Source organism: Comamonas thiooxydans (genome assembly GCF_000964545.1).
Taxonomy (GTDB): Bacteria; Pseudomonadota; Gammaproteobacteria; order Burkholderiales; family Burkholderiaceae_C; genus Comamonas; species Comamonas thiooxydans.
Genome location: NZ_BBVD01000009.1, coordinates 111,661 through 227,003 on the forward strand (window position 1 = coordinate 111,661; position 115,343 = coordinate 227,003).

The 115,343-nt window shown below is 60.3% G+C and carries 91 protein-coding genes and 3 tRNA genes (2 of these 94 only partly in view); 35 read left to right on the forward strand and 59 right to left on the reverse strand.

What is annotated here, in order from left to right; genetic code table 11:
- The 7 genes from Cth01_RS15765 to Cth01_RS15795 all read right to left on the reverse strand — a co-directional run.
- Positions 1 to 739, reverse strand: partial view of a site-2 protease family protein gene (locus Cth01_RS15765; protein ID WP_174447097.1) — the 5' portion only. The gene continues 1,373 nt to the left of window position 1, outside the view; only the first 739 of its 2,112 coding nucleotides appear in the window; it begins with the start codon at positions 737 to 739; its stop codon lies off the left edge, out of view.
- Positions 740 to 745: 6 nt separating this feature from the next.
- Positions 746 to 2,110 carry an efflux RND transporter periplasmic adaptor subunit gene (locus Cth01_RS15770; protein ID WP_045839704.1) on the reverse strand — a complete coding sequence of 455 codons (1,365 nt, stop codon included), beginning with the start codon at positions 2,108 to 2,110 and terminating at the stop codon, positions 746 to 748.
- Positions 2,111 to 2,146: 36 nt separating this feature from the next.
- Positions 2,147 to 15,757, reverse strand: a complete 13,611-nt coding sequence (locus Cth01_RS15775) for an Ig-like domain-containing protein (protein ID WP_052703348.1) — start codon at positions 15,755 to 15,757, stop codon at positions 2,147 to 2,149.
- A 209-nt stretch (positions 15,758 to 15,966) separates the two neighbouring features.
- Positions 15,967 to 16,749: an efflux RND transporter periplasmic adaptor subunit gene (locus Cth01_RS15780; RefSeq protein ID WP_045839815.1), complete on the reverse strand. Its 783-nt coding sequence runs from the start codon at positions 16,747 to 16,749 to the stop codon at positions 15,967 to 15,969.
- 17 nt (positions 16,750 to 16,766) lie between these two features.
- Positions 16,767 to 18,308: a TolC family protein gene (locus tag Cth01_RS15785; RefSeq protein WP_233425186.1), complete on the reverse strand. Its 1,542-nt coding sequence runs from the start codon at positions 18,306 to 18,308 to the stop codon at positions 16,767 to 16,769.
- A gap of 1,014 nt (positions 18,309 to 19,322) precedes the next feature.
- Positions 19,323 to 20,558 (reverse strand): sensor domain-containing phosphodiesterase, encoded by a 1,236-nt coding sequence (locus Cth01_RS15790; RefSeq protein ID WP_034395745.1) that lies wholly within the window; start codon positions 20,556 to 20,558, stop codon positions 19,323 to 19,325.
- Between the two features lie 413 nt (positions 20,559 to 20,971).
- On the reverse strand, positions 20,972 to 21,667 hold the full coding sequence (locus Cth01_RS15795; RefSeq protein WP_034356731.1) for an RNA polymerase sigma factor: 696 nt from the start codon (positions 21,665 to 21,667) through the stop codon (positions 20,972 to 20,974).
- Positions 21,668 to 21,857: 190 nt separating this feature from the next.
- Between Cth01_RS15795 and Cth01_RS15800 the strand changes: the two genes are divergently transcribed.
- The 5 genes from Cth01_RS15800 (at position 21,858) to Cth01_RS15815 (ending at position 25,212) form a co-directional block, all read left to right on the forward strand.
- Positions 21,858 to 22,427, forward strand: coding sequence for a ferritin-like domain-containing protein (locus Cth01_RS15800; RefSeq protein ID WP_045839706.1), 570 nt, complete (start codon positions 21,858 to 21,860; stop codon positions 22,425 to 22,427).
- A complete protein-coding gene (locus tag Cth01_RS15805) occupies positions 22,424 to 22,822 on the forward strand; it encodes a c-type cytochrome (protein WP_045839707.1) in 399 nt (132 codons plus the stop codon). Before Cth01_RS15800 ends, Cth01_RS15805 begins: the two co-directional genes overlap by 4 nt.
- A gap of 560 nt (positions 22,823 to 23,382) precedes the next feature.
- Positions 23,383 to 23,568, forward strand: coding sequence for a hypothetical protein (locus tag Cth01_RS15810; protein ID WP_003070780.1), 186 nt, complete (start codon positions 23,383 to 23,385; stop codon positions 23,566 to 23,568).
- Positions 23,569 to 24,127: 559 nt separating this feature from the next.
- A complete protein-coding gene (locus tag Cth01_RS24180; RefSeq protein WP_169790247.1) occupies positions 24,128 to 24,316 on the forward strand; it encodes a hypothetical protein in 189 nt (62 codons plus the stop codon).
- A gap of 158 nt (positions 24,317 to 24,474) precedes the next feature.
- A complete protein-coding gene (locus Cth01_RS15815) occupies positions 24,475 to 25,212 on the forward strand; it encodes a metallophosphoesterase (protein ID WP_045839708.1) in 738 nt (245 codons plus the stop codon).
- Positions 25,213 to 25,333: 121 nt separating this feature from the next.
- Here Cth01_RS15815 and Cth01_RS15820 read toward each other — a convergent pair whose 3' ends face one another.
- From Cth01_RS15820 to Cth01_RS15885, 14 genes are all read right to left on the reverse strand, one after another.
- Entirely contained in the window at positions 25,334 to 26,986 is a 1,653-nt protein-coding gene (locus Cth01_RS15820; protein WP_072248270.1) for an ADP-ribosylglycohydrolase family protein, read from the reverse strand.
- The gene (locus Cth01_RS15825) at positions 26,983 to 27,624 is read right to left on the reverse strand and encodes a DarT ssDNA thymidine ADP-ribosyltransferase family protein (RefSeq protein ID WP_072248271.1); all 642 of its coding nucleotides are present in this window, start codon (positions 27,622 to 27,624) and stop codon (positions 26,983 to 26,985) included. The genes Cth01_RS15820 and Cth01_RS15825 overlap by 4 nt, the downstream gene beginning before the upstream one ends.
- Complete coding sequence (locus Cth01_RS15830) at positions 27,621 to 29,033, reverse strand: 3'-5' exonuclease (RefSeq protein ID WP_072248272.1); 1,413 nt, start codon at positions 29,031 to 29,033, stop codon at positions 27,621 to 27,623. Before Cth01_RS15830 ends, Cth01_RS15825 begins: the two co-directional genes overlap by 4 nt.
- Positions 29,034 to 29,303: 270 nt before the next feature.
- Entirely contained in the window at positions 29,304 to 30,569 is a 1,266-nt protein-coding gene (locus Cth01_RS15835) for a type II secretion system protein GspD (protein WP_052703350.1), read from the reverse strand.
- Complete coding sequence (locus tag Cth01_RS15840; protein ID WP_045839709.1) at positions 30,566 to 31,624, reverse strand: zonular occludens toxin domain-containing protein; 1,059 nt, start codon at positions 31,622 to 31,624, stop codon at positions 30,566 to 30,568. The genes Cth01_RS15835 and Cth01_RS15840 overlap by 4 nt, the downstream gene beginning before the upstream one ends.
- A 3-nt stretch (positions 31,625 to 31,627) precedes the next feature.
- Complete coding sequence (locus tag Cth01_RS15845) at positions 31,628 to 31,915, reverse strand: DUF2523 family protein (RefSeq protein WP_045839710.1); 288 nt, start codon at positions 31,913 to 31,915, stop codon at positions 31,628 to 31,630.
- 11 nt (positions 31,916 to 31,926) lie between these two features.
- Positions 31,927 to 33,276: a hypothetical protein gene (locus Cth01_RS15850; protein ID WP_055477404.1), complete on the reverse strand. Its 1,350-nt coding sequence runs from the start codon at positions 33,274 to 33,276 to the stop codon at positions 31,927 to 31,929.
- A 146-nt stretch (positions 33,277 to 33,422) separates the two neighbouring features.
- On the reverse strand, positions 33,423 to 33,662 hold the full coding sequence (locus Cth01_RS15855; protein ID WP_233425187.1) for a hypothetical protein: 240 nt from the start codon (positions 33,660 to 33,662) through the stop codon (positions 33,423 to 33,425).
- A 54-nt stretch (positions 33,663 to 33,716) separates the two neighbouring features.
- A complete protein-coding gene (locus Cth01_RS15860) occupies positions 33,717 to 33,974 on the reverse strand; it encodes a hypothetical protein (RefSeq protein WP_045839712.1) in 258 nt (85 codons plus the stop codon).
- Positions 33,971 to 34,189 (reverse strand): hypothetical protein, encoded by a 219-nt coding sequence (locus tag Cth01_RS15865; protein ID WP_045839713.1) that lies wholly within the window; start codon positions 34,187 to 34,189, stop codon positions 33,971 to 33,973. Before Cth01_RS15865 ends, Cth01_RS15860 begins: the two co-directional genes overlap by 4 nt.
- Position 34,190: 1 nt before the next feature.
- Entirely contained in the window at positions 34,191 to 34,502 is a 312-nt protein-coding gene (locus Cth01_RS15870; protein WP_045839714.1) for a hypothetical protein, read from the reverse strand.
- Positions 34,503 to 34,523: 21 nt separating this feature from the next.
- Positions 34,524 to 35,612 carry a replication initiation factor domain-containing protein gene (locus tag Cth01_RS15875; RefSeq protein ID WP_045839715.1) on the reverse strand — a complete coding sequence of 363 codons (1,089 nt, stop codon included), beginning with the start codon at positions 35,610 to 35,612 and terminating at the stop codon, positions 34,524 to 34,526.
- 135 nt (positions 35,613 to 35,747) lie between these two features.
- A complete protein-coding gene (locus tag Cth01_RS15880; protein ID WP_156160280.1) occupies positions 35,748 to 35,897 on the reverse strand; it encodes a hypothetical protein in 150 nt (49 codons plus the stop codon).
- Positions 35,894 to 36,157, reverse strand: coding sequence for a hypothetical protein (locus Cth01_RS15885; RefSeq protein ID WP_139032099.1), 264 nt, complete (start codon positions 36,155 to 36,157; stop codon positions 35,894 to 35,896). The genes Cth01_RS15880 and Cth01_RS15885 overlap by 4 nt, the downstream gene beginning before the upstream one ends.
- Before the next feature lie 103 nt (positions 36,158 to 36,260).
- On the opposite strand from Cth01_RS15885, the gene Cth01_RS15890 reads away from it, so the two are divergent.
- Both Cth01_RS15890 and Cth01_RS15895 read left to right on the forward strand, forming a co-directional pair.
- Positions 36,261 to 36,680, forward strand: coding sequence for a hypothetical protein (locus tag Cth01_RS15890; RefSeq protein WP_055477405.1), 420 nt, complete (start codon positions 36,261 to 36,263; stop codon positions 36,678 to 36,680).
- A complete protein-coding gene (locus Cth01_RS15895) occupies positions 36,661 to 37,668 on the forward strand; it encodes a phage integrase (RefSeq protein ID WP_045839717.1) in 1,008 nt (335 codons plus the stop codon). Before Cth01_RS15890 ends, Cth01_RS15895 begins: the two co-directional genes overlap by 20 nt.
- A 51-nt stretch (positions 37,669 to 37,719) precedes the next feature.
- Here the strand turns inward: Cth01_RS15895 and Cth01_RS15900 are convergent.
- The 5 genes from Cth01_RS15900 to tolB form a co-directional block, all read right to left on the reverse strand.
- Positions 37,720 to 37,795, reverse strand: a tRNA-Lys gene (locus tag Cth01_RS15900).
- A 96-nt stretch (positions 37,796 to 37,891) separates the two neighbouring features.
- A complete protein-coding gene (locus Cth01_RS15905) occupies positions 37,892 to 38,716 on the reverse strand; it encodes a tRNA threonylcarbamoyladenosine dehydratase (RefSeq protein ID WP_034356714.1) in 825 nt (274 codons plus the stop codon).
- Positions 38,716 to 39,477: a tol-pal system protein YbgF gene (gene ybgF / locus Cth01_RS15910; RefSeq protein WP_012837777.1), complete on the reverse strand. Its 762-nt coding sequence runs from the start codon at positions 39,475 to 39,477 to the stop codon at positions 38,716 to 38,718. The genes Cth01_RS15905 and ybgF overlap by 1 nt, the downstream gene beginning before the upstream one ends.
- A complete protein-coding gene (gene pal / locus Cth01_RS15915; RefSeq protein ID WP_034356711.1) occupies positions 39,477 to 40,004 on the reverse strand; it encodes a peptidoglycan-associated lipoprotein Pal in 528 nt (175 codons plus the stop codon). Before pal ends, ybgF begins: the two co-directional genes overlap by 1 nt.
- A gap of 67 nt (positions 40,005 to 40,071) precedes the next feature.
- Complete coding sequence (gene tolB / locus Cth01_RS15920) at positions 40,072 to 41,391, reverse strand: Tol-Pal system beta propeller repeat protein TolB (RefSeq protein WP_034361226.1); 1,320 nt, start codon at positions 41,389 to 41,391, stop codon at positions 40,072 to 40,074.
- Positions 41,392 to 41,691: 300 nt separating this feature from the next.
- Between tolB and msbA the strand changes: the two genes are divergently transcribed.
- Positions 41,692 to 43,560: a lipid A export permease/ATP-binding protein MsbA gene (msbA, locus tag Cth01_RS15925; protein ID WP_045839718.1), complete on the forward strand. Its 1,869-nt coding sequence runs from the start codon at positions 41,692 to 41,694 to the stop codon at positions 43,558 to 43,560.
- 113 nt (positions 43,561 to 43,673) lie between these two features.
- On the opposite strand, the gene Cth01_RS15930 is transcribed toward msbA, so the two are convergent.
- The 6 genes from Cth01_RS15930 to mltG form a co-directional block, all read right to left on the reverse strand.
- Entirely contained in the window at positions 43,674 to 44,402 is a 729-nt protein-coding gene (locus Cth01_RS15930) for an ankyrin repeat domain-containing protein (protein WP_034356706.1), read from the reverse strand.
- Positions 44,399 to 45,229 carry a TatD family hydrolase gene (locus tag Cth01_RS15935; protein ID WP_034356703.1) on the reverse strand — a complete coding sequence of 277 codons (831 nt, stop codon included), beginning with the start codon at positions 45,227 to 45,229 and terminating at the stop codon, positions 44,399 to 44,401. Before Cth01_RS15935 ends, Cth01_RS15930 begins: the two co-directional genes overlap by 4 nt.
- A gap of 112 nt (positions 45,230 to 45,341) precedes the next feature.
- A complete protein-coding gene (locus Cth01_RS15940; RefSeq protein ID WP_012837773.1) occupies positions 45,342 to 45,665 on the reverse strand; it encodes a PilZ domain-containing protein in 324 nt (107 codons plus the stop codon).
- Positions 45,666 to 45,788: 123 nt separating this feature from the next.
- Positions 45,789 to 46,814, reverse strand: a complete 1,026-nt coding sequence (locus Cth01_RS15945; RefSeq protein WP_045839719.1) for a DNA polymerase III delta subunit-related protein — start codon at positions 46,812 to 46,814, stop codon at positions 45,789 to 45,791.
- On the reverse strand, positions 46,811 to 47,500 hold the full coding sequence (gene tmk / locus Cth01_RS15950; RefSeq protein ID WP_045839720.1) for a dTMP kinase: 690 nt from the start codon (positions 47,498 to 47,500) through the stop codon (positions 46,811 to 46,813). Before tmk ends, Cth01_RS15945 begins: the two co-directional genes overlap by 4 nt.
- A gap of 89 nt (positions 47,501 to 47,589) precedes the next feature.
- Positions 47,590 to 48,582, reverse strand: a complete 993-nt coding sequence (gene mltG / locus Cth01_RS15955) for an endolytic transglycosylase MltG (protein WP_034356694.1) — start codon at positions 48,580 to 48,582, stop codon at positions 47,590 to 47,592.
- A gap of 44 nt (positions 48,583 to 48,626) precedes the next feature.
- Between mltG and ygfZ the strand changes: the two genes are divergently transcribed.
- Positions 48,627 to 49,583: a CAF17-like 4Fe-4S cluster assembly/insertion protein YgfZ gene (ygfZ, locus tag Cth01_RS15960; RefSeq protein WP_034356692.1), complete on the forward strand. Its 957-nt coding sequence runs from the start codon at positions 48,627 to 48,629 to the stop codon at positions 49,581 to 49,583.
- A gap of 268 nt (positions 49,584 to 49,851) precedes the next feature.
- Positions 49,852 to 50,247 carry a GlcG/HbpS family heme-binding protein gene (locus Cth01_RS15970; protein WP_233425188.1) on the forward strand — a complete coding sequence of 132 codons (396 nt, stop codon included), beginning with the start codon at positions 49,852 to 49,854 and terminating at the stop codon, positions 50,245 to 50,247.
- 305 nt (positions 50,248 to 50,552) lie between these two features.
- Here the strand turns inward: Cth01_RS15970 and Cth01_RS15975 are convergent, their stop codons facing one another.
- A complete protein-coding gene (locus Cth01_RS15975) occupies positions 50,553 to 51,410 on the reverse strand; it encodes a GNAT family N-acetyltransferase (RefSeq protein ID WP_034356690.1) in 858 nt (285 codons plus the stop codon).
- 16 nt (positions 51,411 to 51,426) lie between these two features.
- On the reverse strand, positions 51,427 to 52,407 hold the full coding sequence (locus Cth01_RS15980; protein ID WP_034381259.1) for an alpha/beta hydrolase: 981 nt from the start codon (positions 52,405 to 52,407) through the stop codon (positions 51,427 to 51,429).
- A gap of 905 nt (positions 52,408 to 53,312) precedes the next feature.
- Between Cth01_RS15980 and Cth01_RS15985 the strand changes: the two genes are divergently transcribed.
- From Cth01_RS15985 to Cth01_RS16005, 5 genes are all read left to right on the forward strand, one after another.
- Entirely contained in the window at positions 53,313 to 53,621 is a 309-nt protein-coding gene (locus tag Cth01_RS15985) for a DUF3649 domain-containing protein (protein ID WP_045839721.1), read from the forward strand.
- Positions 53,618 to 55,312 (forward strand): PepSY-associated TM helix domain-containing protein, encoded by a 1,695-nt coding sequence (locus Cth01_RS15990; protein ID WP_045839722.1) that lies wholly within the window; start codon positions 53,618 to 53,620, stop codon positions 55,310 to 55,312. Before Cth01_RS15985 ends, Cth01_RS15990 begins: the two co-directional genes overlap by 4 nt.
- A gap of 2 nt (positions 55,313 to 55,314) precedes the next feature.
- A complete protein-coding gene (locus Cth01_RS15995) occupies positions 55,315 to 55,674 on the forward strand; it encodes a DUF3325 domain-containing protein (RefSeq protein ID WP_034381224.1) in 360 nt (119 codons plus the stop codon).
- Between the two features lie 340 nt (positions 55,675 to 56,014).
- A complete protein-coding gene (locus tag Cth01_RS16000) occupies positions 56,015 to 56,731 on the forward strand; it encodes a DUF4198 domain-containing protein (protein WP_045839820.1) in 717 nt (238 codons plus the stop codon).
- Positions 56,732 to 56,776: 45 nt separating this feature from the next.
- Entirely contained in the window at positions 56,777 to 59,002 is a 2,226-nt protein-coding gene (locus Cth01_RS16005; protein WP_045839723.1) for a TonB-dependent siderophore receptor, read from the forward strand.
- Between the two features lie 146 nt (positions 59,003 to 59,148).
- Here the strand turns inward: Cth01_RS16005 and Cth01_RS16010 are convergent, their stop codons facing one another.
- On the reverse strand, positions 59,149 to 60,120 hold the full coding sequence (locus Cth01_RS16010) for an AraC family transcriptional regulator (RefSeq protein ID WP_034356674.1): 972 nt from the start codon (positions 60,118 to 60,120) through the stop codon (positions 59,149 to 59,151).
- 143 nt (positions 60,121 to 60,263) lie between these two features.
- Here Cth01_RS16010 and Cth01_RS16015 point away from each other — a divergent pair, with 143 nt between their 5' ends.
- Positions 60,264 to 61,436: an FAD-dependent monooxygenase gene (locus Cth01_RS16015; protein ID WP_003061482.1), complete on the forward strand. Its 1,173-nt coding sequence runs from the start codon at positions 60,264 to 60,266 to the stop codon at positions 61,434 to 61,436.
- Positions 61,437 to 61,917: 481 nt separating this feature from the next.
- Here Cth01_RS16015 and Cth01_RS16020 read toward each other — a convergent pair whose 3' ends face one another.
- On the reverse strand, positions 61,918 to 62,442 hold the full coding sequence (locus Cth01_RS16020; protein WP_003061480.1) for a MarR family winged helix-turn-helix transcriptional regulator: 525 nt from the start codon (positions 62,440 to 62,442) through the stop codon (positions 61,918 to 61,920).
- Positions 62,443 to 62,620: 178 nt separating this feature from the next.
- On the opposite strand from Cth01_RS16020, the gene Cth01_RS16025 reads away from it, so the two are divergent.
- From Cth01_RS16025 to Cth01_RS16055, 7 genes are all read left to right on the forward strand, one after another.
- A complete protein-coding gene (locus Cth01_RS16025; RefSeq protein WP_034356671.1) occupies positions 62,621 to 63,604 on the forward strand; it encodes a Bug family tripartite tricarboxylate transporter substrate binding protein in 984 nt (327 codons plus the stop codon).
- Positions 63,605 to 63,720: 116 nt separating this feature from the next.
- On the forward strand, positions 63,721 to 66,027 hold the full coding sequence (locus Cth01_RS16030) for a xanthine dehydrogenase family protein molybdopterin-binding subunit (RefSeq protein ID WP_045839724.1): 2,307 nt from the start codon (positions 63,721 to 63,723) through the stop codon (positions 66,025 to 66,027).
- On the forward strand, positions 66,020 to 66,901 hold the full coding sequence (locus Cth01_RS16035) for an FAD binding domain-containing protein (protein ID WP_045839725.1): 882 nt from the start codon (positions 66,020 to 66,022) through the stop codon (positions 66,899 to 66,901). Before Cth01_RS16030 ends, Cth01_RS16035 begins: the two co-directional genes overlap by 8 nt.
- Entirely contained in the window at positions 66,898 to 67,377 is a 480-nt protein-coding gene (locus Cth01_RS16040; RefSeq protein WP_045839726.1) for a (2Fe-2S)-binding protein, read from the forward strand. The genes Cth01_RS16035 and Cth01_RS16040 overlap by 4 nt, the downstream gene beginning before the upstream one ends.
- Positions 67,367 to 68,170 carry an SRPBCC family protein gene (locus Cth01_RS16045; RefSeq protein ID WP_045839727.1) on the forward strand — a complete coding sequence of 268 codons (804 nt, stop codon included), beginning with the start codon at positions 67,367 to 67,369 and terminating at the stop codon, positions 68,168 to 68,170. Before Cth01_RS16040 ends, Cth01_RS16045 begins: the two co-directional genes overlap by 11 nt.
- Positions 68,171 to 68,277: 107 nt before the next feature.
- Complete coding sequence (locus tag Cth01_RS16050) at positions 68,278 to 69,372, forward strand: porin (RefSeq protein WP_045839728.1); 1,095 nt, start codon at positions 68,278 to 68,280, stop codon at positions 69,370 to 69,372.
- Between the two features lie 277 nt (positions 69,373 to 69,649).
- Positions 69,650 to 69,994, forward strand: coding sequence for a DUF4148 domain-containing protein (locus Cth01_RS16055; RefSeq protein WP_045839729.1), 345 nt, complete (start codon positions 69,650 to 69,652; stop codon positions 69,992 to 69,994).
- A 505-nt stretch (positions 69,995 to 70,499) separates the two neighbouring features.
- Here the strand turns inward: Cth01_RS16055 and bamE are convergent.
- The 5 genes from bamE to Cth01_RS16080 all read right to left on the reverse strand — a co-directional run bounded on the left by bamE (position 70,500) and on the right by Cth01_RS16080 (position 79,980).
- Positions 70,500 to 70,940 carry an outer membrane protein assembly factor BamE domain-containing protein gene (gene bamE / locus Cth01_RS16060; RefSeq protein ID WP_233425189.1) on the reverse strand — a complete coding sequence of 147 codons (441 nt, stop codon included), beginning with the start codon at positions 70,938 to 70,940 and terminating at the stop codon, positions 70,500 to 70,502.
- A gap of 44 nt (positions 70,941 to 70,984) precedes the next feature.
- Positions 70,985 to 72,193: a beta-barrel domain-containing protein gene (locus Cth01_RS16065; RefSeq protein ID WP_045839730.1), complete on the reverse strand. Its 1,209-nt coding sequence runs from the start codon at positions 72,191 to 72,193 to the stop codon at positions 70,985 to 70,987.
- A gap of 77 nt (positions 72,194 to 72,270) precedes the next feature.
- Complete coding sequence (locus Cth01_RS16070) at positions 72,271 to 74,526, reverse strand: type I secretion system permease/ATPase (RefSeq protein WP_045839731.1); 2,256 nt, start codon at positions 74,524 to 74,526, stop codon at positions 72,271 to 72,273.
- Entirely contained in the window at positions 74,523 to 75,923 is a 1,401-nt protein-coding gene (locus tag Cth01_RS16075; protein WP_045839732.1) for a TolC family outer membrane protein, read from the reverse strand. Before Cth01_RS16075 ends, Cth01_RS16070 begins: the two co-directional genes overlap by 4 nt.
- A 220-nt stretch (positions 75,924 to 76,143) precedes the next feature.
- Positions 76,144 to 79,980 carry an Ig-like domain-containing protein gene (locus Cth01_RS16080; protein WP_045839733.1) on the reverse strand — a complete coding sequence of 1,279 codons (3,837 nt, stop codon included), beginning with the start codon at positions 79,978 to 79,980 and terminating at the stop codon, positions 76,144 to 76,146.
- A 363-nt stretch (positions 79,981 to 80,343) separates the two neighbouring features.
- Here Cth01_RS16080 and Cth01_RS16085 point away from each other — a divergent pair, with 363 nt between their 5' ends.
- Entirely contained in the window at positions 80,344 to 81,174 is an 831-nt protein-coding gene (locus tag Cth01_RS16085) for a response regulator transcription factor (protein WP_072248293.1), read from the forward strand.
- A gap of 164 nt (positions 81,175 to 81,338) precedes the next feature.
- Positions 81,339 to 83,474 (forward strand): sensor histidine kinase, encoded by a 2,136-nt coding sequence (locus Cth01_RS16090; RefSeq protein WP_233425193.1) that lies wholly within the window; start codon positions 81,339 to 81,341, stop codon positions 83,472 to 83,474.
- A 149-nt stretch (positions 83,475 to 83,623) separates the two neighbouring features.
- On the opposite strand, the gene Cth01_RS16095 is transcribed toward Cth01_RS16090, so the two are convergent.
- Complete coding sequence (locus Cth01_RS16095) at positions 83,624 to 84,448, reverse strand: MBL fold metallo-hydrolase (RefSeq protein ID WP_072248292.1); 825 nt, start codon at positions 84,446 to 84,448, stop codon at positions 83,624 to 83,626.
- Positions 84,449 to 84,662: 214 nt separating this feature from the next.
- On the opposite strand from Cth01_RS16095, the gene Cth01_RS24455 reads away from it, so the two are divergent.
- Together Cth01_RS24455 and gbd are read left to right on the forward strand one after the other, a co-directional pair.
- The gene (locus Cth01_RS24455) at positions 84,663 to 85,517 is read left to right on the forward strand and encodes a helix-turn-helix domain-containing protein (protein WP_267884615.1); all 855 of its coding nucleotides are present in this window, start codon (positions 84,663 to 84,665) and stop codon (positions 85,515 to 85,517) included.
- A 936-nt stretch (positions 85,518 to 86,453) separates the two neighbouring features.
- Positions 86,454 to 87,590: a 4-hydroxybutyrate dehydrogenase gene (gene gbd / locus Cth01_RS16105; protein WP_012837752.1), complete on the forward strand. Its 1,137-nt coding sequence runs from the start codon at positions 86,454 to 86,456 to the stop codon at positions 87,588 to 87,590.
- Between the two features lie 17 nt (positions 87,591 to 87,607).
- On the opposite strand, the gene Cth01_RS16110 is transcribed toward gbd, so the two are convergent.
- The 6 genes from Cth01_RS16110 to Cth01_RS16135 all read right to left on the reverse strand — a co-directional run bounded on the left by Cth01_RS16110 (position 87,608) and on the right by Cth01_RS16135 (position 95,022).
- On the reverse strand, positions 87,608 to 90,034 hold the full coding sequence (locus tag Cth01_RS16110; protein ID WP_045839734.1) for an AI-2E family transporter: 2,427 nt from the start codon (positions 90,032 to 90,034) through the stop codon (positions 87,608 to 87,610).
- A gap of 300 nt (positions 90,035 to 90,334) precedes the next feature.
- Entirely contained in the window at positions 90,335 to 91,354 is a 1,020-nt protein-coding gene (locus tag Cth01_RS16115; protein ID WP_045839735.1) for a patatin-like phospholipase family protein, read from the reverse strand.
- Positions 91,355 to 91,487: 133 nt separating this feature from the next.
- A complete protein-coding gene (locus tag Cth01_RS16120) occupies positions 91,488 to 92,084 on the reverse strand; it encodes a sensor histidine kinase (RefSeq protein WP_233425195.1) in 597 nt (198 codons plus the stop codon).
- 273 nt (positions 92,085 to 92,357) lie between these two features.
- A complete protein-coding gene (locus tag Cth01_RS16125) occupies positions 92,358 to 93,119 on the reverse strand; it encodes a response regulator (protein ID WP_034381204.1) in 762 nt (253 codons plus the stop codon).
- A gap of 208 nt (positions 93,120 to 93,327) precedes the next feature.
- Positions 93,328 to 94,170: an HDOD domain-containing protein gene (locus tag Cth01_RS16130; RefSeq protein ID WP_034395627.1), complete on the reverse strand. Its 843-nt coding sequence runs from the start codon at positions 94,168 to 94,170 to the stop codon at positions 93,328 to 93,330.
- 66 nt (positions 94,171 to 94,236) lie between these two features.
- On the reverse strand, positions 94,237 to 95,022 hold the full coding sequence (locus tag Cth01_RS16135; RefSeq protein ID WP_233425200.1) for an alpha/beta hydrolase family protein: 786 nt from the start codon (positions 95,020 to 95,022) through the stop codon (positions 94,237 to 94,239).
- Here Cth01_RS16135 and Cth01_RS24325 point away from each other — a divergent pair.
- On the forward strand, positions 95,005 to 95,457 hold the full coding sequence (locus Cth01_RS24325; RefSeq protein ID WP_233425201.1) for a hypothetical protein: 453 nt from the start codon (positions 95,005 to 95,007) through the stop codon (positions 95,455 to 95,457). The genes Cth01_RS16135 and Cth01_RS24325 overlap by 18 nt on opposite strands.
- Before the next feature lie 87 nt (positions 95,458 to 95,544).
- On the opposite strand, the gene Cth01_RS16140 is transcribed toward Cth01_RS24325, so the two are convergent.
- A complete protein-coding gene (locus tag Cth01_RS16140) occupies positions 95,545 to 97,926 on the reverse strand; it encodes a Tex family protein (RefSeq protein WP_045839738.1) in 2,382 nt (793 codons plus the stop codon).
- A 178-nt stretch (positions 97,927 to 98,104) separates the two neighbouring features.
- On the opposite strand from Cth01_RS16140, the gene Cth01_RS16145 reads away from it, so the two are divergent.
- On the forward strand, positions 98,105 to 99,223 hold the full coding sequence (locus Cth01_RS16145) for a DUF72 domain-containing protein (RefSeq protein WP_045839739.1): 1,119 nt from the start codon (positions 98,105 to 98,107) through the stop codon (positions 99,221 to 99,223).
- 109 nt (positions 99,224 to 99,332) lie between these two features.
- On the opposite strand, the gene Cth01_RS16150 is transcribed toward Cth01_RS16145, so the two are convergent.
- On the reverse strand, positions 99,333 to 100,436 hold the full coding sequence (locus Cth01_RS16150) for an enoyl-CoA hydratase/isomerase family protein (RefSeq protein WP_045839740.1): 1,104 nt from the start codon (positions 100,434 to 100,436) through the stop codon (positions 99,333 to 99,335).
- Between the two features lie 216 nt (positions 100,437 to 100,652).
- On the opposite strand from Cth01_RS16150, the gene Cth01_RS16155 reads away from it, so the two are divergent.
- Entirely contained in the window at positions 100,653 to 101,087 is a 435-nt protein-coding gene (locus Cth01_RS16155; RefSeq protein ID WP_012837742.1) for a YbaN family protein, read from the forward strand.
- 666 nt (positions 101,088 to 101,753) lie between these two features.
- On the opposite strand, the gene Cth01_RS16160 is transcribed toward Cth01_RS16155, so the two are convergent.
- A complete protein-coding gene (locus Cth01_RS16160; protein ID WP_045839741.1) occupies positions 101,754 to 103,106 on the reverse strand; it encodes an NtaA/DmoA family FMN-dependent monooxygenase in 1,353 nt (450 codons plus the stop codon).
- Between the two features lie 18 nt (positions 103,107 to 103,124).
- Positions 103,125 to 105,215: a TonB-dependent receptor gene (locus tag Cth01_RS16165; RefSeq protein WP_045839742.1), complete on the reverse strand. Its 2,091-nt coding sequence runs from the start codon at positions 105,213 to 105,215 to the stop codon at positions 103,125 to 103,127.
- A 227-nt stretch (positions 105,216 to 105,442) separates the two neighbouring features.
- On the opposite strand from Cth01_RS16165, the gene Cth01_RS16170 reads away from it, so the two are divergent.
- Complete coding sequence (locus tag Cth01_RS16170) at positions 105,443 to 106,234, forward strand: IclR family transcriptional regulator (protein ID WP_034406229.1); 792 nt, start codon at positions 105,443 to 105,445, stop codon at positions 106,232 to 106,234.
- A gap of 30 nt (positions 106,235 to 106,264) precedes the next feature.
- Here Cth01_RS16170 and Cth01_RS16175 read toward each other — a convergent pair whose 3' ends face one another.
- Entirely contained in the window at positions 106,265 to 107,068 is an 804-nt protein-coding gene (locus Cth01_RS16175) for an ABC transporter ATP-binding protein (protein ID WP_034395612.1), read from the reverse strand.
- A gap of 118 nt (positions 107,069 to 107,186) precedes the next feature.
- Here Cth01_RS16175 and fepB point away from each other — a divergent pair, with 118 nt between their 5' ends.
- From fepB to Cth01_RS16190, 3 genes are all read left to right on the forward strand, one after another.
- Entirely contained in the window at positions 107,187 to 108,125 is a 939-nt protein-coding gene (fepB, locus tag Cth01_RS16180) for a Fe2+-enterobactin ABC transporter substrate-binding protein (RefSeq protein ID WP_045839744.1), read from the forward strand.
- A 90-nt stretch (positions 108,126 to 108,215) separates the two neighbouring features.
- Positions 108,216 to 109,181, forward strand: coding sequence for a FecCD family ABC transporter permease (locus Cth01_RS16185; RefSeq protein ID WP_233425202.1), 966 nt, complete (start codon positions 108,216 to 108,218; stop codon positions 109,179 to 109,181).
- Entirely contained in the window at positions 109,178 to 110,218 is a 1,041-nt protein-coding gene (locus tag Cth01_RS16190) for a FecCD family ABC transporter permease (RefSeq protein WP_034381190.1), read from the forward strand. Before Cth01_RS16185 ends, Cth01_RS16190 begins: the two co-directional genes overlap by 4 nt.
- A 130-nt stretch (positions 110,219 to 110,348) precedes the next feature.
- On the opposite strand, the gene Cth01_RS16195 is transcribed toward Cth01_RS16190, so the two are convergent.
- A tRNA-Pro gene (locus tag Cth01_RS16195) sits at positions 110,349 to 110,425 on the reverse strand.
- A 169-nt stretch (positions 110,426 to 110,594) separates the two neighbouring features.
- Positions 110,595 to 110,671: transfer RNA gene (locus Cth01_RS16200), tRNA-Pro, on the reverse strand.
- A gap of 577 nt (positions 110,672 to 111,248) precedes the next feature.
- On the opposite strand from Cth01_RS16200, the gene Cth01_RS16205 reads away from it, so the two are divergent.
- Positions 111,249 to 112,286 (forward strand): porin, encoded by a 1,038-nt coding sequence (locus tag Cth01_RS16205; RefSeq protein WP_003063368.1) that lies wholly within the window; start codon positions 111,249 to 111,251, stop codon positions 112,284 to 112,286.
- A gap of 92 nt (positions 112,287 to 112,378) precedes the next feature.
- Here the strand turns inward: Cth01_RS16205 and Cth01_RS16210 are convergent, their stop codons facing one another.
- The 4 genes in view from Cth01_RS16210 to Cth01_RS16225 are tightly spaced (at most 57 nt apart) and all read right to left on the reverse strand, a layout consistent with a single transcriptional unit that may run on beyond the window.
- Positions 112,379 to 113,083, reverse strand: coding sequence for a hypothetical protein (locus Cth01_RS16210; RefSeq protein ID WP_045839745.1), 705 nt, complete (start codon positions 113,081 to 113,083; stop codon positions 112,379 to 112,381).
- Complete coding sequence (locus Cth01_RS16215) at positions 113,080 to 114,069, reverse strand: MlaD family protein (RefSeq protein WP_034359242.1); 990 nt, start codon at positions 114,067 to 114,069, stop codon at positions 113,080 to 113,082. Before Cth01_RS16215 ends, Cth01_RS16210 begins: the two co-directional genes overlap by 4 nt.
- Before the next feature lie 13 nt (positions 114,070 to 114,082).
- Positions 114,083 to 114,886: an MlaE family ABC transporter permease gene (locus tag Cth01_RS16220; RefSeq protein ID WP_003077169.1), complete on the reverse strand. Its 804-nt coding sequence runs from the start codon at positions 114,884 to 114,886 to the stop codon at positions 114,083 to 114,085.
- A gap of 57 nt (positions 114,887 to 114,943) precedes the next feature.
- Positions 114,944 to 115,343, reverse strand: the 3' portion of a protein-coding gene (locus Cth01_RS16225) for a Cd(II)/Pb(II)-responsive transcriptional regulator (protein WP_034381187.1). The gene runs 74 nt beyond the window's last position; 400 of the gene's 474 nt are visible here — the last part of the coding sequence; its start codon lies beyond the right edge, outside the window — the gene reads right to left on this strand; it ends in the stop codon at positions 114,944 to 114,946.

The window sequence follows — 115,343 nt, forward strand, 5'->3', positions numbered from 1 at the left end:
CACCCGCGACCTTGAGGCGCTGATCACGCCGGGTCAATTTCCAGACCTCGTTGGTATCGGTGTACGCCACCGGCCAAAGCACCAGAAAGGCAACACCCATGGTCGGAACGCGGCATCCAAATCGCTTGGCCATCAAGCCATGCCCCAGTTCATGAAGCACCTTGACAAACCCTAGCGTCAATCCATAGGCCAGCAGTCCTTGCCAGGTCAGCGAATCAACCAGGGTGGCCGTGAACGTTCCCCAGGAGCGTGAAACGCCCCAGACCCCAGCAAACAGAGCCAACAAGCTGACCCAGCCAAAGGTTCGGCTGAATAGAAACTCCAGCGAGGGCGCCCATCGTGTCAGCCAGCGATCAGGCCTGATCAGCGGGACCCGAAAAAAGAGGTAGTTATGAAGAAGCCATTGCATCCAGCTTGAGCGTCTTCCCTGCCACCGCTCAGCCATCGCATCGGCGCTATTGGGAGGAGGCTCCAACAGATCATTTCTCTGCGCAAACTGCAAAAGCGCATTCACGTCTTCCTCGTGGAGCGTCAATGTCGTTTGAGCACAGACATCTTGCACAATCGCGTCAGCGACGCCCAGATGCCAACGCTTGAACACCTCAAAGCTGGCCCAGTCCAGCTGAAAGAAAAGGTTGCGTACGGGATCATGCAGGGTCCAGCTGGGCTGACCATCGGGCAGCACAGGACCGGGAAGCAAATCCAGTTCTTCACGCAAAGCAGGCCATGCGGTACTCATGTCGACTTACCAGGCAATAAACTGGCGCAGGACGGCCCAGGGCTTGCGCAGAACCCAGTAGACCAAAGGCACCCAATCGCCTTGCAGCTTGGCGGTACCTTTGAGGCCTATACGAGCCTCCTCCTTGGCGAGCGACATGGACGCACGCACTCGATAGGCGTAGCTGCCATCTGGCCTGGCATTGGCGTCATACGCCATGTACCGTAGCTTGCCCTCCAGCCCGGCCATGGGATTCGCTGCCAGATACAGCTTCACTGTGGCGCCCTGGGCCAATGGAATGGCATCGCCGATGGGAACCCAGGCCTCGATTTCCACTTCATCAGGCCGGGCAATACGCATCACCCGCTCGCCCGTCTGTACAGGTTTGCCAAGCCATTCGGTGGGCGAGTCAAACAAAACCATGCCATCTTCAGGTGCCAGTACCCGGCTGCGATCACGTTGGTCACTCAGATATTGCACCTCGGCACGCTTCTCTCCTATGCGCCCGACTAGCGCTGCAAGCTGTGCCTTTGAGCGAGCGTCGCCCAAGGCCAGTTGGGCAGATTGTCGATATTCGGCTTCAGCGGTCAGCAGAGCTTGCCGGGCAACTTCCAATCGGCTGCTGATCTGCGCCTCATCCAGTCCAAACAAGCGCTCGCCTTTACGTACCATTTGATTGGGCTGGACATGGATCTGATCGATGACGCCATCCAAGGGTGCTCTCAACACCACAGGCTGGGCCGCTACCAGTTCACCTGGAGCAAGAACGCTCATATGCACAGGGACAGCACCAATCGCAACAAGCCCGCCAATGATCCAGACAGGCTTTCTCTGCCACCAGCTCCTGGCCGCAGTTATTGATACCGCAGGCTTTCGCCAGAACCTGGATTGGCCTACCTGCAATGCAGAGTACGCATGGAACCAGATATGACACCATTCGGCGAGCAGCGGAAAACGCTGCTCTTCAATAGGCTGCGCCCCTGAAAGCAACAGCCCGCCGCAACAAACAGGTGTCTGGGCATCCTGCACAAGAGGCACCCATATCGCATAGGCGCCCAGCCATTCGTGCCAGGAACTGGCCAGCTCGGGAGGAAGCTGGGCCGGTTCAATGCGCCGCACCTGAACGGATGGCTGCGCCTGGAGAAACTGGCCAACCCCGTGCAGCCACTGCGCATAAGGAGTGTTCCTGTCGGTCTCGACCACGCCGGACAGCGCCGTCACACCCTCCTTGTCCAGCCACAAACATGCTTGACGGTAAGGTACGAGCAAACGGCTGTCGTTGACCAGCAAAAAGCGCAGTTCGGCGCTGCTGCGTGCGGCCCTGGCTCGATGCCCAAGCTCGAGCAGCAGCATTGCCGGGTTTGCGTTCTGAGGAGAAACGGCTGCATTCATCGCACAACCGCCTCATGGGCATCACCCATCAATCCTTTAGCCATGGACATACATGGACATCCTTTTCCCCACCTGCTGATTCGCTGCATTTGCCATCTTCTCACTCAGCCCAGCCCGCCCTGCGGGTGCGCTGGACGTCGCCCTTGCATCGCCGATGACCACTTTGACAGTCCGCACCGACTCGTGGCCTTTTCCATCGCTGACCTTGATCTGAAGGACAAGCGTTGCGCTGAGGTCCTTGGGTGCGTTGATGGTTAGCTGACCGCTTTGACGGTCCAGGCGAACCCATCCGGGAAGCTCCTGCTTACCGGAGAGGCTGAACTGGAGTGACTCGATATCCCACGGGCTCTCCGACGCCAGGAGGACGGGCTTCAGATCCAGAATGCTGGCTCCAGTCGTGACCGAGAACTGCTCAGGAGCCGGATCAAATCCAGAGCGATTGGGTTCTGCCGGTGCGAAAAGCGACGCCCACATCCAGTCATTGACGCCTGCAATTGACTGCGGAAGGCCATATTCAGACCAGCTATCTTGACGAGGCATCCCTGTGTCTCGAGATACGGAGCCGAGCATCATCGACGCAGGATGCAGAAAATCAGCATTCGGTTCTGGTACCTCGGAAGGTTGAAATGGAGCGAGACCAAGTCCATCAGAGGAATTACTCACAGCAAAGGCAAATGGAGCATGCACGGCAGGAGGTACCAGCGGTTCAACAACGCCGCTGAGTGAAGTTACCGAAGATGCATTGCCCGCCACGTCCCTTTGCTGAACCCAGAGGCTGAATGCCCCGAGACCAGGTAGCTGGAGGGAGTTCCCGCGGCCTTCAAGCCAGGAAACGCCATTGTCCAAGGAGTACTGCCAGCTTCCTCCCGTTTCCAGACCAGAAATGAAGACCAAGCCCGTTGGCGAGACTTGCCGCCCATTCACCAGCGTGGCTTGATCCAGAGTAATTTCTGGCGCAACCGGATCAAGGGTATCGATGGCATAAGAGTTGGATATTGCGGTGCCGATGCCGCTGTTGCCTGCCGCATCCATATAGCCGGTGTTGTTCAACGTGATCACATTGCTGGCATCGGTGATGCTGGCTGTCGGCGTCAGGGTCGCCGTCCAGGTGACGCCGTCGCTGCTGCTGAGGTTGCTCAGACTGCCGTTCGCCACAGTGAAGTCACCAATATCCAGCCCCGTCACCGCTTCGCTGAAGGTAATGATGACCGTGGAACTCTCGCCCACCGCCAGCGCCGCGTCGTTCACCACAATGTTGGCTCTCGGGCGCTGGGTGTCGATGGCGTAGTTGTTCGAATCGGTGGTGCCGCTGCCAGCATTGCCGGCAGCGTCAGTCACCCCGGAATTGTCCAGGGTGATCAGGTTGCTGGCGTCAGTGATGTTGCTGGTCGGCGTGAACGTCGCAGTCCAGGTGACGCCGCCATCGCTGCTGCTGACGTTGCTCAGCGTGCCGTTGGCCACCGTCAGGTCGGCATTGGTGAAGCCGGTGACCGCTTCACTAAAGGTGATAGTCACCAGCGAGGTTTCACCGATCCGGAGGTTGTTGTCGGCCACCACGATGGTCGCGGTCGGGCGCAGCGTATCGATGGCGTAGTTGTTCGAGTCGCTGGTTCCCACTCCCGCATTACCCGCCTTGTCTGTCACTCCGGTATTGTTCAGTGTGATCCGGTTGACCGTGCTCTCCAGGTTGGCCGCGGGTGTGAAGGTCGCAATCCAGGTGACGCCGCCATCGCTGCTCGTGACCGTGCTCAAGGTGCCGCCGCTGACGCTCAGGTCGGCATTGGTGAAGTCGTTCACTGCTTCGCTGAAGGTGATGGTGACCATGGTGGTCTCGCCTACCGTCAGCGCTGCGTCCGCTACGACGATGGTGGCCGTAGGTCGCAGGGTGTCGATGGCAAAGTTGTTCGAGTCGGTTGTGCCGCTTCCCGTGTTACCCGCCAGATCGGTGTAGCTGGCGTTGTTCAGGCCGATCATATTCGTGGCGTCGGTGATGCCGGCAGTCGGCGTCACCGACGCCGTCCAGGTCAAGCCACCGTCGCTGGACATCAGATTGCTCAGACTGCCATTGGCAACTGTGAAGTCACCAACATCCAGCCCCGTCACCGCTTCGCTGAAGGTGATAGTGACCAGGGTGCTCTCTCCCGCTTGCAGTGCTGCATCCGCTACGACGATGGTGGCCGTCGGTCGCAGGGTGTCGACGGCGTAGTTGTTCGAGTCGGTGGTGCCCACTCCCGCATTGCCCGCCTTGTCTGTCACTCCAGCGTTGCTCAGCGTGATCCGGTTGACCGTGCTCTCCAGGTTGGCCGTGGGCGTGAAGGTCGCCGTCCAGGTGATGCCGCCATCGCTGCTCGTGACCGGGCTCAAGGTGCCGCCGCTGACGCTCAGGTCGGTATTGGTAAAGTCGTTCACCGCTTCACTGAAGGTGATAGTGACCGTGGTGGTCTCTCCGGCTTGCAGCGCCGCATCCGCTACGACGATGGTGGCCGTCGGTCGCAGGGTGTCGACGGCGTAGTTGTTGGAAATCGCGATACCGACCCCGGCATTGCCCGCATTGTCGGAAACCAGCGCGGTATCGAACACGATCAGGTTGGCCTGATCGGTAATCGCCGCAGTGGGCGTCAGGGTCGCGGTCCAGGTCTTACCGCCGTCACTGCTTGCCAGGTTGGACAGCACCCCGTTGGCGACGCTGAGGTCAGCCAGGCTGAAACCGCTTACCACCTCACTGAAGGCGATGGTCACCATCGTGGCCTGGCCGACGCCCAGATTGGGATTGGCCACGGTAATGGTCGCAGTCGGGCGCAGGGTATCGATCGAGTAGTTGTTGGACGTAGTGGCGCCGCTGCCGGCGTTGCCTGACGCGTTCTGCACGCCGCTGTTGTCCAGGGTGATGACGTTGGTGGTGTCGGCGATATTCACCGACGGTGTGAAGGTCGCGGTCCAAGTGACGCCACCGTCGCTGCTGCTTACGGCGCTCAGGGTACCGTTGCTCACCACCAGATCGGCATTGGTGAACCCACTGACCGCCTCGCTGAAGGTGATGGTCACCAGCGAAGTGGCGCCGACATTCAGTGCCGGGTTGGCCACCACGATGGTCGCCGTCGGGCGCACCGTGTCGATGGTGAAGTTCGCCGAGTTGGTCACGCTGACGCCGGCGTTGCCGGCTAGGTCGGTATAGCCGGTGTTGTTCAGGACGATGACGTTGCTGGTGTCGCGAACGTTGAGATTCGGGGTGTAGGTCGCCGTCCATGTGATCCCGCCATCGCTGGAACTGAGCGTGCCGAGCGTGCCGTTGGGCACGCTCAGATCGTTGTTGTCGAGACCGGTCACCGCCTCACTGAAAGTGATGGTCACGGTGGTGCTCTCGCCAGCCGACAACGTTGGATCGTTTATCACGATGGTCGCTGTAGGCCGGATGCTGTCCACTGCATAGGCATTCGAGTCGGTGGTGCCGGAACCCGCGTTACCTGCAATGTCTGTCACGCCGGTGTTATCCAGGCTGACATGGTTGTTGCCCGCGTTCACGCCCACCGCCGGCGTCAGGGTGGCAGTCCAGGTGATGTTGTCGCTGGTGGTCAGGTTGCTCAGGGTACCGTTGCCGGCCGTCAGGTCGGCCAGGCTGAAACCGGTCACCGCCTCGCTGAAGATGATGGTCACCTGCGAACTGCCGCCAATACCCAGTTGGTCTTTGGCCACCACGATGGTTGCGGTCGGCCGCTGGGTATCGATCACATAGTTGTTGGAGGTGGTGAGACCCGTGCCGGTGTTGCCCGACGAGGCCGCATTGACACCACTGTTGTCCAGGGTGATCAGGTTGGCCGCGTTGCTGATGTCGCCGGCCGGGGTGAAGGTGGCGGTCCAGGTGACACCGCCGTCGGCGCTGCTCACCGCGCTCAGGGTGCCCCCCACCACCGTCAGGTCGGCGTTGGTAAAACCGCTCACCGCCTGGCTGAAGGTGATGGTCACCTGGGAGGTGTCGCCGATCTTCAGCGCCGGATTGGCCACCACGATGGTCGCGGTGGGACGCACGGTGTCGATGCTGTAGTTGACCGAACTGGTGGTACCCGCGCCACTGTTGCCCGCGATGTCGAAGATCCCGGTATTGGCCAGGGTGATGACGTTGGTCCCACTGCTGGTGTTGGCGTTCGGGGTGAAGGTCGCGGTCCAGGTGACGCCGCCGTCGCTGCTGCTCAGGTTGCTCAGGGTGCCGTTGCCGGCGTTCAATTCGCCCAAGGTAAAACCGGTCACCGCCTCGCTGAAGGTGATCGTCACCTGCGAGGTCTCGCCGGCGCTCAGGTTTGGGTCCGACATGACGATGGTGGCGGTCGGGCGCTGGGTGTCGATCGCGTAGTTGCTCGACACGCTGGTGCCAGTCCCGGCGTTGCCAGCGGTGTCGGTGTAGCCAGTATTGCCCAGGGTGATGACGTTGCTGGCGCTGGTGATGTTCCCGGCCGGAGTGAAGGTGGCGGTCCAGGTGACACCACCGTCGCTGCTGCTCACCGCGCTCAGGGTACCGTTGCTCACCGTCAGGTCGCTGTTGGAGAAACTGGTCACCGCCTCGCTGAAGGTGATGGTCACCTGCGCGGTCTGGCCGATGATCAATGAGCTCTTGTCGATGGCCACGGTGGCGGTGGGTCGCACGCCATCGATGCCATAGTTGTTGGACGTGGTGGTGCCGCTACCGACGTTGCCCGCCCCGTCGAGCACACCCGTGTTGTCGAGAATGACGTAGTTGCTGGCGCTGTTGATGCCCGCCGTCGGGGTGAAGGTGGCCGTCCAGGTGACGCCGCCGTCGCTGCTGCTCACCGCGCTCAGGGTACCGTTGCTCACCGTCAGGTCATCATTGGTAAAGTCGCTCACCGCTTCGCTGAAGGTGATGGTCACCAGCGACATCTGGCCGATGCCCATGTTCGGTTTGGCGAACACGATGGTCGCGGTCGGCCGCTGGGTGTCGACCGAGTAGGTGTTGGAGTTGGTGGTGCCGGTGCCGGCGTTGCCCACCAGGTCGTTGACCTCGAAGTTGCTCAGGGTGACGACATTGCCGCTGTGGGTGACGCCATTGGTCGGGGTCAGGGTCGCGGTCCAGGTGATGTTGTCGCTGGTGCTCAAGTTGCTCAGGGTGCCGTTGGTCGCCCACATGTCGGCCAGGCCGAAATTGGTCACCGCCTCGCTGAAGGTGATGGTTACCAGGCTGCTGCCACCGATATTCAACGAGTTGTTGCTGACCACGATCGTTGCGGTCGGCCGTTGGGTATCGACGGCGTAGAGGCTGGACAGGGCCACGCCGGCGCCTGTGTTGCCCGAGGCATCTGTGTAGAGGCTGTTGTCCAGAGAGACATAGTTGCCGTTGCTGGTATTGCCGGCGTCCGGCGTCAGGGTCGCGGTCCAGTGGATGTTGTCGCTGGTGCTCAGGTTGCTCAGGGTACCGTAGCGGGCCGTCAGGTCCGCCAGGCTGAAACCAGTCACCGCCTCGCTGAAGGTGATGGTCACCGTGGCGGTCTCACCCGCCGTCAGGCTGCTGTCGCTGAGCGAGATGCTGGCGGACGGCCGCACGCCATCGACCACCAGGGCCTTGTTGGCCCCCAGGGAGCCGGCGGCGCCGGGGGCGGCCAAGGTGAGGATGGCATCCTGGCTGGCAGCGCCCTTGATAGTGCCGCCGTTGAGGGTCAGCGCCGTGGTGGCGGCATAGTCGAGATCGACCGCAACGTCACCCGCCTGCACCGTGTAGCTGAAGGTCAGGGTATTGCTGCCCGAACCGGAAACGTAGTTGAGGGGCCGGTCGGTGGCACCGGTCTCCAGCAGCAGCTGGGGGGTACCAGTGACGCTGACATTGGCGTCGAAGGTCACCGTGATGGTGATGACGTCGCCGATGCCGTACTGGCCATTGCCGTTGCTGGAGGTCACACCGGTCACCCGCGGGAAGATGGGTGCCGTGAGGGTGACGTCGTTGCCGTTGCCGCCGATGTAGCTGGTGGTCAGCGCGGTGCCGTTGCCAGTGGCGGCCATGATGCCGCCCTCGGCAAGACCGCTGAAGGTGCCGGTCACGCTATCGGCGAGGTCATTGCTGATGATGGTGTAGGCGTCGCCTTCCGCCGACGCATAGCCGTGGGTGACGGCCAGGTTGGCGGCGCTCATGTCCACCGTACCGTTCACCACGACCTGGTCGTAGCCGGAGCCCGCGGTCAGGCCATTGATCTGCAGCGCCAGGGTGCTCCCGGCGGCCATGGAGAGGGGGCCATTGATGGTGAGGATGCCCGCCGCGTTACCGCCCGGGGCAAGCGTACCGCCGCTCAGCACCGTCACTGCGCCCAGGGCACCAGTACCGGCCAGGGTGCCGCCGTTGGACACGGTGGTGGCGCTGGCCGTGCTACCGTTGACCGCCAGGGTGCCGGCGGAGACGGTGGTCGCGCCGGTGTGGGTCTCGGCACCGGTCAGCGTCAGGGTCGCGCTGCCGCTCTTGGTCAGTGTGCCGCCACCGGAAATCACACCGGACAGGGTGGTCGCCGCATCAGCCTGGATAGTCGCCCCACCCGACATAATCACGTTGTTGTCGATAGTGGTAGCGCCGCCAACGGCCAGCGTACCGCCGGCAAGGATCAGGTCGCCGCCACCGAGGTTGGCGTCGGACGCCACGCTCAAGGTGCCAGCGACCAGCGTGGTCGTGCCGGTGTAGGTGTTGTTGCCCGCCAGCACCACGTCGGTATGGTTGCCGCCGACCGAGTAGGCATTCACCGTCAGGTTGCGCGCGCCGCCGCTTTCGCTGATGACGCCGCTGAAGGTGATGTCGTCATCGCCCGTAGCCGGGGAACCGGTGCGCAGCGTGGCGTCGCCGAGCAGCACGATGTCGTTGCTGAAGGTACGGCCGCTGCCGGCCACGCCGAGCGTGGCGCCAGCGGTCAGGTTGATCGTGCCGCTGCCCAGGGTGCTGTTGCCGATCGCGGCCACCAGGCCGGTACCGCCGCTTGAGGACAGGGTGAGATTGCCGCTCAGGCCGCTGGCGTTGCTCAGGTAGATCTGACTATCGCCAGCGTTGAGGTTGAACGCCCCACTGCCGCTCGTCAGGCCACCGAGGCTGATCACCACGCCAGTGCCGCTGCCAGTGGCGTCGAGAGTGACCGCGCTGAGCACCTGAGTCGTGCGGTTGAGGGTGAAGGTGCTGTTGGAATTGACCGCCAGCGTACCGCCGGCGAGCTTGAGGATACCGCCGCCGATCTGGTCGGCCGAGGTGACCACCGTCGTGCCGTTGATCTGGCCGAAGGTCCAGTTGCTGGCGCTGTTGCCAATGTTGATCAGGTTGAGCGTGCCACTGCCGCTCTTGAAGAAGTCGCCGCTGCCGGTAATCAGGCCCGACAGCGTGGCTTCGATGCCGAAGCCGAGCTCGATTGCGCCCGAGCGGCTGGTGATGTCGAACGCATTGTCGATGGTCTGGCCGTTGCTGGTCACCGAGAAGGTGCCGCCATAGACGCTCACCAGACCGCTGCCGAGGTTGCTGTCGCTGCCGACGGCCAGGATGCCCTCACCGAGAACTGTAGTGCCCGTGTGCTGGCTGGTACCGCTCAGCGCCAGGGTGCCGAATATACCGGTCTTGCTCAGCGTGCCGCCGCCGGAGAACACACCCGAGGCGGTCCAGTCGACGTCGGCGTGGAGCGAGCCACCACCGGCACCGAAGACCATGTTGTTGTCGACCGTGACACCGCCAGTGGTGACATCGAAGGTGCCGCCGTTGAACTGCAGCTCACCGCTGCCGAGCGCATCGCCGGTGCCGACCGCCAGGGTGCCGCCATCAATGGCGATAGCCCCCGAGAAGCCGGCTTCGTTGCCGGTGCTGGCCAACGTCAGCGTGCCGGCGCCTGTCTTGGTCAGTGAGCCGCTGCCGGCCAGCGTGCTGGCGATCGTGGCGGTGTCGGTAAAACCGTTGCTGATGGTGAAACCACCACCCAGGGTAATGGTGCTGCCACCGATAGTAAGTCCATTGGCACCATCCAGATCGAGTGTGTCGCCCGCGCCTCCGGTGACGCCGCTGCCGAGGGTGATGGTGCTGTTATCAGCCAGTACCACTCGAATCGTGTCCGCGCCGCCCTGGGCCGCACCGCGAGCCAACGCTTCACGCAGGCTGAAGCCGTCCGCCGCGTCGCCGCCGGCGTCGTCGTTGCTCTGGTCGACGTAGATGGTGTTGCAGGTGAGCGTCACGTCGCTGTTGACTGTGCCGCCCAGGCTGTCGGTGAGCGCGAAACGGATGTTCGCGTCGCCGTAGGGCGTGGCGTTGTTGTAGCTGATATGGCGTACCACGTCCTGCACCAGCGCGGTGGACGCCGGAAAGCTGCTGCCGGTGAAGGTGATGGTCAGCACGCCGCCGGCGTAGTTGTAGGTCGCGAAGGTGAGACCGGCGAACTGCAGGTCGCCGCTGAAGGCGTTGCCACTGACACTGAAGTTGGCGTTGCTGAGGTCGAAACCGAACAGGTCGTTGGCGCTCGGGTCGGCGCTTCCGCCGGTATAGCGCTGCACCACCAGGCTGGCGCCGCTCCAGTTCGCCAAGTCGTCTTCGGCGTCGCTGACTACAGCGTTGCCGCCGGCGTCGAGCACCACCGTGGTGCCGGCGGTATAGGGCGTGCTGTCGCCGTCAAGACCAGTCACCACCGGCATGCTGTTGATCGGCGCTGTGAGGGTGAAGTCGTTGCCGTCGCCAGCGGCGTAGTTGGCGGTCAGCTGGATGCTATTGCCACCGGCAGTCAGGGTGCCGCCTTCGGCGAGGCCGCTGAAGCTACCGGTGACGGCATCCGCGAGATTGTTGGAAATGATGGTGTAGACGTCGCCGAGGCCGGGCGTGTAGCCATGGGTGGCGGAAAGGGTGGCGCCGGCAACGATCACCGCGCCATTCACCACTACTTGGTCGTACTGGGTGCCAGCTGTGGTGCCGTTGATCTCGACAGCCAGGACGCTGCCCGCGTTCATCTGCAGATTGCCGTTGATCGTCAGACTGCCCGCGCCGGCATTACCCGGGGAGAGCAAGCCACTGCTCTGCACCGTCACATTGCCGCCCAGGATACCGGTACCGGCCAGCGTGCCCCCGGCGGCCACTGTGGTGGCACTGGCAGTGCTGCCAGCTACGGACAGAGTGCCGGCGGACACAGTGGTGGTGCCGGCGTAGTTGTTGCTGCCCGAGAGTGTCAGTGCACCGCTGCCAGTCTTGGTCAGGGCGCCAGTACCGCCGATCGCGCTGCTCAGGCTGACGGCCAGGCCGGAGCCCACTGAGATGCTGCCGGCGCTCGCGCCCAACGAGATCGCATTGTCGATGGTTCCGGCGCTAGTAACAGACAGCGTGCCGTCGTTCAGTTGCAGGGTTCCGCTGCCCAGATTGGCGTCGCCGGCGATCGAAACGGTGCCGCCGCTCAACACCTGCATCCCCCAGCTCTGTCCGCTGTTGGTACCGGACAACGTGAAGGTGCCGCCGCCATCCAGCGTCAGGGTGCCGGAACCGGTGATCGCGCCCGAGAAGGTGCTGCTGGTGCCGTTAATGCCGATCGTCAGCGCGGAGGTACCGAGGGCCACCGTACCGGCGCCGGACAAGGCGTCGATGGTCTCGCCGGCCGCGACGGTCAAGGTCGCGCCGGACGCCACCGCCACCGACGTGTTGTCGTCCAGCGCGCCGCCGACGCGGTTGAGCGTCAGCCCGCCCGCCGACACGTTGGTGGCGCCGGTGTAGGTGTTGTTGCCGGTCAGCGTCAGTGTGCCAGAGCCTGACTTGGTGAGGCCGGACGTGCCGGAGATCACGCCGGAATAGGTCGTGCTGGTGTTGTCGCCACCCGTCGTCAGACCCGCGTTGAGTACCACGCTGCCTGTGCCAGCCAGGGAGCCGATGGTTTCGGCGTTGAAGAGGGTCAGCGTAGTGCCGCCCGATAGCGTCACCGCACTGCTGTTGCCAATCGCCGAGCCGCCGCTGAGGGTCAGGCCGCCGGCGGACAAGTTGACGGCACCGCTGTGGGTATTACTGCCGCTAAGGGTCAGGGTGGAGGCACCGGATTTGGTCAGGGTGCCGCTGCCGCTGAGAACGCCGCTCAGGGTGGCATTGGCGCTGGTGGAAATGACCGCAGCGGAAGCCAGCGCAATGGCGTTATCGATCGTGGTGGCGCCGGTGATGGCCAGGGTGCCGCCGTTCAGCGTGATGGTGCCGGAACTCAGGTAATCGTCATTGGCGATCGACAGCGTACCGGCGGTGATGGAGGTGCCGGCGGTGAGCCCCGCCTCGTTGCCGCTATTGGATAGGGCCAGCGTGCCGGCGTCGGTCTTGTTCAGGCTGAACGCCCCATTCAGGGCTCCGGCGAGGGTCAGCGTACTGCCGGAGGCCGCGCTGATGTCGGCAGCTGCCGTCAGCGTCACTGTGCCACTTACGGTCGTGCTGCCGCTGTTCAGGTGGAGCGCGCCGTAGTTGACGGCAGACACCGCCTTGCCGGTGCCAGCGATACTGAAGGACTCGGCGACTGTGAGCGCTCCGGCAAGGCGCACGGTGGCGCCGCTGGCGACAGTGGTGGCGCCGGCCGTGGTCCCCAAAGCGTTGGCGTGGCTGGCGATCACCGTACCCGCCGTGACATTGGTGGCACCGGTATAGGTGTTGTTGCCACTGAGCTCCAGGATGGCCTGGCCATTCTTGATCAGGCTGCCGCTACCGGAAACGACACCACTCAAGGTGACCTGCGCGGCGCCGCTCCCCCCCCCGATATTGAAGGTACCGCCGCTGGCACCCAGCGCAATGGCATTGTCGATGGTAAACGCGGAGGTACCGTTGGTGAGGGTCCCTCCGTTCAACGTCAGGGTGCCGGAGGACAGGTGATCGTCGCTCTGCACCTGCAAGGTGCCGCCGGTGACGGTAATGCCACCTGACATGTTCGCTTCGTTGCTGACACTCGACAGTACCAACGTGCCAGCGCCGGCCTTGCTCAACGCACCGCTGCCGCCGAGCGTGGCGGCGATGGTGACGGTGCCGGTGGAATTGGTGAAGTTCAGCGTGGTGCCGCCACCCAAGGTGATGGTATTGCCGCCGCTAATGATTAGGCCCGAGGCCGAATCGGCGTTGAGGGTCAGGCTTTCGTTGATGGACAGGCTGCCAGCCAACGATACGGCGCTGTTGAAATTGCTGGAGAAGACCAGCGTTTGGCTGCCAGTGGCGTCTGCAGCGGCAATCGCCACCGCTTCGCTGAAGCTCACGCCGTCACTCACGTTGATCGTGGCGGTGTCGCTGGTGTTGGTGATGTAGATGGTGTCACTGGTGACCGTGGTATCAGCCGTGGCGCTGGAGGGGCCGTCGCTCAGGGTGAAGCGGACGGTAGCATCGCCGGCCGGCGTGTCGCTGCGGTAGGTGACGCGGTGTGCCACATCGTTGATCAGGGCGGTCGTGGCAGCGGTGCCGCTGCTGGTAAAGGCGATCGTCAGCACGCCGCCCGTGTTGGTGAAAGTGGCGAAGGTCAGGCCGCCGGATTGCAGGGCGTTGCCACTGACGGTGAACAGTGCGCCCGAGGTATTGAAGCCGAAGATATCGGCGGAAACCGCAGTGCCAGGGCGCTGCACGGTCAGGCTTGCGCCGGCCCAGTTGCCATTGCCACCGTTGAGCGCGCCGAATTCGGCGTCAGCGAGTGTGGCATTGCCGCTGACATCGAGGGTCACGGTGCCACCAACGCCGGCCCAGGCCACGCTGTCGCCGTTGAGGTTGCTGAAGGAGGGAGACGAGTCGATGACGATGGCCTTGTTGGCCCCCAGCGAGCCGGCGGCTCCAGGTGAAGCCAGAGTCAGAGTGGCGTTGTTGGTGGCGGCATCGCGGATGGTGCCGCCATTGAGCGATAGGGCACTGCTGCTGACGTAATCGAGGTCGGCACTGGTGTCGCCCGCCTGCACCGTGTAGTTGAAGGTCAGGGTGTTGGTGCCTGAGCCGCTGGCGTAACTGACCACCCGGTCGGTGGAGCCCGTTTCCAGGGTGAGCTGGGGAACACCGGTGACCGTGACCACTTCGTCGAAGGTCACAGTGATGGAGATGACAGCGCCCGGCGCGTAGGTTCCATTGGATGTCGATGACGAGACCGAGGTAACCGTCGGGAGATGGGTGTCGATGGCGTAGTTGTTGGAACTGGCCGCACCCGAACCCGCAGTACTGCTGCTGACCGAGGTAACCCCCGCCAAGTTCACCGTGACCAGGTTGCTCGTATCAGTGACGTCAGCGTCGGGCGTCAGGGTACCGGTCCAGGTGAGGCCGCCGTTACTAGAACTGAGCCCGGTGATAACCCCGTGATCGACCGTGAGGTCAGCGGTAGTGAAACCACTCACGGCAGTGTTGAACGTGAAGGTCACCAGTGACGTCTCGCCAGCCTTGAGACTGGGGTCGGCTACAGTCGCCGAGGTCAAGGTGGGAATTACCTGTGGCGCCTCGAAATTGAGGTCATCCAGGGCAATACTGATATTGCCGCCGCTGATGGTGAAGCTGGAAATGTTCTGGAAATCAGTGTTGCCCGACGTGTTGATGTTTTCGTGGGTAATGAACGAGCTGTTGCTGATAAAGCTGAGTGCAGAGCCCCCATTGGGGGTGATGAGTATGTTCGTGTCGGCGAGACCGTCGAAGCTCAGCCCGTTGAGGCGGAACATACTGCCATCGGCCATCTCGACCTTGATGCTGGTAACGCCGAACAGCCCTGCCGAGTCCAAGAGCAGGAAGTAGTCCGAGCCGCCGTCCCCCAAGGGGGAGGCGAGAGGGTCGCGGCTCACCAAGCTGCTGTAGTTGGCCCCTCCGGCACCGGTGATGGTGTATTTCACGCCATCCAGGGTGAAGACACTGGTGCTGAAGCTCTGATTGGCGTCGTCGTCGTAGTTTTCGTCTGCTGCCACCAGCAGCCCGGAATAGGACGCCACACCATCGACGACCCTGGATTCGATCGTGCCCTGGTTGACCTCCAGCACCCAGTCGCCACCCATCGAAGCGGCCCCGGTCAGGTCGTTGGACGCGGCGACATCGGCGCCGGTGGCCGCAGACAGGCCATCAATGAATGCACGCCCTTCTCCATTGGCGCCCACCTGGCAGCCGTAGAGCAGGATGTCGCCATCACTGGCCATCGATTGACCGATGGCATTCAACAGCTCGCTGCGGCTGGCCAGATCCGCGCTGTCGAGCCAATCGCTACCCAGCTGCACCTGGCCGACCTTGCCGTGGCTGAGCACATGGATGCTGTCGATGCCACTGCGGCCGTCCAGGTAATCGGCAATCTGCTGCAGCCCATCCTTGTTCGCATCCAGCACGACGACTTCAGTGCCTGGTTTCAGGCCGCTGATGAGCTGCTCGTAATCCTTGATATTGCTGTCAACGAAGACCACTTCCTGGCGCTGTGTAGTCGCCGGCGAAGCCTCGGTCGCTCTCTGCGCTTCCGAGGTCAGCGCATGTCGCAGCGCAGTTGCCGTGTCCACCATATGCTCTGCGGCCGCAGGCGCCGCAGCATCTGTAGCCGCATGCGCCACATCCACCGCCGCTGCACCGTCAAACATAAAGCGCTGCTCCAATGCCAGCGGGCGCACGGCAGAGGCCGGCTGCAGGCGCTGGGGAGCATCGGTCTTCACTGCCTGCGTCGTCATGGCCTGTGTCAGACGGCTCCAGAATGAGCGAGATTTGCGGATCATCAAAGTGTCCTTCCGGGATGAAGGTGGCATGGCGCTTACCTGCCTTGCAGGTTCAGACCGCTGGCTTGCCCTCTTCCAGGGAGCTGTCGGTCTCTTGCTATCGGACTATAAAAATATGAGCTTTTGGCGCCTTTCATATATAGACTTCAGCATTAAAGTAATCTGAAACCTTTGAATGGCATGCGCAATATGCTCTTGTATTTGAATGTCTAGGGCTTGCCAGTCTGGGGTGGTGCCAGCAGCACCTGCCCGCTCATTCCGGCGATCAGCTCGGTAAACTTTCCGTGAATGGCCGCATTGACTTTCACCGACTGGCTCACCGGGTCCACGCGCGCAGCCAGGCGCTGCACCTTGGCGGGATAGGTTTTGCCGGTCTCGTCAATGCGCACCTGGAATTCCGAGCCCGAATGCAGCCAGCTGAGCCAGCGCGAAGGCACCAGAAACTCCAGCTCCAGCGCGGAGTCGTCCAGAATGTCCAGCAGTGCCTGACCCGGCTGCGCATATTGCTGCTCGCGGATCTTCTGCTCGGCCACCCGCCCCGCATAGGGCGCGATGATCTGGCATTTGCTCAGCAGGCTGCGGTTGGCGGCGACCTCGGCCCTGGCCTTGTTCCATTCAGCCTGCGAGACATCCAGCTCCACCTTGCCGACGGAGTTCAGCTCCGCCAGGCGCTGGTTGGCCTTCCAGGTCTTCTCGGTGGCATCCACGCCCGCCTGGGCCTTGTTCAGCTGGGCCTGTGGCAGGCTGCAGTCAAACTGCACCAGCAGTTGCCCCTGGCGAAAGGCACCGCCCTCCACCACGGGCAGGCGCTGCACCTTGGCACCGATTTCAGCCGCCAAGGTGGTGTAGCGGCGCGGCGCCAGCTGGGCGCGGATCTCGCGCTGATCCAGCACGCTGGGCAGGGAGGTCTGAGTCTTGGGAAGGCTCTGGGCTGCCGGGCCGCTCTGGCCATGAGCGGCGAGCGACAGGCCCAATGCCAGGCCCAGAATCAAGGGAGACACGCAAGACTTCATTGGAATTGACCTGCGTCCCAGCTTTGCAGCGATTTACCAACGGCCTGTGTTAGTTCAGGCAAGGGCATGCTGTCCGAGCCTTCGATCACGGGCTCCATGCCCAAGGTGGCTTGCAGGCGGGAGCTGGCGGCCTGCATATTGGATTGGGCCTGATACCGGCGCAGCACGGAAAGAATGGTCGTGGTCTGCTGGGAGACGCGCTCAAGCGCATTGAGTTTGTCGGCCTGCACCTGGTTGTTCACATGCTCGGACAGGCGCTGGTCCACCGAGGCAATGGTCTGAGCTCTTTCGTACTGGCGCACGGCGTTTGCAAATTGCAGACGCGCCACATGCAGCTGTGTCAATACCGCCATCTGGGTAGCCAGACGACGCTGATCGGCCAGTTGGACACCCGCGTCAGCCAGCTGACGCTGTGCAGGCAGTGACAGCAGCCCCAGCAGATTGAAGGAGATCTGCAGGCCCGCATCCTGCCAGCGGTCGTTAATCAGATAGCTGTCGCTGCTCTTGTTGACACCGTAGTTGAAGGAAAGGCCGGGGAACATGCGCAGCATGGCGCGCTTGGTCTCTTCATTGGCGATACGGGCGTTGTACAGGCTCTCGCGCAGATCCGGGTTCAGCAGTAGGGCCCGGTCCTCCAGCTTGTCCACCGGCTGCTCCAGCCAGCGCTGGGCATTCGAGGCCGCAGGCTCGATCACGCGCAGCGGCTGGTTCAGCTCTGCGGGCGAGACCCCCATCAAGGATGCCAGCTCGATGCGCGAGGAAGACAGCTCCTGCTGAATGGCCTCCAGCAGGCGGATGTTCTCCAGCAACTGGCGCTGATAGCGCAGCGGCTCCATGGGGGAGCGCAGTTTTTCCGCCTCGACCTTGCGCGAGTCTTCCAGGGCCTTGTCTGCATCCCGGCCTGCGGTCTGCAGCGAAGACTCCAGGGCCTGGGCCGCAGCCACACGCCAGTAAGCGATACGTACATCCTGGATCAGCGTGTGTATGGCCTTGCGGCGACGCTCAGCCGCAATTTGGGCGCGATCCGCATGCTGACGAGCGGCGTAATAGCTTTGACCGAAGTCCAGCAGGCTCCATGAGAAGCTCAGCGAAGCCAAGGTCGACTCACGATCCGACGAGATATAGGGATGAGCCAGGGAAGGCGCGCCCGTGACCGAGTCCGTGCTGCGGCTGATCAGGTCCTTGTCGCGGTAGCGGTAGCCGGCCGAGGCCACCAGCTTGGGCAGCATGTCGAACTTGGCAACATTGGCCGTGCCCTGGGCCACTGCCTCTTCCATGCCACGCAGGCGCTGGGCTGCGTTGTATTTGATGGCTCTCGCAATGGCCTCTTCAAGACTCACCGCACCAGTCAGCGGAGCAACGTCCTTGCCGAGGCTTTGCCGATCGGCCTGGACCTGCGACTGAATTTCTTCTGTCGAGAGCGCCTGACTGCTCAGGTTGGCACAGCCAGTGAGCCAGATGGCAGAGCCCAACAAGGCCGTGAGCCGGACACGGCCACGAAAATTTGTCTCGGACCGGCAGTGAGCAATGGCGTTCATATTCGCAAGGGGATGGTGGCAAAGACGGTTTGACAAGAAGACTGGCCCAGATGGAATCTATGCACCAAACCTCAAAAAGTATGCAAAAGTCTTAATTGTCAAAAAATGTGTTCGCGATATTACTGATCAAAGGTGACAACCGCAATCACTGAAATCAGGTATTTCTTCTGCCAGAAGCACCATGCAGCCGCACTCATTTTTTGCCCCAATTGGTGCATTGAGTCCTTGGTGGAGACTGGTCAAGCGAGTCGGTTGTGGTGCAGTGTGTAGCTGCCTGAGGCTGCTTCCAAAGCCGCTTCCGGTTGGAGACAGCAAGGCGCTCCTTCGGGTTTTCTCAGAGCCGACGGCGCATAGCTGCTATTGGAGATTTCAGCCCTGAGCTGTGAATTTCAGATCAACACCGTTCGCAAGCGCGCTTGCCAGGCATTCCGAGGCATTGGAAGACGCACAACAACGCCCACCAGGCACATCAAACTGCTCCAGCAAAGCCAGGCAGTTCAGTCGCGGCAGCTACATCGTCAAGCTTGAGGGGTCTGGACGCCCAATGGAAATCGACCGCAACATCATGGGCGTGACGATTGCAATCGATGGCGCGGAAATGCCTCATGAGGGGTGCTGAAAACCCCGGCAGTCAATCCTGATCGCTGCCTTGCCTCAGGTCGTCCGCGACCGACGCGACAAAGCTGACGCAGAGCGTCAACACCATGAGCGCAAAACTGACAAGCAGCCACTTCATAGCGTCCTCGTGCAATTGATATTCGCAAACAGTATGCTCGCATTGATTGACAGCACTACATAGATGTTTACGCTAGGGCCAAGCACAAACCAAGCTCAAACCAAGCACCCGTCACCCGAGGCTCCATATGGGCTCAGGCCCTTTGCAAAGGAGTCACGAGAAGAGCCAAGGCCTGCTCGATGCAGGCGAACGAAGCCAGCTAAGCCAGCCGTCTGCAGGACGAGATCGGTTGCCAGACACCCAAACGATGCGACCGCCCATGTAGCGACACCTGCCGACTAGTGAAGCGAGAACACCGCCGCGGCATCAATCTCAAGTGGCCTGGAAAGCAAATACCCTTGAGCGCAATCCACTCCAAGCCTTTGCAGCATATCCAGCTCTTCCGCCCGTTCAACGCCCTCTGCAATCACCAGGCTTCCTATTTCATGCGCGAAGCTGATGAGGCCTCTGGCCAGTGCACGCCGTTTCTCATCTGTATCGATAGAGTGAGTAAGACTCATATCCAGCTTGATGATCTCGGGCTCGAGATTGAGGATATGCCGCATGCTGGAATAGCCTGCACCAGCATCGTCAACCGCCAGTTTCGCGCCCCGGCGACGGTAAGGCTCCAGCCCAATGGCAAGAGCCTTGTAATCCTTGACCGCAGCATGTTCTGTAATCTCCAGGACCAGACGTGAGAGATCATCAATGCCATCAAGTAGTTGATGGAATTTGCTGCTAAGCAGCAATTGTGGCGAGCAGTTGACACTTACGCTGCTGTTGGCGGGCAGCCGCTCCAGCGCTGGCAGCACCTTGGAAACAGCGCACAACTCCAGGTCAATGCCCAAACCTGCCTTGTCTGCCACATCGAACCAATAATCCGGCGCATGCCTGGGCTCGACATCAAAACGCGAAAGGCTTTCAAAGCCGCAGATGGCCTTGTCACGCAAACTGCAGATCGGCTGGAAAACCATCCTCGGATCACCGTGCGCCAACGCGGATCGGACCTCACCGACCAACCGTGCCTTGACCTGCTCCTCGGCAGCCTGCTCTTCGATACGGTCTGCCAGAATCTCTGCAAATGCGCGCAGCAATTGCATGTCGCGCTCCCCTAGTGTTGGATTCGGGAGATAGCTGAAGCAGCAAAGCGTCCCATACACATGCCCATCCGTGAGACGGACGGGAACACTCAAATGGGACCCAATTGGAATTGCATGTGTTGCAGAAATGTGCTGAGCAGCCGGCACACGACTTGTGTCCGGAATGCATTCGGGCAGCTCGCCATGAACAACCTTCAGGCAGTATCCCTCCTGCATGGGAATGCTCTGGCCTTGATGGAGCGGCCCGCCCGAAACACTGTCCAAATGCTTGAGCACCCGTTCGGCCGCACCGAAGTGTGAGACAAAGGCGATATCCATTCCCAGATGCTTGCGAACCGCACGCAGTATGCGATCCACTCCTTCTGCGCACACACCTGATCTCATCAAATGATTGAGATGGCGATTCCCGTCAACCTCCAGATCGTTCATCTGCATGCCCCCCTCTTACATACAGTCGACTCACACGGCTTTTGTCAATATTTAATCTGGAAAAGCATGCAATGTGAAGCGATGATCATCGATATCCAACAAGTGTCTCAGCAGCTGCCGTGGCGAAAATGTCAATCAATCCACCAGTTTCGCCATCCACCTGGATTTCAGCTGCTGCTCCAGGAATGTTTCCGCGGTGAGTTTTTCTGTATGACGGCTTCGTGGCATATGTCGCCACCTGTTATCCGCTTTGAAGCCTCCTCAAATCCTCGCTCCACTCAAAAGTAGAGAGCCCACCCCAGGGAGGTCTACGCATGAAGAAATCCAGAGTTAGTGAAGCGCAGATCTACTATCCACTCTTGCGAATCGGTCTGCATTTGCTGCATGGTCATCAGAACCAATGATTCAAGCATGTCTGCTTAACGCCGGGGTAGTCTTGCCCGTACCAAGGACACGATGCGATTGCACCGCTCCCCATCGAAATTGAAGGCGTCGCTGAGCGCCATATCCAGATCCTGTGAAAGCCCTTCACGAAGCATGCTTCGTGCACGGAAGAAGCGCGTGCGCACCGTGGCCTCTGGAATTTCCAGTATCTGCGACACCTCTTGCGCACTCATCTCTTCGACGCCGCGCAACATGAAAACCCTGCGGAAGTCATCGGGCAGCAGGTCAATGCGCGCCTCCATGATTCGACGCAACTCCGAACGCATGACGGTTCGATCGGGGCCGCGGTCCATATCGTCTTGCTGCCAACTGGCATCCATCTGCTGGGTCGATGCCATCGCGGACTCCAGCGGCACGATCTTCAACTGACGACGTCTAATCTGTCCAAGTGCTTCGTTAACGACAATGCGTACCAGCCATGTCGACAACTTGGCATCCGCCCTGAAATTCCCCAATGCCTGCCAAGCCTGCAAATAGGCCTGCTGCACGACATCTTCGGCATCCGTGTCACTTTTCAATATGGCTCGTGCGGTGCGGAACAACAAGCGATTGTGGCGTCGCATGATGGCCTCGAAAGCCACCTCATCGCCAGCTGCGGCTCTGAAAGCGAGCTCCAGATCCGAAGCATCAGCAACCGCAGGGCTGTGGTTCGAAGGTTGAGTGTGCGGCATGTACGCCTCCTTTGACCATTGGATGGTGTATCCGCGTCCAGCGTTCCCGTGTCGATCTGATTCTCGGCCCTGCTGCCAACAGGGGCGGAACGTGGTGACGCTCCGATCCATCCAATGGATGAGTGCTTGCCCTGGCCACCGGATTTCCGGTCTCCCAAAGCTGGCCTCGTCACCTACGAAGGAGTGCATCATGTCGTTTTTGCATATCGCTCATCCACACGAGGCGCGCCGCCTCTTTCTTGGCCAATCCGGGCTGATGCTTTCAGGTGCCGCTGTTGCGCTACTAGCCGGCCGTGAAGCGCTAGCCGCCAAAACCGGCGATGGAAAAGCCCAGGACACTCAAATCCTGAACACCGCCCTGAGTGCAGAGCTGGAGGCCATCGCTGCTTATCAGTTGGGAGCCGAAAGCAAACTGCTGCAACACTCGGTGCTGGATCTGGCCCTGACCTTCCAGGGCCATCACAAAGCGCATGCTGAACTACTTGCCAAGACGGTTGAAAAACTGGGTGGCAAGCCGGTAGTCCCCAAGACTGCTTACAACTTCCCAGCAAATCAGCTGAAATCCCAGGAGGATGTGCTGCGCTTTGCGGCACGACTGGAGCAAGGGGCCGTCAGTGCTTATCTGGGAGCCGTTCCCTTGTTCGGCAATCGAGAGCTATCCAAGGCTGCGGCCAGCATTCTGGGTGATGAAGCCATGCACTGGGCAGTACTGCGCCAGGCAGTGGGCGAAGCACCGGTCCCCACGGCATTCGTATCATGAACACCGAACGGTGGCTGCTGCTTGGCATGCTGTCGTTCGCTGCGACAGTGCATGCAGCACCTGACAAACTTCCTGGCGAGCAGATATACGCTCGCTGTGCGGCCTGCCATGCGCTGGCATACGACCGAGTGGGACCGCATCATTGCGGCCTGTTGGGACGGCGTGCTGGCACGGTTCCCGGCTTTGCTTACTCGGATGCGATGAAGAATTCCGGCTTTATCTGGGACGAAAAAACACTCGATCGTTTCCTGACCCAGCCCATGAAGGTGCTACCAGGCACGACAATGACGTACGCTGGAATCCCTGACCCCAAGGAGCGTAGCGACTTGATTGCCTACCTCAAGCAAGCTAACGATTCACGAGAGTGTCATTCACTTCGAGCACTCCCGCATTGAACGCATATACCCTAGCTGCGCGTCGCAATCGGCCTGAAGCAGTTCACCAAGAAAATGCTCAGGCTGACTGCTTCAGGCGGTGGATTCAATGGGCCGATGCAATACCATGCCTCGCCTCCGGCGCGAGGAGTCGGCCCAACCGGAATACGCATCGAGGCAGGATGTGGATGACAGATCGCCGGCTGCATGTATTTGGGTCTAGCAGTCACAGCCGAAGGCATCGCTCACCTGGAATCCATCACCCTGCCCATCTTCCAAAGCGGACTTTTCTCATTCCAGGGGCCAATATGCCCGACGAGAATTCCCCGACGCTCTGTTTGCAGCGTTTGAGCTGCCACACAGGGCTCAGGCCGCTTCAAGGCTGGCGCCTTGACGGGAACACAGCCCCATCCTCCAAGCAGCAACTATCCGCATCCACCCTAAAAATACCCCCTAGTAGTCGTGATTCCAACGCAATCCAGGCGATCCGTCATTCATCAGGCGAATTCACTGGACTCGCCATCCCGGCAGCTGTACCGTCTTCTTTAGGTTCAGAAACTTGATTGAAGGCCGCCTTCCCCATGAGCAAATCCAAAGAGTCCACAGTCCATCGCATCGTGGATGCAAAGCAGTGGGAACTCAATCGCGAAAAAGAGCGCATCACCTATCCTGCCAACCACGCCGGCCCGATTCAAATGGACTGGCGCAAGCGTGAGAACTACTCGGCCACTGACCTGAACTACCGGGGAAGAAGCAAAACCCCATAACAGCAGCTCGGTCTCCGATCTCCTGACGAACCCCGCCACTGTTGAACTGAGCGGGGTTCTGCTTTTTCGACAAGCACACGGCGACCAGCGCCAGCACCGCTGGTCCGCCAGAAGACAAGGCCTGGCTCCACCATCACCTAAACTGACCGATCTGCTGAGCCGCTGCCTCTCCAGCGAAAAGCAGGTTCGCCACTCCGACGGACAAAGCCTCTGGTGAAGCACAAAACCTGGCTGCAGAGGCCACTCAGCCTCGCAAGAGTCGTTTCTGCTGATTGATAACCCGGCACAGAAATCGATACGGAGCGCTATCCGAACCGTAGGCCGACAGAGCAAGGGCCGCCCGTGTCCATGAACGCTCAGGAGAGCAAACCGCAATTCCTTGGAGCGATGAATGCTCCCACCATGGGAATAAAACATAAAAGCCGCTACAGCTTTAACAGCTGTAGCGGCTTATGTATTCTGGTGGGTCCTGCGAGATTCGAACTCGCGACCAACGGATTAAAAGTCCGCGCCATAAGCCTTCATTAAACTGCTATATCCAGCAAAAACAATGGTTTGCATGAGCTACAGCAGCATTAGCCATGCATTATCCCGCTATTGCGTCGACAGTTTGTTGACGCTGGAGGCTTCTTTCAGAACGCCTGCGGCGAGCCTGTCTTACAGGGCGCGCAACATACGCCTTGCCTTGCGTGAAATAAGCTACGCGGCCGATTCCTGCGCGATCACCATCGCAGCGAAACGACAGTGACTCATCAACCGACAAGACCATGGCAGCGGCGGGCGCGCTGGTGATGCCGCGCCCTAAGCGCTGGGCACGTCGCGCGACAAAAAACTAACATGGGGGATACCTCCCCCATACCCCCAAAAAAGGGGACTCTGCGAGAGTCTAACGGGTAGCATTGGACGATGGACTCCAGCCCCACGACCCCTCAGCTCGTACGTTTCAGTATTAACACCCAAGGGAGCGATTTCGCCGTAGGCGACATCCACGGCTGCTTCACAGCGCTGCAACAGGCCTTGGATCACATCAATTTCAATCCAGCCAAGGATCGCCTGTTCTCTGTAGGAGACTTGGTAGACCGAGGACCAGAATCCGGCCAGGTGCTGGACTGGCTGGCCCGTCCTTGGTTTCATGCGATCTGCGGCAACCATGACTTCATGATTTGGCGCAGTGCGCTTGGTGACCCTTACCCCGAAGTAAATCACTTGGAGCATGGCGGCGGCTGGCTAAACGAGCTCGACCAGGAGGCCCAACGACGGGTCGGTAAGCGACTCGCGGAACTGCCCCTGGCATTCGAAGTAGAAACACCCGAGGGCCTCGTCGGGCTAGTACATGCAGACTGCCCTTATGACGATTGGCAGGACATGCAGAACCGGCCTCTTTCAGCAAGCGCAGCTGATTGCTGCCTGTGGTCACGAGAGCGATTTCAACGTAGCTATGCGAATCCTGTGCGTAGTGTTCGCGCCGTTGTCCATGGGCATGTAACAGTGAGCAGCATGCAGAAGCTGGGCAACGTATTTTTCATTGACACGGGAGGCTGGAAACCAAGCCAGGGGCACTTCACGTTTCTGGACCTTCACCAACTCTCAGCTATCAGAGGACCAGGGCCAGCTACAGCGTCTATCAGACGCCGCTACCTATAATAAATCGCCGAGTATTTTATCTTTTGCTTATAAATAAGTAAATCGAATTTATTTCAAAATATCTAATATCTTTCGAAAAATCGTGACTTAAATTCACACAAGAGACCAACATAAATAATATTTATAAATTACGCTTCTTTCTGGCAATTTTAGCTTTTGCAACAATCGCAGCAAATGCTACGGACAACTCTATCCCACTCTCACCTTGAGCCAACAAAAGAAGGTAACGCCCAACAATTTCAGGATCAAAATTAGATTTAATAGCGATATCGGTTGCGACATCTAAAGACGGTGATTTTTCTTCGAAATTAAATTTTTCAGCGACATTCGACTCTAGCGAATCATTATTAAACAAGTCACGCGACTCTTTAGCAGGAAGCTTTTCAACGACATTTTTGATCACCTTCTCATCAGAGCGAAATTTTCGAATCTTAACTCGTCGTTTACATAGAATAGTCTGGCCAAATTCCAATCTAAACCATTGATATGACGTATCACCTTGGCGTGTTAAATACACATCACCTAATGGCTCAGCCTCTCCCAAACCAGCTACTACAAATTTATCATTTTCACTGCCGACAACATCCAGTGTTGTTTTTGGCGGCTGCCAGTACAGTGAGTCAGGATAAGTAAATCTAGTTACCACATTATTTTTCTGACTTACTTCATATAGACGCTCTGCAGCCTCTCGGATATACTCTGCATCCTGAATGTTACCTGTAGGTTCATTTTTTGCAACTGCACCTATCAGCGCTCCTGCCATTGTGGCAATGGTATCGGTATCACTCTCCAAAAAATTAGCTACACTTTCTAAAGCAGACTCTGGGCTCATATGACGATGCGCCCATGCTGCACAAAGAGAAAGAATCGCAGACTTGATACCAGATCCTCTTTCATCGGGATTTAGCGCCCCCAAATCAAAAGCGACCTTCCTGTAATCCTCGCTAGTCTCAAGACGACTTTTTGATACAATAAGAAAATCGCTGTACCACTCCTCCGAAACTCGCGCCGTAGCTTCCACCAAGGAGAATCCACTTTCCTGTTCCCACGCAGGAAGCCAAAATGTACTTAAATCGCCATCCTCTGCAACTATTTCCGGCAATAGTTGAATTGCAGTTTCGAAATAGGCCCACTCATCAGGCCTAGGAAGCCTCTCTTCCCGCAGAACAAATGCCAACGATTCAGCATGAACCAAAGCACCGGCTATTGCTCTGACATGCCCATGCGTCACGATAGAGTTCTTAACTACAGCAGAAAGGTAACTCTTACTGTTTAAAAGATCAGGGGCAGCCCAGACATGGGGCTGCACGCGCATTGCAGCCCCATTCCCCCCCCCATTGACGTAAACTGATTTCCCAGTTCGGAAAAAATTACTATACCAAGTAACTGAAGAATGACCTAGAGAGGTTGCAGCCGACTTACTACCCAAACCAGCTCCCAATGCATAACTAAGCCAAACAGGAAGCTCTACTTTAGCAAATGATTCTATATCGAAATATCCATCAGCCTGAATTGACCTGCAAGTTGCCAGTCTCAACTGGGTATCATCGGAGTATGTCCCGGCAGGTAAATCCACTGAGGCACCAAAGCGCCCCCCAATAAGACGACGCCAAGGAATAGTGGTAGAAACAGAAAGAGAGCCCCCCGTCCGATGAGCAACTACAGAGCTCCCCCCGAGCTCTGTAATAAATCCCAGAGCATCTCCGTAGGCAGCCCATAAAGCTGATCTCAGTGTACGCTCTCTTCGAGAGTTACGCGACTTCTCAGCATTCATTCAATTACTCCAAACAGGCTTTTCTTTACAGAAATAGGTATATGAGAATGGCCCACCGCCGCCATTTGACCAGCCAACTCATCGCCGCAATCCTCATTATACACGTAAACCTCCTGTATATAATCCGTAGAAAGTTCTCCAGGATACAATACTTCAGCTTGATTACAAGTTGGCTGGTTTTCTGGAACACCTTCCTGACGGAAAACCGTTTTCCCTCTCCATTGCTCTATATTTGAAGCAAACAAACTTTGTAGACCACGCTCCCCTACTCCACGAGACACACCACTATACATGTTATTTGTTGTCGCGAAATAAACGCCATTATGATCCATTACTTCTGGATTAATTGAGAATATTGCCCACCAAAAATTCTGCTCTCTATGCCAATTATTTGCAGATATAGAAAAAAATCTTGAATTAATTGACGTTATAGACAAATTCACATAGTCATGCCACGCCGCATCTCTACTTCGATCTTTAGCGTTAGGAAAAAATATTTTCTCTAACTGCGGATCCTTCTTCAACCGAGCAAGAGGCTTGATTGCGTTGCAAGCCAAAACGCCGAGCGCTCCACGATTCGTTGTGAAGTGAAGTAGCTCTGCTATCCCACGCTGCTGAATTACATCAGGAATCGTCATACTGCGACCCTTGTACAGAATGCAGGATTGAAGAACTCTGCCAAGCGAGGAGCATCGTCAGGACGATATCCAATAGTTACTGTTTTTCTAGCGCGCCCAACCCCCATCGCGACCAATCTTCTGGCCGCAATTTCTTGCTCTTTTATATCATCCTCATTATCAGCAGTGTAATCAGCCAATGTTTCCTCATCCAATCCCAAAATAAAAACATGATCAAATTCCAGCCCCTTAGCCGAATGCAGTGTGCTTAGTGCAATATTTTCATCACCGCCCGGCCAATCTACCTTTCTTTCAATTGACACATAATCCATACCATTTTCCTGCAGCACTCTCTTTGTATAGCTAAACCATCCATAGCCCTTGGGATGCAAGAAAGCAACTGATTCACTATTAAGATCCACATTTTCACGAATAAAATTGACTGCAAAATCAATTTGACCGGGGTATCTCCCAATTAAAATATTTGGCTTTGGCCCAATCCGATTAGCACTGCTAAAGTCCGGAAGACTACCATCGTCATCGACAACAATTCCTTCCAACAAAGCAGCAGCAAACTGCGCTATTTCTCTAGTATTTCTATAATTCGATATTAGCCTATGACTATTTTCTGGGCGAATATTTAATCCAACTTCGCTCCAAATGAATTTTTTATCGTAAATCCGCTGCGCACTATCTAAAACAAAAGTAACAGTATACTCATCTGAGATCTGATTCAAAACTGCACGTATCTCATTATTTGAGAAATCCTGAGTTTCATCGAGAATTACTATGTCATTACGCTCATAATTATTGACTGCCAAGTTAACAGCAATGTCATTCCAGTCCATTAGATTATTTTTATTTTTATATTCCATAAATGGAAATATAACCCTCTCGAGCAACTCCATCCTTGCAGGCTGTAACATTCGCGGCATTGTGCCACGACCATCTCTACGAGCCGTCAAATAGTCTGTAAAGTTTTCAGGAAGAAAACGCCCCATCACATAAAGTGCTTCATCAACTGCAAATTCTCTAGGAAGATCTAAAGCAGCAGCTAATTCTCTTAGCTTAACTCTACAACTATCTAAATCAATTATTTTAGGATCACCAACCAATTCCTTACCCCAACGCGAAAATGTATCTACAGTTAGAGTAATTTGATCGCCTTCTTCAAACTGTTGAGCAGCTAACTCCGCAATATATCCTCGCAAAGTTCGGTTAAATGTCAAAACAAGTACTTTTAAAGGATCTCGCGTTTGTTGTCGACGAACGCGCCTAAGGTGAAATCCAACCGAAGCGCGAAGTTTTAATAACGCCGTTGTCGTTTTTCCACTACCCGCAGCTCCACGTATTACCGAAACACCAGTAGGGACCCTGGAAAATAGAGCAAGCTGCTCTGGTGTTGGCCTAACATCCATCAATGCACGCACGCCTGAACCCTTTCGTTGGAACTTTTTGCAAAAATCACGAAGTTATCAAATTTACATTTGAACACAAGCAAAGGGGGCAGCCAACTTGGATCTCACCGACATCGTTGTATGTTGCACTCGTGACGCCAGTAGCCCTCAAGACAATGACACTTGGGTCCTTCCTGACGAAGGCGGTATTTAGTACAGACCCAACAGCTCTCATCACTTCGCTAGGAGAGCGAACGTGGCCGATGATCTTCTTTGACCTTGATCAAAGACTCGTCCATCAGGCTATTTCACACGCTGTGCCTGCAGCACAAGCAAGACCTCGGTACCAGACGACTCATGACCTTTGGTGTGCAAGAAACTGGGCAAGAACGAAAGTCCATCGTGGCTGCTAGAGGTCTTGTCTTCCGCCAAGCCCCCCAAGACGATCACGTCACCGTCCTGCAGGCCCACCGTGGTCTTGAGCTCTCGCTTGGTCAGAGTCGGGCTGTTGTTCACGCCAGTGGTGGTCTTGATGAAGTCTGAGAGCTGCTGACTGATCTCCATTTCAATCACCGCATCGCGAACCGTCGGCCTGATGTCGAAGATCACGCCCGAGCTGCGGTATTCAACCGACTGCACGGCCTGGCCAGCCCCTTGCGGGAATGACAGCGCCCCTAGCACCGGCACTTCCTGGCCAACGCTGAACACGCCGCGCGTGCCCGACTGAATGCGCAGCGATGGCGACGAAATCACCTTGAAGCGGCTGTCCGTCTCCAGCATGGAATACACGGCATCGAGCGCTGTATTCTTGAGCTGAATGAAGTTGCCCAGGTTGCCCACGGCCGAACCGATACCCAGATTGAGCTTGCCGCCCAAGAGGTTCGCCAACAGTCCAAACGCCGAGCCTGATTTGTCGGTACGGCTAACCTCATAGACCAGACCGCGCACCAACACTTCGCCTGTGGCCACATCGACCTGAGGCAAAAGTTGCTGTAGTTTCTCAATTTCCTGTTGAATGCCGGAGAACAGCAGCACGTCGGCGTCCTGGTCGATCATGGCGGCCGCCGAGCCGTTGGGCACGTGGCCTTCGGGCATGGCCTGACCCGAAGCCCGGACACTGCGGTTGACCGAAAACGATCCCTTGAACAATGGCGCCATGATCCGGGCCAGGTAGGCTACATCGCGGTATTGCGGCCGGTACAGGTGCAGGCGGGCCTCCGGTGGCTGCGCCTCTTCGGTTTTGCGCTTGCGCACGAAGTCCACGCCGCCCTTGCGCTCCACGGCGTAGCCCAGGCTGCCCAGAAACCCATCCAGGAAGGCTTGCAGATCGCCTTGCCCGCTCTTGTAGCGGAAGGACACGGTACGCGTGTCGCTCAGGACTTCGGGATCGAGCACATAGGGCGTGCTCAAAGCCTCGCCGTAGAGCAGTTGGAGCACCTGGGCCACGTTGGCAGACTGCAGATCGAAGCTGGCCGCTGGGTTCGTGGAGTTAGCAGCATGGGCGGGCAGTGCCAGGCCCAAGCTGATCGCCAGGCAGCAGGCCACCAGGGAGGAACGCAGGCGCTTCATGGCTTGGCTCCTGCGCTGGGTTGCGGACCACTCCAGGCCGTCACGCGCTGACCATCGACCTCGCCGACCATGGCTGCACCCACGTGCATGAAGGCCGAGGGATGCTCTAGGCGCAAACGACCTCCCTCACCTTCTATGACAACAAACTGTTTACCTTGCGCCTGGAGCATTCCAACGAGACGCCAAGCACCCGAAATTTGCATGCCTCTTTGCGCTGAAATTGTCTTGAAATTGCTCTCGCGTGCAATCTCTGTGGATGCTGAAATTGTCTTGCTAGAGCTATCAGTACCGCTTGGTTTTGCGCGCGAGCCATTGAAGAAACCCAAGATGGTGTAAACACCCCATCCGAACAGCAGTACCACGCCCACGGCCAGAAACCACAGCTTGGGGTTGCGCAACACGTTCTGCCGGCTGTCCACCTGCAGTTCCTTGCCCGTGCCGCCGGTGTAGCTGCTGTACAGCGGAAAAATCTTATCGTCGTAGCGCTTGTTCTCGACCGACACGCGGCCCTTGGCCGTGAGCTTGTAGCCTTCCCACATTTCGACGCGGTAGGTCTTCTGCCAGCCCAGGGTCTTGATCTTGGTGGTTCTGAACGTGACTTCGACCACGACTTTCAGCGTGCGGTGCAGGTCGGTAATGTCCTGCACCATCAGCACCAAGTCGCAGCAGACCTTGGTGTCGGAATGCACGAAATGCCGGTGTTCGCGGAAGAAGATCTTGTGTTCGGGCAGCAGCTTGCAGTCCGTGCCCCAGAATCGCCAAGCCTCGTCAATGCAGATGATATCGCCAGGCTGGCAGAAGGTATCCACGTCCTGGCCGTACGGCAGAAAGCTGGCTTTGGACACATCGTCGTTGGTGCAATGCACGACCTCGCCGAGCTGTTCCATTGGCACGCTGAATTTGTCTTGGCAGTAGGCGCGAATGGCATCGCTGTCGATACCGTCCACGTTGGTGACCACGCGGCGTCCGGCCTTGACGGCGGGCACGATCACCGAGGACACGCATTCATAGGATTTTCCAGACCCCATCAGGCCCGTATAAGTGTTGATGGGCATGGGCTATCCGATCACCGGCATGCGGCGGATGATGAAGCGCGTGGCATAGGCCGACACCAGAGCTGAAATCCCCATCGGCAAATGGAATGCATCGAGGAAGAACCAGGTGCTGGCCGTGATGCTGGACAACGTGCCATTGAGGGAACTGGCATTGGGCAGCAGCGCCGCGATGAAGCCCACGAACTCATTGGTGATGAAGTACAGCGCGAAGAACAACGCAAACTTGACCAGCAGCGAGCGGAACACCCAAGCCAGGACGGAATTGAGAGCAGAGAGCAGGATGCCAAACATGGTTCACTCCCTCACGCCGACAGCACGATGAACAGGGCCAGGGCCGCCCAGGCGAAGGCCATCGCCATCTGCAGGATAGGCTTGTTGTCTTCGATCAGCTTGCAGTGGGCATCAAGCACATGGGTGCCATACAGCTCGATAGTCGGCCTAGGGCAAACGCCCGTCTGCCCCTGGGCCTGGAACGTGCGCAGATCAGGCGCTAACTGCAAAATGGGATTAGCGATTTGTTGAGCCGTAGGGATCGACTCCAAAGTGGGCGCGCCGATACCAGGGTCGGGTCCAAGGTTCGCTTGTGGGTTGTCCTGCGCTGGGTTCGTGGTGCCCGTGTTTGGTACAGAAGGTGTCGGGGCTATCGCAGTCGGATTCGACGGTAAGGCCCAAGGATTGGACCCCGCTTCGGGCACAGGATTAGGCGACACGAAATCACGCACAGTCGGCGCATATTCTGGGTTAGCTTGTAGCCAAGGCTGCGCTTCAGCTTGTGTGATGGGGTTGGATTGCGGATACGGCAAGCCGTCATAACCCGGCTGAGATGCGGCCTGTTGCCAAGCTTGGTTCGCCAGTGCGGCGACCAGGGCCGGATTCAAAGACTTGTTGAGTTCGGTTTCGGGTAAATTGTTGATTGCTTCTTGTGGCGTCAGGCCCTGCGCATCGGGAAATGTGTTTGGTAGCGGGTAGGAGAATGACATGCAGGTACTACCGACTGCCTGCATCCCGGCCCCGCAGCTCACTGACGCATTTGCCGTCAAAGTCACCCGATAGTTACCACACCAGTAGGCCGTTGTACCGTCCGCAAAACAGGTGGGCTCAGAGACCGTTGGATACCCCTGCCGCTTCATGTCCGTGTACCGATACTCGCGTGCCAGGGCATCTGCATTCGCACCGTAGTGATCCGTCCCAGACCAATCTCGATAAGTCCACACACGATCACCTGCGTTGAAAGCTCCCGACGGATAAGCCGAGTTTTCCGCACTCGATTGATCAATCAGTCCATCATCACGAAAAAGCCAATTCACGAGCGCGTCTATGCCAAGAGACACGGCATAGGTGATCACAGCGCCGATACCCGCCGCAAGAGCCACCGTTGCCCATGCCGGTGCCGTCACGGTGCCCACCGTGATCGCAGCAGCCGAAGTGCCAGCAACAGCCGACAGGCCCGGCGAAACACGCGCCAACGTATTCCCGAACCGTGGATCATTGGCGGCAAAGCCCCGCCCTCGCATCGCATCCTGCAAGACACCCGATACCGCGCGGTTAACACGCTCAGGTTGAGGCTTGGGAAGTGCCTGCGACCAGCCCGGAACCGGCAATAGCAGCAGCAAGCACAGCTTGGCAATCAGCCAGGATTTGAAGAATCTCATTCCAGCCCCTTGATGAGTGCCCAGGCACAGGTGATGCCCCAGGCAAAGATGAATAAGTACCAAAGAGAAGTCATCAAAAACTCCGTTCCAGAAAGCAAACGAGCGGGGTGATCAGGCCCGCCCGATTCACTCAATTTGTGATTGCTTTAGCCGCCACGAATCCAGCGCAGGGCCATCTTGGCTGCCGTCATGGTCGCGTAGATGGCGGCCAGCACACCAGCTACCGCCAGCACAGCCGTGACCACATCACTTGCCTTGAAAGCACCGGTGATGGGCGACAGATCGATGGCAGGCGCGGTCTGTGCCGATGCCACACCGCTGGCAAGAACCAGGGCCATGGTGGCTGCCGTGGCGATCACGGTCTTGGGGTTGAATTGCTTCTTCATACGAAGTCCTTTCTTGGGTTGTTTGAACGGGAACCGCCCGCTCGTCGGTTGGCTTCATCCATGACGGATGAGCCGCAAAACTTCACCAACTCCCCGGCCGACCAGGAAGAACAGCACGACGACACCGAAGCCCATGCCGAAGGCCTGGGCCACATCGCCGGGGTCGAGCTGGGGAGCGGCACTGCTGAGTTGCTGGAGCGCTTGCAGATCGACGGCAACCTCCTTGCGATAGGCGTCCGGGCATTGGCTGGCGGTAATGCCGGCCTCGGTGCCGTGGGGCGTTTCGCAATAGAGGATGTAGGCTTGGCTCACTGCACGAACTCTTCGCAGCTCAGTGGTTGATAGAGCTGGATCAGCGAGGCACGACCGTCGAAGTGATCGACGGCAGCGTGCACGGCCGCTTCGCGGGTATCGAAGGGCACGGCGTGAGCCAGCAGGCTTTGGGTCACGACGCCACCCTCACCATCCGGCGCAAGAAAGGCACCGTCATCAATGGACTGGACGTACCAGCAAGGGCGGCAGTCCATGTCAGGCCCCCTTGACCGGCTTCGTGATTTCCAGCGGGCGCAAGCTGACGATCTGGGTCTTTTGCGTCTTGCCGTTGGTGACGATTTCCAGCTCGGCTTCGCAGTCGATGGGAAACGGCAGGTGCTTGTACTTGTGGTATTCGTCGCTGGTGCCGAAGTTGTATTCGGCAGTGGCAAAGCCTTTGCCCATGCCTTTGCTGTCGTCCAGCGCGGTCTGCACGTAGATCTTGGTGCTGTCGTAGGACTGCCCGCTTTCCAGCTGCCCCTTGCTGCCCTTGATGCCTTGCACGGTGATGCGGGATGTGAACTTCATGGTGTTTCCTTGATTCCGGCGTTAAGCAGTCGCCAGCCCGGCCGGTTCGGGAGGCGTTGAAGAAAAGCGTTTGAGGGATTTGCGGATGCCCGCACGCATGGCCTCCAGTGACAGGCCATTGAGTGATTTCGGGAGTGGTCGATGCGCCTGGTTTTCCGCGATGTCCATCAGCCAGTCGAAGCCGGCGGCAAGGGAGAGATGCACCAGGGATGGGGCGACGGTGCGTTCAAACCAGCGCACCGTTCGTTCGACGGAAGACTCCGCAACTTTTTGCAGCGTGGGAATGGCCTGGGGTTCGACGTTTTCCAGGATGCGGGCAGTGAAGCCGTAGGCTCCGGCAAAGAAAGAGGCCGGGCGGATCAACGTTTCCAGAGGGATGACCCGGTTTGCACTGCGCAGCTCGACTTCGGCACGCCACCAGGGATCGTCCAGCAGCTTGAACTGGTGGCCTTTGTCGTAGCCTCGGAACATTTTTCCGCTGTCGCGCTTGCCCACATAGAACGTGGAGGCAAACCCTTTTTTGCTACCGGCGTCATCGAACGATGGCTTGCGCCCCCGGTAGGAGAATTCGTCATTCTGGTAGGCCTCGTAGGCCGCATCGAACCCGTATTTGCCATCGAAGAAATCTCGGGCCAGGTCAATGCGGGTCACCTTGCCTTGCAAGGGCAGGAAGAAGTCATACAGGCGCTGTTCCCAGCCTGCTTGCCCGAAGGTGCAGCCTTCCCCCTTCACAGTAAAGCAGAAGGTGCCGCGCTGGCTGGCACCACCACCGCTAACGCTGGCCACTTCCTTGCCGTGCTCGTTGATGATGGTGTACGAGTGGTCGTAATAGTCCCGGCCTGGCCGAGCTTCACCGGGCAGAAAGCCCAGGAGCTTGGCGAAATGAACAGCCAGGTCTTGCACGATCTCGCTGTCGAGCTGCAGGCCATCCACGATCAGCTCACCCTTGCTGGGAATCTGGGCCGCAAACAAGGCTTCGCGCTGGACGGTGCAGCGGAAGTAATCCACGATGACACCGGCATCGGCATATGCGGCGCGCTCGGCACAAAGAAGCTTGACCTTCTTGCCTTCGAGCACCAGGCGCTCGTCAGTCTGGTAGCTCACCTTCATTTGTTCATCCCCGTATTACTCGGGGGGGATACGCGGCGCGAAGCGCCCCGGCGGCTGTCCTCGCTGCGCTGCGGGCAGGCGCCGGAGCGCTCCGTGTTAGCGATCGCGGCCGCATCCATGCTGGTGAACGTGAAGCTATTCATCGACCACCTCACATCCCGCACCGATCAGCTTTGCAGCGATCTTTCGGGCCTCCATGAGGTAAGCGTCGTCACCATGCAGCACATGCGCGCGACGCACGATGTAAAGAAGGCGGGCACCGCCGCTCATGCCGAAGAAGTTCATAACGAGAACTCCGCTGCGCGCTCTGCAGCCAGAAGGCGGATGGCTTCCACATTGATGAAGACACGTTTGCCGATCGTGATTTGCGGCCAGTAGCCACGCTCAGCCTGCGCCACCAGAACACCAACAGGCAGACCGATGACCTGTGCAAATGCCTGCCGAGTCATCAATGGGCTATACGCAGTGTGCGAAAACGAAGAAGCGTGCCGCCCTGCTGCTACAGCGCCTTGATTGCCAACTCGATCTTGCTCATCAACCGTCATACCACCCCCAATTCATACCATTTTTTGGTACGTTTTGATTGTGGCATCGATCCGTACCAAATTCAAGTACGATTCACAAAATCAGCAACACATCAAAGAACCCATGACAGACTTCAATGACATCCGCGAACGGGTCATCTGGGTCATAAACCACTCCGTGGGAACAACTCACAAGTACCCCTACCTAGAGGAGCGCACCGGAATCAGCGCTCGCAAATGGAAAAACCTTTGCAACAGGGTTCAACAACCCAGCATCGAAATGATCGCGGCTCTAGCTCGCGAGTTCAGACCCAAGTACCTAGAGTGGATGGTGATGGGCGAGGTCATGAGCAGCACGCAAGTTGACCCCTCGGAAGAGGAACACTTCAGCGGCTCATTCGCGCACCCTGAACTTCGAGGGGAAGAGCGCCAAGCCTTGGCCGCAGTTTCCCCGGCAGAAATTGCAGAAGCGGAAAACGCGTTCAACGCCATATTCACCCAACCTCCAGCACGCAAAACACGACGTGGCACTCAAAAAGACTGAATCCGGCTGGCTCGTAGACAGCCAGCCTGGTGGCCGTGGTTCAAAGCGCTTCCGCAAGACATTCAAAACGCAGGCCGAGGCCAAGGCATGGGAGGCTTGGCTAAAGACACAGGTCAACCAAGATGCAAAGTGGCAACCCGAGAAAAGAGACACGCGCAAGCTCAGTGAGTTGATTGACCTCTGGCATACCCTCCATGGGATCAGCCTCAAAGCCGGCGCCGATACCTACAACCGGCTCAAGCTCGCTTGCGCTGCCATGGGTGACCCCATAGCCGACCGGTTCACGGTCAACACCTTCACGGCATATCGCACCGAACGGCTCGCGGCAGGCATAGCCCCCAACAGCATCAATCGCGAGCATGCCTATCTGCGCTCCGTATTCAATGAACTGCGAAGACTCGGGCAATGGAGCAAACCCAACCCCCTTGCCGAACTGCGCCAGTTCAAGGTGCAAGAGTCCGAGCTGTCTTACCTGGCAGTGGATCAAATCCACGAGCTTTTATCGGAGCTACAGAAGGGCAAGAATCGCCACGCAGCGATGGTCGCAAGGGTCTGCCTGGCAACCGGTGCGCGCTGGAGCGAAGCCGAGAGTCTGGAAGTCCGCCACCTGCGCAACGACCAGATTCAGTTTGCAGGCACCAAGTCCGGAAAGGTGCGCGCCATCCCTATCGAACCCGAATTTGCACAGCAGCTTCGATCACATCATCTCAAAGCAGAGACAGGCCAGCGCCTTTTTGCTCCCTGCTACGCGGCGTTTCGCGATGCCGTCGGGCGCTCCGGCATCGGGCTGCAGGATGGGCAGCTCACGCATGTGCTGCGGCACACGTTCGCATCGCACTTCATGATGAATGGGGGCAACATCCTGGTGCTCCAGCGCAGCCTGGGCCACGCCAATCTGGCCATGACGATGCGCTACGCCCACCTGGCCCCCGATCACCTGCAAGAGGTGGTCCGGCTCAACCCGTTGTCTGCGTTGACAGTTGGTTGACAACTGGAACGAAAAAAGGACTTAGGTGTTAACCTAAGTCCTTGAATTCTTTGGTGGGTCCTGCGAGATTCGAACTCGCGACCAACGGATTAAAAGTCCGCTGCTCTACCGACTGAGCTAAAGACCCTGCCACACATCAAAAGCAGTAGTTGCCTAATCAGTGGAATGACGTTATTGTAATCTATTTTTTCCGGCTCTTTGCCTAATTCTTGAATTAGTTGGATTAGCTTGGTTTGCGAGCCAACTGATCAAGTACCCAGCCTGCTGCGCACTGACCAAAGGTAGCTGTCACAGCCACGACCGAGCCATAGCCGTGGCAGTTGAGACTGCCATCACCGCCCTCGATTGAGCAAGATGCATCAGGTGGTGCGACAGCCTCGCGGCTGAACACACAAGTCACCCCCATGCGCTTGCCATCCTTGGGAGCGCCATGCTGCTTGCGCAGTCGGTAGCGCAGCTGCGATAGAAGCGGATCATGGGTTGTCGCACTCAGGTCTGCAATGTCCACCAAGTGGGCCATGCGCTTGCCACCTGCAGCACCAACGGAGATAAAGCACTGCCTGGTTTTGCGCGCATGCGCCGCCATTTCGGCCTTGGCCTTGATCTGATCGCAAGCATCTATCACCGCATCAACATCTGCCGGCAAGAGTTGCTGCCAGTTGTCTGGATCGACAAATTCATCGATGCAATTGACCTCGCAGGCTGGATTGATCTCGGCGATGCGATCACGCATGGCATCGATCTTGGCCTGACCGACAGTGCTGGTCAGCGCGTGGATCTGGCGATTGATATTGGACTCGGCCACATGGTCCATATCGATCAGAGTCAAGCGGCTCACGCCGCTGCGCGCCAGAGCCTCGGCCGTCCATGAACCGACTCCGCCCACACCAACCACCACCACATGGGCCGCACGAATCCGGGCTGCCCCCTGCACGCCGTAGAGGCGCTCCAAACCGCCAAAGCGGCGCTGCACATCTGCTTCTTCCATAGAAAAAACAGCGCCGGATCGGGGCGCTGTTTCCGCTTGAGGCTGAGAATATTCGGCCATTACTTGAGCGTCGCCAGCTTGGACTTGGCAATCCCTGCGGCTTCCGAGTTCGGATAGGCCTGCAGCAGCTCCTCCAGGGTCTTGCGAGCTGCCTTGGTGTCCTTGAGTTCCACCAGACAATTGGCGATGGACAGGGCCGCTTCGGGTGCACGAGCATGCATGGGCGCATTGGTCATGACCGAACGGAAATTGGCGATGGCATTCTTGTAGTCGCGCGTGGCGTACTGCGAGTTGCCCAGCCAGAAGCGCACCGACGGCGTATAGCCGCTCTTGGGCCATTGGCGCAGGAAAGCGGCGAAGGCCTGACCGGCCTCGGGGAACTTGCCCGAACGGAACATGCCCAGAGCCTGCTCGAATTCCTGCTGCTCATTGCGATCGGCAGTGAACTCCACGCCGTCCACGGTGACGCTGACGGGCTCGAACTGACGCAGGCGCTCGTCAAAGCCCTTGGCCAGATCTTTCTGGCCACGCTGCAACTCCGCGGCGTCGCGTGTCAGTTGCTCGTTCTGACCTCGCAGCTTGGCCTGGTCCGACTTGAGCGACTCGATCTGCGACTGCAGATCCAGCAGGCTGCGGCGGGTCTGCTCCTGCGATTGCTGCAGGCTGTCAACGCGCTGGCGCAGTTCGATGATGGCGCGGCGCGCCTCGTCATCACCAAACAGGGCTGCATGGGCGCTGATGGCAGAGCCGGCCAGCAGGCCGGCCGCCACCATGCGAGGCAGCGTTGCGTGACGGAGAGTCAACAAGGCCTGCTTCATCATTAACGGTAGTTGATTTCAACGCGACGGTTTTGGGCGTAAGCGTCTTCGCTATGACCTTCAGCAGCGGGCTTTTCCTTGCCGTAGCTCACCGCTTCAACCTGAGCGTCGTTCACGCCCAGCAGGCCCAGAGAACGGCGCACGGCTTCAGCGCGCTTTTGACCCAGGGCCAGGTTGTATTCACGGCCGCCGCGCTCGTCGGTATGGCCTTCCAGCTGCACCTTGGCTGCGGGGTTGGCCTTGATGAACTTGGCATGGGCTTCGATCTGGGGCTGTGCATCAGCCTTGACAGAGTAGCTGTCAAAGTCGAAGTAGACGATGCGGCTGACACCCTGAGGGCCTGCCTTGGAAGCGGCGGAACCGGTCAGGTCCACGCCCGACACGCCACTTTGGCCCTGGCCGCTTGCGCCAGCACCCTGGCTGGACAGCGAACCGTCAACGGGCTTGTCGTCCAGCTTGACGCCAGAGCTGCAACCTGCGACCAGCGCGGTCACAGCCAAAGCCAGGGAAAGACGTTTGATAGTCAACATGAGATTTCTCCGAACAGTCCACAACGGACTTCATCACTAGAAAGAAAGAGGGAAAGCAAACTTCAGATCAGTGTTTTTGGAACGGGCCCCAGTCGGGCTCACGTATGTCTCCACTTGCACCGGCTAGACGCGCCTTGATCTTGCCGTCCAGCGTTGTGGTCATGAGTGCTTCACGGCCGCCCTGAATGGTGGCGTAAACAATCAGACGGCTATTGGGCGCAAAACTCGGGCTTTCGTCCGCCGTGGTGTCCGTGACCGAGTTCACTGTGCCTGTCGCCAGATCCATGACCTGGAGCTTGAAACCACCGCCTACGCGGGAGATATAGGCCAGCCATTTGCCGTCGGGGCTGATGGCGGGCGAGATGTTGTAGTTGCCGGTGAAGGTCACTCGCTCGGCGCTGCCGCCCGAGGACGAGACCTTGTAGACCTGAGGTGCACCGCCACGATCGCTGACAAAGTAAATGGTGCGGCCGTCACTGGAGAAGCAGGGCTCGGTATCGATGCCGCTGCTTTGCATGAGACGACGGGGCTCGCCGCCCTGGGCGCTGAGAAGATACAGCTGCGAGCCGCCGTCGCGGCTCAGCGTCACGGCCAGACGGCTGCCGTCTGGCGACCAGGCGGGAGCGCTGTTGGAACCGCGGAAGTTGGCCAGCAGACGACGATGGCCGCTGGCTACATCATGCACATAGACCACGGGCTTGCGTGACTCGAAGGACACATAGGCCAGTTGCGTGCCGTTGGGCGCCCAGGCTGGGGAAATGATGGGCTCGGGACTGGACAGCGCGGACTGGGCATTCTCGCCGTCCGCATCGGCAATCCACAGGCGGTAATGGGCACCTGCCTTGGTCACATAGGCAATGCGGGTGGAGAAAATGCCTTTCTCGCCCGTGAGCTTTTCATAGATGTAGTCGGCAATGCGGTGGGCCACGAGGCGCAGATCGCCGGTGGTGACTGCGAAGCCCTGACCACCCAGATCCTGGCCCTTGACCACATCCCAAAGGCGGAAGCGCACATCCCAGCGGCCATCCGCCAGACGCGTGATGCTGCCGGTCGCCAGCGAATCGGCACCCTTCTGACGCCACTGGGCCACATCGGGGCGTGAGGTCTCGTCAAGCGCCAGGCCCGAGGCATCCACACCGCGGAACTGTCCGCTGCGCTCCAGGTCGGCCTGGATGATGGCGGAAATCTTCTGTGGGGCCGAGCCCTCTCCCTTGAACTGGGCAATTGCGATCGGCAACTGTGTCAGGCCCACGCCTGTTACCTCAACCCTGAACTGGGCCAGTGCCGGAAGGGCCGGCGTGGCGGCTAACGTTGCCAGCATGGCTCTGCGGGAAGCGCGCGGCCCTGCCGCCCAGGTTGTCAGGGATGGAAGTCGGTCAATAGTCATTGGCAGCCATCAAAATTTCCGGAATTGCCCGGTACAAACACAAGCGCGAATGTTACACACACTGACGGATTCCTGATGTAAGAACGTGCTCAGTAGGGTGATCAAACGCAAGTGCCACAAAACTTTCAGATCGGGAGCATGCCAGAGTCTGCAGGAGCGCAGAGGCAATCCCCTCGCCGATTCTGCCGCAGGCTTGCGCTTTATATTCAAACAGGCATAGTTGGTTACAACTTCATCCCAAATTTCATCTATTGAGATCCGTGCGGACTCCAAAAGCACAAGCCCTAAAATCACGCGCTTATGCAAGCCACACCGTCCCCATCGCCGAGCGAGACCGCCAAGGCCGTCCCTGCCCCAGCTCCCGCTCAAGCAGCCCCCGTCAATCCATCCGAGCTACCGCTGATGCAGCGCCTCAAGCGCCTGACGCCTTATTTCTCGGGCCAGCGCTGGGCCTGGGGTCTGGCCATCCTGGCCACGCTGGTGGGGGCAGCCACCGAGCCCGCCATGCCGGCACTGCTCAAGCCCTTGCTTGACAGCGGCTTTACGGCTGGCTCGCTTGCGCTGTGGACGGTGCCGGTGTTTCTGATCGGCCTGTTCGTCATTCGCGGCCTGGCCCAGTTCACGGGCCAGTACGCTCTGGCACGCATCACCAATGACGGCATGCTGGGTCTGCGCCAGAAACTCTTCGAGCGTCTGCTGGCCGCCGACATGAGCCTGTTTTCCAGGCAATCGGCATCGGCACTGTCCAACACCATCGTCTACGAGGTACAGACCGGTGCCCAGCAGCTGGTGCAGGCCATGATGAGCATCTCCCGCGACGGCTTCACGCTGATCGCCCTGCTTGGCTACCTGATCTATCTGAACTGGCAGCTCACGCTGATCGTGGCCTTCATGGTGCCGGGTGTGGCCTGGGTCATGAAGACGCTGTCGCGCCGCCTCTATCGCATCACCAAGTCCAGCCAGACGGCCACCGACGAGCTGGCCTATGTGGTGGAGGAGAACGTTCTGGCCCACCGCATGGTGCGCCTGCATGGTGCCCAGGCTTCGCAGCAGTCGCGCTTTGGCGAGTTGAGCCGGCAGCTGCGCGGCCTGAACACCAAGGCCACCATCGCCTCGGCCGCCATGACGCCGCTGACCCAGGTGCTGGCGGCGATTGCGCTGTCGGTGATTCTCTGCATCGCCCTGTGGCAAAGCCGCGAAGGCGGCGCCGCCATCGGCTCGGCCAGCGTGCAGGACGTGACCGTGGGCGGCTTTGCCGCCTTCATCTCGGCCATGCTGATGCTGATTGCGCCCATTCGCCGCATAGCCGATGTGGCCAACCCCATCACGCGCGGCGTCGCCGCACTGGAGCGTGGCCTGGCCCTGCTCGAAGGCTCCACCGACGAGCAAGGCGGTAGTTTCAAGCCCTCCGCCAAGGTCAGCGGCGCACTCCAGCTGAGCGATGTGAGCGTGCAGTTCGGCGCGGACAAGGCTCCGGCCCTCTCGCACCTGAGCCTGAACGTCAGAGCCGGCGAAGTCGTAGCCCTGGTCGGTCCGTCCGGTGCCGGCAAGACCACGCTGGTCAATCTGCTGCCCCGCTTTTTCTCGCCCACCAGCGGCCAGATCACTCTGGAAGGCGTGCCCGTGGCCGACTGGGACCTGAACACGCTGCGCCAGCAGTTCGCCATGGTCAGCCAGGACGTGGTCATGCTCAACGACAGCGTCGCGGCCAATGTGGCGCTGGGCAAGGATATTGACGAGGCCCGCGTCTGGTCCGCGCTGGAGGCGGCCAATCTGGGCGACTTTGTGCGCAATCTGCCTCAGGGCCTGCACACCCTGGTGGGCCACAATGCCAGCCAGCTCTCGGGCGGCCAGCGCCAGCGCCTGGCCATTGCGCGCGCGCTCTACAAGGACGCGCCCATCCTGATTCTGGACGAAGCCACCTCGGCGCTGGACAACGAATCCGAGCGCCTGGTCCAGCAAGCCCTGAACCGGCTGATGCAGGGCCGCACCACGCTGGTGATCGCCCACCGCCTGTCCACCATCGAGCATGCGGACCGCGTGGTCGTCATGGAGCGCGGCCAGATCGCCGAGCAAGGCTCGCATGCACAGCTGATGGAACTGGGCGGCCTCTACGCCCGCCTGCACAATCAGGTGCGCAGCTCGACCCCCGGAGAGCCTCAAATTTAAGAGCTGCTACCGCATATAAATAAAGGACTTCAGAGTCAAATGACCCTGAAGTCCTTTTTCATTGGGCGCTAGCAGCTATCAAAATAGTAATAAGTGGCGCTGAACCCCGTCCGCTACCAGCTCCCGCGCGAGGGCTGGGTACGGCGCTCATGCTGCAGCGCCTTGCCCAGCAGATCGACCATGTACTGCCGGTCCACGAGTCTGGCGAAATCCGCTGCCGTCATATTGCGCTGGTTGCGCAGCGTGATGTCCGCCCCCTCCTGCAGCAGCAGCCTGACCACGGCTTCGCTGCTGTACTGGGCGGCCAGCATCAGCGGCGTGCTGCCGTTCGGTGAAGCGGCATCGATATAGGCGCTTTCCTCCAGCAGCAGCTTGATGATGTCCAGCGTCTGCGGCGTATCGGCAGAGGCCGCGTAATGCAGCGGCGTCCAGCCCTCGCGATTGACGTCGGCACCGCGCTTGATCAGCTCGCGCACAATGTCGAGATGGCCCTTGATGCAGGCCATCATCAGCGGCGTCTCATTCTGGCGCGAGGCCAGATTGACATCGATGCGCGGCGCCTTGAGCAGCACATCGAAGACTTTGAGCGAGTCCTGATGCAGGGCCGCCACTAGCCCCGGCCGCCCGCGCGAATCCAGGGTGTTAGCGTTGAAGCCGCGAAAGATCAGATTCACCATGGCACTGGAGTTGTCGCTGACCAGCGCCCGCGAATAGTCCTCGTAGTCATTGGCTCGTGCCAGTCCTGGCAGGCCAGCCACCCCGACGACGGCAGCACCGGCCCAGCGCAGGCTCTGGCGGCGGCTCAATGATGATGCAATCGATGGGGCAGCAAAAAGACTCATGCACTGGCTCCAGAGTTCGCTGACAAGGTCACGCCCTTGAACAGGCGGTCAAAGTTGGCACTGGTGGCGGCGGCCACCTCCTCGATGGAAATGCCGCGCACCTCGGCAATCTGCTTGGCCACAAAGGGCACATATGAAGGATTATTGGTCTTGCCGCGGTAGGGCACGGGCGCCAGATAAGGACTGTCGGTTTCTATCAACAGCCTGTCCAGCGGAACGAAGGCCGCCACGTCGCGCAGATGCTGGGCATTCTTGAAGGTCACGATGCCCGACAGGGAGATGTAGTAACCCATGTCCAGCCCGGCACGGGCCACTTCGGCGGTTTCGGTGAAACAGTGAAACACCCCGCCGGCCTGGGTGGCGGAATCCGCCTCGCCGCACTCGCGCAAAATGCCCAGGGTGTCGTCAGAGCTGCTGCGGGTGTGGATGACCAGCGGCTTTTGCGTGATCTGCGCCGCCTTGATATGCGTGCGGAAACGCTCGCGCTGCCATTCCAGATCGGCAATCGTGCGACCACCCTTGCGGTCTTCCATGCCGTAGTAATCGAGACCGGTCTCGCCGATCGCCACCACGCGCGGCAACGCTGCGCGCTCCACCAGGTCCTGCACGCTGGGCTCGGTCATGTCCTCGGTGTCGGGGTGCACGCCCACGGTGGCCCAGAAATTGTCGTAGTCCAGCGCCAGCTGGTGCACTTCGGGAAACTCTTCCATCGTCGTGCTGATGCACAGCGCGCGCGTGACCTTGGCAGCAGCCATGGCTTCGCGGATCTGCGCGATATTGGCGCTCAGCTCGGGGAAATTCAGGTGGCAGTGGGAATCGGTAAACATAGAAATTGGACCGCTCCTGAGCGGCTGCGCCGCTTCCCCAGGGGACGACGCCATCGCTGCGAGACGGCTCTTGCTCGGCGTCTCTGATGTGGGAGCGCGCCAGTGTTAAAAATCAGATTGTCTGGGTCGGCTTCTCGGAGCTCAGGGCCGTGCCCAGAATCTGCTCGATCTTGGCCTTGAGCTCGGCGGACTTGGCATCCTTGGGAAACTGGATGCCCACGCCCTGGGTGCGATTGCCGGAAGCACGCTCGGGTGTCACCCAGGCCACACGGCCCGCGACCGGGTAGCGCTGCGGATCGTCGGGCAGGGTCAGCAGCACATAGACATCATCGCCCAATCGGTAGTCACGCTGCGTGGGCACAAAAATCCCCCCTTCGGCGAACAACGGAATATAGGCGGCATACAGCGCCGCCTTCTCCTTGATCGCCAGCTGCATCACGCTGGGACGAGGGGTGGTAGTTGCGTTCATAGTGGATAGCAGAATTCTTGTGGCAGCCGGGCGGCTGTACTCGCGAGGTTAACACCCGGAAAAATTTTGACCAAACCCTTGCCTCATGACCTAGCGCACGGCTCTGGCGGCTTTGCCCGAGATCAGCACCGCCCGAGCCCTGGAGGCCAGGGCCTCCATCATCAACCCGGCATTGAAGGGGTGATCGGCCGTGCGCGCCGCCTGCACCAGCTCGCGTGACCATTCGGCCAGCAGCGCCATGGGCAGCGGCTTACCCGGCAGATCGGCGGGCGAGAAATACCGGGGCTCGCCGCCGCCGGCCAGGGCCATCAGGTCATGGCAGATTTTCTGCAGCGCCTGCACGGCATCCACGGGAGCAAAAGCCGCCAGCGCAGCCACATCTCCCTTGGCCAGCTGCCTTGGCAGTTGCGCCCAGGCTGCGGCCTTGCCCGCGTCCGCCGCCATGCGCAGCGCATCGCCGGGTCGGCCGCCGGCAGCCTGCAAGACCGCAGCGGCATCCGACTCGTTAAGACCTTGCGCCTGCAGCCACTGCGCGGCCTCGGCCGCCGCAGGCCAGGTCATGGTGTGCGTCAGGCAGCGGCTGCGAATGGTGGGCAGCAGCTGGTGCGCTGCCTCGCTGGCCAGCACGAAGCGGGTGTCTCCAGGCGGCTCCTCCAGCGTCTTGAGCAGGGCGTTGGCGGTAATCGCATTCATTTGCTCGGCCGGGTAGACCAGCACGGCCTTGCCGCGTCCGCGCGCGCTGGTGCGCTGGCAGAACTCCACGGCATCGCGCATGGCTTCCACGCGGATTTCCTTGCTGGGCTTGCGCTTTTTGTCGTCGATGTCGGCCTGGGCTTTTTCCGGCAGCGGCCAGCCCAGCTCCATCATCTGCACCTCGGGCATGAGCACGCACAGATCGGCATGGGCACGCACCTCAATGGCATGGCAGCTGGCGCAGTGGCCGCAAGCGCCTTGCGCAGACGGCTGCTCGCAAAGCCGGGCGCGCACCAGCGACAGTCCCAGAGCGTACTGGCCCAGACCCGAAGGCCCTTGCAGCAGCCAGGCATGGCCACGCTGGGCCAGCAGGCGGCCACGCTGCGCGGCGATCCAGGGCGCTTCAACGTCGACGGCACTCATGGCTTGCTGCCCACCATGATGGCCAGCCAGCCCTTGCGCACCACGGCCTGGGTGATCTGCTGCCACACGGCGTGGCGGCTGGCATGGGCATCGATGCGCACAAAGCGCTGAGGCGCAGTCCGGGCTCGCTCCGCATAGCCTTGGGCCACGCGAGCAAAGAACTCGCCGGGCTGGGCTTCGAAGCGGTCGGGAACACGGGCCGTGGCCAGTCGCTCGGCCGCCACTTCGGCAGGCAGGTCAAACCACAGCGTCATGTCGGGCTCGCGCATGAAGTCCGGGGACGGCCCTGCCTGCAGCGCAGTACCGGTCTGAGCCATGCGCTCCAGAACCGACAACTGCTCCCAGCTGAAGCCGCGGCCCGCGCCCTGGTAGGCGAAAGTGGCATCGGTGAAGCGGTCGCTGATGACCACCTCGCCACGCGCCAGCGCTGGCTCGATGACTTGCACCAGATGGTCGCGCCGGGCCGCGAAGGCAATCAGCGCCTCGGTCAGCGGGTCCATGGCGTCATGCAGCATCAGGGCGCGCAGCTTTTCGGCCAGTGGCGTGCCGCCGGGCTCGCGCGTGAGCGTGACCACCCGGCCCTGATCGCGAAAAGCCTGGGCCAGTGCCTCGATATGCGAGGACTTGCCCGCGCCATCGATGCCCTCAAAACTGATGAACAGACCCTTGGGTAAAGCTGTACTCACTGATATTTCCTCTAGTGCGGCGCATGGCGGCACCAGTTGTTTGATTCGACACAGGGCACAGACCACGGCCTGCAGCCCTCAAGGATTGCTTATTGACCGCGTTGGTAGCGGTTGACGGCCCTATTGTGCTCGTCCAGCGAGGCGCTGAAATGGCTGGTGCCATCGCCCTTGGCCACGAAGTACAGAGCCTTGGTCTGATCGGGCTGCACGGCCGCCATCAGCGCAGCCTTGCCGGGCATGGCGATCGGCGTGACGGGCAGGCCCGCACGGGTATAGGTGTTCCAGGGCGTGTCCTCCAGCAGATCACGCTTGCGCAGATTGCCGTCAAAGCTGGCCCCCACGCCATAGATGACCGAAGGATCGGTCTGCAGGCGCATGCCTATGCGCAGGCGGTTGGAGAAAACGCCGGCAATCTGTGCGCGGTCTGCGGCGCGGCCGGTTTCCTTTTCCACGATGCTGGCCAGGATCAGGGCTTCATCGGCGGATTTGAGCGGGGTATTGGCCGCCCGCATGGCCCAGGCATCAGCCAGACGGCGATCCATGGCATGCAGCGCACGGCGCAGCACGGCCATGTCCGAGCTGCCCTTGGCGTAGGTATAGGTGTCGGGGAAGAAGCGGCCTTCGGGCGGCACGCCCGCGCGCTCCAGTGCCGTCATCACGGCCTCGTCGCTGAGCCCTGCGCTGTCTTGCTTGAGGAATTCCTCACGCGCCAGCGCCGCACGCACCTGACGCCAGTTCCAGCCTTCGACAAGCGTCAGCGCACGCAGGCTTTCCTCGCCACGCGCCAGCTTTTGCAGCAGCACATAGGGCGTGAGCCCCGTGCTCAGTTCGTAGTTGCCAGCCTTGATGGCGCGGTCCTTGCCAGAGAAGCGAAACCACGCATAGAGCAGGCGCGCATCGGTTTGCACCCCGGCCTTGACCACGTTTTGCGCCACGCCACGTGGCGTGGTGCCGGGCTCTATCTCCAGCTCCAGACTGGGTTCGGACAACTGCAGCGGCTGGTTCAGCCACCACCAGGCGCCTCCCGCCGCCAGGGCAGCCAGAAGCAGCAAAAATATCAGTGCTCGAATAAGGGCACGCACAAGCTAGATCCATCAGTACACAGAGCGACGATCATAATTCAGCCATGACCCAGCCCAAGACGCTGCCCCTGAACGGCATTACCCCCATTTCCCACCTTGGTGTCATCCGCGCCGTTGGCGCCGACGCAGCCAGCTTTCTCCATGGCCAGTTGAGCAACGATTTCGCGCTGCTCAAGTTCGATCAGGCCCGCCTTGCGGCTTTTTGCACGGCCAAGGGCCGCATGCTGGCCAGCTTTATCGGCTTCAGGCGCAGCGCTGATGAAATTGTGCTGATCTGTGACCGCAGCCTGCTAGCCCCCACGCTCAAGCGCCTGTCCATGTTTGTGCTGCGCGCCCAGTGCAAGCTCAGCGATGCAACAGCCGACTTTGCTCTCTACGGCCTGGCCGGCCAGGCCGCCGAGCAGCTTGCCGGCAAGAATGCGGCGGCCTGGGCGCTCAAGCAGCAAGGCGATGCCCATGTGATCGCGCTCTACCCCGCTGCAGGCAACCAGCGTGCGCTTTGGGTAGGCCCTGCGGGCCAGGCCCCCGAAGGGCAGTTGCTGAGCGAAGACCTCTGGCAATGGTCCGAAGTCCAGAGCGGCGTGGCCACGCTATCGGCTCCCGTGGTCGATGCCTTTGTGCCCCAGATGCTGAACTACGAATCCCTGGGCGGCGTCAACTTCAAGAAGGGCTGCTACCCCGGCCAGGAAGTGGTGGCTCGCAGCCAGTTCCGCGGCACGCTCAAGCGCCGCGCCTATCTGGTTCATGCCGAGCAGGCTCTGAGCGTCGGCCAGGAAGTCTTCAGCGCCGAAGACCTCGAGCAGGCAACCGGCACCGTGGTGCAGGCAGCAGCAGCTGTGCAAGGCGGCTGGGATGCCATCGTCTCGATGCAGATTGCCTCTTCCAGCCGCGACGATCTGTTTGCCCATGCTGCGCTGGCCGAAGGCCAGAGCGCCGATGCGGGCAAGGGCATTGCGCTGCAGCCCCTGCCCCTGCCCTACGAGCTGCTGGCGGATATCTGAACGTCTCGGGCCCGCACTGCCGCAGGCCTGGCAGTGCGGGCCCGGCCACCGCTAAACTTTACTTGCACCTGGGTCATTATCTTTTCCTCAAAAAGATAGCAGACCCCGAAGGCTGACTCTGCGTTCGCATTGATTCCTCCCACTTGCTGGACGACAAAGTCCTGCCGGACGGCAGTGGGCTGCGACGCCTCAACGGCCAGACTTTGCTGGAGCCCGCAGCGCAGCTGCAGCGACCGCCTCCACCCGCAGCATTGCCAGCACCAGCGCCGTGCAGCTGGCCCAGCAGACCGTGGCGGCCTGCAGCGCCGACGGCTACAACGTCAGCGCCTCGGTGGTGGACCGCTCGGGCGTGCTGCTGGCCATGGTGCGTGCCGGTGGGGCAGGTCCTCACACCGCTGAAGCCTCGCGCGCCAAGGCCTTCACCTCTGCCTCGTCGCGCAACCCCACCAGCGGCATCGCCAAGGCCATTCAGTCCAATCCAGATGCGGCCGGCATGGCGAATATCCCTGGCTTCCTGGTACTAGGTGGCGGCGTGCCCCTGAAGACCGGCAATGAAACCATTGGTGCGATTAGTGCGATTGGCGTGGCCGGTGCGCCTGGCGGCTATCTCGACGAAGCCTGCGTTCATAAGGCCATCACCGCGCTGAAGGATCAGCTGCAGTAAAGCTGCCGGCACGCAGGCTAGAAAGAACAGGCTTCGAGCCTGCGTGCGGCAAAGCCTGCGAAGCAGGCAGCAGAGCTCTCCCGCCAGCGGGTGGCCCCCACCTTCAGCCGCCCGGTCACCTCTGCCCCGGACCTCGCCCGAACGGACTCAGAAGACCCCGTAGCGATAAGCCACATAGGCAGCCGCCGCCACCCCGATCAGACAGAGGACGGTCATGATTCTTGCCATGGGTGCTCCTTCGCATCAAGCATCAAATCGGGCTTGAACGCCTACAGATAAAGCGCTACAAGCTATCAAAAAATGTATCAAAGTACTTTGCACATGGTGATGTGGGGAATGCCGGCCTCCTCATAAGGCTCGCCTACCGGCGTAAAGCCTGCGCGCAAATAGAAGGCTTCAGCATGGCGCTGCGCGTGCAGCACGATTTCCTTGTCACCGCGATCGCGCGCCGCATCCATCAGGCTCTCGAGCACCATGCGCCCCCAGCGGCCGCCGCGCACGCTGCGATCCACGGCCATGCGGCCGATACGCCCCACGCCCGGCGCATCGCTGACCAGCCGGCCCGTGGCCACGGGCTGGTTCAAGCCGTTGAACAAGACCACATGACGCGCCACAGGGTCGAGCTCGTCGATCTCGATCTCGCGCGGCACGCCCTGCTCGCGCACAAACACGGCCAGGCGCAGGCGCTCGGCGTCGCGCCCCAGATCGTTCCAGCTGCCCGAGCGCAGCGTGACGACCTCCTGCCCTGCTTCATAGGCCGTGAGCAGATCCCGCATGGCCTGGGGTACGGGCCTGGGGGTCTGAGTCGCCGCGTCGGCAAACACATAGACCAGCTCCACGGTGTTGAGCAGCTCCATGCCCCGGAAGATGCCTGCCTCGAACTGCAGCGAGGTATTGCCCTGTTTAACGCAGCGGATGCCGACATCCAGCACATCGCCCAAAGTGGCCGAGCCGTGATAGACCGTGCTGGCCTTTTTCACAAACAGCTCGCCGCCCAGCGATGCAAAGCCTGCCTCGTAAGGAATGGCCAGCTGGCGCCAGTAGTTGGTGATGGCCACATCGGCATACATCAGATAGTGGGCATTGAAGACGATCTTCTGCGCGTCCACTTCGGCCCAGCGCACCTCGATACGGGTAAAGCTGCGAAAGTCCTGTCGATTCATGGTTCTCACTCTGGTTTCAATTCAATCCAAACGCGCCGCGCAAGGCCTGCGCCATGTCACGGTGCGCCTGACGCGCCTCGGCAATCACGCGGCCCATCTTGACGAACTCATGGGTCACGCCCTTGTAGATTTCCAGATCCACAGACACGCCTGCCATGCGCAACTTGTCAGCATATTCCACGCCCTCGTCCACAAGGGGATCGCACTCGGCCAGGCCGATCCAGGCGGGTGCGACATCGTCGACATCGGGGGCCAGCAAAGGAGCGAAGCGCCAATCCTCGCGATCCTGGCGTCTGGCGATATATTGCGCAAAAAACCAGGTGATGGAAGCTTCTTCAAGAACCAGTCCATGGGCAAAGCGGCGATGGGAGTCGGTATCCTGGTGCGCCGTGGTTCCCGGATAGATCAGCAGCTGCAAGGCAAGCTTGAGGCCGGTGTTGCGCGCTTCGATGGCACAGGCTGCCGCCAGCGTACCGCCGGCGCTGTCGCCGCCGACAGCCATGCGGCTGCCATCCGCCCCCAGGCTCGCCGCATGGGTCGTCAGCCACTGCAGCGCATCCCAGGCATCGTTATGTGCAACGGGGAACTGGAACTGCGGCGCCAGGCGGTAGTCCAGCGACACAACCATGCAACCCGCCAGGTGTGCGAGCTGGCGGCAAAGCTGGTCATGCGTGGCCACGCTGCCTACCGTAAAGCCGCCACCATGCAGATACAGCAGCGCAGGCAAGCCCGCAGCGGGGGCTTCATCGCGGGTCACAGGAGCATAGAGGCGGGCCGGCAGATTCGCTCCGTCGCGTGAGGGAATCTGCAGGTCCTCCACACGGGGCAAGGCCTGCTTGGGGATCTCAAGCACGCCGGCGCCAGCTTCATAAGCCGCCTTGGCAGCTTCCGCACCGAGCTGATGCATGGGAGTGCGCGCGGCCCGCTCCATGCGGCGCAGCACATCGCGCATGGAGGGTGTCAGACTGGCTGGCAAAGCCGCAGAAGAATCGGACATGATCACGACGGTAAAAAAACACAGGATGGCATTGTGCGTTGCAACTCCGAAGTCTGCAGGCCAATGCCGACAATTGTTGGTAATCGATACCGTCGCAGACGTTCCAGGGAGCCAGCCCATGACAAGCAGCAGCACGGCGGCAGCCGCGGGATCCCGGTGAAGCAGGACCTGCGGCAGGAGCATCCAGACCATCAGTCCGTAGAGCAGGCCCGACATGCCGACATCGTCGCTCACCTGAGTCGAGGTGAACCACAACAGCAAAGAGGCCAGAACGGCCAGAGAGCCCATGCAGGGCCTGTGCATCGCGGCTGCCCATTCCGCCCGCCAACACAGCGGCAAAAAAGCACGCGGCTCCTGCAATTCCTGCGAGTACTGCCTGAGAAGACGCATGAAGGTGTCCTGTGCCAGATCCTAAGCATCCTGCACACAATGCACTCCCCGCTTCAGCCAGTTCAACTGCCATCCGTGGTGGTCGCAATAGAGCGTGTGCAGAAGAGAAGAAGAACTAGCTTGCGCACCAGGTAGGGCTCAGGGGAATACCGGTCTGCCCCGGCGATGAGTCGCCCACCGCTCCAGGAAGGGCCTTCAGGCGTCCGCCAGGCAGGCATTGGCCCAATGATGGGAAGAACTTCAGATGTCGCTTTTTAGGCCCTGTAATCCGAATAACAAATAAATAACAATCATTCTCAATTACATCTATACTCGGCTTTACATTTCTTCGCACGCCAGCATGATTTCTTGACGCAAGCCAGCCAGCGAATCGACTGCATCGTTTGGTTGTCTGTCATGCTGAGCTCTCCGTATACCTGCTTTTCCTCATCAAGGGTGATTCACCCGCGCTTTGTCGTTGCAGCTCCTGTCTGCGGCAATCCTTGCCGCCCAGCTCCAGCGCATCAGGAGGCGGTATGAAAGCCACATCGCCCCTTATTCGCTACCGCCTTGCGATTGCCTCGCGCAGTTTGGCTGCCGTCCTTGGAGGCTATGCGCTGGCCGCATTCAGTACTGCTGCCCTGAGTCTGCTGCTGAGTTCGCTGATGAGTCGCGTGGAGGCGGTGATGACGGCCACCCTGCTGTCCTGGGTCGTCTACGCCATGGCAATTGGCTGGACTTTCTATGCGCGCACAGCCTGGCTTGCCTGGGCCGGAGTACTTCTTCCGACGCTGTTCTTGGGGGCAGTGATTTACGGAACATCGTGGTGGGGAGTCCAGGCATGAGCGGCTCTCGAACCACGCACCAACCCGAACAGGAAGGTTTTCGCCAGGCCATGTCCTGGCTGCACACCTGGTCGGGCCTGATTCTCGGCTGGCTTCTGTTTGCGATTTTCGTCACCGGCACGCTGAGCTTCTTCAAGAACGAATTCAATCTGTGGATGCGACCCGAGCTGCATGGCCTGCCACCGTCCGACAGCGACGTTGCGCAACGCGCCCAGGCGGCGCTGCACGAGCACGCGCCTGGCGTCAGCAACTTCATCATGCGTCTGCCCGATGAACGTACGCCGGCCGTCAATGTACTGTGGCGCGACAAGCCCAACAGCCGCTTCGAGACTTTGCTGCTGCACCCGCAAACCGGGGCCGCACTGCAGGCCCGAGAGACCGCTGGCGGAGAATTTTTCTACCGCTTCCATTTCGAGCTTCGCACCGCTCACAAGGGCCGCTGGACGATCCAGGGCCGCTGGGTGGTGGGCGCGGCGACGCTGATGATGTTCATTGCCTTGCTGACCGGCGTGGTCACGCATCGCCGAATCTTCAAGGACTTCTTCACCTTTCGCCCGCGCAAGGGCGGACAGCGCGCCTGGCTGGACGCACACAACGTCTCGGGGGTACTGGTGCTGCCGTTCTATCTGATGATTACGTTCAGCGGTCTGATGATTTTTCACGCCATGTATATGCCGGCCGGCATAGCCGCCGCCTACCCTGGCGCAAAAGGAACGGATTCGCAAAGCTATTTCTCCGAGTTGCAGGGCGATGTTCCCGGTGCGCGCAGCGCCAGGCGTGGCAGCAACGCACAGGCCGAACCCCTGCCCATGCTGGATCTGGGCCCCATGCTGAGCCAGGCCAGTCAGCTGTGGCGGGGCGGTCGTGTCGGCAGCATCACCGTGCGCAGCGACAGCCAGGGCCCGCTGGTGGAAATCACCCGCCACGACGGCGACAGGCTGCAATACGGACCAGCGCGGCTGCGTTTCGATGGCCGCACCGGCCAGCTGCAAACCCAGGTCGATCCGCAAAGCCCGGCCATCAAAACCTATGGCGTGCTCTACGGCCTGCATCTGGGACGTTTCGCCGACATCGGGATGCGCTGGGTGCTGTTTGGCTTTGGCGTCATGGGGTCGCTGATGATTGCCTCGGGCCTGATACTGTGGTCGGTCAAGCGCCGCGCCCAGGCCCTGCGCAAGACACCTGCCGCCCCCCTGCCCTTTGGCGAACGGCTGGTGGCAAGTTTCAATATCGGCCTCATGGGCGGTCTGCCGCTGGCGATCGCGGCCTATCTGCTGGCCAACCGGCTGCTGCCATTGGAGATGCCAGGCCGCCCCGATGCCGAACTGTCCTGCTTCTTCGGCACCTGGGCGCTGGCCTTGCTACTGGGCCTGATCCGGCCCACGCGCCAAGGATGGGCACTGGTGCTGGGCATGGCCGCCACCGCATACCTGCTATTGCCTTTGGTCAATGCCTTGACCACTTCAACTCATCTGGGCATCAGCCTGCCGGCCATGGACTGGAGCTGGGCCGGCATGGACCTGAGTTTTGCGGCCATGGGGCTGATGCTTGCCGCCCTCACCCGACATCTGCTGCAACGCAAATCCCAGCCTGCAGTCAGACATGCGCTCCCCGCCAAGGCTGCGACAGCCCCGGGACGCCAGCCCGGCTCCCAAGGGATCCCTGGCGACAACACTGCGCAGGAGGCATAGCAATGCTGCTCGACTTTCTGTTGTGCTTTGCCGCCTGGACGGCTCTTGCCCTGGCCATGGACCGACACCATGAAGACGCTTGGCCGGATATCGATAGTGAAGCTCCCGCCACAGTACTGCGCCGCCAGCGCCTGTTCCAAGCCGGCTGGATCCTGCTGGCCTTGTCACTGGGCATTGCTCTGGGCTTTCCGGGCGCAACCACCGCAGCCATGTCGGCCACCGTGTGGACGGCCGCTCTTTGCCTGGCGGCTCTGGCCGCCACCAGCATGGCGACCTGGCAAGCGCAGCGCCTGCCTCTGTTTGGCTTGATGGCACTGGCACTGGGAATACTGGTTTTTACCTTCGACCGCCTCGGTCCTTGACGGACTGCACCCAGAACCCGCAGGGGCCACGAATCAGAGAGTCGCTGAGCATCAATGGCTGAGAACCCAGGCAGCTATTGATGCAACAGGAATCCCGATCATGACCGGGCAAGGACATTGCATGCGCATCGCGATGCAGCAGCCGCCTCGGCCCTTGCATGGCTGGCCGTGACCAATCGATTGAACAAGAGGTGCAAGGAAAGAGCACAGGGCCATACAAGAGATCAACAGGCGCTCTTTTCTTGGAATCCAGACCGGTGCTTGAGTCTGGATATCGGGCAGAAGACCTTCACTCGTGCAGAGCAATTCATTCACCTATCCAGCATCCAAGGAGATTTTCATGCGCAATTTTTATCATCCCATTGCTCTCGCCACTCTGCTGCTTGCCAGTCTGGGCACAGCCCATGCTCATCAAGTCTGGCTGGAGAACGATGGCGGCCAGGCCCAGTTGTTTTTTGGCGAGTTCAATGACAACCTGCGCGAGACTTCGCCCGGTGCATTGGACAAATTTCTGGCCACACCCACGCTGGCCCAGCAAACAGCCAGCGGCACGCTGCAACTGAGCGGCCAGCGAAATGCCACGGGTTTCAGCTACAACGCGGCAAGCCAGGCCCAAACCCTTTTTGCCAGCGCCTCCTATCCCTTGATTGACCGCAGCAAGCGCAATGAACCAGCTTTGCTGTGGGTACCTGCGGCCCGCTGGGTAGCAACGCCGACACAGGCCGTAGCCGTCAATGCCCAGGCCCTGGATTTGGTGCCCACGGGCCAGCAGGGCCAATTCATGGTGAGCTTCAACGGTCAGGCCCTGCCCAAGGCCAAGGTGCAAATCGTCGCCCCCTCGGGCTGGTCGCGCGAGGCGCAAAGCGACGAGCAGGGCCGGGTCAACTTTGCCTTGCCCTGGAAGGGCCTGTACGTGGCCGAAGTGCATCACAGCGACAAGCAAGGCGGCGAAGCGCAAGGCAAGCGCTATGGCGAAGCCAGCTATGTGACCACGTTGAGCTTCAGCGTCAAGGACGGCATGCCATCCCCCGCCCTGCCGTCCGCCATCAAGCCCTGACGCAGAGCCTCCCATTCACTCCTGCAACCGCTCCAACCAACCCTGATGGTCATTGTCCGTGACCATCCATTTGACAGCAGCATCATGAACCACCCATTCCCCGGCGTACCCAGCCGACCATCGCTGACCTTGCTCAGCGCCCTGGCCTGCCTGAGCCTGGGCACTCAGGCACAGACCTCGCTTCCCGCACCCAGCGCAGACGGCAGTGCCGAAGTCATGCTGGCCCCTGTTACCGTGCAAGACAGCCTGGCCGGCGAAACTGCCACAGGTCCGGTCAGCGGCTTTGTCGCCCGGCGTGCGATCTCGGCCACCAAGACAGATACACCCTTGATCGAAACGCCGCAATCGATCAGCGTGGTCACGCGCGACCAGTTCGAGGCCCAGGGCGTGACCACACTGCGCGAAACCACACGCTACACGGCGGGCATCAATTCCATCGCTTTCGACAACCGCGTGGACTCTTTCAAGGCCCGCGGCGGCGATGTCAGTCAGTACCAGGACGGGTTGCTGCGCACTTACGGCACCTACAACAACATCAAGGTCGAGCCCTACACGCTGGAGCGCGTGGAATTCCTGCGCGGCCCCTCCTCCGTGCTTTATGGCCAGGGCAGCGTGGGCGGTGTGCTCAACCTGACCAGCAAACGCCCCCAGGCCGAGCGCATGCGTGAGGTGCAGATACAGCTGGGCAGCCACGGCCGCAAACAGATTGCCAGCGACATGACGGGCGCCATGGACGACGAAGGAAAGTGGCTCTACCGACTGGTGGCCGTTGGCCGCGACAGCAACACCCAGGTCGATCATGTCAAGGACGACCGCGTGGTGATTGCGCCTTCGCTGACCTATCGTCCCAGCACCGATACTTCGCTGACGCTGCAAGCCCTGTACCAAAAGGACAAGAGCGGCTCCATCACCCAGTTCTTTCCCTGGCAGGGCACGCGCCTGCCCAGCCCCTATGGGCAGATTCCGACAAACACCTTTATCAGCGAACCGGGCTGGGACAAGTACGACTCCGAAAACAAGTCCTTTGGCTATCTGTTCAGCCATCGTCTGAGCCCTCAATGGACACTGCGTCAGAACCTGCGCCGCACCATCAGCGAAGTGGACTACCGCACGCTCTACACCAGCTTTGCAGCCAACGCAGCCACGGGCCGTCCGGCACGTCCGGTGTTTGACGCCAACGGCCGCACCGTACAGCGCGATGCCGCATGGCAGATCAATGGCGGACGCATGCTGCTGGTCGACACGCAACTCGAAGGGCTGCTGCAAACCGGTGAGGTTCAGCACCAGCTGCTTGCAGGCATGGACTGGCAGCGCAACACCAGCAACCAGTCCAACTGGCGCGGGCCAGGCACGGCGCTGGATGTCTACAACCCCGTGTATGGCACGTTCACGCCTCCCTCGGCCTCCCGGCTGGTACGTGCGCCCAACGTGTCACAGCGCCAGCTCGGTTTCTATCTGCAGGACCAGTTGCGTTGGGGCCCCTGGACCGCAACTGTAGGCTTGCGTCACGACAAGGCCAAAACCGAGACCGAAGGTCGCCCGGCAGCGGCTGCCGACGACTCTGCCACCACCAAGCGCCTGGGTATGACCTACCAGGCCGGTGGCGGCTGGGCTCCGTATGTCAGCTACACCGAGTCTTTCCAGCCACTGGGCGGCGTGGACTTCTACGGCACGCCGTTCAAGCCCCAGCGCGGCAAGCAGTTGGAAGCCGGCGTGAAATGGATTCCCGAGGGCAAAGGCATATCTGGCTATGCCGCGGTTTACGGCCTGCGTGAACAGAATCGCAAGACCAATGATCCGGGCAACCCGCTCAACAGCCTGCAACTGGGCGAGGTCAAAACCCAGGGCTTTGAAGCCGAGCTGATCGCAAGCCTGGCCAAAAACTGGGACTGGACGCTGGCCTACGCCTATACCGACGCAAAAATCAGCCGCAGCAACGCTGGCGACCAGGGGCAGCGCGTGGCATCGGTATCGCGCCATATGGCCTCCAGTTGGCTGATGCATCGATTTACCGCTCAGGGCCGCGGAGGCTGGAGTCTCGGCGCCGGTCTGCGCTATATCGGACCACAGTGGAGCGGCACCTCTGCCATCGACACGCCCTCATCCCTGCTGGCAGAAGCGATGGTGGCCTATGACGCCGGCGACTGGCGCCTTGCCCTGCATGCCAACAATATCGGCGACAAGGTGGTGATCACCCAATGCCTGTCGCGCGGCGACTGCTTCTACGGCGAACGCCGCAACTTTCTGCTGACTGCCACCTATCGTTACTGAACGGGCAGGCAATGCGAACAATGTCCAGCCGCCACTATGAAATCCGAGGCGAAGGCGTCAAAGACACCTTCTCTTCAGTTTGTGAGGTCGGCTGGCAAGGCAGGCTGCGTTTGATTGAAGTGCTGCACGCAAGCGGCTGGAGAACCTCATTTCAGCGCAGCAAATTCGTTTCTGAGCGCCTTGGCGCTGCGCTGATAGGCGCGCGGTGGCAAACCGCACCAGCGCTTGAAGGCGCGGGCAAAAACACGCTCTGACTCGTAGCCGCAATCCTCGGCGATCTGGGCCAGCGGCAAACCCGATTCCAGTTGCTGGGCTGCATGGGCCATACGCTGCTGCTGCAGATAGGCCATGGGCGATTCTCCAACCAGCGCCTTGAATTTTTCGGCAAAGAGCGAGCGCGACATGGCCGCCTCCCTGGCCAGGGCCTGCAAGGTCCAGCCATGGCTGGGGCGGCCGTGGATGGCGGCCATGGCCCTGGCAATCTGCACATCGGCCAGGCCGCGCACCCAGCCTTGACCGCGCTGCTGCTGTGCGGCGAAATGGTTGCTGAGCACGTGGATCAGGACCAACTCACCCAGGCGCGCGGCTGCCAAACGCCAGCCGGCGCGTCGCGCCAGCGAGTCCTCTATCAGAGTCTGCAGCATGTTGCCCAGCATGGCCGGTGGAGCGGCCTGCGCTGCAGGTATGTGCAGCAGCGGCGGCAGCAGAGTCAATATGGAGTGCCGGCAGTAGGCCGATATCCAGAGCAGCACCGAATCGATGCGGGTCTGGGCCCCGCCTCCGCCATGCTCGAACGTCAGAGGATTCTCGTCCTTCGGCCCCTGGGCAAAGCGTTCGATCATGCGTGCGAACGGAACCGGTGCCAGCGCGAGGTCCGACGCAATTACGTGCGGACTGCCCAGCGGCAACACCACCAGATCGCCAGGCAAGACCTGCAACGGTGACTGGCCTTGTACTTGCAGCCAGTACGGCTGCCCCTGGGCGATGCGGATCATGGTCCCCGGCACTCCCTCGGACGCCAGCGCCCAAGGCTCACCCAATGAAAAGCTGGCCGTCACCGCGCGCTCGGCTCGGCAGATGGCCAGCACGTCGCTTAAATGGTCGCTGCTTTGTTTCATGGAGGATTCCGGACGATTTGTGTCATTTTATGGATGCTTTGCGCTTCACGTGACAGGCGGCCTTGTCGACACTGGCTGGCACCGTATGCGGGCTGCCTGCGCAGCCCGGAACGAGCAAACCATACCCATATCAAGGAGCAAACATGTCCAAGACACGATTGAAAATAGGCATTGTGGGCGGCGGCATTGGTGGCCTGGCCGCCGCCAACGCGCTGCACCGCAGCGGACACGAGGTGACGGTGTTCGAGCAGAGCCGGCAATACCTGCGCGTGGGCGCCGATATCAATCTGACGCCCAATGCTGTGCGCGCACTAGACGGACTGGGCGATGCCATTGCGGCTGCCGTACGGGCTTCGGCAGCCCGCCCAACGCACCGTATCAGCCGCACCTGGGACAACGGCGAGGAAACATCGCGCCTGACCATGGGCAATGAGGCCGAGCGTCAATACGGTGCGCCACAACTCACCATCCATCGCGCCGACCTGCTGGCTGCGCTGGCCGACGCCTTTCCCCATGAGCAGGTGAAGTTCGCCAAACGCGTCAACCGGATTGTGCAAACCGATGCCGGTGTTGCCGTGGAATTTTCCGACGGCGCGCGAGTCGATGGACTGGATGCGCTGATAGGCTCGGACGGAATTCATTCGGTGGTGCGCACATCCCTGTTTGGCGCAGAGAGCCCACGCTTTACCGGAGTGGTGGCATTTCGCACCGTGGTGCCCACCGAGCGTGTGCGCCATGTTCCCGATATCGGGGCCTTCACCAAATGGTGGGGACCGACTCCTGACAGCCAGATCGTGACCTTTCCGCTCAATCAGGGCCGCGACACCTTTATCTTCGCCACCACGGCGCAGGAATCCTGGCATGAGGAATCCTGGACCACCGAGGGCAGCGTGACCGAACTGCGCAGCTTTTATGCCGGCTTTCATCCACATGCACGAGCCTTGCTGGATGCGTGTGACAGCGTGCTCAAGACGGCTTTGTATGAACGCGACCCGCTGCCGCACTGGTCGCAGGGACGAGTGTCGCTGCTCGGCGATGCCAGCCATCCCATGATGCCGTTCATGGCCCAGGGCGCCGGCATGGCTATCGAAGATGCCGTGGTGCTGGCCCGCAACCTTGATGCAGTGCAGGATGCCGAAGGCGTTGCGCAAGCCTTGCAGAACTACGAGGCCATGCGCAAGCAGCGCACCAGCCAGATCCAGATAGGCTCGCGAGGCAATAACTGGCTGCGTGCCGGAGGCAATGCCGACTGGGTCTATGGCTATGACGCGTGGCAAGTTGCTTTGACGGCCGAGCCGGTTGCCTGCTCTACCTAAACGACAGTACACCCCGGCAGTGTTGCCCTGCGCAGCGCCTTCGGGGGTTGATGGTGCGGTCTTGAACGGGCATCGTGGCGCTGTCGGCATCTGGCGAAAAGCCACGGTGCATGGCTGGCAGGCGCCCATGCCTTGCTTGGCCCATTGCATGAGCCTGCCTCTGCCCATGAGCAAGAAAACAGGCATCTGCGGGAGCGCATCTTGCCATGGCGGATCCGGATCTCGCCAAGCGCTGCTGACTTGCGAGACATGTCAGAGGACGGTGACGAGCGGCCTCGGAAGCCAGGCGAGAAAGTACTGGCCTGTGACTTCCGGCCGCTGCTTTGGAAGTTGCGGACCCCGGCCCTCATTCTCAAATGACGCATCAACCGGCGAAGCACATGTAATGTGCGGATGACCCCGCCTGCAGCATGCGGAAATTCGTGCGTCTATATGTGTTGCAACAGCATTCTGGCGGTTGTCCAACACAGGGACACAGGAACTATTCCAGACCTGCTTCATCCTCGCCGGACAAAGCGCCTGCTTTCTCGCAATGTGCACGCAAGCGCATCAGCGCGTTGTACATGGCATTGCGCTCATCTTCAGGCAATGCCCGAATGGCGGCAGCCTGGCTGGCACGCGCCAAGGGCATGACCTGTGCATGCAGGGCCTCGCCCTGTTCGGTGACCTGACAAAAAATCTTCTTGCGCGGCGTATTGCCTTCACCCTGCAGATCCACCAGGCCTTTGGCTTGCAGCCGCTTGAGAGCGCGGCTCACCAAGGCCTTGTCCGAGGTGGACTGAATGACCAGATCCGAGAAGGCCAACCGCTTCGAGTGAGCAATCAAGGCCAGCAAGCGCCACTCAGAGACCGTCAGATCGTGTTTCTCGGCATAGGGCACGGTAATCGTGCGCCGCAGAGCATTTCCCACCTGGCTCATCAAGGTGGTGATGAAGTCGTCCACTGTCAGTCCGTCGCCTTGCGCATTGAGCTGCGACCAGGGCGTTTCGCATGTTTTCTTGTTCATGCGCCATTGTTCCATCTGAATTAACAAATTCATATGTCAATAGTGAAAACAGCAATTTGATCGATCAACCATAAGCGTATAACTCCGTTTATTGTTTCTTTTGCGATTCAATGTTTCACTTATGAATCATTTGAGATCGCACGCCAGATTTATACCCACGGCCCAAGGAGAGGCGACCATGTCAGTTGATAGACGCCAGTTTTGCTTTACCGCTCTTGCCTGCGGCACGCTGCTTGCGCAGCCGGTGCTTGCCGAAGAAAGTTATCCGAGCAAGCCCATCACGGTGATCGTGTCCTACCCGCCGGGCGGGGATACCGATGCAATCGCCCGCCTCTTTGCCGACAAGCTCAGCCACAGGCTCAAGCAGACCGTGCTGATCGACAACCGCCCGGGTGCCGGCGGGGCGATAGGCAACGGCATGGTGGGGCGTGCACGCTCCGATGGCTACACATTGCTGTTCACTCCCAACCCCTTCACCACCGCCCCCCTGGTCATGAAGCTGTCGGGCGCTGCAGCCTACGACGTACTCAACGGCTACGAAGCCATCATCAACACCGCCACCCAGCCCCTGGTGCTGGTCACGAGTCCCAAGCTCGGTGTCAAAAACCTGCCCGAACTGATTGCCAGGGCCAAGAGTGGCGCCACCGTCTCCTATGCCAGCCCCGGCGCCGGCTCGCCCATGCACATCGCCGGCGAATGGCTGAACAAAGCCGCTGGCGTCAAGTTGTCCCATGTTCCATACCGCGGCGTCGGCCCGTCGGTAACCGATGTCGTGGCCGGCCATGTCGATACTGCCTGGGTCACTTTCGGGCCTGTGCGCCAGTATCTGGACTCCGGCAAGCTGGTGGCGCTGGCCATCGGCGATACCAAGCGCTCATCGCTGGCACCTGCCGTTCCGACATTGACCGAGCTGGGCTACAAGGATGTGGTGGTCAGCGCCTGGAACGGCTTCTTCGCGCCGAAAAAAACTCCGGCAGCGGTAATCAATCTGCTCAACGAGCACCTCAATGCCATTTTGCGTGAGCCCGAAGTCGTGGAAAAACTGGCTGTCTTCGGCGCCCTGCCTGCGGGCGGGTCGCCCAAGGTGCTCAGCGATCTCAATCAACGCGAGTACATGGTGATGGGCAAAGCCATCAAGGAACTCGGCATCGTGGCCGAGTGACACCAATGAATCGTTCAGGCGCAGTCCTGGGCGATTCCAACAGACCTCTATATGACTGAAGTAGCACGAGCCTCTGGTCCGCAGCGACCCCGGGCCTTCCGCTGCGAGGTACGGATATGACATCTGCTCTTTCATCTCGATCCACGCTGGGCATGGACACTCCACAGGTGACGGCCAAGGCAAAAGTGCTTGGTCGGGCCATCTACGCAGGAGATCTCAAACTTGCCGGCATGCTGCATGGCAAGGTTCTGCGCAGCCCTTACCCGCATGCGCGCATCGCTCGCATAGACACCACCGAGGCGCGCGCGCTGCCTGGCGTCAAGGCGGTTCTGACCGGCGAGGATGCGCCCGCCAATCTTTGGGGGGCGCATCACAAGGAGCGCGCCGTCCTGGCCAAAGGCGTGGTGCGTTATTGCGGCGAAGAGGTGGCCGCCGTGGCCGCTGTTTCCGAAGAGATCGCACGCGACGCGCTGGATCTGATTCGGGTGGAATACGAAGAACTGCCCGCCATTCTGACGCCCGAGGAAGCCATGGACGAGGAAGCCTTCGGCATCCATCCAGGGCGCAACAATGTGGCCCAGCATATCCAGTTCGAGCGCGGTGACGTGGAGGCAGGCTTTGCCGCCGCGGATCTGATTCACGAAGCCACCTACACCACGCATTCTCAATACCCCGGCTATATGGAGCCCATGGCCACGGTGGCCTCGCTGGACCCCGATGGCCGGCTTGTGCTCTATACCTCGACCCAGGCAGTGAATCTGGTGCGCATGCAGGTGGCCATGACCCTGGGTCTGCCCATTTCCCACGTGCGCGTGATTCAGGCCGCGACCGGAGGTGGCTTCGGCGGCAAGATCGTGGAGGACGACAACCAGTTGCTTGCCGGCCTGCTGGCTCTGCATACCCGACGTCCGGTGCGGCTGGTCAACAACCGCCTGGAGGACTTCCAGGCCGCATGTGCCAGCGTGCCCGAGCGCATCACCCTCAAGCTGGGCATGCTCAAGGACGGCAGCATTGTCGCCAAGCAGGTTCGCATCATTGCCGAATGCGGTGCATATGCAGGCCTTGCCGGTGATGTGATGCACGTCAGTGCCATGCGCAGCGACAACATGCACCGCAATCCCAATGTGCGTTCTGAAGCGACGCTGTACTACACCAACAATCCGCCACGCGGTGCCTTCCGGGGCTTTGGCGGAACCCAGATGCAGTTTGCGCTCAACAGCCATATCCACACCATGGCGGAGAAACTGGGCCTGGACCCGGTGCAGGTGCACAAGCTCAACGCGCTCAAGGCCGGTGATGTCTCGATTCACGGCTGGCATATCGGCAGCACAGGACTGCTGGAGTGCATAGACATGGCAACCGAGGCCATAGGGTGGGCAAGCAAACGCCAACGCGTCAAGGCCAGTGGCATCAAGCGCCGCGGCGTGGGCATGGCAGCGGCCATGCATGTGAGCGGCAATCGCACCATAGGCAACTGGGATGGATCGACGCTGGTCATCAAGATCAATGAGGACGGTCGAGTTTTCCTCATCAGCGGTGAATGCGATATGGGCCAGGGAGCGAGCACCATGCTCAGCCAGATCGTGGCCCACGAACTGGACCTGCCTCTGGCCGATATTCATGTGCTTGCGCCCGACACCGATGTCGCACCGGTGGCCGTGGGCACTCTGGCTTCACGCGTCACCATGTCGGGCGGCAACGCGGCCATCATCGCCGCGCGCAAGGCGCGGCAAGAGTTGCTGAGCCTGGCTGCCGAGCGCCTGGGTGCATCGCACGACGCGCTGACGCTGAAAGGCGGTGCCGTCTATGTGAGCGCGGAGCCTGAACGCCGCAGCACCGTGGCCGAGCTGGCGCGCCAGCATATCTGGCGCCATGGTGGAGGTGGTATCCAGGTCGCCGGAACCTGGGACCCAAAGACCGTCATGCATGACGACAAGCTCTACGGCAATATCGCCGCTGCCTACTCCTACGCCGCCCAGGCCGTTGAAGTCGAAGTGGATATCGAGACCGGCCAGGTCAGCGTCATCGACAGCTATGTCGCCGACGACTGCGGCAAGGCGCTCAACCCCACTGCGATTCACGGCCAGACCAATGGCGCCACCGTTCAGGCCATAGGCTGGACGCTGTATGAGCAGTTGCACTACGAGGGCGGGCGCCTGGCGAACGGCAATTTCGCGGACTACAACATGGCCACCGCCGATGCGGTTCCCATGCTGCGCGGCGGCCTTGTGGAATCCAACGATCCCAACGGCCCCTATGGCGCCAAGGGTGCCAGCGAAACAGCCATCCTGCCCGGCGCGCCAGCCATAGCCAACGCCGTCTATGACGCGATTGGCGTGCGCATCACCGATCTGCCCATCACCCCGGAAAAAGTGCTGGCTGCATTGCGCGACAAGCAGCAGCAAGGAGCAAGCCATGCGTGAATTTGATTTTGCGGAGCCCCGCTCGGTTGCGGAGGCCAGCCAGATGCTGGCCGAGTACGGTGACGATGCACGCATCATCGCGGGCGGGTCGGCGCTGATGCTGGCCATGCGCCAACGCATGCTTGCGCCCACGCACCTGATCTCGGTGGCAAGGCTGCCCCGGCTGCATGGCATCGATTTCGATCCGCACCAAGGTCTGCGTATCGGGGCCATGAGCCGCCATATCGATGTGGCTCGCTCCGAGCTCGTGAAGGCGCATGCACCGGTGCTGGCCCGGATGGCCGCCCAGGTGGCCAATCCGCAGGTGCGCAACCAGGGCACGATAGGCGGCAATCTCTGTTATGCCGACCCATCCACGGACCCGCCCGGCTGTCTGATGGCCCTCGACGCCTCGGTCGTTCTGGGCAGCACACGCGGAGAACGCGTGCTGTCGATGGAAGAGTTCCTGGTCGACTACTACACCACGGCCATGGAGAGCGATGAGCTACTGCTGGAAATCCGGGTGCCGCTGCAGGCGCCCTGCACCCAGGGGGAATACACGCGCTTTCTGCGCACGGCAGCAGAGCACCGTCCCCTGGTCAGCGTGGCCCTGGTCGTGCAAAGAGAGGGGCAGATATGTCACCAGGCACGTCTGGCTATTGGGGCATCCACGCCCATTCCCACCAGGCTGCGCCGTGCCGAAGACTGCTTGCGCGGCAAGACCGTGAATGCGCAGCTCGCTTCAGAGGTCGCAAGCATCGTGGCCGAGGACATCCAGCCGGTCTCCGACCTGCGGGGCAGCAGCGAGTTTCGCCGCGCCATGGTGCGCACGGTGACCCGCCGCACGGTGGCCACGTTGTTCGGAATTGATATCAATGAAGGAGTTGCCGCATGAGCACGCATCGCATCGAATGCCAGGTCAACGGCGAATCGCACAGCGCCGAAGTCGCATCACGGCGACTGCTATCGGATTTCCTGCGGGACGACCTGCACCTGACCGGCACCAAGCGGGGTTGCGAGACCGGCACCTGCGGCGCCTGCTCGGTGCTGCTGGACGGTGAAGTCATCAAATCCTGTCTGATGCTGGCCGTGCAGGTTCAGGGGCGCAGCATCACCACCATCGAAGGGCTGGCCGCCAACGAGCAGCTGCACCCCCTGCAGAAGAACTTCATACAGTGCGGCGGCCTGCAATGCGGCTACTGCACGCCGGGTTTCATCATGGCCTCCTGCGACCTGCTCAAGAACACGCCCCAGCCCAACTGCGAGGAAGTGCGCCACGGCCTCAACGGCAATCTCTGCCGTTGCACCGGCTACACCCAAATCGTCGAATCCGTGCTGCATGCAGCACAGGAGATGCATCATGGAAATTGAAAAAACCCTGACCGTTTCAGCCCCTCCCCAGCAGGTCTGGGATCTGCTCCTCAATCCCCAGATCATGGCCGGCGCCGTGCCCGGAATGAAGTCCATCGATGTCATTAGCCCCACGGAATACGTGGCGGAGATGCACCAGAAGATTTCCTTCATCAGCGCCAAGTTCAAGCTCAAGACCAAGATCGTCGAGCAGAAGGCTCCGGAATACATGCGCGTGGAAGGCACCGGCGAGGATGCCTCGGTGGCCAGTTCGCTCAAGCAGACCAGCGAAGTGTTCCTGACGCCTGCTGCCAACGGCGGCACTGATCTACGGATCAAGGTCAATGTCGACGTGCTGGGCCGCCTGGGCGCCTTCGGCCTGTCGGTCATGAAAACCAAGGCCGACCGTCTCTGGGAAGAGTTTGGCAGCAATCTGGCTGCTCGCATCGAAGCTGGTGGCTTGATCGTTGATGCAGCACCACATTCCTCCGCCAGCCCCTCGACAGCGCCCACCATGCCTTCATTGGCCAAGCAAGCTGTCGCGAGCCCTGAGATCAAACCTGTCGCCGCATCGACCGTCTCCTCTAGCGCAGTACCGCAGGGACAGATGGAGGCAGCCATCACAGCCTCGACACAGGACACATACAGCGAAGCCGGCTGGTGGGCCCGCATCTTCGGAGGTGCCCGCAATGCACGCCGCGGCGGCCAGGTCATACGCGTAGAAGTGCGTCAGATGGACAAGACGATCTGTGTCGAGTGGCCTGCCACAGCTGCATCCGAATGCCGGGAATGGCTCCAGTCTCTGCACAAGTAAGCACTGTTTTTGCTCCGACCAGCAAGGAGGCTCACGACTCAACAGCTCAATCACATCAAGCCACGCATGCAAAAAATACTGAACGACATTAAAAATTGGAGACATTCATGCTGAAGAAGGTAGCGAGCGCCATTGCGCTTCTGGGGGTGGGAGGATTGGCACATGCACAATCGTCCGTACAGATTTACGGCATCATGGACACGGCCGTCGAAACCATGAACAACGTGGGCGCAACCAAGTCCAGCCTCACACGCATGCCCAATCTGACGGGCAGCGTTCCATCGCGTCTGGGCTTTCGCGGCCGCGAGGATCTGGGAGGCGGATTGAGCGCATCCTTCACGCTGGAGATGGGTATCGGCCCCGACAGCGGAGCTCTCAACCAGGGCGGTCGTGGTTTCGGCCGCCAGTCCTTCGTCAGCCTCAACGGCCCCTGGGGATCGCTGGGGCTGGGCCGTCAATACACCATGCTGTTCTGGTCCGTGCTCGACGCTGACGTGATCGGTCCGAGCCTGCACAGCATGGCCAGTCTGGACAACTACTTTCCCAATGCACGTGCCGACAATGCGATCTCCTACAAGGGCACGTTCTCGGGCCTGACAGTCGGCGCAACCTATAGCTTCGGCCGCGATGCCGTCAATGCGGGCCCCAGTCCCGGCGGTACCAACTGCGCGGGAGAAAGCAGCACCGACTCCAAGACCTGCCGCGAGTGGTCGGCCATGCTCAAGTACGACACCACGACATGGGGAGCGGCGCTGGCGCATGACGAGCTGCGCGGCGGCCCCGGTGCTTTCGCGGGGCTGACCAGCAGCGACAAAGTCGACAAGCGCACCATGCTCAACGGCTATGTGAAGCTTGGTGGCGCCAAGATTGGTGGTGGCTATATGCGCCGCAAGAATGACGGTTATATCGCATCGCCGCGCAACGACCTGTGGTTTTTGGGCGTGACCTACCCCATTGGGCAATGGAGCGTGGACGCCCAGTACAACCAGCTCAAGTACAAGGACAACGCGGACAAGGGTCAGCTGCTGGTACTGCGCGGTACCTACAACCTGTCCAAGCGCACTGCGGCCTATGCCTCGCTGGGCTATATGAAGAACAGCGGCAATGCGGCCTTTGGAGCAAGCAGCGCTCAAGCTGGTGGAACACCGCTGCCTGGCGTCAACCAGACTGGCTTTGGCATGGGCCTGCGCCATACGTTCTAAAGCCGGAGCCAATACAGCGGGTGCGGGTAGCCTGGTGGCCTGCACCCGCTTTTCAGAAGAAGTGACATTCCCCAGGCGGTGCTCGTTCACCAACATAGACCGGACATATCTAACTGCCCAAGGGCAGTCCAGGTCGGCATGAGAAGAAGCTGACAACAATGTCACCGCGCTGTCCCGCTTCTGTTGGGGTCGGATTCCTAAGATCCACACATCTCCTCCTTACCTTTATCAAGGCCTGGGAGATTGTGTTTCACCGACTTTCTTAGGAGCTCCCACCATGTCTCAACGTCGTCTCTCCATCGCGTCCGTATTTGCAAGCGCAGCAGCAGTAGCTGTACTAGCCATGCCGGGGATGGCTTCGGCAGCCTATGAACACCCAGCCAATAACGAGCAAGGCGTGACTGTTCACCCCGAACACTTCGTGAGCCAGAAGACACGTGATCAAGTCAAGGCCGAAACTGCAGATGCGATGAAGAACGGTCGCCTGTCGTATGGAGAAAGCAACTTCCCCAACTTTGCACCCCCTGCAGGTCCCGGTAAAACACGCGAAGAAGTGATCAACGAATTGCTGCGCGAATCTCCAGCAGCTCGGGAAGCTCGTTTGCAGTCCATCGCTCGCTGAGGCCTATAGAGGCCTTGTTGGGCCCCCGGTCTTACTTGACCAGCATTGCGCGATGCGATGACCGGCATGCTTGATCTGGCCACCGGCAGCAACTGCCCCATGCTGCCGGCCGAGTGGCGATGATCAATGCTTCGATTGCCGGCATCACCCAATCCAAGCCTTTATCCGCCTCCTGCAATTGATCATCGCCACCCCCTGGGCCGTTCTTGAAGACCAACCTACGGGGGCGGGCAAGCAGCAGACAGTGCCCGTCAATTGGCAAAGCGCAGTTCACATGCTCCGGATACCGGCGATCACGCGCTTGAGCGCCTCTGCCGACGTCGCAGAACGATAGATCCCGCAGTCATCAGCCTTGGCTCTGCTGCGCGCCGTACAGATGAAATACCTGGGTTCGCTGATGCTTATTGAGTGACCGCACTCGCTCACACATAGAGCTGGATATATGGCCACCGACCAGACACCACTACACAAATGTTGATGAAGTTGGAAGCGTTCCAACAGCGCCTCAGCGCTGCATCAGTTGCTGGCATTGCCGGCGGCGCCAGACAGACTCGCGTACGGCTCCGGCCTCATCGAACACCACTTTGTACTGGCACACCAGCAGGTTACCGGATTGCGCTTGACGGAGCTTGAAGTTGTAGTCCCACTCTTGGCCTCTCTGGCCTGTAGTTTGCGTCAGAGGCGCGCCCAACGTCTGCTTCACCTTGTCCTGGGTCATGCCAGTCTGGATGGCGCGAATACCTTCAAGCTGCTCTGCCAGCACGCCGTCGCGGACGAAGTCCTTCTTCATGTCGGCATAGCGCATATTGACGTCGGAATACTGCAGCTTGTCGGGATTGCTGACAGCATCCTCCGGATTGTCACGAGCCACGGCCGGCATGGCAAAGCAAGCGGCCGCAGCCAGTACCAGAGTGGAAAGGCGGAAGGTAGATTCAAACATGCTCATGGCATCCTCTTTCATCAAAATCGAAAGTCACGCGCTGCTGGGCTTCAGCGCTCACGCAAGGCCTCGCGCGCCTTGTTCAGCGGCTTGGTCAAATAGTCCCAGACGGTCTTGCGGCCCGTGCGGATATCGGTGGCTGCCACCATGCCCGGCACAATGGGCATGCGCTGGCCGGCCTTGTTCACAAGCACATCCGAGTCGGTGCGCACCAGAACCGGGTAATAGACGATTTCGGGCTTGACCTCGTCGCGCTGGGTATCCGGGGCAATCGTCACCACCTGGCCCTTGAGGCCGCCATAGACTGCGTAGTCGTAGGCCGTCACCTTGACCAGAGCCTCCTGTCCGGGGCGAATGAAAGCAATGTCGCGCGGCGAGATATGGGCCTCCACCAGCAATTGATCATCGAGAGGTACCAAGGCCATCAGCAGGCCGTTGGGCGGCACCACGCCGCCGATGGTAGTGACCTGCAGGCTCTTGACCACGCCCCGCACAGGCGACTGAAGTGTCAGGCGATCCAGTGAATCCGCACGCCCGCGCACCACTGAAGACAGGGACTTCGCCTCCGCATCCGCCTTGGCAAGTTCTTCGCGGCTGCGCACCATGTAGCCAGAACGCGCCTCGGCGATCTTCAGCTCCAGCTCCGCTCCCTGACGCTGCAGGCGGATGAGTTCGACGCTGCTGGCAGCACCGCTGGCTTGCAGCGACTGCGTGATGCCCAGCTCCTTGCGCACCAATGCCAGCGCCTGGTTCAGACCGGCCACCGTATCGCTCAACGCCATGCGGCGAGAACGGAACAGCGCACTCTCCGAAGCCTTGAGCTGTGCATGTCCATCCAGCTCTTGAGGAAACTGCAGGTTGTCGCGCCCTTCAACCTCGGCGCGCAGACGTACGCTGGCAGCCAAGGCTGCGCGGTAGCGGGCCGCCGTCTCCTCCACACTGGATTCGCCACGCGTAGGTTCCAGCTTGGCCAGCACCTGGCCTTTCTCCACGATATCGCCCTCGCGCACCAGCAACTCGGCCAGAATACCGCCCTCCAGAGACTGGATGCGCTGCTCGCGCGAGGATGGAATCACCTTGCCACCGCCGTTGGACACTTCGTCAATCTCGAAGAACCAGGCCCAGGCCAGAAAGGCCAGCACAAAGGCCGTGACCAGCCACACTACGCGATCCGAGTGGCTTGCGCGTACCTCGTCGAAGTCGCCTATGGCCGGCATGGCCGCGCGCCGACGCGCAGGCTCGGGCATAGGAGAAAGCATGGACGCGGACTCATCCGTCATCGCGGGTGATGTGGTAGATGTGGCCTTCGATGTATCACCGGGCACTGCTGTCTCCGTCATTCCTGTCCCTCCTCTGCAGAGGCCAGCCTTTTCACCGGCTGCACCGCGACCTTCATGCGCCCGCTCTGCACGACGCGAACATTCTGCTGCGGGGCTGCCGGTTGGACACCGCCATTCAGGCGCTTGAGCACCTCATCGCGCGCGCCCTGCAACACCACCTGGCCCTTGTCCACCACAATGATCTTGTCCACCGCCTGTAACACAGCGGGCCGGTGCGTGGCCACGACCAGAGTGCGCCCCGGTGCAAGCTTGCGCAACCGGGCAATCACGTCGCGCTCGGCCACATCGTCCAGCGCTGCCGTAGGCTCATCCAGCAGCAGCACTCGTGGCTGGCGCAACAGCAGGCGCGCCAGCAACAGGCTCTGGCGCTGCCCCCCCGACAAGCCCAAGCCCCCTTCCATGACCATGTGATCGAGCCCCGTTGGCAGGGTCTGTACGAAGGACCAGGCGCCAGCGTCCAGCAGCGCGGTCATAAGTTCCGCATCGCTGGCATGAGGAGCGCCCAACAGCAGGTTCTCACGCAACGAACCGTAGAACAGGCGGGCATTCTGCGTCAGCAGGCCTACATCGCGGCGCACATCTGCCGGGTCTATGTGGGCCAGAGCCACATCGTCCAACAGCAGGCGCCCGCTCACAGGCTCGGACAGGCCCGACAACGCCTGCAGCAGCGTCGACTTGCCCGCTCCGTTGCGCCCCAGAATGGCGATGCGCTCACCGGCTGCGATCTGCAGTTTCTTGACCTTCAGTGCCGGGGTCTTGCCGTCGTAGCTGAACACGGCTTCGCTGAAGTCGTAGCGCCCTTCGATGACAGGGCGGTGGACGCGGCTGCCGTCCTCGGCGTGGTCCACGGGCAGGTGCATGAGCTGGTCCAACCCATCGCTGGCCATCTTGGCCTGCTGCCAGCGATTGAGCACACCGGTCACACTGGACAAGGGTGCCAGCATGCGGCTGACCAGAATGGAAGAGGCAACCAGCACGCCTGTGCTCATCTCGCCGCGCATCACCTGGGGAGCGCCAAAGAACACCACAAAGGCGAAAGCACTGCCCTGCACCGTCTGCATCCAGTTGCTCAGATGATGCAACAACGCCCGCAGCTTCAGACCCGACTCGGCATTCACGACGTTGTAGTGATTCCACTGATTCTGAAAGCGCGGCTCGGCCTGCAGCAGCTTGATGTCTTCAATGCCCTGCACCGTCTCCACCAGCATGGCGTTGCGCAGCGCCGATTCGCGCATGCTGGCCTGAGCCAGGTTGCGCAGACGCTTTTGGGCCAGCAGGCTGGGCGCGAGCAGCAGCACAAAGGCCGCCAGCGGCACCCACACCAGCGAGCCCGCGATCATCCAGAAGATGAAGCAGAACAACAGAAAGAACGGCAGGTCGGCCACGGCCGCTGCCGTGGTGGAGGTCAGCATCTCCCGCACCGGCTCCAGCTCACGGATCTGGGCCACAAAAGTTCCTGTGGCACGCGGGCGGGCGCCGTTCTTCACGCGCAGCGCATGACCGAAGACGCGGTCCGAAATGCGCAGGTCTGCCCGCTTGCCCAGCATGTCGGTAATGTGCATGCGCGCGGCGCGCATGGCCCAGGCGAACGCAATGGACAGCAGCACACCGCCGAACAACACGTACAGCGTAGGCTCGGACTGGGACGGCACCACGCGGTCATAGACCTGCATGGAAAACAGAATGCCGCCCAAGGCCATCAGATTGGTGATGAACGAGGCCAGCAGAATATGGCCATAGGGTCGCAGATCAGCAAACACGATCTCGCGCAGCCAGTGACGCTCCACGGGGCGCAGGTAGCTGTCCACACGCGAATCGGGGGCCGACTGCAACGGACGCAGCACCGCCATGGTCTCCACCTCGGGCTGCAGTTCGGCCTGCGTGTGCGTGCTCTCGCCGCCCTCGTCGCCGCTCAGCAGCAGGCGCAAGCCGCCCTCGGTCAGAGCCGTGACGACAGCCACCTGCCCCCCGCGCAGCTGCACGGCCACGGGTAGACGCCAGGCCGTCAACCGCGTCAGGTCCGGAGCCACCTCGGTCACGGCAAGGCCTGCCTGCTGGGCCATCTGGCGTATGCAGTGGCGCAAATCCTCGCTAGACATACCATCGGCCGCCCAGGCCGCGTCCACACGCAGACGCTCGCGCGAGGTATCGATCTGGTAATGCGCTGCCACTGCCAGGACGGCGTCCAGCCAGCCCTGCATCAATGGCGGCAATTGCTTGGCGCTTGCCTGCTCGGCAGCCACTTGGTTCATCGCATCGCTCCCTGGCCCCGGTCACGCAGCCGGGTATCCAGCGCGAACTCATCGGCCAACCGCCCGCTCTGGTACCAACACTCCACAGCCAGCCGCTGCAGGTCATGTGAGCTATCCACCTGCTCGAAACGTGCGCTGTGATATTCCTGTTCGGCGTTGAGCAGATCCAGCAGCGAGCGTGTGCCCAGTTGCAGATATTGCTCACGGTACAGATCGCGCGTGATGCGGATGCTGGTGATACGCTGGTCCACCACTGGCTGACGCTCCAACAGACCCAGGCTCTGGTCCTGCGCGTCGCGCAGCGACTGACGCGCCTGGAACTCGGCGTTGGCCACTGCCGCGTCGGCGGCCTCCAGCGCATGGCCGGCCGCGCGCTGGCGTGCCTGGTTGCGCCCACCTTCGAACAGCGGTGCCGAGACATTGAACATCACGCGCATGTCCACATCCGGATAACCTGCCGGACGCGAGGCTGCATTCAACCCGCGCGAGGCCGAGCCATCCACCGACAGCGTCGGCATGAGTTGCGCATCTGCTGCCTTCAATTCGGCCTGGGCCTGCGCTCGCTGCCCCTGGGCCCGGCGCACCGCTGCCGTGGGTTGCACCTGCGCGGCGGCGCAGGCCTGCGGCAGAGCATCAGGCACACCGCCTTTTCCTGTATTCGCTTCACCCACTGTCGGCGGCGTCTGCAACCCGGTCAGAGCCATCAGCCGCGCTTGCCAACGGCGCGCCTGCGCCTCGTAATTGATTACTTGGCCGCGCGCGCCATCCATGCGTGACTGCGCTTGCATAAAGTCCGAGCGGGTGCTCGCGCCCTTGACCTGACGCTCACGCGCCAGTTCGGCCAGCGCACCCACTCCCTTAAGCTGATCTTGTGCAATCGCCGCCATGGACTGCTGGCGGCGCAGCTCCACCCAGGCCTGCGCAGCCTCGCGAGCTACATCGTCGGTGGACAGATAAACCTGCGCCTGGGCAACCTCGATGCTGGCCTCGGCCTGCTGCACGGCGCTGTCCACCTTGCCGAAGTCGTACAACATCTGCGACACCGAGACGCTGGCGTCATAGACACGCCGCGAGGTATAGGGATAGACATCTCGGTTGTTCACCTGCGCCCCCAACCCGCCCTTGACCTGCGGGTAGTAACCGGCGCGGGCCGAAGCCACGCCCTCGTCCGCTCCCAGCAACTGCCCCTGCGCCGTGCGCACGGCAGGGTGCCATGCCACAGCCGCCTGTACCGCTGCACGCATATCCATGGCCTGGCCTGGCCTGGCTTGGCTTGGCGTGGCTTGGCCCGCGGGCTCTGCCGCATGGGTTCCGCCCATGGCACAGGCCAGTGCGCCCACTGCGGCGGCATGACGTATGCAAGGCAAAGGGAGTTTGGACTTGATCAACATATCCATCTATCGCTATCTCTGTCGCTGTTTCACAGCCCGGTATCACGGCACTACAACGCGATCACCGTTCTGCATCGCAGCACCCAGGCCGGCGACACAGACTGTTTGTTCTTCTGATTGCTATCGCGTATATAGCTGGCAGCGCTCACAGCACGCCGTTTCAAGCATTTCTCATACTTGAAACGGCGTACTTCAGTCGCTAGCAGCTATCAAGTTTGATGAAATATCAAACGTGCACCGGCTGGAGCAGCTCCTCCTCGGGCAGCGGAGCCGGCATATACAGGGCCAGATCCTGCGGTGCAGCTACAGGCGCTGCGGGTGCAGCAGGCGCGTCCGCCGAACCCAGTCCTGCGATATTGCCGCCAGCCTCGTCGGCTGCAGTCTGGGGCTGCAGCACATCGTGCAGCGCAGGCAGAGCGGCAGGATCGTCCGCATCCGTCGCCAGAGCGTCGAGATGCTCCAGGCCCAGGCTCATAGCCATCATCGGCGACGCAAACGGCGTAGGTTTGGGTCCAGGATCCCCATGGTCGTAGACCACCTTTACATCCTTGACGGTCGATGCGGTGTCACCATCCATATCCTGAATGGTGTAGCCGAACTTGTCCCAGTAGGACGCCAGCGCCTTGCCTTCGTAGACATACTTGCCGGTGTCGAACTCCACGGTCAGGGTTCCGCCCGCAGCAGTTTTGACAACAATGATATGCAGGCTTGCATCGTAGACGTAGGTATCTGCGGCAGGATTGCCTGCCGTGATCAGCATAATGCCCTTCTCATAGGTATAGGTCACACCGTCGACCTCCAGCACATTGACAAATCCGTCGTCTGCGCCAAAGCCCTCCTGGCCGCTAAGATCGCCCTTAAGCGAGCCTTCTTGCTTTGGCAAGGTGATGGAATCCTTGAGTGCTCCATCCAACTGGCTGGTGTCGCTGATGATCTTCGCGTCGGTGTCCACACCCTTCGTTCCGTCATAGGCGATAGGACTCACAACCTCCTTGTGCGAAGCATCTAGACTGTTGCCAATGCCCACGGCGATCGAGTTGATCTTGTTGTCCGTCAGGAATTTGATCCAGATCGCCTCTTCACCCTCCTGGATACCAAAGTCATCTGCGTTGCTATTGGTGCTCCCATTCAAAGAATCCTTATCGCCACTGCCCCGAGTTGGCTCGCCATCGGTGAAGAAATACGAGACATTCTGCACATTGGCCCCTGTTAGCTTGCCTCCCGTGGCAAACGCTTCCATAGCCTTGTTCAATGCCGCGTCATAGTTGGTGTTGCCATTGGCAGTCAGTCCTGCCACTAGATTCTTGGCCTCCGTCACCGTCATCCACACAGGACTCCGAACGGTCCCGTCCGTGCTGAACGTCACCAACTGCACCTTGACATCACCATACTGGTCATAGCCGTCGATCAGATTCTGAATCGCCGTCTTGGCTCGCGCCAACCGGGTCGGTATCTCCTGGCCCATGCTGCCTGACAGGTCCAGCGTAATCAGCAAATTGGTCTGAAGCGGAGCCAGATCGATCAGCAATTCCTGATCGTTATTGAGCACCGGCATATCGTCCTTGACTTCCACGGTGAAGTCGATCGAGTTGGAGATATTCGCACCATCCTTGACGACAGCCTTGAAGCCCAACTCCAGCAGGTTTTCATCATTGCCGATGGCATGATCCACTGGGCCCTTGAGGGTCACCGTATAGCTTGCCTCGTACTTGCCACCAACCTCGGTCAGGGCACCGACCTTGACGGTCATGACTTCCTTGGCGCCGGCCATGCCGGTCAGCGTGCTGGTGCTGGCATCCCAGTGCCAGGTCACATCAACGCCGCCCGACTTGACGCTGCCATCCACAGGGCCCTCCATCTCCACCGAAAAGGTGTTGATGTCCGGCGTCTTGTCCGCATCGGTAAAGGTAATTTTGCCCGTGGCTGTGGTCGTGCTGCTCAGGTCATCTTTGATGCCGCCGGGCAGTGCTTCTTCCGCAACGTGCAGGACCTTGTCTTCAGGAGCTATCTCCACCACAGGGGCGGTGTCGTTCAGATCCTTTTCCTGGAGCGTGACTGTGATCTCAGTCTTCCCACCTTCGGTATCGGTTGCCACAACCTTGAGTTGTTGAACGTTGCCGCCCTTCTCAAAGTCGTTGGCATCCGAAGCCGCTCCAGCCGCTGTCAGCGTGATCTTTCCAGTCAGTGGGTCGATCGCATACCAGCCATTAGGGTCGCTGGCCGGGTCAATGCTGTAGGTCAACGATATGCTGTCAGTATCGATGGCCTTCACCTGGCCCAGCACTGTGCCTACAGGGCTGTTCTCGTCATAGCTGAAGGTGTAGTCCGTCACCGGCTGCTCGCCCGGGTCGCCTGGATCGACAAACACCGGTGGCTTGCTCACGGTCACGGTAACGTCCGCCTGCTCGGGCGTGCCGCCATCGGTCTGCGCTGTGTAAGTGAACTTGGCGTCGCCCACAAAGCCTGCGCTGGGCGTGAACTCCAATTGGCCGCCCACCAGCTTGACGCTGCCGCTGCCGTCGGTCAGAGCCACCGCAGCACCGCCTTCGGTGATGGCCTTGCCATCGACCTGCGTGATCGTGAGGTTGGCGCCTTCAAAGTCGTCGTTACCCAGCACGTCGATGCTGACGGGCTTGTCGTAGCCGGTGGTGGCTGTGTCGTCGATCACGTCCTGCTCGGGCGTGAACTCGACCGTCACCGTGGTGGTGGTCTTGCCGCCCTTGCCATCGTCCACGATCACCGTGAATGCATCAGGGCCGTTGTAGTCCGGATCGGGGGTGTAGGTGTACTTGCCGGTGTCCTTGTCGATGGTCACCGTGCCGTGGCTGGGGCCTGTGCCCTGGGTGTAAGTCAGCTCGTCGCCGTCCTTGTCCGTGCCGGTGACCTTGCCATTGAAAGGCTGGTCCTCACCCACGGTGATCTTGTAGCCACCGCCAGGGCCTGGCGTGAACGTCTGACCGGGGAACTCCGGGTTGCCCGGGTCAATATTGGGATCGGTAGGCTCAGGCAGCTGATTGGCCGCCACGGTCACGGTGACATTGGCCGTCTCGGGCGTGCCGCCATCGGTCTGCGCTGTGTAAGTGAACTTGGCGTCGCCCACAAAGCCTGCGCTGGGCGTGAACTCCAATTGGCCGCCCACCAGCTTGACGCTGCCGCTGCCGTCGGTCAGAGCCACCGCAGCACCGCCTTCGGTGATGGCCTTGCCATCGACCTGCGTGATCGTGACGTTGTGGCCTGCGAACTTGTCATTGCCCAACACGTCGACGGTGACGGACTTCCCAAAGCCGGTGCCCTCGATGTCGTCGTACGCATCCTGCTCCGCTCCGACATTGACCGTCACTGTAGTGGCGGTCTTGCCGCCCTTGCCGTCGTCCACGATCACTTCGAAGCTGTCCGTGCCGGGACCGTTCCAGTCCTTGTTGGGCGTGTAGGTGTACTCGCCGGTGTTCTTGTCGATGGTCACTGTGCCATGAGCGGGCGGTGTGCCCAATCCGTAGGTCAACGAATCACCATCAGAATCCTGGCCCACAACCTTGCCATTGAAGGGCTGATCTTCGCGCACAGTGACTTTGTAACCGCCATTGCTGAACTCCTGCCCCGGCACGTGACCCGAGGCACCAGGGCTCAGCCCTTCATTGGGATCGATGGGCTCTGGAGGATTGTTGACATTCTTGCCACCTCCACCGCTCCCGCCACTCGACACAGCCAGCCCCCCCAGACCCAACCCCACAAGCCAAGGCAGCCACGCAGCAACCGACTCATTCGATTCGATCTCAGTGAACTCGAAGCCTTCCCAGGCCCCGCCATATTGACCCCACCAAAGCACGCCCTGCTGATCTTCCAAGACCAGATCGTTACGCCCTTCCTCTGCATATGCCGCGAAAAATCCGTTCACATAGATTTGCGTGCCATCGACCAAAGTCAGCACCAGATCATTACCGACACGAGTCGATTTGGTGATCTGTTCCGGTGCAACTTTGAGGATGACTGCAGAAGGCTTATCTAAAACCAGGCCTTGCTCTGTAAAGGCGACTTTTCCACCAGACTTGTATACGGCTTCCATGAACTTCTCCTTGATTCCTAACCTTGGCAAAGTTCTGAACCCTCTACTTTGGGGTGCTCAATGCCAAATGCTCGCGAATGCTAGGAGTTAGCGATCTGGAACGCTTTTGGAAAAGCGAACATTCCATCTGGCTACCAGACAACGATTCAAAACAAATGTCAATTTCGCTCTCGGCAGACATTCGCCCCATCACAGCGATGTTTAAAAACAGGAATTTGCTTTTGAATTTCAGAAAAACTTGTAAACAAACGTCAGATTCGGCGCATCCACGTGACCTTCAGCTCCAAAACGTAACACATCGTTAAAAATCATCTTCACAATCCATAGTTTTTCAAAATAACCATCTAACTTCGGATTGTTGCCGTGTCTTACTGGTCACCTGCAGGCCCTTCGAGTGAACGAATTCTCGTCATCGACGACAACGTGACTGAACTGAAAATCCTGCTGGAACTGCTTCGAAGTAATGGCTATCGTCTTTCCGTCGCCATGGATGCCATGCAAGGCTATCGCCGCGCCACTACTCAGCAATTTGACCTAATCCTATTGGACGTAAATATGGGCAACGTAGATGGATTTGCCGCCTGCAGGCTATTGAAGGCAGATCCATCCACAGTAGGTATACCCGTTATCTTTGTGACTTCTTGTGCCTCCCCCAAAGAGCGTCTAATGGGGTTGCAGTTAGGTGCTGTGGACTACATTCCAAAGCCGTTCGACATCAATGAAGTTTTAGCGCGTGTGGAAATCCACTTGGCTTTGGCGAAACGCCAGGGAATGCAACATCAAGATGTTCGCGCTTCACCAGAGCCGCAACCGTCAGTCCCTGCTCTTGAGCGAGTAACGGAAACACTGAGCATCGATCACAATTTAACGTTGCTGCGAGCGGCCCAGCAGTTGGTGCTTTCTGATTTGTCCAAGGTTCCTACTCTGCCTGAATTAGCCTCCAAATTAGGCACCAATGAAAAGCGCTTAACACGCGTCTTCCAGGCGCACACAGGCAGCACGGTTTACAAGTTCATCCGGGAGACTCGCCTTCACGAAGCTCAACGCATGCTTGCTAGCTCTGCCATGCATATAGAGGAAGTTGCGGCAGCGGTAGGATTTTCCAGCGCTGCTAATTTCTCATCCGCCTTTCATTCCTATTTTGGGTGTACTCCATCATCTTTTCGGCGCTCATACATGAGTGCAAAACCATGAGGCAATGCACATCGAGCTACGTTCGTCTGCTCTGCAGCATATTTCTATGGTGGGCAATCAATGCGAGCGCACTTGAAACGTCTACGCCCCCTCGAATTCAGATCAGCGATGTAGCTCTCGGCCTCCCGGTCCTGGACAACACTGTTGAGGTCTGGGAGCGAGGTATGGCAAACGAAGCACCACTACAGGTTGCAGCCCTTCCTAGCAATGAGATTGACGGATTCCATACCGTTACAGCCAAGGCGCTTGAAGGGCGATTCGATATGACACATCTGTGGCTCAGGCTGGCACTGCACAACGATCTAAACACCCCTCAATCAGTGCAACTGGCTTTGGGGGTTAGTTGGCTACAACACGTGACTTTTTATGTTGTACGCATGCAGGAAGGTCAAGTTCGTGCAAGTCGAACCCTGGCGGGAATCAGCGATCCTAGCGAGTCGCTCAATCGAGTACCTCAGATCGCCATAAATCTCGCGCCAGGAGAGAAGGTGCGCATACTTGTTCACGTCAATAGTCACGCGTCAAGTAAGTTGAAAGTCACGCTGCATACAGTAGATCAATGGCATAGGGTGGAGCGTGACTATGCGTTGTTCAGCGGACTTCTGATTGGCAGCATACTGGTGTTCGTAGTCTATTCCGCGGCGCTCTGGAGAATTCTGCGATCTCCCTTGATGGGATGGCAAACACTGGGGCTGTTGCTGACCGCACTCTATGAAGCTACCTACCGTGGCTATGCACAAACAATACTTTGGCCCAACAGTACAGAATGGGGCTATCGAGCTCATCACGTTTTGGTTGCAGGAATCGTGCTGAGCATATTGCTATATCTGCGTGCGAGATTAGAAAAAACCCAGAACTATCTACCCTCAGCAGGAGTAATCCTGCTCAAGGTCGTTGCCCTCTTAGAAAGCATTGTTCTCATCGGTGCTTTATTTGGGCCTTATGACTGGTTTGCCCCAACTGGCATCATCGTTGCACCACTGAGTCTGCTGGCAATTCTGGCTTGCACATACATCTATCATCGTAGCGGAGGGCCTGGCAGCCTGACAGCTTTGCTGCTCGTATCTGTCTTGGCATGCTGTGCATTGCTGCGCGCCGTCGCTCTCTTGATACCTAACATCGCACTGGTTCAGCTCTTCGAGCAATATGCGCTTGTACTACCCGCCTTGATAGTTGGTCTGTTCGTCATCAGCAGCTGGGCCTATCAGCATTCCCACCAACGTCACCAGGCGCAGCGCACATTGCTCCAATGGCAAAGCCAGCAGCAAGAACGCCTTGAACATGAGGTCAAGTACAAAACTCGCGCTCTTAAAGAGGCTCTGGAACAAGCTGAGCAACGTTCGTTGGAGCAAAAGGAGCTGCTCGCCTATGTCAGTCATGATTTGCGAGCGCCAGTCTCCGCGATCATTGCTTATCTACAACTGATGCACCGGTCCCCGAGCAAAATTGACATAGATAAATTGGCCGCAGTTGAAAGAAGCGCTACTTATCAATTGGCATTAATCGACGAATTGGTGGACTATGCCAAAGATGAGTTGCAGCCTCCTTTGGCATTGAATGAGCAGTTGGTAGATCTAAGCTCTCTGCTGGATGAACTCACCAAGTATGCCCATGCGCTGGCCCATCGTCAACGCAATAAGTTCTCACTGCAAATACAGAGCATGCTGCCCGTGCAGATCTACTTGGACGGCAAGCGCCTGCAACAGGCTGTACTCAATCTCTTGTCCAACGCCGCGAAATTTACATTCGACGGAAGCATTGACCTGAAGCTGCAAGGTAAGTACGTTGGCCGAGACAAATGGCATCTTCGCTTTGAGGTTAGCGACAGTGGCTCCGGCATGGAGCCGGAAGTTCTCGCCAGAATTCAAAAATCGCTGACGGCTAGTCGCACTCATGCAAAGAGAGGACTGGGGCTACTGATCGCGCAACGCATCATTGAGAAGATGACCGGCCATCTATCTATTGATAGCCATCTAGGGCGTGGTACCAATGCAGTTTTTTTTCTGATGGTCAAACAGGTATCGGATAGTCCTCTCTTCCAAGCGTTGATGCCTCCACCCACATCTGATAAACACAGTGAGCACAAGACCATGCAGAAGCTGGAGGCTCTTCAGGAGGAGCAGAAGTACGAATTGGAGCAGCTTGCAAGGCGGGGGAACTGGAGCGATTTGCACGCCTGGATTGATGCCATGGACAACGGCACAGACTACCAAGGCTTGGTCAGTGCGGTCAGGCATGCACTGGATGAATTGGATTTTGAACAAATCGGCAATATTGCACGCACTGCTCCATTGCGGTGAGTGAACAGCGATTCTTCATAAAAGCTGCTTGTCTTCCAGGAAGCTGGTACCCCCATAGTCTTTCTATGCCCCTAGAGACGGTCTTTCCTGCACAGTTTCAAGCAGCCATACATGGAGCTTCTCGCGTCACACGCGTGTGACACCTTATCTCAGAAGGTGCCCTTGCTAGCCAATGGCGGCAAGACTGACTTGTAGCGACGACACTGCCCATCTTCAGGCACCCATACTCGAGCAGCGATGCCCTCATCTTGAGCGAGAGCTCGCACTTCCTCTCGCGTGACTGGGCAATGGTCCAGCGCTTCAAGATGATTCACCACCATCTCGCCAGGCCAGCAACTTGCAGCGTCTATTACATCCTTGGCATCCATAAGGATTTCCCCTCCCAGATCGAAGCGTGCTCCGCCTGCAGGCAGGATGGCGATATCGGGTCTCAGCCTATGCAGGCAGTCACTTACTGCTGGAGTAAGCAAAGTGTCGCCGGCCACATAGACACTAGGTTCGCCAGGCAATTCCAGCAGGTAGCCGTGACCATGCTCCATGAATCGCCCGACCCACCCCTTCCCATGTACACAGAGGATTGGAGTAATGTGACCACCGAGACTCCACAACTGACGCTCATGACCGCTCAACGACTCTGCATTGAGGCCCCTCTGGCAAAGGTACTCCGCGTCACGTGGCATGCAGAACACAGGGACCCTTCTCTCACGTAGAAAGCGCTTACCGATGCGATCCAGGTGATCGAAGTGTCCGCGCTGGCAATGGGTAATCAGCGCATGCGTAACTCGTTCAAGCACGGCCTCTGAATTCGCAGGAAGTTCGACGATTGGATTGCGCTGCCGCCCACGTCCCAGATAACGCAACCCAGGCAGACTTCCGCGAGGGGCGAGCATTGGATCGACAAGCAGACCAATGGCTCTGCCTTGGACCTCAAACTCTAGAACGATAGTGGCATTACGTAGCTGGGTGATCTGCATGAAAAACTCGGAGGTGGAGGAAATGCCTCATTCTTCCGATATGCCTCTGCATGGAAAATGGCAAGACTAGTCAATTAATTACCAATTCATGCCAGATTTCACGTCTCAAATGAAGCCATTCCGCCTTGCATTGCTGCTGTATCCCGAATGCATGCCGGCCGGCCTATTTTCTGTAGCAGATATGGTGCGAGCCGCTAACCTGCGTGCCAGGCGTATGGTGTGCGATGTGATCTGGGCAGGAGTAGATACAACGCCAGTCACAACCTGGCAAGGACCGTCGATAGCTCCGAAGACCTGCTTACATGAGGTACGCGCAGACGCAGTGGTGGTACCAGGCCTGTGGCTATCGTCTGCAAGTGACCTGCGAGCCCCATTGCAGAAACTGGCTCCGGTGATCCGAGCATTGCGGGAATTGCCCAAGGAAACTCAGGTGTGGAGCTATTGCGCAGGAGTTCTGCCAGTTGCTGCGAGCGGGAGGTTGCATGGGCAACGTGCTACAGCAACGTGGTGGCTGCGGGAGTCATTGCAAACCAGCTTTCCACACGTTGAATGGAGCTTTGATGACCCAATGATCATCAGCGAAGGCTTGTTGACTGCTGCCGGCGCTCACGGATATCTGCCGCTTGTGCAGCACATGTTGACCAAGAGGCTAGATCCCACTGAGCTTCGCGATCTACAAAATCTACTAATGCTGCCACGCCCGGCGGTATTGCATGCCGCATTTGCCAATCTGGAACTCATTACTCTGACTGATGAGTCTCTACGACATGCACAGGTGATTGTGCAACGAAGCCCCGCAGGCGAGTTGCGCTTGCCGACGCTTGCTGCCCAATTGCATATCTCTTCACGAACATTGGCTCGGCGAGTACATGAACATACGGGCCTGGCAGCAGCTCAGTGGATGCGACGCATCAAACTGCGCCAAGTGGCCGAAGCACTATGTGAAACCCAACAGCCGCTCAAACGCATTGTCGATGACCTTGGCTTCGCCAGCGAAGCGAGCCTCATCCGGGCATTCAGACAAGCTACCGGCATGACGCCTGTAGCGTATCGTACGGCCCACGCCTGAATGTCCACTCCGATTGAACTGGCCACGACCGACCAGCCCACTGGCTGTGACCGACTGCGTTCTAGCACTTGCGCGCAACCTGAATTTCGACTCAGCGCCTGCTTGCGTTTGTGTCACGCATGTGGATCGCTTAGGAAACCTCTGGATAAATCCAGCACGCATGTGCTTGCGCATGCGTGCCAATTGCAGCTGCATCCCGGCGCATGCAGCAATCGGATCTGGACCAGAACCTCTGCCGCTCACACTCCCCATCCACGAAGCATGCACAGATGATTGCGGCAGCCGGTTTCCGCAACACTCCGGGTATCCAGCTGCCCTTCAAGGCCAGCTTGCCGAATTGCAGCTCTCGACTCCTCGCCTGGCAAACCTGCAGGCGATACCGAACTACCTCAAGCAAACACGGCAGCGTCTGTTGTCGTAACCTTTTTCGATGTGAAGCCTTACCATTTGTTTGCGTGACCGCCCCGACAGATCTGCAACGGCTGCATTGCTTCCAGATACGTTTCGAACGTCATGAAGTAGGCCTATTTGCACCACTAACAAGGATCACCAGCAATGATGCCTCTGGCATCTCCTACGATGTGTCGTTTTCAGTCGAGCTCGCCCCCGGCCACACACTGGATGCCATTGAGAACTGCTTTATCTCTCACAGAGAGCTTACGTGCACAACCTTTGGCAAAGGTGCAAAGGCTGGAATTAGGGCGGCAGCCATCGCCACAGTTCTTTGTTAACGGATTGTCTTGCCATGAAGGTATGAAACATCAGTGCTTCAGGTTGGCATCTAAAGGGGTGGCGTGATCGACTCTGCCCAGAACACCCCCTGTCCCCTGGGAGACGATTTTTCCACCTCCCTAGGGTTTGCTGTCTTTGCGTGGCCGCATTCGGCTTCTAGGCTTCTAGATTGCCAAGACTCCCTTTTTACTGAGCAAACAGAACATGGCCTTCATCAATTACGTGACTCAGATCCAGTTTGACTTTGGCGCCGTTCAAATGCTGCGCCAGGAATGCGAGCGTGTCGGTATCAGCAAGCCGCTGATCGTGACCGACCCCGGCGTCAAGGCGGCAGGAATCTTGCAAAAAGCCATAAATGCACTGGGCGGCCTGCCCCATGCAGTATTTGACCAGACTCCTTCCAACCCCACCGAAGCGGCGGTGCGCGCTGCGGCTGAAATCTACAGATCCCAGAACTGCGATGGATTGATCGCTGTGGGCGGAGGCAGTGCCATTGACTGCGCCAAAGGCGTGGCAATTGCAGCTACGCATGAAGGCCCGCTCTCGTACTACGCGACGATTGAAGGCGGCTCGCCTCGTATTACCGAGCGAGTTGCTCCGCTGATTGCCGTACCCACCACCAGCGGTACAGGCAGCGAGGTAGCGCGTGGAGCCATCATCATCGTGGACGACCATCGCAAACTGGGTTTTCACAGCTGGCATCTGGTGCCCAAGGCTGCCATCTGCGACCCCGAGCTCACCTTCGGCCTCCCCCCCATGCTGACGGCAGCAACCGGCATGGATGCCATAGCCCATTGCATGGAAACCTTTATGGCCTCGGCCTTCAATCCACCGGCCGACGGCATTGGCCTGGACGGGCTGACCCGGGGCTGGGCGCATATCGAGCGGGCCATGCTCAATGGCAACGACGCGGAAGCCCGCCGCCAATTGATGAGCGCAAGCATGCAAGGGGCCATGGCTTTTCAGAAAGGGCTGGGCTGCGTGCATAGCCTCAGTCACAGCCTGGGCGGCATCAACCCGCGCCTGCACCACGGCACGCTCAACGCCATGTTCCTGCCCGCAGTCGTGCGCTTCAATGCCGAAGCCGAAAGCGTTCAGCGCGAGGACCGCCTCAACCGCATGGCACATGCCATGGGTCTCAGCAGCGGAAGCGATATCCCCGACGCTATTCGAGATATGAATGCCCGCCTGAACCTGCCATCGGGTCTGGCTGCCATGGGCGTGGAGCGCGCGCAGTTTGATGCAATCATCAGCGGTGCACTCAAGGACCACTGCCACGCCACCAATCCACGGCTGGCATCCGCGCAGGACTATGAGCAGATGCTCAGCACCTCGCTCTGACAGACTGCACACAGTGCTCAAGCCTCAACGACAGGGCCCGGCTTGAGCGCTTCGCGCACATCGTCCATCAATTGCCTCGCCATGCTGCTGAGCACCTCGAGCTCATCGTCGGACATGTTTCGAGGCTCGTCATCAAGTATGGAAAGGCAGCCCAGCACATTGCCTTTTTTGTCCACCAGAGGCACACCCGCGTAAAAGCGCAGCTTAAGGCTATGCACCACCGAGTCACTTGCAAATCGGGGGTCTCGCGCCAAGTCTCCGACCACAATGGCCTCTTCTTCATACACGACATACGAGCACACCGAGCCATCACGAGGGACGCCTTGTTGAGCGCCCTCTTGCGCTGACAGCGGAAGCAGACTGCCCGGCGCAAAGACACGTTCAGCATCCACCCAGGAAACTTGAGCCCACTTGGTGTTGAAAGCGTTGACGGCCTTCTTGGCCGTATCGCGATATAGCGCTGTCAATGCTGATGCCAGCACTCCGCTTTCATGCAGCATTCTGACGCGCTGCTCATCGTCATCGGGAATCGGAGCAGCAATCACACACTCGCCGGGATCTCCAACCTGCATGGCCTCTACCCACAGATGCAACTCACGCAGACTGGTAACGCAGGCCTGCGCTCCTGTCTGTCGGGCAAACTCGGGGTCAGCTGCCACGGCTGGAGCATTCCACAGGCACAGCACCACTCGTGCACCCGGCCAATGGCGGCGAATGCGCCGCACAATGCGTCTCGCCATGCTTTGTGGCTGGTGATTGAAAATCGACAGCACCAATAGATCCGATTGCTTTACGGCCTGAACCCACTCGCGATCCGCCAACAAGCCATTGGCGTCAAACTGCAAGGACTTCGAGTCCGGGGCAAGTGCCCATCCGGAGCAGCTAACCTCATGACCATGCAAACTCTCTGCATGGGCCACCATGGCTGCGCCCAGGGCATCCACCTCCCAGCGCACACCCGCGCAATGAATGCGCAGGCATCGACGCTGATCACCTTCACCGGGAGCCGCCTGGGCATGCTCGCCACTGCTTCTGAATGCATATTGGTCCTGCAACTCATCAAGCAAGGCTGCCATGCCATTGGACAGCCGCAAGCGATGTTCGGCCGTTGCCGACTCCAGATGCTGCTGGGTTGCAATACGCAGAGCAGGAATGGCAACCTCATCATAAAACCCGCTGACGGCACTGGCTCTGTCATCCTGGCCGGACTTCGAGAGCAGGCGCTCCTCCACGGACTGTACAGCCATGCTGATGGCATCATCAGCGTCATCGGCCAGCAGACGCTGGTACAGCCGTTGCTGCGGCCCGAGAACAGGCTCGCTGCCCAGCAATACCTCCATGAATTTGAGCGAGGGAATGTAGCGCCCCAGCACCAGCAGGCACACCGTCAAAGGTGTGGAAAGAATCAGGCCGATCGGCCCCCAAAGCGCTGTCCAGAAGGTTGCGGCAACAATGATTGACAAGGTCGACAAACCTGTACTTGAGCCATATAGCCACGGCTCGATCACATTGTTGCTGATCAACTCCAGCAGCAGAATCAGGCCCAGAGTCATCAAAAACATATCCCAGCTGGGATCGACCGCAAAGGCCAGTGCCAGCGGAAATACCGCAGACATCATCGGACCCACATAAGGCACAAATCGCATGATGGCGCCCAGCACCCCCCAGAGAATCGCCCCTGGCACACCGATGAGCAACAATCCCATGGCGAGTGGCACGCCATAGCTGACGTTGACGATGAACTGCATGCGCAGATATTTGCCAATGCGCTGCGAGGCCTCATCCAGCGCATCGGTGGCCACATTGAGGTTGCCCCCCACCAGCCTAAGCAACCGATCCCTCAGCTCGTCCCTGTCAAGCAGAATCAATATGACAAACAGCAACACGATGCCTGCGGTCGTCACCGGCTCGGCAATACGCCCCAGCCACTGAAGCATCCGTGTAGTGGGCTTGGACTCGGGAGGCTGAACCTCCACTTTCTGCACACGCGCCCTGGCGTTGTCCACGCTGGCAATCTCTTTCTCAACGGTGTTGTAGGTCTTGAAAACGCCATCCCAGGCGCTGGGCATGTTTGCGCTCTTGCGCAGGCTGCGCAATTTGTCGCGAATCGTCGATTGATAGGTCGGCAGATCGGCACTGAGTTGCTGCACCTGACTGCCCAGATACATGCCCAAGCCGCCGAGTGCTGCCAGAGAAAAAGCCACGACCACAATGGCCGAAGCCATTCGCGGCAGACCCCAGCGCTTGAGCTTGCTGACAGCAGGGTCGAGCAAGAAGCCGAACAGCATTGCCAGGGCCAGAGGAATCAGCATGTCCCGCCCGAAATAGAGGGCAAGAATCACGATGGAAGCAATCATCAGCCCGATGAGCAAACGCAGGGCCGGCAGCATTTCCGCCAGATGCACAAGCCCCGGAGCCACGTTGGCCCTGGCTCGTCTGTCCATGCCCTCCCACAAACCGGGAGCTGGCTGCCGGCCCTCTCCGGCCGAACCCGCCTCTCGCGAGAAAGTCTCGATTTCGACCGGTGCCCCCGCATACGGCTTGGTTGGCGCAACCGCACCAAAGTTGACCTCGGGGATTGCAGACGACTCATCGGACGGGGAATTCTCGTTTCGGTTCTCTGACATTGGCATCCTTGATGGACTGTTGTCTATGATTTTCTGAGACAAAGTGCGCTCATCCAGAATTCCAACTGGCTCTGCCCCCCTCTGCTGTCAGGCTTTGTCGTAAATTGCAAAAAAGCGCTATAGAGCCTCGACTCGACCCGGATCAGGTGCATGCAGCCACTGAGCAAACTCATCGGCCAGTTGCAGACTGGCCGCCGCCGCGGCATTCCAGGCCTTGGCGCGCGCATCATGGTCTGTGCCATAGCTCAGAAAATCGTGCCGATCCGGCAACTTGGCGTTCGGCAGGCAAGCCACCCAGGCGGGATCAGGGGCCAGCACAATCATCGAGTCCAGATACGAACTCGGTCCATGACGCCATTTCAGCCCCTTGTCCAACCATCCTGGAATCACCGCCTTCTGAAAATGAGGATATAGCACCACCCCATCGCCGTTACGAGAGGCCAGATAATCCAGATGCATGTGATAGTCGGTAATGCCGCCATCCCAGTAGGCTCCCTTGGGAGCATCTGAAATGTCTTGCACGGCATCCAGCACGAAAGGGATGGAGCAACTGGCTCGCAAGGCATCCATGAAATTACTCTCCGTCAGCCGGGTCTGCGCAGACCGAATGTCCGCAACACCAAAGGGAAGAGCATGCACGGCATCGCTTGCAGAAGAGGAAAAGATCACCCGCTCCAGCAAGCAGCCCAATGCCGACCGATGCAATGCATTGCCTGCAAACGCGGCCGCATAGCCCAATGGAGTGCGCCAGGGCGATGCACGTGACAGCAGACCACGCCCGCGGGCGGCGATCACATGCAGCCTATAACGCGGATTCGCCAGAACCTCACTCACACGCCCCCCGTAAAAATCCTGCAGCGACTGCGCAAACCGCTCACTGACCAGCGACGACGGCGTGCGCCTCTGCCCTTCGGGGGGATCGAAGCGCTGTGCAATATAGTCACGCTCCAGTCGCTCAAAGGCTTCCACTGGTGCGTCCAGGCAAGCTGTCGCCATGCGCCAGGCACCGATGGAGGCACCAATCAGATCCACCGGCTGCGCGCTGGCCTGCAACCACTGTCCAAAGATGAAGCGATCCAGAGGTCCGAGAATCAAGCCCTTGGGACCGCCTGCAGCCGCCGGTATGACTCTGACCATATCCGGCTGCAAGCCCCGCCGCTCTATAGATTGCCGCGCCTTGAGACCGGCATAGATTCGCAATGCTCTTGTGGATGACGTCATGTGGGCATTGTGCTTGCAAGCCCCGTTGCTCGCGATCAGCTCGGCGACTTCACCAGTTGAGCGTGACCGAGGTACCGCCACCGGGTCGAGCGGAGATGCTCAGTTTCGCCCCCATGACAAGCGCTCTGCGGCGCATATTGACCCACCCCATGCCAGCAGATGTTAAGCCCGGGATTTGCCTGCCATCAGCCGGTCTGACGGGCCCCGCATCCTCAATGCTCAGGCGAGCATGCACAAAGGAGGCATCTGAAACATTTGAAGCACTTTTCCACTGTTCGTCGGCAGCCAGCGTGATCCAGAGTTCAGGCGCGTCAGTGTGCTGCAGCACATTGCTCACGGCCTCCTTCACCACTGCCATGATTTCCTCGGCCATGGCGCCGCATGGCAGACTGCCGGCATCGCCAGACATCTCCGGGTCCCAAACATCCCAGTGCAGATTCATGCCTCGATGATCCAGCACAGGTTGCAGCCTGTGCCTGAAACGTGCAAGAAGGACACCCAAGGGTTCGTTTCGGCTATCCATGGAATCAACAATCAGCCTTAGATCGAGCAGGCATTGTTCTGCGTTGCTGCGAATCGCCGGGTCCGTGCCGAGCCCTGTCAGGCTGATCAGTTGCACCAGTTGGCTGCCGACATCGTCATGCAATGCCTCCGCTATGCGCCTGCGCTCCAGCTGTACCTCTCTCGATGGACGTGCGCTTTTACGTCTGCGCCACAGCACGCTGCGATATGCCAGAGGCAACAGCCAGACGACAGCCGCCATGCTGCCCGCCGCGCCTAGCGCAGCAGTCCACCAGGGAGCTGAATTGAACACCGCTCCAGGCTGCAAAAGCCAGGGCAGCCACAGCAGCAGCTGAACACTCCAGAGAAGCAGCTGCCAGACGTAGGACATGGTGAATGCGTTCGCAGATACTGGCGCCTAGAACCAGCCACGCAGGTAGGCGAAACGCACGGCTTGTGCTCGGGTGCGCACCTGGAGCTTTCGATAGATGTTCTTGATGTGCGTGTTGACCGTCATGGTGCTGATCTCCAACTGCACGCCGATCTCTGCACTGGTATTGCCACTGGCAACCATGCGCAAGACCTCGCATTCGCGACTTGAGAGCCTGTCGGACATATCGGACCCTGGCACGGCCCCGCTGGCCGGCCGCTTGTCATACCGCTGCAACAGCCGCCTGGCGAGACTGGGAGTGATGGATGCACCGCCATTGACGACCTGCAGCACCGCTTGAGGATAGTTGCCAAACCAGGAGTTCTTGACCAGATAGCCGGTTGCTCCCAGCTCGAAAGCGTGCAACACCTGCTCCTCCGTCTCCACCACCGAAACCACAATGACCTCGGCCTGCGGGCGGTGGCTTTTCATCACCTCGATCAACTCAAGACCATCGTCAGCCCCCAGCTTCAGGTCCAGCAACATGACATCAAACTCATGTTGACGAATGGCTTTTCTTGCATCCTTGAGGTTGTCCGCCTGAGCAACCACCATGGTGCGCCGATCATTCATGATTTCCTGTGCGATCACCATGCGCAGATGCGCATCATCGTCCACCAACAGCACTCTGACGGGCTTGTCGGGCTGCCCCACCATATGATCGGGCCACATGGAAGGACTACCGAGCTCCACAGCCATGGGTCGGAGCATCAAGGCATCACCAGAGTTGTTTGCACCGTTCGGGGTCATTTCTCTCTCCTGGCCAGAGTTGCCTGCCGGGGACTCAGGATGGTGCTCAAGACACCATATAGATAAAAACTCCCCAGCGCGTCATTAGATAGTTTTTAGCAATTAAAACTGCAACTCAGCGTAAGAAAAAATGCAATTTGAGTAATCACGGTTTTCTGACGACACCTACTCAAAACCGCCGACTCCTCATCCCAGGCGCCCAGGAGCCCTAAAACTGAACATCCAGAGAGCCTGCCGCGTGCCAGTCGATGGATGCCTGACGCAGCACCATGTCGATGTCCATGCTCAGCGCCAGTCCAGTTTCAGCAGGGAAAGTCACAGCCAGCTGGCGCTCACCCCAGTTAAGCGCGCGGGTCGATGCCCGCCAGATGGCCAGATGCAGCACCCCCGTCAAAGGCTCGAATACAGGCTGCTCCATCGGCGCATGCATGAACTGAAAGGCATCGCTGATCTGCTCCGGAAAATTCCACTGTCGCGCCAGATGGGCCGTAATCTGGCCCGAGCAATAGCCCATCAGCTGCATTTCCACCTGGGGGCGCTTGGGATGCATGGGCTCCAGCAACTCGGAAAGTCGGAAGAAAGTGTCAGGGTCGGCAGCCTGCAGCAACAACTCTCCCAGGCCATGCAGCAGTCCCAACGCATAGGCCTGCGAGGCGTTGGCCTGAACCGACATTGCAAGCGCGCGTGCCATGCGTGCCGTGTCCAGGCTGTAGCGCCAGAAATTCGCCAGACTCCAGCCTGCCGAAACATGAGATGCGCTGACTGGAGCCGCCTTCTGCACCAATTGCCGCAGCTGAACCGGCGCCAGCAGCACCAGTGCTTCGGGAATGTTGTGCACGCGCTGCCCCAGCAGATGCGCTGGCCCATTGGCCGCAGCCAGCAGACGAGCGGTCAGAACCGGATCGCTGGAAAACAATTGCACCAGGCTGCGCATGCCGGGCTCCGGCTTGCGCAGTTCACTCGACAGCAGCGCAACGACGCGCGGCTGGCTTGGCAGCAATACATGCTGCTCCAGCAACGTTGACAGGCTCAATGGTTTGACGCGGCTCATCTGGATCAAAGGCAGTGGCAAGGCTGTCGCCACCACGAAATGAACACGAGTGGGCCCATAGGAAGGTCAGAGCTTTTCATCTCTATTCAGTTGCACTGGCTGACCCATGACCAGCTGGCTGGCAAGCTTGCGTGTCAGGGGTTGTAACACGGAAAAGTGATCAGCCCCCTGAACCGAGACACAGTGCAGCTGATTCGATTTTCGTGCGGCGCACATATTGTCAAGACTGTTGATATTGCCGGGGCTCTTGCTGCCCTCGATGATCCACGTCGGGCTCTTTATGGCATGCAGCCAGTAGACGGGCGAACGCAAGCGCTTTTCATCCGCCAAGAGCAAGCCCCATTTCACGGGCCAGCCATAGCTGCCGATCTCGTCCACCGGACCAAACGCGAACACCCCCTGAACGGGCAAGCCTGCTGTCGCCGTCAGCAAGGCCAGCGTGGCGCCGGTACTGTGCCCACCGAGATAGATGCGTGCCGGGTCGACATAAGACAGCTGTGCGGCCTGCAGGATGGCTGCAGCCACATCCTGCACCTCCCCCCAGAAATACTCACGCTGGCCGGGATTGTCATTGCCGCCGCGCAATGTGGGAAACAGCATCGCCATGCCAGCCTTGCGAAAAGCGCTGGCGCTTTGATCATTGGCGGCTGGCCCTTCGCTCCAGAAATCGTCCAGGCTATTGGTATCTCCCCCCGTCAGCCAGACCATCAAAGGCTGCTTCCTCCCATCTCTGGGGTCCGGGGTGACAAAGGCATTGAGTTTCAGATCCCCGCTCGGATAGCTCATGGGAACAAACAGCTGAGAAGGCGGTGTCGGCATCGGCTGGATAGGCTTATGGGCCGCCGGCAACAAGGCTGTCGCAATCTGTGTTGTCTTGCCGGCGCGAGCCTGCATCAGGTTCTGCAGAGCGATTTCGCCGGAAGCGATCTGTTGATCCACCACCTGCTCGATCTGCACCTGCTCCGCGCGCTGGCTCGCGTGCTGCTTGCGCGCGGCAGCGTGACGCACTTTGGCCATCTCATGCTCTGCCATCGCTGCACGCGTGATGCAGCGCCGCTGCTGATCTATGTTGATGCCCTCTTCCTGGGCCTTATCAACCTGGGCAAGATTGAGCTTGACGGTATGACAAAAGTCATCGTTCTCTGTCGCCAGGGCTGGTGGCCAGACCAGGGGTGCAGGCTGCTGGGCATGGGCCTTATCTTTGATTCTGTCCAACGATATCCAGCCGCGCGATGCCATCTTGGTGCCAATAAAGACCACCAAGATTGCCACCCCTATGGCCGGTAGTATCACCCGCCCTCTCGCTTTGCGCATTGATGTGCTCCCACAAAAAAGCCGCCTGTAATATGAATTAAGTGGCGGCCCGGTAGGAGATTATTTCTTCAGTCCCTGCAACTTCGCAAAGGCTGATGCCATGGCGTTTTGCTGTGTGGGCTGGCTGCCACGCTGGGGTTGCGCATAGCCACCACGGTTGCCGGCGCCGTAACTGTTGCCACGACCAGCGCCTTCAAAGCGGTTGTCGCGCGGGCCATCTCGGCGCGCAGGCGCAGCGTCCAGCTTCATGGTCAGGCTGATGCGCTTGCGGTCCACATCGACCTCCAGCACCTTGACCTTGACGATCTGGCCGGTCTTTACCACTTCACGCGCATCTTCGATGAACTTGTGACTCATCTGGCTCACGTGCACCAGCCCGTCCTGATGCACGCCCAAGTCCACAAACGCGCCGAACTGGGCCACGTTGCTGACCGTACCCTCCAGCGTCATGCCTTCCTTCAGATCCTTGATGTCTTCCACACCATCATTGAAGCGGGCGACGACAAAGTCGGGGCGCGGGTCACGGCCGGGCTTCTCCAGCTCGCCAAGAATATCCTTGATGGTCACAGCACCAAATTTGTCATTGGCAAACTGCTCAGGCTTCAAAGACTTGAGCACCTCGCCACGACCCATGATCTGGTCCACGGGCTTGCCGGTAGAGACAATGATCTGCTCCACCACGGGATAGGTTTCGGGGTGAACGCCTGTCATATCGAGCGGATTGTCGCCACCGCGAATGCGCAGAAAGCCTGCGGCCTGCTCGAAGGTCTTGGCCCCCAGACCGGCCACTTCCATCAGTTGCTTGCGGTTCTTGAACGAGCCATTGGCATCGCGCCAACGCACCACCGACTTGGCGACCGAACCCGACAGGCCTGAGACGCGCGTCAGCAGCGGAGCCGAAGCGGTGTTCAAGTCCACACCCACGGAGTTCACGCAATCCTCGACCACGGCATCCAGCTGGCGCGCCAGCTCGCTCTGGTTCACATCGTGCTGGTACTGGCCCACGCCAATGCTCTTGGGGTCGATCTTGACCAGCTCGGCCAGCGGATCCTGCAGGCGGCGGGCAATCGATGCCGCACCACGCAGGCTCACATCGATGTCCGGCATTTCCTGCGCCGCAAACTCGCTGGCCGAATAGACCGAGGCACCTGCCTCGCTCACCACCACCTTGTCGATTTTCTTGTCGGCCTTGGAGGCTATCTTGATCAGGTCCGCCGCCAGCTTGTCCGTCTCGCGGCTGGCCGTACCGTTGCCGATGGCGATCAGATTGATATCGTGCTTTTCCACCAGACGGGCGAGCACGGCCAGCGAGCCATCCCAGTCGCGGCGCGGCTCGTGCGGGTAGATGGTGGTGGTGTCCACCAGCTTGCCCGTGCTGTCCACCACGGCCACCTTGACGCCGGTGCGAATACCGGGGTCCAGGCCAATCACGGCACGCTGGCCGGCGGGCGCCGCCAGCAGCAGGTCACGCAGATTGTCGCCAAACACCTTGATCGCCACCTTCTCGGCATCTTCGCGCAGGCGGCTGAACAGGTCGCGCTCGGTGGACAGGCTCAGCTTCACGCGCCATGTCCAGGCGACGCATTTACGAATCAGATCGTCAGCGGCGCGCTTGGCATGGCTCCAGCCCAGGTGCAGCGCGATCTTGCCTTCAGCAAGGCTGGGTTGGCCCGGTTCAGGCTCGACCGGTTGCACCAGCTTCGCTTCGAGAACCTCCAGTGCACGGCCACGGAACACGGCCAGGGCACGGTGCGAGGGCACGCGGCCAATGGGCTCGTCGTATTCGAAGTAGTCGCGAAACTTGGCGACCTCGGGGTCGTTTTCGTTCTTGCTCTCGACCTTCTTGGACTTGAGCAGGCCCTCATCCCACAGCCATTCGCGCAGCTTCTGCACCAGTGCCGGGTCTTCGGCCCAGCGCTCGGACAGGATGTCGCGTACGCCGTCCAGCACGGCAAAGGTGGTACTGAAGTCGGGGCCGGGCTTGCCATCGTCCAGGGTCGTCGCTGGCTTGCAGAAAGCCTCGGCTTCCTTGTGCGGATCCAGTGTGGGGTCGGCAAACAGCTTGTCGGCCAGCGGCTCGATGCCGAACTCCTTGGCAATCTGGCCTTTGGTACGGCGCTTTTGCTTGAAGGGCAGGTAAATGTCCTCCAGCTCCTGCTTGGTCGGCGCACTGGCAATCGCCAGGCGCAGCGCATCGGTCAGCTTGCCCTGCTCGTCAATGGCCTTGAGCACTGTCTCACGGCGGTCGTCCAGCTCACGCAGATAGGTCAGGCGCTCGTCCAGCGTGCGCAGTTGCGTATCGTCCAGACCGCCCGTGGCCTCCTTGCGGTAGCGGGCCACAAACGGAACCGTGGCGCCGCCATCGAGCAACTCCACAGCCGCGCTCACCTGCTGCGGCTTGACATTCAGTTCTTGAGCAATCTGACCAATGATTTTTTGCATTCGATATTCGCCCCACGGCGTTCAACACAGGAAGCCAATGAGTTTGCCATAGGCATGCCGCCAGACTGCCCTCGATATCCAGCATAAGTGCAAGCAAACCTTAAAAACTATGCTTTCCATAGCTGCTTTCCCTTGATGAGCATGCACGGAAGGCCAATTTCATTAAAATTATTGCGACATGCCCGATACCTTCCAGGACGATTTTTTTGCCGATGAGCTGCCTCCACCCGGAGACGGTACCGGCAAGGCTCGGACTGAAGAAGCGCCGCAGGCCGATGACACAGTTGAACGCAAACCCAGGCGCGGCGCTATTTCTCTGGCCCCTGCAGCTGCGCAGTACCAGGACCTGGCCGCGCAACTGCCTCTCCTGCTGCGCATGGGCGTCTCGACCTGGTCCTACCCGGGCTGGGAAGGCCTGGTCTGGGACGGTGCCTACGACAGCAGCGTGCTGGCCAAAAAAGGTCTGACGGCCTATCACCAGCACCCACTGCTACGCACCGTCTGCGTCGACCGCAGCTTCTGGCGACCGCTGACAGTCAGCCAGTACGCCGCATTTGCCGCGCAGGTCGATGACGACTTTCGCTTTGTCGTCAAATGCCCGGCCGGAATCACCGATGCCCAGGTACGCAGCGAGGAAGGCAAGCCGCGCGAGAGCAACCCGGCGTTTCTCGACCCTCACCTGGCCATAGAGCATTTTGTGGAGCCCACACTCGAAGGACTGGGCAGCAAGCTGGGCGTTCTGGTCTTTCAGCTCAGCCCCCTGCCGTGGAGTCTGCTCAGCCGCCCCGGCCTGTTGATGGACAAGCTGGGCCTTCTGCTGTCCGCCGTGAGGCTGGCACTGCAAGCACATCCGCAAGTCGTCGTGGCCGTCGAGGTCAGAGACCCCGAGCTGCTGACCCCGGCGCTGCCCCAGACACTCAAGGCCCATGGCGCAACCTATTGTCTGGGCCTGCACGGCAAGATGCCTACGATTGAAGAGCAGTTGCCCATGCTGCGTGCGCTGTGGCCCGGGCCACTGGTGTGCCGCTGGAACCTGAATCGCATCTTTGGCGCCTATGGCTATGCCGATGCCCAGAAGAAGCACCAGCCGTTCAACGAGATCCTCAGCGAAGATCGGCATACCCGCGAGCGGCTGGCCCGCATGATTGCCGGCATCACCGGTGCCGGTCAACCCGCTTTTGTGACCATCAGCAACGATGCCGAGGGATGTGCCCCCCGCTCGATAGCGCTGCTGGCGCAGGCGCTTGCGAGTCTTTCAGACTCAGGCTCTGACAAGCATCCGCGGCCGTCATCCTGAATTAATACTCGAATCCCCCTCAGACGCTTACTTTCAAAGCGCTGATGGCTATCAAAAACAAAGCCCGACAGGCCACAAACCTGCCGGGCTTTCTGAATGAGAACTTCAATCAGTCCTTCAGCGCCGCCAGCGGGTGCGAATGCGCAGGCCAGGGGCTGTCAAAGAACGCTTGCCACTCGGCATCGCTCACCTCTTCGATGCTGGCGGGATTCCAGCGCGGGCTGTGATCCTTGTCCACCGCCAGTGCGCGGATGCCCTCCACGGTCTCGCTGCGACCCGGACGCAGATAAAAGCAGTGGCGCACCATATCGCGCTCCATGCGCAGATCTTCGGCCAGATCCATCTGGCGCGCACGGCGGATTTGCTCCAGCACCACATGCAGCATCAGCGGCGAGCGCTTGCGCAGCGTGGCAGCTTCGGACTGGGCCCATTCGCTGCCGGCCTGCAAGGCCTGCACAACCGCAGCCACCGTGGGCTGAGAAAAACAGGCATCGATTTCCGCGCGGTGAGCGGTTGTCTTTGGTTCGGCGCTCACAAAGCGGGAGCGCACCACGGCATTGAGCGCCTCTACATTGGCAAAGTCCGTGGTCGCAAGGGTCTCCCACAGCTCTGTCTGCTGTTCGGCAGGAATGCAGCCATCGGCCAGACCAAAAGCCAGGGCATCGCCCGCGCCGATGGTGTCGCCGGTCAAGGCCAGCCATTCGCCCACGGCACCGGGACAGCGCGAGAGGAAATAGCCGCCCCCCACATCGGGGAACAGGCCAATGGCCGTCTCGGGCATTGCCATCTTGGTGCGCTCGGTCACGATACGCAGCGAGCCGCCCTGGCTGATGCCCATGCCACCGCCCATGACGATGCCATCCATGAAAGCGATATAGGGCTTGCCAAAGCTGTGAATCAGGTGGTTGAGCGCATATTCCTCGGTGAAGAAATCTTCGAGCTGCGGATTGCCGCTGCTGCCGGCCGCGTGCAGGAAGCGAATGTCGCCACCGGCGCAGAACGCCCCGAACACCCCTTCCTTGTTGCTGCCACGAATGGCCACGCCCAGAATCGAGTCGTCTTTTTGCCAGGCCAGCAAAGTACCCAGCAGATCGCGCACCATACCCAGAGACAGCGCGTTGAGCGCCTTGGGCCGGTTGAGCGTAATCATGCCCAGCTTGCCACGGACTTCGGCAATCACATCGGACATATCGGCGCTCGGGGTGGGGGTCATTGTCTTGCTCCTTGAATCAATTCCATGCTGGTCGCCAATCGGTCGCCAGGCCATGCGCACCGATTATGCGGTTGCACTCCACGCAAGCAGGGACAAGGACGTGACAAATACCGCCAGCATCGCAGCCACAAAGCCCGAGCGGTCTGCAATGCTGACTAATATGGGAGCCGTGCCAGGCTGCAGCTTCACCAGCTTCTGCGGCCCACCTTCTGCCTCATGAACGATCTGCCACCACCGCCCGAAACCCCTCGCGAAGAACCGCACCTGGAGTCCAAGCAGCTTTCCGCGCCGCTGCGCTATCTGCTCATTGCCTTTGCGCTGGTTTGCGTGATATTGGGGCTGATAGGCGCCGTGGTTCCCGGCATGCCCACCACGGTATTCATATTGATGGCCGCCTGGGCGGCTGTGCGCAGCTCACCCAGACTGCATCGCTGGCTCTATGCTCACCGTGTGTTCGGCCCGCTGCTGCACAACTGGGACACTGGCGGCAAGGTCAGCCGCCGTGCCAAATGGACGGCAACCGTCAGCATGGGCGCCAGCAGCCTGCTGATTCTGTATTTCTCGTACAAGCCATGGCTCACGGCCATGACGCTGAGCATCATGGCCTGCGTATTGCTCTGGCTGTGGCTCAGGCCGGAGCCGCAGGTCTAGAGCAGCTCACAGCACCGCTCCACGAAGCGTGTGCGGGCAATTACTGCCACCACTTCTTGGTTCTGGACAACACACGCTATCGGGTAGGAAAGACCAACAGCTAGGGCAAGTGTCTGCCCCCAAGAATGCCTGCTCTGGCCACGGCATCGGCCACGTGCATCGACATGCAGGAGCCTCTCGCGCAGGGAGCCGGCGCGGAAGCAACCAGGCCGACCCGCGTGAGCCGGGCGACAGCGACACCTGCAATATCCCGATGACCTCCACGCAGGTTCCGGCCAGGGGCTGGGAAGGTGACAGCACATCCGGGAAAAATTGCGCGCCTGCGCCGATGAGCATAAAACGCTAAGGCCGCACGATGATCAACATCAAGGGCAGCAGGAAACCGAGTCACCAACTGATCGACGTCAAGTGCTGCGCCTTCACGCGCTAGCGCAGCGCATCAGCGGCCGCCGCGGCATTGGCGGGCTGCGCTGGTGTGACTCCCCAAGCACGGCGATGCTCTCGCCATGCTTTTTCTCCGTATCTCATTGGCAGGCGCCAACGTAACAAAGAATGTCCTGATCCACAGGCAATCGACTCCAACTGCAAGCCCAGGGAGGGTTTAGCCCACAGAGTATTGCGGCCAATGACGGACGTGACTGCGACAACTAAGCTGCGTGATCGCCGCTACGAGCGAGCAGATGGGTAGGCTGCTGCATGAACACGCTCCTGACGCGACTCTTCAAGGTGCTCCATGAACGTGGTGCCTGTGTAGCGAGAGCGGAACAGGCCGGCTTCCACCAGGCGGGGCACCAACTGCTCCAGCACGCAATGCAGGGACTCGACGGAGCCCCCGGGCGCGGCCAGAAAGCCGTCGATGGCACCGGCGGCGCTCCATTCGACGATCTGCTCGACGGCATCGTCCACCGTGCCGACCACCTGCCAGTGCGCAGCCGAGAGGATCTCCGGCCGCAGCAGCAACTCGTCGATCCGCAGTGACTCGCGCTCAATCAGGCGCCTGAGCAGATTCGCATGCGTGCGGCTGGAAGGTGTCGCCACTGGCGCCGGCAGGTCAGCTCCGGTAATCGGTCGGTCCGCAGGCCAGTCCGTGAGGTCCAGACCGGTCATGGCCTTGATCGATGCGAGCTTGCGGCCTTTGTCGACCCTGCCATGCGTCTGCCTGAACAGCTCCCGGGCCTGCTCGCGGCTGTCGGCCAGGTACAGGCTCAGGCCCGGCAGCAGGCGCACATCCCGCGCCTGGCGGCCATGGCGCTGCGCGCGCTGCGACAGGTCCCGGCGCAGCTCCAGTGCCGCGTCGAGGTCGGGCGTGGGCGCGAAGACGATGTCGGCCACCGAGGCGGCGAAGTCGCGCCCGGTGCTGGACGCGCCCGCCTGGATCAGCGGAATCCGCGGGCCGCCGAAGGCCGGCAGGTTCAGGGGCCCACGCACCTTGAGGTGTGCTCCCTCATGGTCTATGGCACGCACGAGCGAGGCATCGGCGTAGCGGCCGCTTTCCCGGTCGATCTTCAAGGCCTCGTTGGGGAAGCTGGCCCACAGCCGGCGCACCACCTCTGTGAACTCAGCAGCCCGCGCATAGCGTTCGTCGGCGTCGGGCATGACCTGCAGCCCGAAATTCTCGTGCCCCTGCAAGGCGGTGACGATGTTCCAGCCGGCGCGGCCGTTGCTGATCCAGTGCAGCGACTGGAGCTGGCGCGCCACTGCATAAGGCGGAAAAAAGGTGGTGGAGACCGTGGACACCAGGCCGATGCGCGAAGTCTCGCGCGCAAGCGCGGCCATCAGTACCGTGGGGTCCAGGCTGGCGAAGCCGGCGCCCGTCTCCAGAACCTCCATGGGCAGAAAGCTCACGTCGGGCCGGAAGACGAAGTCCAGGTGCGCGGCCTCGGCGCGCCGGGCCAGGTCAAGGGCGAAGTCGCTGGAGTACAGCCCTTCGATATTGCTGCCGGGTCGCCTCCAGGCGTCGCCGCTCAGCCAGGTGGGGGCCAGCGAAAGGCCGATGTGCAGTGGTTTGCGCTTTGTCATGCTTGCATCCTTCCCCTCTTAGAACGTTCCGCGCACGCCCACGCCGATCATGCGTGGCGCCGTCATACTGGCCTCGATACCGCCGATGCCGCGGTTTTGCTGCAGGTAAGTGGGTGCCCGCCTGTCGAAGACGTTCTTGATGTAGCCGTACAGTTGCACGTGCGCGTTGTACGCATAGCTCATGCGCAGGTCGGTGATGGTGTTGGAGCCAACCACATAGGCACGGGTGTTGGCTGTATCGGAGTAGTAGCCGTCCAGGTGGCGCACCTGAGCCGAGACATTGAACCGGGGAGTGGCATCCCAGCTCACACCGACGCTGACGGTGTAGCCGGGCGAGCGGGCGAAGCGGTTGCGCTCGTAGCCAGGGTTGCTGCTCATCTCCTCGATCCTCGTGCGCAGCACGCCGGCGCCGGCCTTGATCCTCAGATTGTCCAGCGCGCGGTAGTCCGCGCCCAGTTCAAAGCCATAGGCATGGGCCTTCTCGGCGTTGATGGTGTAGGACTGAGCCACGCCCGGCGAGATCACCACCGGGATGTTGTACTGCGCATCCCGCATGTCCATGTAGAACAGGTTGGTGTTGAGCATCAGCCTGTCATCGAACAGGCTGGTGCGGCTGAACAGCTCGTAATTCCAGATCGACTCCTTCTTGAAGTAGGCCCATTGCCGGCTGGTGAGGTTCAGCGAGACGCCGCCCGGGTTGTAGCCACGGCTGACCAAGGCACCCACCGTCCAGCGTGGCGTGGCTGCATAGGCCAACGAGACCTTGGGCAGCAGGGCCGAGAAGGTCTTGGTGTAGCCCAGAGGGGTGGGCGCCAGCACCGAGCTGCCGTTGCGCGCCACCTCGTCCTGCTGGTAGCGCAGCCCGCTGCTCAAGGTCCAGCGATCGGTCAGGCGCAAGTTCAGCTCACCGAAAATACCCAGGTTCTTTTTCGTGTCGTCGAAGGCGGACAGGCCGCGCAGCAGCAGGCTTTCGTCGGTGCTGGTACGGGCGTAATAGATGCCGCCAAAGCCGCTCAGGCGATCTTTCTCGTTGCCCACGAGGGCGCGGAATTCGTTGGAGAAATTATTCTGGCGGATATCGGCATCACCCTCGCCGGAAATGCCTGTGTAGCGCTGCACGGACGAGCGCGAATACTGAGCCTGGTTGACCAGCCGCAGGCCGTTGCCCAGTTCGTAGCTCAGATCGAGAATGCCGGTATCGGTTTTTTGCTTCCAGCTGGGCATGGTCGTCGTCCAGTGCTTGAGCGCGCCGAACGGAGCTGAAGCCGCCTCCTGGGTCGGGCGGTTGCTGTCGTTGTGCGAGTAGGTGAATTTGGCCTCCAGGCCGGGAATGCTGTTTGGCAGCCACAGGAGCTTCAGGCGCGCGTTGAGCGCACGGAAATCCTGGTTGGCCTGGCCCTGCTGGAACCGCGGATTGTTGTAGTCGATGAAGGTGTCGCGCCCCGAGTAGTCCACGGCCAGCCGCGCGGCCAGCTCCTCGCCCACGGGGCCGGAGACGGCGATGGAGGCGCGGTGCGAGTTGTAGTTGCCGGCCTCCAGCTGGTAGGCCGCCTCGGGCTTGAAGCTCGGATCCTTGGTGTTGACGATGATCGCGCCGGCAATCGCATTCGCGCCCTGCGAGGTGGTCTGCGGGCCACGGAACACCTCGATGCTCTCCACATCCCAGACCGAGGTGGCGCCGAAGAACATCTCGTTGTAGTTGAGGTAATGGCCATCGAGGTTGATGGTGGCGCGCGGTACCGTGCCGCCCCAGAAGACGTTCTGCCCGTTGTTGGGGCCCTGCGTGTCCTGTCCGCGGATGATGGGCGCACCCACCGTGTCGGTGTAGACCACGTTGGGCACGTCATGCAGCACCTCGTGAACCGAGGCATTGCCGCTCTCATCCTTCTCGATGTCCTTGCCAGATTTGACCGACACGGAGGATGCCGTGTCCTTGAGTTCGCGTCTGACCTTTTCACCGCTGACCACGACCACATCAAGCGTGGCGGTTTCCCCCTCGCCTTCGGAGCCCGGCACACCCTGTGCAAAGACGCCGGCCGGCGCCATCAAGGTTGAGAGTACGACAGCGCCCGCCCGGGAGGGGAGCCTGCGATGCAAACACAGTTTCACGGCATCTTCCTTTAATGAGAATGATTCTTGTTTTTATGTTACAGCATGATGCATTGAAATTCCACCATTAGGAATTCATTCCTACCTGCGGAAAGCAAGAACAACACTGAAAAGATGTATGCGTACCGGGGGGGGCCTTTCACCCGAAAGGAGCCGGTATCATCGAGACCAGCGGCGCCCGGGCGCCCACCTGCGATGCTCCAAGTACAGGCAAGGAAGCCGAGCCTTTGAAAACAACAACACCTCAGACAACCGCCGGGGAGAAGCGCTCCGGCACCATCCAGTCGGTCTCGATCGCCGCCCGCTTCCTCATGGTCCTGGCCAATGCCGAAAGCGAGCTGGCGCTTGGAGAGGTGGCAAGGCGCACCGGAACGGGGGGCTCCACGGCCCACCGCTACCTGCAAAGCCTGGTCAAGGAAGGTCTGGCAAGACAGGACCCGGCCAGCGGCCTCTACGACCTGGGCAGCGCGGCACTGAGCATCGGCATTGGCGCGCTCAAGCGCGTGGATGCGGTGGAAATTGCGGCGCAGCATATGAAGTCGCTGACACACCAGCACGCGCTCAGCGGCGGCGTGGCCATCTGGACCGACCGCGGGCCGACCCTGGTGCGCTGGTACCGAAGCGCCTACTTCTCTATCAATCCGCTGGCGCTTGGCGACATCCTTCCCATAGACAACACCGCCTGCGGTCTGGTGTTCCAGGCCTTCCTGCCCAAGGCCACCATCGACGCCGCGCGCCGCCAGCAACCCGCCCATTTCCGCGGCAAGCCACCGACCAAGGCCGTGCTCGATGAAGTGCGCGAGCGCTGCTGGTCCGAATTGACCAGCCACCTTCTGTCCAACGTCACGGGCCAGGCAGCCCCGGTGTTCGACGCACAGCATGAGATCGCCTGCGCGGTCACCACTGTCTCTGACCTGGGCCAGCTCAAGTCGCCCGACGACAGGCATGCGCTGCTGCGCGAAGCCAGCCTGATCAACCAAGCTACAGGCGGACGAGCCTTTGGCTCAGACTCTCCCTAGAAGCGACGCGCAAGAAGATACCCCGGCGCTTCAGCCTTGCATAGCATGCACCGCCTTGCGCCCCCTTGGCACCACCAGGGGAGTCCCGGTCACAGGGTCAGGAATGATCACCGATGACAGGCCGAACACCTCCTCAACCAATTGCTCGGTAAAGATCGCCCCGGGCTTGCCCTGTGCGGCGATGCGCCCGTCACGCATGGCGATCAGGTGTGAGGCGTAGCGGCAGGCGTGGTTGAGATCGTGCAGCACCGCAATCACGGTGCGGCCGGCCCGGTTGAGGTCCGCCAGCAACTCCAGCAACTCGATCTGGTGTGCAATGTCCAGAAACGTCGTGGGCTCGTCCAGCAACAGGATGGGCGTCTGCTGCGCCAGCACCATCGCAATCCACACACGTTGGCGCTGCCCGCCTGACAACTCGTCCAGAAGCCGATCCGAAAGGGCCATCACATCAGTGGCCTGCATGGCCTCGGCCACCGCCTGCTCGTCGGCATCCGTCCACTGCTTCAGGAAAGACTGATGGGGGTAGCGCCCACGCGCCACCAGGTCTGCCACCGTGATGCCCTCGGGCGCGATCGCGCTTTGCGGCAGCAATCCCAGGCGCCGCGCGACCTCCTTGGCAGGCCATTGCGCGATATGCCTGCCATCCAGGATGACCCTCCCTATGGCCGGTGCCAGCAGGCGCGACAGCGCGCGCAGCAGGGTGGACTTGCCGCAGGCGTTCGGCCCCACGATGACGGCAAAGGAACCATCTGGAACAGCAAGGGACAGGCCCTGCGAAATGGTGCGCTCGCCGTAGCGCAGCGTCACTGCATCAGCACTCAGTCGATGTGTCATGGCCGGTCATGCCCCACAAGCAATAGGTTCTTAGGCATTACAAATTTGGAATGCATTCTACAATGAGGAATACCCTGAAGAACCTGGATGCACTCGGCCCTGTCACGGTCAGATCGATATGAACAGACTAAAACTTACCGCCCTTGGCGCAACTGCGGCACTGTCCGTGCTGGCCGGTATCGCGCTCATGCAGCGCAACACCGCCCCCGAGGCGGGCGCCACGCAGCAGACCTCGCTACCGCAGCGCATCGTGTCCACCTCACCCAGCGTGACGGGCATCCTGTTGGCCATCGATGCCCCCGTGGCGGCAACCGCAGCCACCACGCCCAGCCGGTTGACCGACGACAAGGGCTTTTTCTCGCAATGGGCCCATGTTGCCGACGAACGTGACGTGCAGGTGCTCTACCGCAACCTGCAGTTCGACATTGAGGCCGTCCTGGGCGCCAACCCTGATCTGCTGGTGGCCTCTGCCACCGGCGCCGACAGCGTGGCCCAGCACCGTTCCGAGCTGCAGGCCCAAGGCGTTCCCATGGTCATGGTCGACTACTCCAGCCAGTCCTGGCAGGACATCGCCACGCAGTTGGGCAGCATCACCGGTCGCACGAAGGAGGCAGCGGCGGCGATTGCCCGCTTCGATGCCCACGTCGCCCAGGCCGCCGCATCCATCACGCCACCCGCCAAGCCGGTCAGCATCGTCGCCTACAACCTGGCCGGCAGCTACTCCATCGGCCGTCCTGCCAGCCCGCATGCGCGGCTGCTGGCCGCGCTGGGCTTCAAGGTGGAAGGTCTGCCGCCCACGCTGGCCGCGCAGGTGACGCGCTCCTCGGACTTCGAATTCATTTCCCGCGAAAACCTGTCGGCCGCCATCACCGGGGATGCCGTCTTTCTGCTGGGCGCCTCGCAAAGCGATGTCCAGGCCTTCCTGGCCGACCCGCTGCTGGCCAACCTTCCAGCCGTCGCCGGCCGGCGCGTCTATGCGCTGGGGCCGACATCGTTTCGCATCGACTACTACTCCGGGCAACAGATGGTCGATGCCGTGGCCAGCCATTTCCACTGAACCATGCATGAATTGCCTGAACGCGCGATGGCGCGGCCCGCTCAAGGCTCACGCCGGCGCCGCAGTCGCAGCCTGGGCTTGACGACCGGCATGCTGGCCTTAGGCCTCATCGCCATGCTGAGCATCACCGTGGGCTCGCGCGACATTGCGCTGGCCGACATCCTCGGGGCACTGCGCGCACCGGACCTGGGCGATGACCGACATCTGGTGGTCAGCCTGCTGCGCATGCCTCGTACCGTGGTGGCCATCCTGGCCGGCATGGCCCTGGGCGTTGCTGGCGCGCTCATGCAGGCCGTGACCCGCAATCCTCTGGCTGAGCCGGGCCTGCTGGGTGTCAATGCCGGCGCAGCTCTGGCCGTGCTGATCGGCATGACGGCCTTCGACCTGACAACCGTGGCCCAGTATGTCTGGTGCGCCTTTGCCGGCGCGGGGCTGGCCGGCGCGGCCGTCTTCGCGTTCGGCCAGTTTCGGGGGGCGGGCACGCACCCGGTGCGCCTGGTGCTGGCCGGGGCCGGCCTGTCCGTCATGCTCACCTCCAGCGTCGGCATCATCCTGCTCAATGCGCCTCCGGAAGTCTTTGACGGCTTCCGACACTGGGCAGCCGGTTCACTGGAGGGCAGCGGCTACGCCAACGCCGCCGTGCTGGCGGCCGCCGTAGCGGCGGGGCTGGCGGCAGCCTGGGCCATTGTCGGCCAGCTCAACGCCATGGCGCTGGGCCATGACCTGGGCCTGGCGCTGGGCGTCAATGTCCGCGCCACCGCTCAACTAGCCTGCGTTGCGGTCATGCTGCTGGCCGGCGCAGCCACGGCTGCCGTAGGCCCCATCGCGTTTGTCGGCCTTGTGGCCCCACATATTGCGCGCCTCTCGTCCGGGCCCGACTACCGCTGGATCCTGCCGCTGTCCGCGCTCTACGCTGCAGTGCTGCTGCTGGGCGCCGACGTACTCGGCCGCGTCATCGCAACGCCCGCGGAAGTGGCTGCGGGCATCGTCGCCTGCCTGATCGGCGGGCCGTTCTTTGTCTGGGTGGCGTGCAGATACCGGTTAAGCAGGCTATGAAGGCGTCCGTGAAGACCTCGGTACTGCGCTGGGGCCCATATTCGTTCCGCTGGCGGCCAAGGCCGCTGGCCGCAGGCATGGCACTGGTCGTTCTGACCCTGATGCTGGGTGTGTTGCTGCTGGGCACGGGAACCCTGTCGCTGAGCCCGGCCGAGGTGCTGGACAGTCTGCTGAACACGGGCGCCAGCCCCGCCGCCGAGCGCGTGGTTCTGCGCGTGCGGCTGCCGCGCGTGCTCACGGCGGTCTTCGTGGGTGCGGCGCTGGGCATGGCCGGTGCCATCTTCCAGTCCGTCTCCCGCAATGCGCTGGGCTCGCCGGACGTGATCGGCTTCACCACGGGCGCTGCCAGCGGGGCGATTGCACTGATCGTACTGGGCGATGCCGGGCCACTGTGGATATCGCTGGCCGCCGTGCTGTCGGGCATGGCCACGGCGGCGGTCGTGCTCGCGCTGTCCAGCGGCCGGCGCGTGGCAGGGGGCTACCGGCTGGTGCTGGTGGGCATAGGCGTGGGGGCCACGCTCTCGGGCCTGAACACCATCCTGCTGGTCATGGGCGATCTGGACCGGGCCGTCTCCGCACAGCGCTGGCTGGCCGGCTCGCTCAGTGCGCGGACCTGGGCGCATGTCGTGCCAGCCGCATTCAGCTTCGTCGCCATCGTGCCGGTCGTGCTGCTGTGTGCCCGCCGCATCAACCTTCTGGAACTGGGCGATGACGCAGCCACCCAGCTCGGCATCAACGTGCCGCGTACCCGGCTGATCATGGTGATGTGCGCCGTTGCCCTGACGGCCATTGCCACGGCGGCGGCCGGGCCCATCGCGTTCATCGCGCTGGCAGCGCCCCAGGTGGCCAGGCGCCTGGGCCGGTCGCCCGACGTGCCTCTTTTCACGGCCGCAGCCATGGGGGCCGTGCTGCTGCTGGCGGCCGACCTGCTCAGCCAGTGGGCGCCGGTGCACCTGCATCTGCCTATTGGACTGGTGACGGGCTTGCTGGGTGGGGTGTATCTGCTGTGGCTGCTTTTTCGCTCCCGCAAGGGCTAGGAGTGCAACAGCAGAAGTTGAGACACCACTTCTATCTCTCTTCGAGCCATCGCCCTGAAGAGGCGTACGACATCATGCGACCTGGATAGAAAAAAGGCTCCTAACTTTACAGTTAGGAGCCTTTTTAGATTGGTCGGAATGGCGGGATTCGAACTCGCGACCCCTTGCACCCCATGCAAGTGCGCTACCAGGCTGCGCTACATTCCGTGTCTATGACGCTATTGTAACCGATTTTCGACCATCTTTTGGGAAGGCTGCAACTCAAGCAGTTGCTCGGTTATTAGCCACGACGGTCATCTGACGCTGCAGGTTTCATAGCAAACCTCGCAGCGGCATTGAAAAAGGCCTGTGATTTTCATCACAGGCCTTTTCAATTTGGTCGGAATGGCGGGATTCGAACTCGCGACCCCTTGCACCCCATGCAAGTGCGCTACCAGGCTGCGCTACATTCCGTGTCGATGGGATGAATTATAGGGAGGAAAAACACCCTCCCCGGGGAAAACGCGCACTTTTTTCAAAAAAGTATCGAACTGGTGCTGAAAGCTGCAGGCCTGATATCAACGCACACCCGGCCGCATAAGCGCTCAGCACGCACAGCACACTCCGGCCAATCGCGAGCCCTGCGCAGGGCCTGACCAAGACTACCCAAGGGAACGACAAGAGTGGGCGCTTCAGCGATTCCAGGCAGGCATCCATCGCCGAGTCACTCCTGTTCCATCCGCTGACGCTGTCATCCCCGAACCTCCTGATCAAACCTGGTCCACCAGGAATGACTGTTATTCCTTGATCACGAAACCCTCAGTACTCACTCTCGCTCAGCTGGCTTCACCCAGCCGCTTTGCACGGCAATATCGATAGCACCAACACGGTGCACACAAGAGATTTCCCTGAGTCCTTGAGGTAAAAAAACCACTGTCATATCGCTGAAAAGATGATTTCATCGGCATCCGCGGAACTGCAGAGCAAGCTGTATACAAACCCCCGCTATATTTCAAAACGTAAATCCAATATCTAACTCGAGAGGACACTCATGAAGACTGCTTTTATCGCCATGGCTGCAGCCCTGGCCTGCTCCGGCGCCGCTTTTGCCCAGAGCAATGTGCAACTGACCGGACTGGCCGATATGTATGCCGGCTCGGTCAAAATGGCCGGCCAGGATCGCAAGGGCGTTGTCGGCTCCGGCGGCATGACCACTTCCTGGTGGGGCCTGAAGGGCACGGAAGACCTGGGCGGCGGCCTGAAGGTCGATTTCAACCTCACCGCCTTCATGCGCATGGACACGGGTGAACCCGGCCGCTTCCCCGGCGATACCTTTTTCTCGCGCGATGCCAACATCGGCCTGAACGGCAATTTCGGCCGCATCGGCCTGGGCCGCGACAAGGCGCCCAACTTCCTGCCCACCATTCTGACCAACCCCTTCGGCGATTCGTTCACCATCTCGCCTCTGGTGCTGCACGCGAACACGCCCACCGCAGCCTGGGGCGGCAACCGCCTGACAACGCCCGCCGACACCGGCTGGAGCAATATGCTGGTCTACACGACACCTAGCTTCGGCGGTCTGACTGCCAATGTCTACTACCAGTTCGGCGAGCAAACGACTCCTGGCAACAAGAGCAAGAAGAACGTCGGCGTGAACGCCCTGTACTTCAACGGTCCTCTGAGCCTGACGGCCTTCTACGAGCGCGACCAGATCACCAACCCCGGCAGCGGCACAGTCATGCCCACCAAGAGCGACTGGATGGTCGGCGGCAGCTACAACTTCAACGTCGTGAAGCTCTACGCCACCTACGGCCAGGCCAAGGTCAAGGATCTGGATAGCAAGAGCAAGACCTACTCGCTGGGCCTGGACATTCCTGTCTCCGGCACCCCCGGTACTGTCAAGGCCGCCGTGGCCCGCACCAAGTACGAAGCGGCCACCGACGCCACCCGCACCACAGCAACCCTGGGCTACGACCACTTCCTGTCCAAGCGCACCGATGTCTACACCGCTCTGATGTATGACCGCGTGACCGATGCCAACCCCAAGACCGGCACCAGCCTGATCGCCGGTATCCGTCACCGCTTCTAAGCACCGGGTTTGAGCGAGCCTCTGGCTCGCCCTCCACTCAAAAGCGAGGCTCAGGCCTCGCTTTTTCATTTTCAATCCGGTGGCCGGCCGATTCACTTGGGTGCGGATGTCTCCAGAAGCTTCAGCCGACGCTGCAGCTGCGCCTGCTTTTCCACATCGCCGCCCTGCTGCGCTGCCTTGAGTTGCAGCAGAAGCCAGGCCATCAAAGGCCTGCGCCAGCCTTGCTCCGAAGCGGTATCGACGCCTTGCTGCAGCAGGTCAGGCACCGCAGCGCCGCCACGCAGCAGCACACCCGCAGCCACCAGTCTCGATAGCGGATCCTTGATCTCAGCCGTAGCGGCTACACCTGTTCCGCCGCCGAGCAACTGCCGCGCCACGCCGCGCTGCGCCTCGGGCAAAAGCTCGATATCACCCGCTTGCGGACTGGCCTGCAGATAGCGGGCATAGGCTTGCTCTGGCTTGCCCGCATCCTGCGCCAGCGCCTCATAGGCCGGGCAGCTGTTCCAGTCCAGGCTGGCCACCTGCGCCGCGCAGCGCATCAGCTCCAGCTTGGCGGCCTGCGCGGGCTGGCCGGTGCTTGCCACTGCATCACGCGCCTTCTGCCACTGCAGCGCCTCCACGCGCTGATGCCCCTGCAAATAGGCCTGAGTAGCTTTTTGCGCCGCAGCTTCGGCACTCAAGGCCCAATCCGGTGCCGGGGCTTGGTTGCCACAGGCCGAAATCGCTATGACAGATATAGCAGCCAGCGCTCTACCCCATTGGCCTAGAGTCTGTTTTTTCTTGATTTTTTGCGTCATGGCAGCTTCAACTCCGGCTTGTGGGAAAACGGCCATTTGCGCTGCAGATCGTTGAGCACGGACTCCAGCCTCAGCAGATTGCTTTCGACCTCGGCGCGCAGCGCACCCAGGTCGGTCGAGGCCTCGCGGGCATTGCTGCCCACCACCTGCATATCGGCCAGTACGGCATCGACCTTGGCCATGCTTTTGCGCGTATCGGCCAACAAGCCGTTGAGCTGCTCCATGGTGGCCTTGACCTGGGGCATGACGCCATTCGCATCGAAGACCTGGCTGTCGGCGCGCGCCACCATGCGGTCCATGCGTCCGAGCAGGGAGTTGGCGCGCTCCAGCATCTGGCCGACCTTCTTCGCTTCCTCGTCGCTGCCCAGCACCGCTCCGAGAACCCCGCCCTGGCCCTGCATGCGCTCGGCCAGCTTGCGCACTTCGGCCAGTGATCCGCCCAAGGCCGAATCCGTGGCGGTCAGTGCAGCCACATTGGCCAGCACCTCCTTGGCGGAATTGATGATCTGGGGCAGCTCTGCCGTGGCGTCGCCGCTGAGCACGGGTCGCACGGAATCCGGCGGCAGCGGCGCATCGTCCAGCATGCCGGTATAGGCCTTGATGGTGGTACCGCCCACCAGGCCCTTGACCAGCGTGAACACGCTGGACTGGCGCAGCCAGTGGGCATCCTTCTCGGTCACATCGACCAGAATGCGAACCGAGCCGTCCTTGGCCAGCTCTATCTTGCGCACGCGGCCTATGGGAAAGCCCGAGAAGGTCATGTCCATGCCCACGACCACGCCTTCGGAGTCATCGGCCGTCAGCACCAGACGCTGCGTGGGCTCGAACACCCCGCGCGCATAGAGCAGATAAGCAGCAGCACTCAGAATCAAGACCAGGGTCAGCGCCAGCAGCGCGGCTGCCTTGGCGCGCAGGTGCGCGACGGGTTTGAGGCTGAGCAACTCCTCGTCAATCAGCTGCTCCTCGGCCATACGCGTTTCGCTCATGGCTCCATCCTTTTCAGTAATAGTTGCCCATGAGCGAGATCACCTCGATCAGGAGCAACACGGCAAACATGCGTGCAAAGCCACCCAGCTCCGCCCCGCCCTGCCGGTGCCGTGCAACCGGCGTGTACATGGCAGAGGCCAGCGGCATGACGGCCACCGTGAGGCTGAAAAACCAGGTCTTGAGCACGAACACCAGCGTCAGCGACGGTGTGAAGATCTGACCAAAGATGCGTGTGTACGCACCAAACCCGGCCAGGCTGAAGCCGTAGACGCTCAGATACACGGTGACCAAGGCCACGATGCAGCTGAGTGCGGCCAGTGTGATGGCGGCAAACACGCCCGCCGCCGCACGCGGCACCAGCGCCGCACGGACGGGGTCAATGCCTTGCGTCTTCCACTTCGCGAGCTGGCCCTGCATACGCATCTGCACCACCTGCACGCCGGCGGGAATGGTGCAGCGCATGGCCACAAACAGTGCGGCCGTCAGCGGTATCAGCTCGATCACCATCACCCGCACCACCAGATCCAGTGCATAGCGCGACAGACCGTAACTTTGTGCGGTGACAATGACGATGCGCGCAATCACCGCACACAGCAGGGCCGCCAGCGCGGTAAAGCCTGTGAGTATGGGGGCAGTCTGCGCAAACATCTGCTGGGCCAGCATGGCCCGCCCGCGCTTCTGGTAGCTCGACGGCGAGCTGACCAGCACCAGCAGCACGGCTGTCAGATAAATGCTGCGCCACCACGCCAGGGCCTGCGCGCCCAGCGCGGCCCAGATCCGCCCCGGCAGCTTGATGGTGGTTTCACTCCAGCTCATGCAGGAATGATAGCGTCCACTTCAGGGTACGGGCGCAGCCGCCACGGTTGCCGCCTGTCAGACATGGCGCTTTGCCGCAGCACTGCCCTGCAAGCCTTCGGGCAAGGGCTCATCGGCCTGGGCATGCAAGGCCTCGATGATGTGACAAAAGCTGTCCGAGCCGTCGCACTGACTGCGCAGTTGCATCAGCTCATGCTCCAGAGCCTGCAGCTCGGCCAGTCGCTCGCGCACATGGCCCAGATGGGCGTCCAGGGTTTTGTTGGCAGCCACGCAATCGGCCTTGCGCGCACCATCGAGCGCCAGCAGGGTGCGCACTTCGTCGAGCGACATATCCATGGCCCGGCACAGCCGAATAAAACGCAGCCTGTGAACATCGCCATCGGTGTAGAGACGGTACTGGTTGTCCTCGCGCATGCCAGGCGAGAGCAGTTGCTCCTTCTCGTAGTAACGGATATTG

Coding starts and splice junctions, on each gene's coding strand:
- ygfZ (WP_034356692.1), top strand. CDS start 48,627: ATGACCCAGCCCAAGACGCTGCCCCTGAACGGCATTACCCCCATTTCC.
- Cth01_RS16095 (WP_072248292.1), bottom strand. CDS start 84,448: ATGCAGATCACCCAGCTACGTAATGCCACTATCGTTCTAGAGTTTGAG.
- Cth01_RS16175 (WP_034395612.1), bottom strand. CDS start 107,068: ATGACACATCGACTGAGTGCTGATGCAGTGACGCTGCGCTACGGCGAG.
- Cth01_RS16030 (WP_045839724.1), top strand. CDS start 63,721: ATGACATCTGCTCTTTCATCTCGATCCACGCTGGGCATGGACACTCCA.
- Cth01_RS16045 (WP_045839727.1), top strand. CDS start 67,367: ATGGAAATTGAAAAAACCCTGACCGTTTCAGCCCCTCCCCAGCAGGTC.
- Cth01_RS15865 (WP_045839713.1), bottom strand. CDS start 34,189: ATGGACTGCCGCCCTTGCTGGTACGTCCAGTCCATTGATGACGGTGCC.
- Cth01_RS16065 (WP_045839730.1), bottom strand. CDS start 72,193: ATGCTTTCTCCTATGCCCGAGCCTGCGCGTCGGCGCGCGGCCATGCCG.
- Cth01_RS15985 (WP_045839721.1), top strand. CDS start 53,313: ATGAAAGCCACATCGCCCCTTATTCGCTACCGCCTTGCGATTGCCTCG.
- Cth01_RS16190 (WP_034381190.1), top strand. CDS start 109,178: ATGAAGGCGTCCGTGAAGACCTCGGTACTGCGCTGGGGCCCATATTCG.
- fepB (WP_045839744.1), top strand. CDS start 107,187: ATGAACAGACTAAAACTTACCGCCCTTGGCGCAACTGCGGCACTGTCC.
- Cth01_RS16130 (WP_034395627.1), bottom strand. CDS start 94,170: ATGAGCCGCGTCAAACCATTGAGCCTGTCAACGTTGCTGGAGCAGCAT.
- gbd (WP_012837752.1), top strand. CDS start 86,454: ATGGCCTTCATCAATTACGTGACTCAGATCCAGTTTGACTTTGGCGCC.
- Cth01_RS15820 (WP_072248270.1), bottom strand. CDS start 26,986: ATGAATGCTGAGAAGTCGCGTAACTCTCGAAGAGAGCGTACACTGAGA.
- Cth01_RS16000 (WP_045839820.1), top strand. CDS start 56,015: ATGCGCAATTTTTATCATCCCATTGCTCTCGCCACTCTGCTGCTTGCC.
- Cth01_RS16140 (WP_045839738.1), bottom strand. CDS start 97,926: ATGCAAAAAATCATTGGTCAGATTGCTCAAGAACTGAATGTCAAGCCG.
- Cth01_RS15815 (WP_045839708.1), top strand. CDS start 24,475: ATGGACTCCAGCCCCACGACCCCTCAGCTCGTACGTTTCAGTATTAAC.
- Cth01_RS16155 (WP_012837742.1), top strand. CDS start 100,653: ATGAACGATCTGCCACCACCGCCCGAAACCCCTCGCGAAGAACCGCAC.
- Cth01_RS16075 (WP_045839732.1), bottom strand. CDS start 75,923: ATGGATATGTTGATCAAGTCCAAACTCCCTTTGCCTTGCATACGTCAT.
- Cth01_RS16210 (WP_045839745.1), bottom strand. CDS start 113,083: ATGACGCAAAAAATCAAGAAAAAACAGACTCTAGGCCAATGGGGTAGA.
- Cth01_RS16055 (WP_045839729.1), top strand. CDS start 69,650: ATGTCTCAACGTCGTCTCTCCATCGCGTCCGTATTTGCAAGCGCAGCA.
- Cth01_RS15935 (WP_034356703.1), bottom strand. CDS start 45,229: ATGTTTACCGATTCCCACTGCCACCTGAATTTCCCCGAGCTGAGCGCC.
- Cth01_RS16025 (WP_034356671.1), top strand. CDS start 62,621: ATGTCAGTTGATAGACGCCAGTTTTGCTTTACCGCTCTTGCCTGCGGC.
- Cth01_RS16020 (WP_003061480.1), bottom strand. CDS start 62,442: ATGAACAAGAAAACATGCGAAACGCCCTGGTCGCAGCTCAATGCGCAA.
- Cth01_RS16015 (WP_003061482.1), top strand. CDS start 60,264: ATGTCCAAGACACGATTGAAAATAGGCATTGTGGGCGGCGGCATTGGT.
- Cth01_RS15890 (WP_055477405.1), top strand. CDS start 36,261: ATGACAGACTTCAATGACATCCGCGAACGGGTCATCTGGGTCATAAAC.
- pal (WP_034356711.1), bottom strand. CDS start 40,004: ATGTTGACTATCAAACGTCTTTCCCTGGCTTTGGCTGTGACCGCGCTG.
- Cth01_RS16090 (WP_233425193.1), top strand. CDS start 81,339: ATGGCAAACGAAGCACCACTACAGGTTGCAGCCCTTCCTAGCAATGAG.
- Cth01_RS15795 (WP_034356731.1), bottom strand. CDS start 21,667: ATGCCGCACACTCAACCTTCGAACCACAGCCCTGCGGTTGCTGATGCT.
- tolB (WP_034361226.1), bottom strand. CDS start 41,391: ATGACTATTGACCGACTTCCATCCCTGACAACCTGGGCGGCAGGGCCG.
- Cth01_RS15835 (WP_052703350.1), bottom strand. CDS start 30,569: ATGAAGCGCCTGCGTTCCTCCCTGGTGGCCTGCTGCCTGGCGATCAGC.
- Cth01_RS15885 (WP_139032099.1), bottom strand. CDS start 36,157: ATGACGGTTGATGAGCAAGATCGAGTTGGCAATCAAGGCGCTGTAGCA.
- Cth01_RS16070 (WP_045839731.1), bottom strand. CDS start 74,526: ATGAACCAAGTGGCTGCCGAGCAGGCAAGCGCCAAGCAATTGCCGCCA.
- Cth01_RS15840 (WP_045839709.1), bottom strand. CDS start 31,624: ATGCCCATCAACACTTATACGGGCCTGATGGGGTCTGGAAAATCCTAT.
- Cth01_RS16220 (WP_003077169.1), bottom strand. CDS start 114,886: ATGAGCTGGAGTGAAACCACCATCAAGCTGCCGGGGCGGATCTGGGCC.
- Cth01_RS16125 (WP_034381204.1), bottom strand. CDS start 93,119: ATGACCCCGAACGGTGCAAACAACTCTGGTGATGCCTTGATGCTCCGA.
- Cth01_RS16185 (WP_233425202.1), top strand. CDS start 108,216: ATGCTGGCCTTAGGCCTCATCGCCATGCTGAGCATCACCGTGGGCTCG.
- Cth01_RS15975 (WP_034356690.1), bottom strand. CDS start 51,410: ATGAATCGACAGGACTTTCGCAGCTTTACCCGTATCGAGGTGCGCTGG.
- Cth01_RS16160 (WP_045839741.1), bottom strand. CDS start 103,106: ATGACAAAGCGCAAACCACTGCACATCGGCCTTTCGCTGGCCCCCACC.
- Cth01_RS15800 (WP_045839706.1), top strand. CDS start 21,858: ATGTCGTTTTTGCATATCGCTCATCCACACGAGGCGCGCCGCCTCTTT.
- Cth01_RS15825 (WP_072248271.1), bottom strand. CDS start 27,624: ATGACGATTCCTGATGTAATTCAGCAGCGTGGGATAGCAGAGCTACTT.
- Cth01_RS24325 (WP_233425201.1), top strand. CDS start 95,005: ATGGGCCGCCGGCAACAAGGCTGTCGCAATCTGTGTTGTCTTGCCGGC.
- Cth01_RS15770 (WP_045839704.1), bottom strand. CDS start 2,110: ATGAATGCAGCCGTTTCTCCTCAGAACGCAAACCCGGCAATGCTGCTG.
- Cth01_RS16035 (WP_045839725.1), top strand. CDS start 66,020: ATGCGTGAATTTGATTTTGCGGAGCCCCGCTCGGTTGCGGAGGCCAGC.
- Cth01_RS16115 (WP_045839735.1), bottom strand. CDS start 91,354: ATGGTCAGAGTCATACCGGCGGCTGCAGGCGGTCCCAAGGGCTTGATT.
- Cth01_RS15875 (WP_045839715.1), bottom strand. CDS start 35,612: ATGAAGGTGAGCTACCAGACTGACGAGCGCCTGGTGCTCGAAGGCAAG.
- Cth01_RS16110 (WP_045839734.1), bottom strand. CDS start 90,034: ATGGACAGACGAGCCAGGGCCAACGTGGCTCCGGGGCTTGTGCATCTG.
- Cth01_RS15980 (WP_034381259.1), bottom strand. CDS start 52,407: ATGTCCGATTCTTCTGCGGCTTTGCCAGCCAGTCTGACACCCTCCATG.
- Cth01_RS15775 (WP_052703348.1), bottom strand. CDS start 15,757: ATGATCCGCAAATCTCGCTCATTCTGGAGCCGTCTGACACAGGCCATG.
- Cth01_RS15940 (WP_012837773.1), bottom strand. CDS start 45,665: ATGCAGCTGGCGATCAAGGAGAAGGCGGCGCTGTATGCCGCCTATATT.
- Cth01_RS15810 (WP_003070780.1), top strand. CDS start 23,383: ATGAGCAAATCCAAAGAGTCCACAGTCCATCGCATCGTGGATGCAAAG.
- Cth01_RS16080 (WP_045839733.1), bottom strand. CDS start 79,980: ATGGAAGCCGTATACAAGTCTGGTGGAAAAGTCGCCTTTACAGAGCAA.
- Cth01_RS24180 (WP_169790247.1), top strand. CDS start 24,128: ATGAGCTACAGCAGCATTAGCCATGCATTATCCCGCTATTGCGTCGAC.
- Cth01_RS16215 (WP_034359242.1), bottom strand. CDS start 114,069: ATGAGCGAAACGCGTATGGCCGAGGAGCAGCTGATTGACGAGGAGTTG.
- Cth01_RS24455 (WP_267884615.1), top strand. CDS start 84,663: ATGGTGTGCGATGTGATCTGGGCAGGAGTAGATACAACGCCAGTCACA.
- Cth01_RS15945 (WP_045839719.1), bottom strand. CDS start 46,814: ATGAGTGCCGTCGACGTTGAAGCGCCCTGGATCGCCGCGCAGCGTGGC.
- Cth01_RS16145 (WP_045839739.1), top strand. CDS start 98,105: ATGCCCGATACCTTCCAGGACGATTTTTTTGCCGATGAGCTGCCTCCA.
- Cth01_RS15850 (WP_055477404.1), bottom strand. CDS start 33,276: ATGAGATTCTTCAAATCCTGGCTGATTGCCAAGCTGTGCTTGCTGCTG.
- Cth01_RS15990 (WP_045839722.1), top strand. CDS start 53,618: ATGAGCGGCTCTCGAACCACGCACCAACCCGAACAGGAAGGTTTTCGC.
- Cth01_RS15785 (WP_233425186.1), bottom strand. CDS start 18,308: ATGAACGCCATTGCTCACTGCCGGTCCGAGACAAATTTTCGTGGCCGT.
- Cth01_RS15805 (WP_045839707.1), top strand. CDS start 22,424: ATGAACACCGAACGGTGGCTGCTGCTTGGCATGCTGTCGTTCGCTGCG.
- Cth01_RS15880 (WP_156160280.1), bottom strand. CDS start 35,897: ATGAACTTCTTCGGCATGAGCGGCGGTGCCCGCCTTCTTTACATCGTG.
- ybgF (WP_012837777.1), bottom strand. CDS start 39,477: ATGATGAAGCAGGCCTTGTTGACTCTCCGTCACGCAACGCTGCCTCGC.
- Cth01_RS15870 (WP_045839714.1), bottom strand. CDS start 34,502: ATGAAGTTCACATCCCGCATCACCGTGCAAGGCATCAAGGGCAGCAAG.
- msbA (WP_045839718.1), top strand. CDS start 41,692: ATGCAAGCCACACCGTCCCCATCGCCGAGCGAGACCGCCAAGGCCGTC.
- Cth01_RS15995 (WP_034381224.1), top strand. CDS start 55,315: ATGCTGCTCGACTTTCTGTTGTGCTTTGCCGCCTGGACGGCTCTTGCC.
- Cth01_RS16050 (WP_045839728.1), top strand. CDS start 68,278: ATGCTGAAGAAGGTAGCGAGCGCCATTGCGCTTCTGGGGGTGGGAGGA.
- Cth01_RS15930 (WP_034356706.1), bottom strand. CDS start 44,402: ATGAGTCTTTTTGCTGCCCCATCGATTGCATCATCATTGAGCCGCCGC.
- Cth01_RS16010 (WP_034356674.1), bottom strand. CDS start 60,120: ATGAAACAAAGCAGCGACCATTTAAGCGACGTGCTGGCCATCTGCCGA.
- Cth01_RS16040 (WP_045839726.1), top strand. CDS start 66,898: ATGAGCACGCATCGCATCGAATGCCAGGTCAACGGCGAATCGCACAGC.
- bamE (WP_233425189.1), bottom strand. CDS start 70,940: ATGAGCATGTTTGAATCTACCTTCCGCCTTTCCACTCTGGTACTGGCT.
- Cth01_RS16150 (WP_045839740.1), bottom strand. CDS start 100,436: ATGACCCCCACCCCGAGCGCCGATATGTCCGATGTGATTGCCGAAGTC.
- Cth01_RS15790 (WP_034395745.1), bottom strand. CDS start 20,558: ATGCAGATGAACGATCTGGAGGTTGACGGGAATCGCCATCTCAATCAT.
- Cth01_RS15845 (WP_045839710.1), bottom strand. CDS start 31,915: ATGTTTGGCATCCTGCTCTCTGCTCTCAATTCCGTCCTGGCTTGGGTG.
- Cth01_RS15905 (WP_034356714.1), bottom strand. CDS start 38,716: ATGGCCGAATATTCTCAGCCTCAAGCGGAAACAGCGCCCCGATCCGGC.
- Cth01_RS16005 (WP_045839723.1), top strand. CDS start 56,777: ATGGTCATTGTCCGTGACCATCCATTTGACAGCAGCATCATGAACCAC.
- Cth01_RS16205 (WP_003063368.1), top strand. CDS start 111,249: ATGAAGACTGCTTTTATCGCCATGGCTGCAGCCCTGGCCTGCTCCGGC.
- Cth01_RS15855 (WP_233425187.1), bottom strand. CDS start 33,662: ATGAAGAAGCAATTCAACCCCAAGACCGTGATCGCCACGGCAGCCACC.